The sequence below is a fragment of the Streptoverticillium olivoreticuli subsp. olivoreticuli genome, from assembly GCF_003391135.1.
GTDB lineage: Bacteria > Actinomycetota > Actinomycetes > Streptomycetales > Streptomycetaceae > Streptomyces > Streptomyces blastmyceticus.
Genome location: NZ_CP031455.1, coordinates 1313315 through 1428282, shown reverse-complemented (window position 1 = coordinate 1428282; position 114968 = coordinate 1313315). Strand labels below are relative to the sequence as shown.

95 protein-coding genes, 4 pseudogenes and 1 CRISPR repeat array (2 of these 100 running past the window's edge) are annotated in these 114968 nt (G+C 72.1%); of the genes and pseudogenes, 47 read left to right on the top strand and 52 right to left on the bottom strand.

The features are described from left to right. The 4 genes in view from nirD to DXZ73_RS06200 are tightly spaced (at most 16 nt apart) and all read right to left on the bottom strand, a layout consistent with a single transcriptional unit that may run on beyond the window. On the bottom strand, positions 1–985 hold the 5' portion of the coding sequence (gene nirD / locus DXZ73_RS06215; protein WP_116210008.1) for a nitrite reductase small subunit NirD. 749 nt of this gene lie to the left of the window's left edge; 985 of the gene's 1734 nt are visible here — the first part of the coding sequence; its start codon is at positions 983–985; the stop codon falls past the left edge of the window. Then, positions 982–3579, bottom strand: a complete 2598-nt coding sequence (gene nirB, locus DXZ73_RS06210; RefSeq protein WP_116210007.1) for a nitrite reductase large subunit NirB — start codon at positions 3577–3579, stop codon at positions 982–984. Before nirB ends, nirD begins: the two co-directional genes overlap by 4 nt. 16 nt (positions 3580–3595) lie before the next feature. Further along, on the bottom strand, positions 3596–4813 hold the full coding sequence (locus tag DXZ73_RS06205) for an NAD(P)/FAD-dependent oxidoreductase (protein WP_116210006.1): 1218 nt from the start codon (positions 4811–4813) through the stop codon (positions 3596–3598). Next, positions 4810–6918 (bottom strand): molybdopterin oxidoreductase family protein, encoded by a 2109-nt coding sequence (locus DXZ73_RS06200; RefSeq protein WP_116210005.1) that lies wholly within the window; start codon positions 6916–6918, stop codon positions 4810–4812. The genes DXZ73_RS06205 and DXZ73_RS06200 overlap by 4 nt, the downstream gene beginning before the upstream one ends. A gap of 191 nt (positions 6919–7109) precedes the next feature. Between DXZ73_RS06200 and DXZ73_RS06195 the strand changes: the two genes are divergently transcribed. The 3 genes from DXZ73_RS06195 to DXZ73_RS06185 all read left to right on the top strand — a co-directional run bounded on the left by DXZ73_RS06195 (position 7110) and on the right by DXZ73_RS06185 (position 9557). Beyond that, positions 7110–8234 (top strand): uroporphyrinogen-III synthase, encoded by a 1125-nt coding sequence (locus DXZ73_RS06195; protein ID WP_116210004.1) that lies wholly within the window; start codon positions 7110–7112, stop codon positions 8232–8234. Positions 8235–8381: 147 nt separating this feature from the next. Continuing rightward, positions 8382–8843, top strand: a complete 462-nt coding sequence (locus DXZ73_RS06190; protein ID WP_162890067.1) for a hypothetical protein — start codon at positions 8382–8384, stop codon at positions 8841–8843. 150 nt (positions 8844–8993) lie between these two features. Further along, positions 8994–9557: a streptavidin gene (locus DXZ73_RS06185; RefSeq protein WP_162890066.1), complete on the top strand. Its 564-nt coding sequence runs from the start codon at positions 8994–8996 to the stop codon at positions 9555–9557. A 73-nt stretch (positions 9558–9630) separates the two neighbouring features. Here the strand turns inward: DXZ73_RS06185 and DXZ73_RS06180 are convergent, their stop codons facing one another. Genes DXZ73_RS06180 through DXZ73_RS06165 form a run of 4 tightly spaced genes read right to left on the bottom strand, consistent with a single transcriptional unit; the run spans position 9631 to position 13134 of the window. Then, a complete protein-coding gene (locus DXZ73_RS06180) occupies positions 9631–10311 on the bottom strand; it encodes an energy-coupling factor ABC transporter ATP-binding protein (RefSeq protein ID WP_116210001.1) in 681 nt (226 codons plus the stop codon). Continuing rightward, positions 10308–10883, bottom strand: coding sequence for a biotin transporter BioY (locus DXZ73_RS06175; protein ID WP_116210000.1), 576 nt, complete (start codon positions 10881–10883; stop codon positions 10308–10310). Before DXZ73_RS06175 ends, DXZ73_RS06180 begins: the two co-directional genes overlap by 4 nt. A gap of 43 nt (positions 10884–10926) precedes the next feature. Continuing rightward, entirely contained in the window at positions 10927–11550 is a 624-nt protein-coding gene (locus DXZ73_RS06170) for an energy-coupling factor transporter transmembrane component T family protein (protein ID WP_116209999.1), read from the bottom strand. Positions 11551–11592: 42 nt separating this feature from the next. Next, positions 11593–13134, bottom strand: coding sequence for an AMP-binding protein (locus DXZ73_RS06165; RefSeq protein WP_116209998.1), 1542 nt, complete (start codon positions 13132–13134; stop codon positions 11593–11595). Positions 13135–13277: 143 nt separating this feature from the next. Between DXZ73_RS06165 and DXZ73_RS06160 the strand changes: the two genes are divergently transcribed. From DXZ73_RS06160 to DXZ73_RS06145, 4 genes are read left to right on the top strand one after another with little or no spacing between them, the layout of a single operon-like run. Further along, positions 13278–14435, top strand: coding sequence for an MFS transporter (locus tag DXZ73_RS06160; protein ID WP_240351227.1), 1158 nt, complete (start codon positions 13278–13280; stop codon positions 14433–14435). Positions 14436–14459: 24 nt separating this feature from the next. Further along, positions 14460–15284, top strand: coding sequence for an SDR family NAD(P)-dependent oxidoreductase (locus tag DXZ73_RS06155; protein ID WP_162890065.1), 825 nt, complete (start codon positions 14460–14462; stop codon positions 15282–15284). Positions 15285–15329: 45 nt separating this feature from the next. Beyond that, the gene (locus DXZ73_RS06150) at positions 15330–20051 is read left to right on the top strand and encodes a non-ribosomal peptide synthetase (RefSeq protein WP_116209995.1); all 4722 of its coding nucleotides are present in this window, start codon (positions 15330–15332) and stop codon (positions 20049–20051) included. A gap of 17 nt (positions 20052–20068) precedes the next feature. Beyond that, on the top strand, positions 20069–21754 hold the full coding sequence (locus DXZ73_RS06145; RefSeq protein WP_116209994.1) for an AMP-binding protein: 1686 nt from the start codon (positions 20069–20071) through the stop codon (positions 21752–21754). Positions 21755–21816: 62 nt separating this feature from the next. Here DXZ73_RS06145 and DXZ73_RS06140 read toward each other — a convergent pair whose 3' ends face one another. Next, a complete protein-coding gene (locus DXZ73_RS06140) occupies positions 21817–23172 on the bottom strand; it encodes a cytochrome P450 (protein WP_116209993.1) in 1356 nt (451 codons plus the stop codon). A 143-nt stretch (positions 23173–23315) separates the two neighbouring features. Continuing rightward, positions 23316–24329 carry an ArsR/SmtB family transcription factor gene (locus DXZ73_RS06135; RefSeq protein WP_116209992.1) on the bottom strand — a complete coding sequence of 338 codons (1014 nt, stop codon included), beginning with the start codon at positions 24327–24329 and terminating at the stop codon, positions 23316–23318. A gap of 274 nt (positions 24330–24603) precedes the next feature. On the opposite strand from DXZ73_RS06135, the gene DXZ73_RS06130 reads away from it, so the two are divergent. From DXZ73_RS06130 to DXZ73_RS06110, 5 genes are all read left to right on the top strand, one after another. Next, on the top strand, positions 24604–25059 hold the full coding sequence (locus tag DXZ73_RS06130; protein ID WP_116209991.1) for a MarR family winged helix-turn-helix transcriptional regulator: 456 nt from the start codon (positions 24604–24606) through the stop codon (positions 25057–25059). Further along, positions 25056–25925 carry an ABC transporter ATP-binding protein gene (locus DXZ73_RS06125; protein ID WP_116209990.1) on the top strand — a complete coding sequence of 290 codons (870 nt, stop codon included), beginning with the start codon at positions 25056–25058 and terminating at the stop codon, positions 25923–25925. Before DXZ73_RS06130 ends, DXZ73_RS06125 begins: the two co-directional genes overlap by 4 nt. Beyond that, positions 25885–26751 (top strand): ABC transporter permease, encoded by an 867-nt coding sequence (locus DXZ73_RS06120; RefSeq protein WP_116209989.1) that lies wholly within the window; start codon positions 25885–25887, stop codon positions 26749–26751. Before DXZ73_RS06125 ends, DXZ73_RS06120 begins: the two co-directional genes overlap by 41 nt. 179 nt (positions 26752–26930) lie before the next feature. After that, positions 26931–29156, top strand: coding sequence for a HelD family protein (locus DXZ73_RS06115; RefSeq protein ID WP_116209988.1), 2226 nt, complete (start codon positions 26931–26933; stop codon positions 29154–29156). Between the two features lie 136 nt (positions 29157–29292). Next, on the top strand, positions 29293–29874 hold the full coding sequence (locus DXZ73_RS06110) for a DUF4232 domain-containing protein (protein WP_162890064.1): 582 nt from the start codon (positions 29293–29295) through the stop codon (positions 29872–29874). Positions 29875–29927: 53 nt separating this feature from the next. Here DXZ73_RS06110 and DXZ73_RS06105 read toward each other — a convergent pair whose 3' ends face one another. Next, positions 29928–30779: a hypothetical protein gene (locus DXZ73_RS06105; protein ID WP_240351224.1), complete on the bottom strand. Its 852-nt coding sequence runs from the start codon at positions 30777–30779 to the stop codon at positions 29928–29930. A gap of 115 nt (positions 30780–30894) precedes the next feature. Beyond that, positions 30895–31857: a TetR/AcrR family transcriptional regulator C-terminal domain-containing protein gene (locus DXZ73_RS06100; RefSeq protein WP_116209986.1), complete on the bottom strand. Its 963-nt coding sequence runs from the start codon at positions 31855–31857 to the stop codon at positions 30895–30897. A 164-nt stretch (positions 31858–32021) separates the two neighbouring features. On the opposite strand from DXZ73_RS06100, the gene DXZ73_RS06095 reads away from it, so the two are divergent. Then, positions 32022–33158 carry an FAD-dependent monooxygenase gene (locus DXZ73_RS06095; protein WP_116209985.1) on the top strand — a complete coding sequence of 379 codons (1137 nt, stop codon included), beginning with the start codon at positions 32022–32024 and terminating at the stop codon, positions 33156–33158. A gap of 393 nt (positions 33159–33551) precedes the next feature. After that, positions 33552–33950, top strand: coding sequence for a hypothetical protein (locus DXZ73_RS06085; RefSeq protein WP_162890063.1), 399 nt, complete (start codon positions 33552–33554; stop codon positions 33948–33950). 188 nt (positions 33951–34138) lie between these two features. On the opposite strand, the gene DXZ73_RS06080 is transcribed toward DXZ73_RS06085, so the two are convergent. Continuing rightward, positions 34139–34300 (bottom strand): hypothetical protein, encoded by a 162-nt coding sequence (locus tag DXZ73_RS06080; RefSeq protein WP_240351223.1) that lies wholly within the window; start codon positions 34298–34300, stop codon positions 34139–34141. Positions 34301–34333: 33 nt separating this feature from the next. On the opposite strand from DXZ73_RS06080, the pseudogene DXZ73_RS40540 reads away from it, so the two are divergent. Both DXZ73_RS40540 and DXZ73_RS40535 read left to right on the top strand, forming a co-directional pair. After that, positions 34334–34636, top strand: a pseudogene (locus DXZ73_RS40540) (DNA/RNA helicase domain-containing protein); the annotation flags it as partial. Next, a complete protein-coding gene (locus DXZ73_RS40535; protein ID WP_425315819.1) occupies positions 34611–35132 on the top strand; it encodes a DNA/RNA helicase domain-containing protein in 522 nt (173 codons plus the stop codon). The pseudogene DXZ73_RS40540 and the gene DXZ73_RS40535, both read left to right, overlap by 26 nt. A 96-nt stretch (positions 35133–35228) precedes the next feature. After that, positions 35229–36357: direct repeats of the CRISPR family, unit length 29 nt; unit sequence GGGACCACCCCCGCATGCGCGGGGACCAC. Positions 36358–36571: 214 nt separating this feature from the next. Here DXZ73_RS40535 and DXZ73_RS39300 read toward each other — a convergent pair. Next, positions 36572–36924: pseudogene (locus tag DXZ73_RS39300) on the bottom strand (DUF6086 family protein); the annotation flags it as partial. 53 nt (positions 36925–36977) lie between these two features. On the opposite strand from DXZ73_RS39300, the pseudogene DXZ73_RS06060 reads away from it, so the two are divergent. The 5 genes and pseudogenes from DXZ73_RS06060 to DXZ73_RS37935 all read left to right on the top strand — a co-directional run bounded on the left by DXZ73_RS06060 (position 36978) and on the right by DXZ73_RS37935 (position 42506). Next, positions 36978–37581 (top strand): annotated as a pseudogene (locus DXZ73_RS06060) (helix-turn-helix domain-containing protein). Then, a complete protein-coding gene (locus tag DXZ73_RS06055) occupies positions 37578–38840 on the top strand; it encodes an MFS transporter (protein ID WP_205519119.1) in 1263 nt (420 codons plus the stop codon). Before DXZ73_RS06060 ends, DXZ73_RS06055 begins: the two are co-directional and overlap by 4 nt. 134 nt (positions 38841–38974) lie before the next feature. After that, positions 38975–39928 carry a hypothetical protein gene (locus DXZ73_RS06050; protein WP_116209981.1) on the top strand — a complete coding sequence of 318 codons (954 nt, stop codon included), beginning with the start codon at positions 38975–38977 and terminating at the stop codon, positions 39926–39928. Between the two features lie 163 nt (positions 39929–40091). Next, on the top strand, positions 40092–41546 hold the full coding sequence (locus DXZ73_RS06045; RefSeq protein WP_116215445.1) for an amino acid permease: 1455 nt from the start codon (positions 40092–40094) through the stop codon (positions 41544–41546). A 48-nt stretch (positions 41547–41594) separates the two neighbouring features. Next, complete coding sequence (locus DXZ73_RS37935) at positions 41595–42506, top strand: GNAT family N-acetyltransferase (RefSeq protein WP_162890060.1); 912 nt, start codon at positions 41595–41597, stop codon at positions 42504–42506. Between the two features lie 31 nt (positions 42507–42537). Here the strand turns inward: DXZ73_RS37935 and DXZ73_RS06030 are convergent, their stop codons facing one another. Genes DXZ73_RS06030 through DXZ73_RS06010 form a run of 5 tightly spaced genes read right to left on the bottom strand, consistent with a single transcriptional unit; the run spans position 42538 to position 46672 of the window. Beyond that, positions 42538–42987 carry a Fur family transcriptional regulator gene (locus DXZ73_RS06030; RefSeq protein ID WP_116209978.1) on the bottom strand — a complete coding sequence of 150 codons (450 nt, stop codon included), beginning with the start codon at positions 42985–42987 and terminating at the stop codon, positions 42538–42540. A 14-nt stretch (positions 42988–43001) separates the two neighbouring features. Beyond that, complete coding sequence (locus tag DXZ73_RS06025) at positions 43002–43871, bottom strand: metal ABC transporter permease (protein WP_116209977.1); 870 nt, start codon at positions 43869–43871, stop codon at positions 43002–43004. Next, positions 43868–44773, bottom strand: coding sequence for a metal ABC transporter permease (locus DXZ73_RS06020; RefSeq protein WP_116215444.1), 906 nt, complete (start codon positions 44771–44773; stop codon positions 43868–43870). Before DXZ73_RS06020 ends, DXZ73_RS06025 begins: the two co-directional genes overlap by 4 nt. Beyond that, a complete protein-coding gene (locus DXZ73_RS06015; RefSeq protein ID WP_116215443.1) occupies positions 44760–45692 on the bottom strand; it encodes a metal ABC transporter ATP-binding protein in 933 nt (310 codons plus the stop codon). Before DXZ73_RS06015 ends, DXZ73_RS06020 begins: the two co-directional genes overlap by 14 nt. Positions 45693–45700: 8 nt before the next feature. Then, positions 45701–46672, bottom strand: coding sequence for a metal ABC transporter solute-binding protein, Zn/Mn family (locus DXZ73_RS06010; protein ID WP_116209976.1), 972 nt, complete (start codon positions 46670–46672; stop codon positions 45701–45703). Between the two features lie 223 nt (positions 46673–46895). Here DXZ73_RS06010 and DXZ73_RS06005 point away from each other — a divergent pair, with 223 nt between their 5' ends. Together DXZ73_RS06005 and DXZ73_RS06000 are read left to right on the top strand one after the other, a co-directional pair. Continuing rightward, complete coding sequence (locus tag DXZ73_RS06005; RefSeq protein WP_116215442.1) at positions 46896–48476, top strand: APC family permease; 1581 nt, start codon at positions 46896–46898, stop codon at positions 48474–48476. Positions 48477–48553: 77 nt separating this feature from the next. Continuing rightward, on the top strand, positions 48554–50179 hold the full coding sequence (locus DXZ73_RS06000) for a thiamine pyrophosphate-binding protein (protein WP_116209975.1): 1626 nt from the start codon (positions 48554–48556) through the stop codon (positions 50177–50179). A gap of 223 nt (positions 50180–50402) precedes the next feature. Here the strand turns inward: DXZ73_RS06000 and DXZ73_RS05995 are convergent, their stop codons facing one another. From DXZ73_RS05995 to DXZ73_RS05970, 6 genes are all read right to left on the bottom strand, one after another. Beyond that, on the bottom strand, positions 50403–51614 hold the full coding sequence (locus DXZ73_RS05995; RefSeq protein WP_116209974.1) for a cytochrome P450: 1212 nt from the start codon (positions 51612–51614) through the stop codon (positions 50403–50405). Between the two features lie 38 nt (positions 51615–51652). Further along, positions 51653–53020: an NAD(P)/FAD-dependent oxidoreductase gene (locus tag DXZ73_RS05990; RefSeq protein ID WP_116209973.1), complete on the bottom strand. Its 1368-nt coding sequence runs from the start codon at positions 53018–53020 to the stop codon at positions 51653–51655. Then, positions 53010–53219 (bottom strand): ferredoxin, encoded by a 210-nt coding sequence (locus DXZ73_RS05985; RefSeq protein ID WP_116209972.1) that lies wholly within the window; start codon positions 53217–53219, stop codon positions 53010–53012. Before DXZ73_RS05985 ends, DXZ73_RS05990 begins: the two co-directional genes overlap by 11 nt. A gap of 100 nt (positions 53220–53319) precedes the next feature. Beyond that, positions 53320–54543, bottom strand: coding sequence for a cytochrome P450 (locus DXZ73_RS05980; protein WP_240351220.1), 1224 nt, complete (start codon positions 54541–54543; stop codon positions 53320–53322). 10 nt (positions 54544–54553) lie between these two features. Next, the gene (locus DXZ73_RS05975) at positions 54554–57808 is read right to left on the bottom strand and encodes a ferritin-like domain-containing protein (RefSeq protein ID WP_116209970.1); all 3255 of its coding nucleotides are present in this window, start codon (positions 57806–57808) and stop codon (positions 54554–54556) included. After that, positions 57808–59331 (bottom strand): flavin monoamine oxidase family protein, encoded by a 1524-nt coding sequence (locus tag DXZ73_RS05970; protein WP_116209969.1) that lies wholly within the window; start codon positions 59329–59331, stop codon positions 57808–57810. Before DXZ73_RS05970 ends, DXZ73_RS05975 begins: the two co-directional genes overlap by 1 nt. 371 nt (positions 59332–59702) lie before the next feature. Here DXZ73_RS05970 and DXZ73_RS05965 point away from each other — a divergent pair, with 371 nt between their 5' ends. Together DXZ73_RS05965 and DXZ73_RS05960 are read left to right on the top strand one after the other, a co-directional pair. Continuing rightward, positions 59703–60587: an NAD(P)-dependent oxidoreductase gene (locus tag DXZ73_RS05965; protein WP_116209968.1), complete on the top strand. Its 885-nt coding sequence runs from the start codon at positions 59703–59705 to the stop codon at positions 60585–60587. Further along, positions 60584–62143, top strand: a complete 1560-nt coding sequence (locus DXZ73_RS05960) for an FAD-dependent monooxygenase (RefSeq protein WP_116209967.1) — start codon at positions 60584–60586, stop codon at positions 62141–62143. The genes DXZ73_RS05965 and DXZ73_RS05960 overlap by 4 nt, the downstream gene beginning before the upstream one ends. Positions 62144–62151: 8 nt before the next feature. Here the strand turns inward: DXZ73_RS05960 and DXZ73_RS05955 are convergent, their stop codons facing one another. Both DXZ73_RS05955 and DXZ73_RS05950 read right to left on the bottom strand, forming a co-directional pair. Further along, positions 62152–64521, bottom strand: a complete 2370-nt coding sequence (locus DXZ73_RS05955) for a GH92 family glycosyl hydrolase (RefSeq protein WP_116209966.1) — start codon at positions 64519–64521, stop codon at positions 62152–62154. Positions 64522–64747: 226 nt separating this feature from the next. Beyond that, positions 64748–65569, bottom strand: a complete 822-nt coding sequence (locus DXZ73_RS05950; RefSeq protein ID WP_116209965.1) for a lipase family protein — start codon at positions 65567–65569, stop codon at positions 64748–64750. A 277-nt stretch (positions 65570–65846) separates the two neighbouring features. Between DXZ73_RS05950 and DXZ73_RS05945 the strand changes: the two genes are divergently transcribed. After that, complete coding sequence (locus tag DXZ73_RS05945) at positions 65847–66362, top strand: DinB family protein (RefSeq protein WP_116209964.1); 516 nt, start codon at positions 65847–65849, stop codon at positions 66360–66362. On the opposite strand, the gene DXZ73_RS05940 is transcribed toward DXZ73_RS05945, so the two are convergent. Next, positions 66356–67933, bottom strand: a complete 1578-nt coding sequence (locus DXZ73_RS05940; RefSeq protein WP_116209963.1) for a PQQ-binding-like beta-propeller repeat protein — start codon at positions 67931–67933, stop codon at positions 66356–66358. The two genes, DXZ73_RS05945 and DXZ73_RS05940, sit on opposite strands and share 7 nt — an antisense overlap. Positions 67934–68117: 184 nt before the next feature. Here DXZ73_RS05940 and DXZ73_RS05935 point away from each other — a divergent pair, with 184 nt between their 5' ends. From DXZ73_RS05935 to DXZ73_RS05925, 3 genes are all read left to right on the top strand, one after another. Beyond that, complete coding sequence (locus DXZ73_RS05935) at positions 68118–69563, top strand: glyceraldehyde-3-phosphate dehydrogenase (RefSeq protein WP_116209962.1); 1446 nt, start codon at positions 68118–68120, stop codon at positions 69561–69563. 176 nt (positions 69564–69739) lie between these two features. Beyond that, positions 69740–70546, top strand: coding sequence for an SDR family NAD(P)-dependent oxidoreductase (locus DXZ73_RS05930; protein WP_116209961.1), 807 nt, complete (start codon positions 69740–69742; stop codon positions 70544–70546). Positions 70547–70722: 176 nt separating this feature from the next. Next, the gene (locus DXZ73_RS05925) at positions 70723–71181 is read left to right on the top strand and encodes a VOC family protein (protein ID WP_116209960.1); all 459 of its coding nucleotides are present in this window, start codon (positions 70723–70725) and stop codon (positions 71179–71181) included. A gap of 111 nt (positions 71182–71292) precedes the next feature. On the opposite strand, the gene DXZ73_RS05920 is transcribed toward DXZ73_RS05925, so the two are convergent. From DXZ73_RS05920 to DXZ73_RS05905, 4 genes are all read right to left on the bottom strand, one after another. Further along, entirely contained in the window at positions 71293–72246 is a 954-nt protein-coding gene (locus DXZ73_RS05920) for a radical SAM protein (protein WP_116209959.1), read from the bottom strand. Continuing rightward, complete coding sequence (locus DXZ73_RS05915) at positions 72243–73223, bottom strand: helix-turn-helix transcriptional regulator (RefSeq protein WP_116215441.1); 981 nt, start codon at positions 73221–73223, stop codon at positions 72243–72245. The genes DXZ73_RS05920 and DXZ73_RS05915 overlap by 4 nt, the downstream gene beginning before the upstream one ends. A 103-nt stretch (positions 73224–73326) precedes the next feature. Next, positions 73327–73506, bottom strand: coding sequence for a hypothetical protein (locus DXZ73_RS05910; protein WP_116209958.1), 180 nt, complete (start codon positions 73504–73506; stop codon positions 73327–73329). A gap of 156 nt (positions 73507–73662) precedes the next feature. After that, a complete protein-coding gene (locus DXZ73_RS05905) occupies positions 73663–74025 on the bottom strand; it encodes a hypothetical protein (RefSeq protein ID WP_116209957.1) in 363 nt (120 codons plus the stop codon). A 304-nt stretch (positions 74026–74329) separates the two neighbouring features. Between DXZ73_RS05905 and DXZ73_RS05900 the strand changes: the two genes are divergently transcribed. Beyond that, on the top strand, positions 74330–75352 hold the full coding sequence (locus tag DXZ73_RS05900; protein WP_116209956.1) for an alcohol dehydrogenase: 1023 nt from the start codon (positions 74330–74332) through the stop codon (positions 75350–75352). A 45-nt stretch (positions 75353–75397) separates the two neighbouring features. Here the strand turns inward: DXZ73_RS05900 and DXZ73_RS05895 are convergent, their stop codons facing one another. After that, positions 75398–76087 (bottom strand): DedA family protein, encoded by a 690-nt coding sequence (locus DXZ73_RS05895; protein WP_116209955.1) that lies wholly within the window; start codon positions 76085–76087, stop codon positions 75398–75400. A gap of 326 nt (positions 76088–76413) precedes the next feature. On the opposite strand from DXZ73_RS05895, the gene DXZ73_RS05890 reads away from it, so the two are divergent. The 5 genes from DXZ73_RS05890 to lepB all read left to right on the top strand — a co-directional run bounded on the left by DXZ73_RS05890 (position 76414) and on the right by lepB (position 80842). Continuing rightward, positions 76414–77775, top strand: a complete 1362-nt coding sequence (locus DXZ73_RS05890) for an MGDG synthase family glycosyltransferase (protein ID WP_116209954.1) — start codon at positions 76414–76416, stop codon at positions 77773–77775. Then, on the top strand, positions 77772–78524 hold the full coding sequence (locus DXZ73_RS05885) for a polysaccharide deacetylase family protein (RefSeq protein ID WP_116209953.1): 753 nt from the start codon (positions 77772–77774) through the stop codon (positions 78522–78524). Before DXZ73_RS05890 ends, DXZ73_RS05885 begins: the two co-directional genes overlap by 4 nt. 98 nt (positions 78525–78622) lie before the next feature. Continuing rightward, entirely contained in the window at positions 78623–79006 is a 384-nt protein-coding gene (locus tag DXZ73_RS05880; protein ID WP_240351217.1) for a BlaI/MecI/CopY family transcriptional regulator, read from the top strand. Between the two features lie 3 nt (positions 79007–79009). Beyond that, positions 79010–79921 (top strand): M56 family metallopeptidase, encoded by a 912-nt coding sequence (locus DXZ73_RS05875; RefSeq protein ID WP_205519118.1) that lies wholly within the window; start codon positions 79010–79012, stop codon positions 79919–79921. Positions 79922–80038: 117 nt separating this feature from the next. Then, positions 80039–80842: a signal peptidase I gene (lepB, locus tag DXZ73_RS05870; protein ID WP_116209952.1), complete on the top strand. Its 804-nt coding sequence runs from the start codon at positions 80039–80041 to the stop codon at positions 80840–80842. Between the two features lie 12 nt (positions 80843–80854). On the opposite strand, the gene DXZ73_RS05865 is transcribed toward lepB, so the two are convergent. The 5 genes from DXZ73_RS05865 to DXZ73_RS05845 all read right to left on the bottom strand — a co-directional run bounded on the left by DXZ73_RS05865 (position 80855) and on the right by DXZ73_RS05845 (position 85000). Next, positions 80855–81592: an ABC transporter permease gene (locus DXZ73_RS05865; protein WP_116209951.1), complete on the bottom strand. Its 738-nt coding sequence runs from the start codon at positions 81590–81592 to the stop codon at positions 80855–80857. Beyond that, positions 81592–82410, bottom strand: coding sequence for an ABC transporter ATP-binding protein (locus DXZ73_RS05860; protein WP_425315904.1), 819 nt, complete (start codon positions 82408–82410; stop codon positions 81592–81594). The genes DXZ73_RS05865 and DXZ73_RS05860 overlap by 1 nt, the downstream gene beginning before the upstream one ends. A 163-nt stretch (positions 82411–82573) precedes the next feature. Continuing rightward, complete coding sequence (locus DXZ73_RS05855) at positions 82574–83674, bottom strand: calcium:proton antiporter (protein ID WP_116209949.1); 1101 nt, start codon at positions 83672–83674, stop codon at positions 82574–82576. Positions 83675–83818: 144 nt separating this feature from the next. Continuing rightward, the gene (locus DXZ73_RS05850; protein ID WP_116209948.1) at positions 83819–84334 is read right to left on the bottom strand and encodes a GNAT family N-acetyltransferase; all 516 of its coding nucleotides are present in this window, start codon (positions 84332–84334) and stop codon (positions 83819–83821) included. A 246-nt stretch (positions 84335–84580) separates the two neighbouring features. Beyond that, the gene (locus DXZ73_RS05845) at positions 84581–85000 is read right to left on the bottom strand and encodes a DoxX family protein (protein ID WP_116209947.1); all 420 of its coding nucleotides are present in this window, start codon (positions 84998–85000) and stop codon (positions 84581–84583) included. 235 nt (positions 85001–85235) lie between these two features. Here DXZ73_RS05845 and DXZ73_RS05840 point away from each other — a divergent pair, with 235 nt between their 5' ends. Then, positions 85236–85652 (top strand): hypothetical protein, encoded by a 417-nt coding sequence (locus DXZ73_RS05840; RefSeq protein ID WP_116209946.1) that lies wholly within the window; start codon positions 85236–85238, stop codon positions 85650–85652. A 19-nt stretch (positions 85653–85671) separates the two neighbouring features. Here the strand turns inward: DXZ73_RS05840 and DXZ73_RS05835 are convergent, their stop codons facing one another. From DXZ73_RS05835 to DXZ73_RS05825, 3 genes are all read right to left on the bottom strand, one after another. Continuing rightward, the gene (locus DXZ73_RS05835; protein ID WP_116209945.1) at positions 85672–86883 is read right to left on the bottom strand and encodes a cytochrome P450; all 1212 of its coding nucleotides are present in this window, start codon (positions 86881–86883) and stop codon (positions 85672–85674) included. Positions 86884–86952: 69 nt separating this feature from the next. Next, positions 86953–87942 (bottom strand): alpha/beta fold hydrolase, encoded by a 990-nt coding sequence (locus DXZ73_RS05830; protein ID WP_116209944.1) that lies wholly within the window; start codon positions 87940–87942, stop codon positions 86953–86955. Between the two features lie 110 nt (positions 87943–88052). Beyond that, positions 88053–88766, bottom strand: coding sequence for a nucleotidyltransferase domain-containing protein (locus DXZ73_RS05825; RefSeq protein ID WP_116209943.1), 714 nt, complete (start codon positions 88764–88766; stop codon positions 88053–88055). A gap of 227 nt (positions 88767–88993) precedes the next feature. On the opposite strand from DXZ73_RS05825, the gene DXZ73_RS05820 reads away from it, so the two are divergent. The 8 genes and pseudogenes from DXZ73_RS05820 (at position 88994) to DXZ73_RS05785 (ending at position 96709) form a co-directional block, all read left to right on the top strand. Then, on the top strand, positions 88994–90424 hold the full coding sequence (locus tag DXZ73_RS05820) for a glutamate decarboxylase (protein ID WP_116209942.1): 1431 nt from the start codon (positions 88994–88996) through the stop codon (positions 90422–90424). A 35-nt stretch (positions 90425–90459) separates the two neighbouring features. Beyond that, complete coding sequence (locus DXZ73_RS05815; protein WP_116209941.1) at positions 90460–91329, top strand: class II glutamine amidotransferase; 870 nt, start codon at positions 90460–90462, stop codon at positions 91327–91329. Positions 91330–91384: 55 nt separating this feature from the next. Next, a complete protein-coding gene (locus tag DXZ73_RS05810) occupies positions 91385–91741 on the top strand; it encodes a darcynin family protein (protein WP_162890059.1) in 357 nt (118 codons plus the stop codon). A gap of 174 nt (positions 91742–91915) precedes the next feature. Beyond that, positions 91916–92854: a glycoside hydrolase family 25 protein gene (locus DXZ73_RS05805; protein WP_116209939.1), complete on the top strand. Its 939-nt coding sequence runs from the start codon at positions 91916–91918 to the stop codon at positions 92852–92854. A 249-nt stretch (positions 92855–93103) separates the two neighbouring features. Next, positions 93104–94281 (top strand): annotated as a pseudogene (locus tag DXZ73_RS05800) (Cmx/CmrA family chloramphenicol efflux MFS transporter). Between the two features lie 165 nt (positions 94282–94446). Next, positions 94447–95679, top strand: a complete 1233-nt coding sequence (locus tag DXZ73_RS05795) for a helix-turn-helix domain-containing protein (protein ID WP_240351215.1) — start codon at positions 94447–94449, stop codon at positions 95677–95679. A 97-nt stretch (positions 95680–95776) separates the two neighbouring features. Further along, a complete protein-coding gene (locus DXZ73_RS05790; RefSeq protein ID WP_116209938.1) occupies positions 95777–96001 on the top strand; it encodes a hypothetical protein in 225 nt (74 codons plus the stop codon). Positions 96002–96373: 372 nt separating this feature from the next. Further along, entirely contained in the window at positions 96374–96709 is a 336-nt protein-coding gene (locus tag DXZ73_RS05785) for a DUF6415 family natural product biosynthesis protein (protein ID WP_116209937.1), read from the top strand. 533 nt (positions 96710–97242) lie between these two features. On the opposite strand, the gene DXZ73_RS05780 is transcribed toward DXZ73_RS05785, so the two are convergent. From DXZ73_RS05780 to DXZ73_RS05755, 6 genes are all read right to left on the bottom strand, one after another. Continuing rightward, positions 97243–98394: a substrate-binding domain-containing protein gene (locus DXZ73_RS05780; protein ID WP_116209936.1), complete on the bottom strand. Its 1152-nt coding sequence runs from the start codon at positions 98392–98394 to the stop codon at positions 97243–97245. 23 nt (positions 98395–98417) lie between these two features. Continuing rightward, complete coding sequence (locus DXZ73_RS05775; RefSeq protein ID WP_116209935.1) at positions 98418–99467, bottom strand: ABC transporter permease; 1050 nt, start codon at positions 99465–99467, stop codon at positions 98418–98420. Next, positions 99464–101005, bottom strand: coding sequence for a sugar ABC transporter ATP-binding protein (locus DXZ73_RS05770; RefSeq protein ID WP_116209934.1), 1542 nt, complete (start codon positions 101003–101005; stop codon positions 99464–99466). The genes DXZ73_RS05775 and DXZ73_RS05770 overlap by 4 nt, the downstream gene beginning before the upstream one ends. A gap of 82 nt (positions 101006–101087) precedes the next feature. Further along, a complete protein-coding gene (locus DXZ73_RS05765; RefSeq protein WP_116209933.1) occupies positions 101088–103928 on the bottom strand; it encodes a SpoIIE family protein phosphatase in 2841 nt (946 codons plus the stop codon). 159 nt (positions 103929–104087) lie between these two features. Then, positions 104088–105044 (bottom strand): cyclase family protein, encoded by a 957-nt coding sequence (locus tag DXZ73_RS05760; RefSeq protein WP_116209932.1) that lies wholly within the window; start codon positions 105042–105044, stop codon positions 104088–104090. After that, positions 105041–106015 (bottom strand): alpha/beta fold hydrolase, encoded by a 975-nt coding sequence (locus DXZ73_RS05755; protein ID WP_116215437.1) that lies wholly within the window; start codon positions 106013–106015, stop codon positions 105041–105043. The genes DXZ73_RS05760 and DXZ73_RS05755 overlap by 4 nt, the downstream gene beginning before the upstream one ends. A 125-nt stretch (positions 106016–106140) precedes the next feature. Here DXZ73_RS05755 and DXZ73_RS05750 point away from each other — a divergent pair, with 125 nt between their 5' ends. After that, on the top strand, positions 106141–106755 hold the full coding sequence (locus DXZ73_RS05750; RefSeq protein WP_116209931.1) for a TetR/AcrR family transcriptional regulator: 615 nt from the start codon (positions 106141–106143) through the stop codon (positions 106753–106755). A gap of 232 nt (positions 106756–106987) precedes the next feature. Further along, positions 106988–107878 carry a methyltransferase domain-containing protein gene (locus DXZ73_RS05745; RefSeq protein WP_116209930.1) on the top strand — a complete coding sequence of 297 codons (891 nt, stop codon included), beginning with the start codon at positions 106988–106990 and terminating at the stop codon, positions 107876–107878. Between the two features lie 15 nt (positions 107879–107893). On the opposite strand, the gene DXZ73_RS05740 is transcribed toward DXZ73_RS05745, so the two are convergent. The 5 genes from DXZ73_RS05740 to DXZ73_RS37930 all read right to left on the bottom strand — a co-directional run bounded on the left by DXZ73_RS05740 (position 107894) and on the right by DXZ73_RS37930 (position 114033). Beyond that, entirely contained in the window at positions 107894–111868 is a 3975-nt protein-coding gene (locus tag DXZ73_RS05740) for a helix-turn-helix domain-containing protein (RefSeq protein WP_116209929.1), read from the bottom strand. Positions 111869–112083: 215 nt separating this feature from the next. Beyond that, a complete protein-coding gene (locus DXZ73_RS05735) occupies positions 112084–112653 on the bottom strand; it encodes a universal stress protein (protein ID WP_116209928.1) in 570 nt (189 codons plus the stop codon). A 181-nt stretch (positions 112654–112834) separates the two neighbouring features. Beyond that, positions 112835–113212: a hypothetical protein gene (locus tag DXZ73_RS05730; RefSeq protein ID WP_116209927.1), complete on the bottom strand. Its 378-nt coding sequence runs from the start codon at positions 113210–113212 to the stop codon at positions 112835–112837. Positions 113213–113254: 42 nt separating this feature from the next. Further along, positions 113255–113869, bottom strand: coding sequence for a disulfide bond formation protein B (locus DXZ73_RS05725; protein ID WP_205519117.1), 615 nt, complete (start codon positions 113867–113869; stop codon positions 113255–113257). After that, positions 113866–114033 carry a hypothetical protein gene (locus DXZ73_RS37930; RefSeq protein ID WP_162890058.1) on the bottom strand — a complete coding sequence of 56 codons (168 nt, stop codon included), beginning with the start codon at positions 114031–114033 and terminating at the stop codon, positions 113866–113868. Before DXZ73_RS37930 ends, DXZ73_RS05725 begins: the two co-directional genes overlap by 4 nt. Before the next feature lie 190 nt (positions 114034–114223). Here DXZ73_RS37930 and DXZ73_RS05720 point away from each other — a divergent pair, with 190 nt between their 5' ends. Beyond that, positions 114224–114968, top strand: the 5' portion of a protein-coding gene (locus DXZ73_RS05720; protein WP_116209926.1) for a sensor histidine kinase. 443 nt of this gene lie beyond the right edge of the window; only the first 745 of its 1188 coding nucleotides appear in the window; it begins with the start codon at positions 114224–114226; its stop codon lies off the right edge, out of view.

Here is a 114968-nt window from a genome sequence, read left to right as displayed (position 1 = left end):
GCGGCAGCAGCCGGGGGTGGCCCTCGCCCGCCGTGGCCAGCACGAGCAGCCCGACCAACTGCACCGCGGGCACACCGAGGTTGCCGCCCCCTGCGTTGATGCCCAGCACCCGCCCCTTGAGCCGCTGCGGGTAGAAGGCGTTGATGTTGGCCATCGACGAGGCGAAGTTGCCGCCGCCGACCCCGGCCACACAGGCGGTGAGCAGCAGCGTGGTGTAGGAGACGCCCGGTTCGAGGACGGCGATGATCAGCAGGGTCGGGATCAGCAGGAGCAGGGCGCTCGCAAGCGTCCAGTTCCGGCCGCCGAAGCGGGTGACGGCCCAGGCGTACGGCAGGCGCAGCAGCGCCCCGAGAGCCGTGGGGAGGGCGGTGAGCGTGAACTTGCCGGCCGGGTCGATGCCGTACTCCGGCCCGAGGAAGAGCACGAGCACCGACCACATGCTCCACACCGAGAACCCGATGTGTTCCGTGACGACGGACAGCACCAGGTTCCGCCGCGCGACACGGGCGCCGGTGCGCTCCCAGAAGCCGGGGTCCTCCGGGTGCCACTCGGCTTGGGTACGGCCGCGCGGCCGCGCGCCGGCCGACTGCTCCTCGACCGTACGGACCTGCCAGGTGCGCAGCACGGCCGGCGCCCCGTCGACGGTGTCCCCCTCGTCGAGGCAGGCGCCGGTGCGCAGGTCGAAGGTCTGCTTGTACATCGGCGAGGTCACCACGGGCACCCCGTCCCGGCTTCCGGTGATGCCGCGCGAGATGACGTACGCGCCGCTGAACGGGTCGTGGTTGGCGAGGGCGAACAGGGCGCCGGAGTCGTCGCGGAAGAGTGCCACCTGCTCGTCCCCGACCAGGGCGGTGCGCCCCCGGCCCGGGGTGAGCTCGTCGTAGCGGCACACGGCCGTCCAGGTGGTGCCGTCGCCGATCTCCACGATCGGCGCCGGAGCGGTGACGGGCGGCTGCGGTGTGCGGGGGAGCGCGGCGTCGTTCATCGTGCGGATGCCTTCCCTGCGAGTGCGATGTCCGTGGGGGAGGGGAGGACGTGGCCGTCCTCGTCCGGGCGGGCGGGGCGGATCTGGGCGCGTTCGGGTACGAAGCGCACGGCGGGGTCGGGGGTGCCGGGGGCGTTGACGAAGGAGGAGAAGCGGCGCAGGCGTTCGGGGTCGGCGAGGGTCGCGGCCCACTCGTCCTCGTAGCACCGGATGTGACGGGCCATCAGGGAGTCGAGTTCGGCGCAGATGCCCAGGGTGTCGTCGACGATCACGGCGCGCAGGTGGTCGAGACCGCCCTCCAGCCGCTCGATCCAGGGGGCGGTGCGTTCGAGGCGGTCGGCGGTGCGGATGTAGAACATCAGGAAGCGGTCGATCGTCCGGACGAGGGTGGCGCGGTCGACGTCCTCGATCAGCAGGTCGGCGTGGCGGGGCGAGGTGCCGCCGTTGCCTCCCACGTAGAGGTTCCAGCCCGCGGCGGTCGCGATCACCCCGAAGTCCTTGCCGCGGGCCTCGGCGCACTCGCGGGCGCACCCGGACACGGCCGACTTGAGCTTGTGCGGCGCGCGCAGCCCGCGGTAGCGCAGCTCCAGCTCGATGGCGAGCGCGACGGAGTCCTGCACGCCGTACCGGCACCAGGTCCGCCCCACACAGGACTTCACGGTGCGCAGGGCCTTGCCGTAGGCGTGCCCGGACTCGAACCCGGCGTCGACCAGGCGCCGCCAGATGGCGGGCAGCTGGTCGACCGTGGCGCCGAGCATGTCGATCCGCTGTCCTCCGGTGATCTTCGTGTAGAGGCCGAAGTCGCGGGCGATGGCGCCGATGGTGATCAGGCCGTCGGGGGTGATCTCCCCGCCGGGGATGCGCGGCACCACGGAGTAGGAGCCGTTGCGCTGGATGTTGGCGAGGAAGTGGTCGTTGGTGTCCTGGAGGGCGGCCTGTTCGCCGTCCAGGATGTACGGCGTGTCGCCCAGCCCCGCCAGGACGGAGGCCACGACCGGCTTGCAGACCGCGCACCCCCGGCCGCTGCCGTGCTCGGCGACGAGCCGGGCGAAGGTGGTGATGCCCTTGACACGGACGATCTCGTACAGCTCGGCGCGCGAGTGGGCGAAGTGCTCGCACAGGCCGCGCGCGGGAGCGCCGCCCGCCGCGCCGAGCTCCTCGGCGACGATCTCGCCGAGGAGCTTCTCGCAACTCCCGCAGCCCGTACCTGCCTTGGTGCACTTCTTGACCGCGGCCACGGAGCCGCAGCCCCGCTCCCCGACGGCCGACCTGATCGCGGCTTTGCTGACGTGGTGGCAGGAGCAGACGACGGCCTCGTCGGGCAGCGCCGCCGCACCGGCCGCCTGCCGGCCGGGCGCGGCGGGCAGCACCAGCTGCTCCGGTGGTACGGGCAGCGGCTCGCCGCTCCCGGCGAGCGGGCGCAGCGAGGCGTAGGAGTCGGTGTCGCCGATGAGGATGCCGCCGAGCAGGGCGCCGTCCGCGTCGACGACGAGCTTCTTGTAGACCCCGGCCCGGCTGTTCGCGTACAGCACCTCCAGGGCGCCGTCGGCGCGGCCGTGCGCGTCCCCGAAGCTCGCCACGTCCACGCCGAGCAGCTTGAGCTTCGTCGAGGTGTCGCCGCCGGTGAAGCGGGCGTCCTGCCCGTCGAGTTCGCGGGCCGCGGCCTCGGCCATGGCGTAGCCGGGGGCCACCAGGCCGTAGACGCGGCCGTCGGCGGCCAGCGCGCACTCGCCGATCGCCCGGATACGCGGGTCGGCCGTCCGGCAGCGGGTGTCGACGACGATGCCCCCGCGCTCGCCGACGGGCAGGCCGCACTCCCCGGCCAGCCGGTCCCGGGGCCGGACCCCCGCGGCGAAGACGACGAGGTCCACCGACAGCCGGGTGCCGTCCGACAGCGTCATCGCGCGGACCCGCCCGTCCGGACCGGCCTCGATGCCCTGCGCGCCCACACCGGTGTGCACGGACACCCCCAGCGCCTCTACCTTGTGCCGCAGCAACGCACCCCCGCCCGCGTCGATCTGCACGGCCATCAGGCGGGGCGCGAACTCCACCACGTGCGTGACGAGACCCAGGGCCCGCAGCGCCCCCGCGGCCTCCAGCCCCAGCAGCCCGCCCCCGACGACGGCACCCGTCCGGGCCCCCGCCGCGCGGGCCCGGATGGCTGCCACGTCCTCCAGGGTGCGGTAGACGTGGCAGCCCTCGGCGTCGCGTCCGGGCACGGGCGGCACGAAGGGGTACGAGCCGGTGGCCAGCACCAGCTCGTCGTAGCCCACCCGGTGGCCGGATGCGGTGCGCACCGTCCGCTCCCGCCGGTCCACCCCGGTGACGGCATCCCCCAGGCGCAGCTCGATGCCGTGCGCCGCGAGGAAGCCGGGCGGGCACAGCGACAGTTCCTCGGCGGTGGTTCCGGAGAACGCCGAGGTGAGCCGCACCCGGTCGTACGCGGGCCGGGGCTCCTCCGCGAGCACGGTCACCCGCCAGCGCGTCTTCGCCTCTTCCTGCTCGAAGAGGGCTTCCAGGAACCGCTGGCCGACCATGCCGTGGCCCACGAGGACCAGACGGCGGCGGCCGGCGGCGGGGAGCGGGGATGTCACGGGCGGGCTCCTTCGGTCATGACGGGGTCCTGATGAGGTCCAAGGGGTCGGCGGTCAGCGGCTCGTCGCGCCGCCACACACGGATCAGGCCGCCCACGGCGGTGAGATCGCCGACGAGGACGGCGCCCACCAGCCGGTCGCCGCGCAGCACGAGCTTCTTGTACGTGCCGCGGGTGGCGTCGGCGACGCGGAGCACGTCCAAGGAGTCCGCGGCGCCGTCGTCGGGGGCGCCGAAGGCGGCGAGCTGCAAGGGCCCGGCGGTCAGCCGGGTCAGGGGGCGGCTGCCGGGGCAGCGGGCGTCCGGGTCGGCGCCGGACAGCCGGGCCGCCAGCGCGTCCGCCTGGGCCCAGGCCGGGCCGGACCGGCCGTGGACCGTGCCGCGGTGCTCGGCGCAGTCCCCGATCGCGTGGATCCCGGGGGCGGAGGTGGCCAGGCCGTCGTCGACGACGATGCCCTCGCGCACCGCCAGCCCGGCCGCGCGCGCCAGGCGGGTGCGCGGCCGGACCCCGCACGTGAACACCACGAGGCCGGTCGCCAGTGCCGGCCCGCCCTCCAGCTCCACGGCCGTGACCCGGTCCGTGCCGCGCAGGGCGCGCACGTGCGTGGCGGTGCGCACCGCCACGCCCAGCGCCGTGAGCCCCGCGGCCACCATTCCCGCGGCCCCGCCGTCCAATTGACGGTTCATCAGATACGGACCCCGGTGGACGAGCGTGACCGGGAGACCGCGGGCGGCCAGCGCCCGGGCGACCCCCACCCCGAGCACCCCGCCGCCCACCACGACAGCGCCATTCGCCTGCCCCGCGTCCTCGGTCAACCGACGGCAGTCGGCCAGCGTACGAAACGTGTGCACCCCGCCGAGCAGGCCGCCGTCCGGCCCGTACAGCCCCGGCACCGCGGGCAGCACCGGCTCGGCACCCGTCGCCAGCACCAGCACGTCGTAGCCGGCGGCCGAACCGTCCGCGAGGGCGATCGTCCTCGCGGCGGGGTCCACGGCGGTGACCTCGGCGCCCGTACGGACCACGGCGTCCGGCCCGCACGCCAGGCCGATGACGTCACCACCGCCGTAGCGCCCGGCGAGCACCTCGGCCAGCAGGGTGCGGTTGTACGGGCCGTCCGGCTCGGCCCCGTACAGCGTCGGCTCCACGGCGCCCGGAGACGTACGGGCCAGCAACTGCTGCGCGAAACGAGCCCCGGCCATGCCCGCGCCGGCCACCGCGATCCGCCGGGCCGTCATGACGGAGCCTCCTCGGCGGCGCGCTCCACCCGCACCGCGCACACCTTGAACTCCGGCATCCTCGACTCCGGGTCCAGCGCGGGATTGGTCAGCGTGTTGGCCCGGCCGGGACCGGGCCAGTGGAAGGGCATGAAGACCGTGTCGGGCCGGATGGCGTCGGTGATCCTGGCGGGCGCCGTGGCCCGGCCCCGCCTGCTCGTCACCGCCACCAACTGCCCCTCGCCCACCCCGAGCCGGTCCGCGAGCCACGGATGGAGCTCGACGAAGGGGCCGGGCGCGGCCGCGTTCAGCGCCGGGACGCGCCGGGTCTGCGCGCCGCTCTGGTACTGCGAACCCACCCGGCCCGTCGTGAGGTACAGCGGGAAGCGGGCGTCGGTCTCCTCGGCGGGCGGCCGGTGGACGACGCCGGCGAACCGCGCCCGGCCGTCCGGCGTCCCGAACCGGTCGAGGAACAGCCGCGGCGTGCCCGGGTGCGCCGCGTCGGGACACGGCCAGAACACCCCGTCCTCGGCCCCGATCCGGGCGTAGCTGATACCCGCGTAATCCGCGACGCCGCCCGCCGAGGCCCGCCGCAGCTCCTCGAACACCTCCTCCGGCTCGTCGGGGAACCCCCGGCCGACGCCCAGCCGCGCGGCCAGCTCCTTGAGGACGTACAGATCGCTGCGCACCCCCTCGGGAGGCGCGACCGCGGCCCGGCGCAGGATCACCCGCCCCTCCAGGCTGGTCATCGTGCCCGTCTCCTCCGCCCACTGGGCCGACGGCAGCACCACGTCCGCCAGCGCCGCGGTCTCCGACAGCACGACATCGCTGACGACCAGGAGGTCCAACGACCGCAGCCGGTCCGTGACATGAGAGGCGTGCGGGGCGGACACCACCGGATTGGAACCCATGACCAGCAGTGCCCGTACGCCGCCCGCGGTGCCCGCCCGCTCCAGCAGCTCATAACCCGGCACCCCGGGACCGGGCAGGGCGTCGGGGTCCACCCCCCAGACACCGGCCACGTGCGCGCGGGCCCGCGGATCCGTCAAGGAGCGGTAGCCGGGCAGCTGGTCGGACTTCTGGCCGTGCTCACGGCCGCCCTGGCCGTTGCCCTGGCCCGTCAGACAGCCGAAGCCACTGCCGGGGCGGCCCGCCTTGCCCGTCGCCAGACAGAGGTTGATCCAGGCCCGGACGGTGTCGGTGCCCTTGCTGTGCTGCTCCGAGCCCCGGGCGGTGAGCACCATCCCCGTCTCCGCCTCCGCGAACAGGTGCGCCGCCTCCCGCAACCGCGGCACCGGCACCCCCGTGAGCTCCTCGACCCGCTCGGGCCAGTGCGCCATGGCCGCCGCCCGTGCCTCCTCGAAGCCCGTCGTACGGTCCGCGATGAACTCCCGGTCCAGCAGCCCGTCCGCGATGACCAGGTGCAACAGCCCCGACGCCAGCGCCAGATCCGTACCCGGCGCCGGGGCGAGATGGAGGTCGGCGTGCCGGGCCGTGCGCGTACGGCGGGGATCGACGACGATCAGCCGGCCGCCGTTCTCCCGCATCCCGGTGAAGTAGCGCAGTGCGGGCGGCATCGTCTCCGCCGGGTTGCCGCCCGCCAGGATGACGCAGCCCGCCGTGGCGATGTCCTCCAGCGGGAACGGCAGCCCGCGGTCCACACCGAAGGCCGCACGGTTCGCGGCCGCGGCCGACGACATGCAGAACCGGCCGTTGTAGTCGATGTGCGGGGTGCGCAGCACCACCCGCGCGAACTTGCCCAGCAGATACGCCTTCTCGTTGGTCAGCCCGCCCCCGCCGAAGACCCCCACGGCCTCCCGGCCGTGCCGTGCCGCGACGTCGCCCAGCCCGGCCGCCACCCGGTCCAGGGCCCGCTCCCAGGACGCCTCCTCCAGCGTGCCCGTGCGCGGATCCCGCAGGAGCGGAGCCGACAGCCGTGCGGCACCCGCCAGCACGGCTGCCGCGTTCTGCCCCTTGCCGCACAGCGCCCCGCGGTTGACGGGGAAGCCGGGGCGCTCCACGACCTCCACCGCAGGCGCGCCGGGCACGCCCCCGGGAGCCACGGTGCGCAGCCCCATGCCGCACTGCAAGGCGCAGTACGGGCAGTGGGTGTCGGTCGTCGTCATGCAAGGGAGTGTTCCCTTCGCCCGTTACGCCCCCACATCACCGGTGTTGCGGCCACGGTACGAAGCCCTCACCACCGCATGACAGCGCGGTGATGCCCACGGCGCGCGCATGTAACAAGGCGGCCCCGTACGGCTCATCGGCATGACAGCGCCGCAACCCGGCCGAAACACCACGGCGAGAACCTGCCCCCATGGGCACAACCAGCACCGCGACGGGGCCGCTCACGGGCTTCACCATCGGCGTGACCGCGGCGCGCCGCCGCGAGGAACTCACCGCACTGCTGCTCCGACGGGGCGCCCGCGCCGTCGAGGCCCCCACCCTGAGCATCGTGCCCCTGAGCGACGACACCGCCCTGCGCCGCGCCACCGAACGCTGCCTCGCCGCGCCCCTGGACTACGTCGTCGCCACCACGGGCGTCGGCTGGCGCGGCTGGATGAGCGCCGCCGAAGGCTGGGGGCAGGGCGCCGCGCTCGTCCGCGCCTGCCGGGCGGCCACGGTGGTCAGCCGCGGGCCCAAGGCCATCGGGGCCGTCCGGGCCAGCGGTCTCGACGAGGTGTTCTCCCCGCCGACCGAGGCCAATCGCGAGCTGCTCGCCTGGCTGCTCTCCCACGACCTCCGCGGGCGGCGCGTCGCGGTCCAGGAACACGGCGCGCCCCTGGACGGATTCACCGCCGCCCTGCGCGAACGCGGCGCCGACGTCATCGAGGTGCCGGTCTACCGCTGGGGTCCGCCCGAGGACCCGGAGGCCGTGCGCCGCCTCGTGGACGCGGCGGCCCGCCGCGACCTCCACGCCCTGACCTTCACCAGCGCGCCGGCCGCCGTCGCCCTCCTGGAGGCCGCGGCCGCCGCGGGCCGCCGGGAGGAGCTGCTCACGGCGCTCCGCACGGACGTCGCCGCCGTCTGCGTCGGCGAGCTCTGCGCCCACCCGCTGCGCGCGGCCGGAGCCCCGGCCCACTGGCCGGAGCGCGGGCGGCTCGGCGCCCTCGTACGCACCCTCACCGACCTCCTGCAGCAACGCGGACGCCACCACATCACCGGCCCGTCCGGCCTGCTCGTGCTCCAGGGCAACGCCCTGCTCGGCGCCGGGGACCCCCTCTGGCTGCCGCCCCTCCCGGCCGCCGTGCTGCGCGCGCTCGCCGAACGCCCCGGCCACGTCCTCAGCCGCGGCGAACTCCTGCGCCGCGCCTGGCCCGGCGGCCGCGCCGACGAACACGCGGTGGAGATGTCCGTGGCCCGCCTCCGCAAGGCGCTTGGCCCGCATGCTCATCTGGTGCGGACGGTGCCGAAACGGGGATACCGGCTGGCGGGTCGATAATCCGGACATCCCGGGTCCGGAATGAGGGAACAGCTGTGCCCGTGTCCCATGCCGGTCACAGAAGGACGGGACCCTCCGGTTCCGCCTGTACGGCTGTTAGCTTGTGGATCAGGCCCCGCCCGGGGCCCCACGAGGGAGGGACAACACGTGCGCAGAGCAGCGCAGTACGCGGGGGTGGCGCTGGTCGCCACTGTGCTGATATCCGGCTGCGGGAGCAGCGGCGACAACAAGAAGGCCGACGACAAGCCGTCGACGAGCGCCGCGCCCGGCCTGCCGAGCGACGCCCCGGCCGCCAAGGGCGGGCACCTCGACGGTGTCTACGGAGCCCATTCCGCGGACGGTGTGATCGGCATGTCCGTCTACCAGGGCAAGGCCGTCGTCTACGCCAACGGCGGCAAGCGCGCCTGCACCGGCACCATCGACGAGAAGGCCGATCCGGTGAAGATCGCGCTGAAATGCGCGGACGGCAACACCGAGCGCACCGCGGGCACGGTCGAGCGCGCGGACGGCAAGACCCTCGTCGTCTCCTGGGGCGCGGGGAAGGCGGACACCTTCACCAGGACCGGCGACCCGGCCGCGCTCCCGTCACCGAAAAAACTCGGCGGCTGACGAGGCACGGGACCGCGAGCGGGGCCGCTGAGGGCGGACACGCGCACGGAACACCGGTACTCTTCACCGGAATTGGGGGGAGGCGCACGCGACAGGTGCGCCTTCCGGACCCGCTTCCGGGCTCGACGACCGTCGACAAGGAGTGTGTTCGTGTCTCGTACGAGAAAGATCCTCTTCGCAGTATTCGCCCTCTTGCTCGCCACCGCCACCGTGTCCGCGAGCGCCACCGCGGACTCCCGCAAGGCCACCGCCCCGCAGAGGCACATCGCGGGCATCACCGGCACCTGGTACAACCAGCTGGGTTCGACCCTGATCGTCACCGCTACCGAGGACGGCGGGCTCACCGGCACCTACGAATCGGCCGTGGGCAACGCCCAGAACCGCTATGTGCTCACCGGCCGTTACGACACCGCCCCCACCGACGGCAGCGGCACCGCCCTCGGCTGGACGGTCGGCTGGCGCAACGAATACCGCGACGCGCACTCGGCCACGACCTGGAGCGGTCAGTTCTTCGGCGGTGACAAGGCGCGGATCACCACGCAGTGGCTGCTGACCTCCGGCACCACCGAGGCCAATGAGTGGCAGTCCACCCTGGTCGGCCACGACCTGTTCGGCCGCGCCAAGCCCTCGGCCGCCGAGATCGACCGGGCCGGGAAGCTGGGCGGCGGCTCCACCGACCCCTTCGCCCTCGCGCGCAACCGGTCCGGCAGCTGACCGTACGGCCGGCGTCCCGAGCCGTCGTCGGCGGGTGCCGCCCGCCGGCGACGGCTCCTGCGCGCGCGGACGCCTACAGCGGCGGATGCATGGCCACGTACGCGGCGACGCTCTCCTCGGCAGGGCCGTCCGCGACCACCCGGCCCCCGTCGAACACGATCACCCGCTCGAACCCCGCCAGCAGCTCCAGGTCGTGCGAGACCACCACGACCTTCTGCTCAAGCTCCCGCACGAGCTTGCCGACCCTGCGCCTGTTCCGCAGGTCCAGCAGCGTGGTCGGCTCGTCGAACACCACGTACCGCGGGCCCGTCACCAGCACCGCGGCGATCGCCAGCAGCTGCTTCTGACCACCGCTCAGCAGATGCGCCGGATGGTCACGGAACTCGCTCAGCCCGTACTCCGCCAGCACCTCGGTCACCCGCAGGGCGATCTCCGCCTTGCTCAGCCCGTGGCGCTTCAGCCCGAACGCGAGATCCTCGGCGACCGTGGGCATCACGATCTGGATGTCCGGGTCCTGGAAGACGAAGCCGACCCGGCGCCGGACCTCCCTGCCCTTGCGGCCCGTGTCCAGCCCGTCCACGGCGACCCGGCCCTTCGAGGGCACCAGCAGACCGTTCAGCAGCCGCGCGAACGTGCTCTTGCCCGAGCCGTTGGACCCGATGACGCCGATCCGGTCCTCGGTGAGCGTCAGGCCGACGTCCCGCAGCACGTGGCGCTCGCCGAACCACTGGCTCACACCCTCGATCTCGATCACGCGCGCTCGTCCCCCGCGGGGCGCGGCGTCCCGGGCGTGATCATCGGGTAGGCCCTGCGCACGGTGACCGCCGCCAGCGAGCCGATCACCACCTTGAGCAGATCACCGGGGAGGAACACCACCGAGCCCGTGACCGCCTTCTCCATCGACAGGTGCGCGGCGACGGCCATCCACGGGATGCCGATGGCGTAGAGCACGAGCGCCCCGCCGACGAGGTTGCACAGCATGGCGGTCCACTGGTTGTACCGCTTCCACAGCCGCTCGGTCAGCAGACCCGTGACATACGCCCCGACCGGGTAGGCCAGGACGAAACCGCCCGTCGGCCCCAGGATGACGCCCAGACCGCCGCGGCCGCCCGGCAGCACCGGCAGACCGATCACCACGAGCACCACGAACAGCAGGATCGCCAGGCCGCCGCGGCGCGCGCCGATGATCGAGCCCGCCAGGATCACCCCGAGCGTCTGGGACGTGAACGGCGCCGGGACGAGCGGCAGCTCGATCAGCGGGAAGAAGCCCAGCACCACCATGATCGCGGCGAACAGCGCGATCTGCGCCATGTCCTTCGTACGCAACCCCGAACCCCCGGCCCCGAGCGTCCTTCGCTCCAGCCGATCATCATAGAGGGCGGGTGCCCTCGGTCCGCCGGGGGCCGTCGACGCCCCTGGCGTCGAGCGCCTCGCCCAGCCCGTCCGCCAGCCGCAACGTCTTGACCAGCAGCGGAGCCAGGAACGCCGTGCTCCGTTCCACCCCGCGCGCCCGCTGCGCGGCACGCACCTGATCGGCCTGCTCCTTGATCACCGGGATGAACCGGATCGTCATGGCCACCACCAGACCGACCCGTTCCGGCCTGATCCCCAGCGGCTTCAACGGCCGCAGCGCCGTCTCGATCGCCGCGATCATCGCGGTCGTCCTGGTGGTCAGCGTGACCAGATTGGCCAGCATCACCAGCACCACGATGCGCTGCCCCACCAGCACGGCGGTCTCCCAGCCGGAGAACAGCCACTGCAGGGCCAGGATCGAGACGGCGAAGGGCAGCACCGTGAGCAGCTGCCGGCCCGCCGTCCGCCAAGGAATCCGGGCCAGCGCGTAACAGAGCCCGACCCCCACCACGGCCGCACCGAGCACGGTCATCGACGTGACGAAGAACAGGGTCGTGCCCACCGCGAAGAGCACCAGCAGCTTCACCCCGGCGGGCAGGGCGTGGACCGGCGTACGCGCGTCGTGGTGCAGGCTCAGCATGGGGGTGAGTACCTCGTGATCCGGGACAGGAGGGCGGAACGCTCACGCTATCTCCCGTACGTCGGGCGCTCCCTCCAGGACCGCGCTCCGTATCCGCGCACGGTCGACCTTCCCGCTCGGCGTGTGCGGCAGCCCGGCCGTCTCGAAGACGCGCCGCGGACACTTCTGCCGGGACACATGCGCCGCCGCGCGGTCACGTATCCCCGCCAGGTCCAGCCGGGCGCCGTCACGCCACCGGACCACGGCGCACACCACCTCGCCCCAGTGCTCGTCGGGCACACCCACGACAGCCGCCTCGGCGACCTCCTCCAGCCGCAGCAGGGCCGCCTCGACCTCCTCCGGGTACACATTGAGGCCACCGCTGATCAGCATTCCCCCGTCCCGGCCGACGAGATGCAGATAGCCCCGCTCGTCCAGCCGGCCCATGTCGCCGACGCTGAACCACCCGTCCCGGTCCGGGGCCCCGGCATCGGAGCGGGAGAGGTATCCGGTGAAGAGCATGTCGCTGCGCACATACACCCGGCCGACCTCGTTCACCCCTACCTCCGCGCCCGACGGCCCGCGCAGCGACAGCTCGACGCCCGCCACCGGCCTGCCCACCGACTCCCGCGGGCCGTCGCCGTGGCCGTGCAGGAGCGAGACCAGACTGAGCTCCGTCGCCCCGTAGAACTCCACGGTGTCCGCGTGCGGGAACAGCTCCCCGGCCCGCGCGCGGCGGCCGGGCGACCACTTCGCCCCGACCGACAGCAGCGAACGCACCCCGGGGAACGAGCGGCCCGGCCGCCGCCGCGCCGCCGCGAGCAGCGCCTCGACGATCGTGGGCACCACATAGAGCCGGGTGACGGCGTGGCGGTCGAGGAGTTCGAGAGCGAGGTCCGCGTCGAACTCCGGCATCAGGTGCACCGTCGCACCCACGTGCAGACCGTTCACCGCCCCGTACAGGAAGTGCGAGTGCGCCAACGAACCCGGCAGCAGCACCCGGTCGGTGGCGTCGATGCCGAACTCCACGGCGGTGCGGTCGAAGGAGCGCAGCCAGGACCGGTGGGAGCGCACCACGCCCTTGGGGCGGCCGGTGCTCCCCGAGGTGAACGGCACATAGAACGGCGCGCCGTCCGGCACATCGGCGAACGCCGGTACCCCGTCGGCCGCCGCCCTGCCGCCGTGCCGGCCCAGCCAGTCCTCGTAGGCGGACGACTCGACCACGGACCCGGCCCGTACGCACCGGCGGACCGCCTCGGTCGCGGTCCCGCAGAACAGCCGCACCGGCGGCGCGTCCCGCAGCACCGCCGACAGCTCGGCGGGGCTCCAGGCCGGATCGAGCACCATCACCGGTATCCCGGCCAGCGCCGCGCCGTGGAAGATCTCCAGGAACTCCCCGCCGCTCCCCAGCAGCACGGCGATCCGCACCTCCGGTGGCGGCGCCACGCCGAACTCGGCCCGTAGCGCGTGCCCGACGGCGACCGCGCCACGGCGCAGCTCGTCGTACCCCCACCGCCGCTCGGGATCCCCGCAGAGAACGAGGGCGTCCCGGTGGGGCGACGTCACTGCGCGCGAGAGAAATCCGGCGGCGATGGTCACGGTCATCACTCCTGTTCCCGGTCCTGGAAGGACGGCCAGAATGCCACTCGGTCGGCGTCAGGGCAGCAGTGTTCAACTACCTGGGCGATCAAGCTGCTTGACGCACCCCCGGATGGCCGGTCGGCAAGGGCCGTGGAATGATCCCGCCCATGTCCCCTTCCGGAAGGATCCCGACGCTCGCGGCAGGCGCCTTCGCCGTCGGCACCAGTGGATACATCGTCACCGGCGTGCTCCCCGAGCTGAGCTCCGAGCTGTCCGTCCCGGTGTCCACGGCCGGGCTGCTGACCACGTCGTTCGCCGTGGCGTACGCCGTCGGCTCGCCGCTGCTGGCCGTGGCCACCAGCGGCTGGGGGCGGCGGACCCTGATCGTCGCCGCGCTGCTGGTTGCCACGCTCGGCAACGCGTTCGCGGCGCTGGCCCCGGACTTCGCGTCCCTGCTGGCCGCCAGGATCGTCACCGCCGCGGGCGCCGCCGTCTTCACCCCGGCGGCGACGGCCGTGGCGGCCGAACTCAGCGGTCCGGAGCGCAGGGCGCGGGCCGTGGCGTGGGTGTTCGGCGGGATGACGGTCGCGACGATCGTCGGGGTGCCCGCGGGCACCCTGCTCGTCGGACCGCTGGGCTACCGGGGGGTGTTCGGGCTCGTCGCCGCGTTCTGCGGGCTGGCGGCGGTGGCCGCGGCCGTCTCCCTGCCGCCGGTCGCCGCGCCCCCGAAGGTGAGCCTGCGCCGCCGCTTCGCGGTCCTGGGGGACCGCCGGGTGGTCGCCGTCCTGGGGATCACCCTGGCGGCCAGCCTCGGGGTGTTCACGGCTTATACGTATGTGGCGCCCGTGCTGGAGTCGACCGCCGGGGTCAAGGGCGGAACGCTGAGCCTGTTGTTGTTCGGCTACGGCATCGGCGGCGCGATCGGCAACGCCGCCGGTGGCATCGCCGCCGACCGCTTCGGCTACCGGATGCCGTTGCTGACGGCGGTCTCGGGGAGCGTACTGACCCTGGCGGTGCTGCCCGCCGCCGGCCATGTCGTGGCCGCCGCGGTCGTGTTGTTCCTGTGGGGCCTGTCGACCTGGGCGTTCAACCCGCCCGTGCAGCGCCGGCTGATCGAGCTGTCGCCCGGCGAGAGCGGCCTGTTGCTCGCGCTCAACGCCTCGGCGCTGTACCTCGGCATCGGTCTTTCCGGGGTCGCGGGGGGAGCGGTGATCGACCACGTCGGGGTCGGCACCGTGCCGCTGACCGGGGCCGGGCTGTGCCTGGTCGCCGTGGTCATTCACCTGACGTCGAGCCGGCGGCCCGCGGAGCTACAATGTGGCTGAATTTTCGCAGCAGGGGGTGGGTCCGTGCTGGAACCGAGAGGTGCTGTAGGAATTCTCACCGGGGCGTCCCGTGGCGTCGGCCCGTATATCGCCGAGCATTTGGCGCGGGCGGGCGTCCGGCTGGCACTGGTGGCGCGCACCGAGGACGGCCTGCGGGAAACAGCGCGGCGCGTGCGGCACCACGGCCATGAACCGCTCGTCGTCCCCGCCGACATCTCCGACGAGGACGACCAACGGCGCGTCGTGGACACGGTCCGCAGCACCCTCGGCCCGCCCTCGATCCTGGTCAACAACGCCGCGGTGGAACACATCTCCCGCTTTCAGGACGCCACGGTCGAGGACATCAAAAGGGTCATCCTTGTCAACCTGTTCGGCACGGAGGCGCTGACCCGACTGGTGCTGCCGCATCTGCTGAGCGCGGGCCGCGGCCACATCGTCACCATCGGCTCCGTCGCCGGGCGTACCGCTTATCCGTACGGCACCGTCAACTCCTCCACCAAACACGGCGTGGTGGGCTTCACCTGGTCGCTGCGCGAGGAATTGCGCGGTACGGGCGTCGGGGTCTCGGCCGTCTATCCGACGCTGATCTCCGACGTCGGGATCTCCGCGCGCTGGCAGGCGGGGCGCCGCCCGCCGCTGCTGGGCAGGGTGGGGCCGGACGAGGTGGCCCGCGCGGTGCTGAAGTGCATCCGCAAGAACAAGGTCGAGATCACCGTCTCGCCGCCCATGGAAAAGATCGCGGATGTCATGGGCGCGGTGTCACCGCGGCTGACCTCCTGGGTGGCGCGCCGCGGTGGTGTCCATTCCTATCTGCGCAAGGTCGCCGAAACGCAGGAGCGTTCGCGATAGCCCGTCGGAACAGCGCGGCCGGACGGCCGCATTGGGGGGTTCGACATGTCATCGCACTCTGGTCCACATGTTGTCGAAACCGGTGAGCTGCTCGACCGGCTGGGCGAACTGCTCGCCGGGATCAATGACGAATACGAACGGATACCGGATCCGGACGACCCGCTTTTCCTGGAATCACTGGACGCCACCGCATTCAAGTCCACGATCGACGCGACCTTCGGTACGGATGTTCCGCTGACCCTGTTCCTCGACTCCTGCACCCTGCGTACGGTCGGTGCGGCGATACGCGCGCACGGCGTGGAAGGCGGCCGCACCGGCGCGGCGAGCGGGCGCGTACTGACGGGCGAGAACAGGTACGACCCGTTTCCCCTCACCGAAGTCCAACAGGCCTATTGGCTGGGCGCCGGGGGATTCGACCTCGGCGGCCGCTCGGCGCATTTCTACGGTGAGATCGACCTGCTGGCCGCGGAGAACGAGCGCGCCGAGGAGATGTTCAACCGGCTCGTCGCCCGCCACGACATGCTGCGGGCCGTGGTACTCCCAGACGGCCGCCAGCAGGTGGCGCGGGAGGTGCCCTACCACCGCTTTCGCCACCGCGACCTGCGGGGGCTGACCGACCCCGAGACCCGATGTCGCCTCCGCAGGACCCGTGAGGAAATGGCGGGCCAGATCTTCGACGCGCATACCTGGCCCCTCTACGAGATCCGCACCCACAGCCTGGACGGCGGCCGGCTCCGGCTGCACGTCAGCATCGACCTGTTGTTCGTCGACGCGGGCAGCCTCCGGCTGCTGCTGTCCGAGTGGATCCGGCTGGTGCTCGACCCACGGTCGCTCGGCCCCGCGCCGCGGCTGACCTTCCGCGATCACCTCGAAGCCGTCGCCGAACAGCGGCGGACACCCGCCTACGACCGGGCGAGGACGTACTGGCTCGACCGCGTCGACACCCTGCCCCCGGCACCCGAACTCCCCGTCAGGGCCCTCCCCCACACCGGTGCCCCGGCGTTCGTCCGCAGGGAGAAGCAGCTGCCCGCACCTGTCTGGCGGCGGGTCAGGGAACGCGCGCACGCCCTCGGCGTCACCCCCTCGGTGCTGCTGTGCGCCGCCTACGCGGAGGTGCTCCGCACCTGGAGCGCCGCGCCCCGCTTCACCGTCAACCTCACGCTCGCCGACCGGCCGAGGTGGCACCCGGACGTCCCCCGGCTCATCGGCGACTTCACCACGACCGTCCTCCTGGAGTGCGACCTCACCGGCTCCCCGGACCTGGCGGCGACGGCGGCCCGGCTCCAGGCCCGGCTGCGGGAGGACCTGGCGCACGCCCTGGTCGGCGGCGTCGAGGTGCAGCGCGAGCTGGCCCGCCGCGGGGACGGCGCCCGGGCGCGGATGCCCGTGGTGTTCACCAGCCTGCTCCAGGAGCCGGACGGCCTCGACGCCCTGGAGGGCGTGGTCTTCGAGACCGGCCACACGGCCTCCCAGACGCCCCAGGTGCACCTGGACAACCAGGTCCTGGTGCGGGGCGGCGGCCTGGTCATCGGCTGGGACGCCGTGGACGAGGTGTTCCCCGACGGCGTGCTCGACGACATGTTCACCGCCTACACCGACCTCGTCGCGCGCCTCGCCGAGGACGGCACCCCCGCCCCCGTCACCCCGCCGCGGCACCAGCTCGCCGTGCGGGAGGCGGTCAACGACACCGCCGGTGAGCTTCCGGACGAGCTCATCCACGCCGCGCTCGACCGCCAGGTCGCCGCCCGCCCCGACGCCCCGGCGGTGATCACCGCCGACCGCACGCTGACCTTCCGTGAACTGGGCCTCGGCGCCGACCGGGTGGCCCGGAGGCTGCGCGACCTCGGCGCGGGACCGGGCACCCTCGTCGCCGTCCTGATGCACAAGGGCTGGGAACAGGCCGTCGCCGCGCTCGGCGTGGTCCGCGCCGGGGCCGCCTATCTCCCGGTGGACGCGGGCCTGCCCGAGGCGCGCATCGCGCAGCTCCTCGCCGTCGGCGGGGCCCACATCGCCGTCACCCGGCCCGGTGTGACCCCGCCGCCCGGAATCACCGCCGTGGTGGTGACGCCCCCGCCGTGGGCGGCCCCGCCGGACGGGACCGCCGGGCCTGCCGCCGCGACCCCGGCCGACCTCGCGTACGTCATCTTCACCTCGGGCTCCACCGGCGTCCCCAAGGGTGTGATGATCAGTCATCGCAGCGCGGTGAACACGCTCCACGACATCAACACCCGCTTCGCGATCGGCCCGCGGGACCGGGTGCTCGGACTGTCGTCGCTGAGCTTCGACCTGTCGGTGTACGACCTCTTCGGGGTGCTCGGCGCGGGCGGCGCCCTCGTACTGCCCGCGCCCGACGAGCACCGCGACCCCGGCCGCTGGGCCGAGCTGGCCGAAGAGCACCGGGTGACGCTGTGGAACACCGTGCCGGCGCTGCTCGAACTTCTGGTGGAACACTGCACCCGGCAGGGCACCCGCCTCCCCGGGGCGATCCGGACCGTCCTCCTCAGCGGCGACTGGATACCCGTCTCCCTGCCCGTCCGCGTCCGCTCCCTGAGCACCGGCACACCGCGGCTGATCAGCCTGGGCGGCGCCACCGAAGCGGCGATCTGGTCGATCTGCCACCCGATCGAACGGGTCGACCCGGCCCGGCGCAGCATCCCGTACGGCACACCCCTGCGGAACCAGACCTTCCAGGTGCTGGACGGCGAACTCGCCCCCAGGCCGGACCACGTCCCCGGCGAGCTGTACATCGGAGGCGCCGGACTGGCCGTCGGATACCGCTCGGACCCCGGCCACACCCGGGAGCGCTTCCTCACCCACCCGCGCACCGGCGAACGCCTCTACCGCACCGGCGACCTCGGCGCCCATCTCCCCGACGGCACGATCGAATTCCTCGGCCGGAACGACTTCCAGGTCAAGATCAACGGACACCGGATCGAACTCGGCGAGATAGAGACCGTCCTCGCCGCCCACCCCGAGGTCCGCTCCGCGGTCGTCGTCGCCCACGACGCCAAACGGCTGGTCGCCCACGTGGTCCCGCGGTGCGACGGCGGGGCCCGCCCCGACGACCTGCGCACCCACCTCGCCGCCAGGCTGCCCGCGTACATGGTGCCCTCGGCGTTCGTCACCCTCGCCGGCCTCCCGCTGGGACCCAACGGAAAGGTCGACCGGTCCGCCCTCCCGGACCCGGCGGGACCCGACCGGCGGCACGAGCCGCCCGCGACCCCTGTCGAGAAGGCACTCGCGCAAGCCTGGGCGGCCGTCCTGCCGACGCGGAACATCGGCCGCCACGACAACTTCTTCCGGGCGGGCGGCGACTCCTTGCTCGGCGTGCGCGCCGTGGCCAAGGCCGCCGAACACGGACTCCACCTGACCCTCAAGGAGTTCTACGCCGACCCCACGATCGCCGGACAGGCGGCCGTGGCCAGGAGGCTGCCGACGGCGACGGCTCCCCAGACCGCGGTCACCGGCCGCGTGGCCCTCTCGCCCGGCCAGCGCTGGTTCTTCGAGCAGGACTTCACCGAGCCCGGCCACTGGAACGGCATGTGGCCCCTCTTCGACCTGGCCCGTCCGCTCGACCCCGAACTGCTCGGCCGGGCACTCGCCGACGTCCTCACCCACCACGACGGGCTCCGCGCCCGCTTCCACCGCGACGAGCACGGCCCGTACGCCGAACTCCCCGGCCCGGAGGCCGTGGACGCCTCCCCGGTCGACGTCGTGGACCTCCACGCGGTCCCCGACGCCGCGCTTGACGCGGCCCTCGACCACCACGTCGCCCTCCGGCACGGCGCACTCGACCTCGCCACCGGCCGCACCGTCGGGCTGACCTGCCTAGACCTCGGCCCGGACCGCGGCACCAGGCTGCTCGTCAGCGCCCACTGGCTGGTGATGGACTACTACGCCTCCCGCATCTTCCACGAAGACCTGCGCGCCGCCTACACCGCCGGGGAACAGGGCAGGACCGTCACCCTGCCGGCCAAGACGGCCTCCCTGCCCCAGTGCGCCCAAGCGCTCACCGCCTATGCCACGAGCGAGGAACTCGCGGCCGAACTGCCCCACTGGGAACGGCTCGCGGACCTCGCGCCCGCACCCCTGCCCGTCGACCACCGGCTCGGCCCCAACACCCAGTCCTCCGCCGTACGCCACGTCACGGACATCACCGGCGCCACCGCGACCGCCCTCACCACCGGGCTGCCGAGGCAGCACGGCGTCGAGATCCGCGAGATCCTGCTGACCGCACTCGCCAGGGCGGTCACCGCCTGGACCGGACAGCCCGACCTGGTCGTCGAGCTGGAAGGACACGGCAGGAACGAGGCGTTCGGCAGCCTGGACGTCTCCCGCACCGTCGCCCGGTTCTCCACCCTGTCGCCCCTGGTGCTGCGCCCCGGCGATCTCACGGCGGTGCGCGACCGGATCCGGGCCGTCCCTCACCGGGGCACCGGCTACGGAGTCCTGCGCCATCTGCACCCGGACCCCGGGATCCGGGCGAGGCTCGCCGCCGTGCCGGCACCGGAGATCGGCTTCAACTTCTGGGGCGACGTCAGCGAATACTTCACCGGCGACGCCCGCCCCGTCGCAGCCGCCTTCGGCCACCACCGCAGCGCTCGCGGGCACCGTCCCAGGGTGCTCGACGTGATGGCGTTCACCTCCGGCGACGAGCTGAGGACGGTGTGGACCTACAGCGCCAACCTGCACACCGCCGCCACCGTCCAGGCCCTCGCCGACCGGTTCACCCGGGAGCTGCGCGCGCTGGCCGAGGACGCCCGGTGAACGGGGGAGAGCACACCATGGACCATCCGCGGCCCGAGGACATGTTCGGCGCGGCGACCGTCTCCCGGGCCCTGGAGCGAGCCGCGGCCGCCCCGGCCGGGATCACCGTCGTCGACCGCCACCTCGCGGAGACACCGCTGCCGTACGCATTGCTGGCCAACTCCGCGCGCCGGGTGGCAACAGGCCTGGCCAGGGCGGGCGTCGGCCCCGGCGACCGGGTAGCGCTCGTGTCCTCCACCTCACCGGGGTTCCTGCTCACCCTCTTCGGCGTCTGGCGGGCCGGTGCCGTCCCCGTGATCCTGCCGCTGCCGCACCGCGTCTCCACCCTCGCCGAGACCGTCGACGGGATCCGGCAGCGGCTCGATCACGTGGACGCCCGCTGCGCCGTCGTCGCCGACGCCTTCGCGGACCTCGTGGCCGACGGACTCGGCACGGACCGGCCGGTGCTGACCTGCGGGCAGCTCGCGGCCGAACGGGAAGCGACCACCGGGCCGGCGCCCGCCGACGCCGACGGCCTCGCGTACCTCCAGTTCACCTCCGGCACCACCGGCCCGCCGAGGGCCGTGGCGCTCACCCACCGTCAGATGCTGACCAACGCCGCCGTGTGCTGCGAACGGTTCCGGCTGGAGCGCGACCGCAGCGTCCATGTGAGCTGGCTGCCGCTCCACCACGACATGGGCCTGATCTCCGCGCTCGCCGCCATGGCCTACCGCATCCCCCTGGTGCTGATGCCACCGGAGGAGTTCCTCTCCCGGCCCGACTCCTGGGTGGACGCGCTCTCCCGCTACCGCGCCACCAGCACCGTCGCCCCGAACTTCGCATACGGGCTGGCCGCCCGCGGCATGCGTCTGCGGCCCCGCGCCCTCGACCTGTCCGCGCTCCAGGTGTGCGGCGACGGCGCGGAGCCGATCCGGGCCACCGCCGTCGAACAGTTCCTGGAGGCCGGCGCCGCCCACGGCCTCAGGCCGGAGGCCGCCACCCCGATGTACGGGCTGGCCGAGGCCACCCTCGCCGTCACCATGGGCGAGGTGCCCGAACGGATCGTCTGGGACCACGTGTCCCGCGAGGGGCTGGAGGCGGGCGGAACCGCCCGGCCGGTGCCGCCCGACGCCCCCGACGCCAGGACCCTGGCGGTGTGCGGCCACCCGGTGCCCGGCGTCCGCGTCGAGATCAGGGACCCGGACGGAAAGCCGCTCGCCGACCGCGAGGTCGGGGAGATCTGGGTCCGCAGCCCCGCCTTGATGCGCGGCTACTGGTCGGACCCCGAGGCGACGGCCGGGGCCGTACGCGACGACTGGCTGCACACGGGCGACCTGGGCTACCGCACCCCGGACGGCCTCGTCGTCTGCGGCCGCGTCAAGGACATGATCATCGTGGCCGGGCGCAACCTCTACCCGGAGGACTACGAACACGTGGCGGCCAAGGTCGAGGGCGTACGGCCCGCGTGCGCGGCGTTCGCGGTGCCGGGCACGGAACGCATGGCCGTCGCGGTGGAACCGGCGAGGGGAGTGACCGACCACGCGGCTCTCGCGGAGCGGGTCATGACCCGGCTGCGGGAACAGCTCGGCCACGCGCCCGACAAGGTCCTCGTCCTGGAGAAGGGGACGATCCCCCGCACGTCGTCGGGCAAGGTCCAGCGCGGCCGTTGCCGCGATCTGTGCCTGTCGGGCGACCCCGTGGTCCTGGCCGCCCGTGCCCGCTGAGCCGCGGGTACTTCGCGCCTGCGGCGGGCGACCCCGGACCGGGGGACTGTCCCCGGCGATGGTCAGACCCGCCGCGTCACCACAACCCGCGCCCCGCGCCCCGGCACCAGCGTCACATGATGGGCCCGCTGAACCTCCGGCTCCGGCCGCTCAGGACGGACGTCGTACCGCACGAGCGTCTCCCGCAGCGCCACCGTCGCCTCCAGCAGCGCGAAGCCTGCCCCCAGACACCGCCGCGCGCCCCCGCCGAACGGAATCCAGGTGTTCGCCGGCGGCTGCCCGTCCAGGAACCGCTCCGGGCGGAAGGAGTCCGGGTCGTCGTGGTGCGCCGGATCCGACTGCACCAGACCGATCGCGGGCATGACGGTGGCCCCCGCGGGCAGCCGGTACCCTCCGACCGTCAGCGGCTCGGTGAGCTGCCGGGCCACCTCGTGCACCACCGGCTTCAGGCGCAGCGCCTCCTTCGCGACTGCGGTGAGGTAGGCGTCGTCGCCCTCGTCGGCGGCCCGCTGGGCCCTGCGCAACTGTTCGGGCCGCCGGGCCAGTTCGTGCAGGGCCCAGGCCAGGGCGGTCGCCGTCGTCTCGTGCCCCGCGAGCAGCAGCGTGATGAGCTGGTCGCGCAGCTCCGGATCGGTGAACCCGCCGCCCGGCTCGTCCTCCGCCGCCTGCAGCAGCCGCGAGAGCACATCGGTGCGGCCGTGCAGGTCCGCGGCCCGTCGCCGGTCGGCGATCTCGGCGTACAACAGCCTGTCCACGCGCCGCTGGCAGGACACGTACCGGCGCCACGGCCCGACGCGCCGGAGCGCGGGATACGGCAGGCCCAGCAGGGTGACCGGCCCGATGTCCGCGAGACCCCGCACGAGCGGGCGCAGGGCGGCCAGCCGCGCCCGGTCGGTCACCCCGAACACCACCTGGAGGATCACCTCGAGCGTCAGGGCCCGCATCCTGCGGTGGGCGCCGAACGCCTGCCCCTCCGGCCACCGTTCGACCTCGGCCCTGGTCAGCTCCACGACCATGTCCTGGTAGCCGCGCAGCGCCGTGCCGGTGAAGGCGGGCGTCAACAGCCGTCGCGCCCTGCGGTGTTCGTGCTCGTCGGTGAGCAGAACGGAGTGGTCGCCCAGCGCCGGGCCCATGATCGCGTTGCCCTCGCCCGCGTGCAGCACTTCCACGGGGCCTGCGAACACCGTCCTGATGTCCTCCTGCCCGGCCAGGATGACCAGGTGCCGGGTCGGCGCGGTCAGCCTGAGCGTGAACACATCCCCGTACCTGCGGCGGAGCAGGGGGAACAGCCGGTGCCGGTACAGCGTGAACAACAGCGTCTGCACCACCGCCGGCAGCCGCACACCCGGTGGTCTCCGCGCCGCTCCGGCCCCGGAGATCTGCGCGACGGCCGGCCGGCCGTCGGTGTCGCTGGACATGGCGGCCCCCCCGGCATCCGGATCTTCCTGCCTGCGGCTCAGGGGCACGGCCCCGATTGTCACGGTAGCAGCGGATCATGCCGCACGGCTGTCCGTACGGCATCAGCTCTCGTCCGCCTCCGCCCGAGCGGGGCGAACGCCCGTCACCTCGCGGCCCGTGGCGCGTCTCCGTCAAGCAGTGCCCTGCCGAGCGCCGTGGGGGAGTGGTGCACGGTGTTGCCCGAGCGGCGGGTGACGATCAGGCCCGCGTGACGCAGCACCGTCGCGTGCTGGCTGGCCGACGCGTTGGAGATGCCGACGCGCTGCGCCAGCTCGCCCGTGCCGCAGCCGTGTATCACTGCGTGGAGCACCTGCGCGCGGGTGCGGCCGACCAGCGTCACCAGCGGTGCCGGGACCGTGCGGCCGAGCAGGTCGCCGTCCATCCAGCCGGTCCGGCGGGCGATGGGGTGGACGAGGACGGGGACGGCCCCCGGCTCCCTCAAAGTGATGGGCGTGCCCCAGCAGAAGAACGAGGGCACGAGCGTCACGCCCCGCCCGTCGAGGAAGAGATCCTGGGACAGCGGGTAGGCCAGCGAGAGCACCGGCGGCTCCCACCGCGCGGCTGGGTGCAGCCCGAGCAGCAGCCGCTCCGTACCCCCTTCCGCCAGCGCCGCCATGCGCTCCGCGCGGTCGGCCGCGATCTGCCGCGTCACGTGCTGCCAGTACGGGGCGAGCGCCAGCCGGTGGTACGCGCGCAGCCCCTGCCCCAGCGCGCCGAGCGCCTCCGTGTCGCCCTCGGCGAGCCGGGCGAGCCGGCTGTCCACCGGCCCCCGCGTGACGGCGAGCCGGCCGATGTCGCGCCCGAGCCGGTGACGTGGTGTGGCGAGGACGGCGTCGACGGCGGAATCGATGTCGGCCGACCCGGCCGTGGGGGTGAGGAAGTCCGCGGAATATCCGGTCGGCGGCGCCAACTTCCCCAGCAGCACGGCCCGGTGCGGTATTTCCGCGGTGAGCCGAGGACGCACCGCGGAACGCCAGAGCAGAAAATCCGCGGCGGCCGGGCCGGTCGCTCCGGCCTGCGCCATATGCATGCTCAGCAGCATCTCCCACAGCACATCCGGTTCCGTGGCGATCCGGGTCCTGGCCAGGTCCTCGCTGGTGAAGTGGATACGCAGCACCGCTTGCCCCCTCTTCCCCTCTTGCGCCCCTCGGGGAACGGCTGACTTCCCTGAGCACACGGACGCCGTGATCCGTTCCAAAGGTTGCCCGTTGAACGGCGATTGCTATTTTTTGGCCCAGATTGAAAACGTTGATCCGAACCCGAGCGGAATAAGAAGCTGCTGTTCACGGAAAACGGGGCCCATCGACGGGGACGCCGCCGACGCGTGCGAGCCCCGGCGGCGCCCCCGCCGGGGCTCTTCAATACCTCTCATGCAGAGGTACGCTGGAAGAGTGAGCGCAGACGGCCTCTCCGACGATCTCGCCGGAGTCCTGACGGGTATCCATCGACTGGTCCGGCGCAGACTGTGGGCCGGACTGACGAAGCCGCGCCTGCGCGGTGCCCAGGCCGAACTCCTGCGGGTCGTCACGGAGCGCCCCGGCATAGGGGTCTCCGCCGCCGCCAAAGAGCTCTATCTGGCGGCCAATTCCGTCAGCACCCTGGTCAACCAGTTGGTCAAGGCCGGGCTGCTGCGCCGCGAGGCCGACCCGCGCGACGGCCGCGTCGCCATGCTGTATCCGACCCCCGCCTGCCGGGAGCGGCTACGGTCCTGGGACGCCCGGCGCAGCGCGCTCTTCCACGCGCGGGTGCGGACCCTCGCGGCCGAGGACAGGGCTGCCCTGGCCGCGGCGCTGCCCGCCCTGCGAAGGCTCGCCCAGTCGCTCCGCGACACCGGGGAGGCACCATGACCGCATCCGTGAGCACCCCTGTCCCCGCGGTCCGCTGCACCGGACTGCACTACGCCTTCGGGCACGTCACCGCAGTCGACGGGCTGGACCTCTCGGTCGCCCCCGGCGAGGTCTTCGGTCTCCTCGGCCCCAACGGCGCGGGCAAGACCACGACCATGCGGGCGATCACGACCCTGCTGCCCGTGCCGCCCGGGGCCGTCGAGGTCTTCGGGCACGACGCGGCCCGCCAGAAGATGGCGGTGCGGCGCCTGCTCGGCTACGTCCCGCAGCAGCTGTCCGCCGACGGCACCCTGACCGGCCGGGAGAACGTCGCGCTCTTCGCCCGGGTCTTCGACGCGCCCCGCCGCGAACGCCCCGCCCGCGTGGCGCAGGCGCTGGAGGCGGTCGGCCTCGCCGATGTCGCGGGCCGCCTGGTGGCCACGTACTCCGGTGGCATGGTCCGCCGGCTGGAGCTGGCGCAGGCCCTGGTCAGCGCGCCCCGGCTGATGATCCTGGACGAGCCGACCGTCGGCCTGGACCCGATCGCCCGGGACAGCGTGTGGGACCGCATCAACCGAATACGCGCCGGCACCGGGATGACGGTGCTGGTCACCACCCACTCCATGGAGGAGGCCGACCGGCGCTGCGACCGCGTGGCCCTCATGCACCGGGGGCGGATCCGCGCGCTCGGCACGCCGGAGGAGCTCAAGAGCGCGCTGGTCACCCACCGCCGGGAAGCGGGCGGGGAGGACACCGGGCCCCCGACCCTGGAGGACGTCTTCCGGCACTACGCCGGGAGCGGACTGGACGAGCCCGGAGCCGACGAGCAGCGAGGGGAGTTCCGCGATGTCCGCCGCACCCGCCGCACCGCCTCCCGCGTCGGCTGACGCCACCGCCCCGTCGGAGCAGCCCTTCGCCCTGCTGCTGACGCCGCCCCGCCCGCGCGGCGGCTGGCGGGTGATACCGGCCCGCACGTGGGCCATGTGCGCGGTGGAGCTGCAGAAGCTGCGCCACGACCGCACGGAGCTCTACACCCGGGCCGTCCAGCCCGCCCTGTGGCTGCTGATCTTCGGCGAGACCTTCACCCGGATCCGCGCCATCCCCACCGGGAACGTCCCGTATCTCGACTACCTCGCGCCCGGGATCATCGCGCAGTCGGCGATGTTCATCGCCATCTTCTACGGCATCATGATCATCTGGGAGCGGGACTCCGGGGTCCTGACCAAGCTGCTGGTGACCCCCACGCCCCGGGCGGCCCTGGTCACCGGCAAGGCCTTCGCCGCGGGCCTGAAGGCGCTGATCCAGGCCGTGGTCGTCATCGCGCTCGCCGCGGTGCTGGGCGTCGCCCTGTCCTGGAACCCGCTGAAGCTGCTGGGTGTCGTCGTGGTGGTGCTGCTCGGATCGGCCTTCTTCTCCTGCCTGTCCATGTCGATCGCCGGGATCGTCCTGACCCGCGACCGCCTGATGGGCATCGGCCAGGCCATCACCATGCCGCTCTTCTTCGGCTCCAACGCGCTCTACCCCGTCGCGGTGATGCCGACCTGGCTCAAGGTCGTCAGCATGGCCAACCCGCTCAGCTACGAGGTGGACGCCCTGCGCGGCCTGCTCATCGGCACGCCCGCCCATCTCGCCGTCGACTTCGCCGTCCTCACCTTCGCGGCGCTCCTCGGCATCGCCGCCGCGGCCTCCCTGCTGGGCCGCCTGGCCCGCTGACGCCGGCCCGCCGGGCGTCCGCCCGTCTCCTCGGGAAAAAGAAATACCCCGGACCGTATTGACGGCCGGGGTATTTCTCTGCGTATATTGGAAAATTCCACGCCCCGATCAACTCGGGGCGTGGAGAAGCTTTATGAGTGCATCATATCCGGGCGGGAGTCGAATTGTCAAACGAGGAAATGCGTCGCGAGCAGGAATTCATCGATCTGCTCCACGGACGCCTCGCCGAACTGCGCGGCGAAGCCGAAGCGGCGGTCGAGGCGGCCCTGTCGCCGAGGGGGAACACCCTCCAGGCGCGCCTGGAGCGCGACGTGCTCGTGGCCGAACGGTCCGGCCTGCTCGCCGCCTTCAACGCCGGCGAGAACGGCCTATGCTTCGGCCGCCTCGCCTTCCGTGACGGCCGCGACCACCACATCGGCCGGATCGGCATGCGCCGCGACGACGCCGACCGCACCCCGCTGATCGTCGACTGGCGGGCCGAGGTCGCGCGCCCCTTCTACCTCGCCACCGGCCACACCCCGATGGGGCTGCGCCGCAGGCGCCACATCACCACCGAAGGCCCCCGGGTCACCGCCCTGCACGACGAGATCCTGGACCTCGCCGACACCCGACGCACCGGACACGAGGGCACCGACGCGGACGCCGTACTGCTCGCCGCGCTCGACGCGGCGCGCACCGGCCGGATGCACGACATCGTGCAGACCATCCAGGCCGAACAGGACCGGATCATCCGGGCGCCCCACCACGGCGTCCTCGTCGTCGAAGGCGGCCCGGGCACCGGGAAGACCGTGGTGGCCCTGCACCGAGCGGCCTTCCTGCTGTACGCCCACCGGGAGCAACTGGCCCGCCGCGCCGTGCTGATCGTCGGGCCCAACCCGGCGTTCCTCGGCTACATCGGCGAGGTGCTGCCCTCGCTCGGCGAGACGGGCGTCCTGCTCGCCACGCCCGGCGAGCTCTTCCCGGGCGTGACCGCGACCGGCACCGACACCGCCCGTGCCGCCGAGGCCAAGGGCGCCGCCGCGATGGCCGACGCCCTGGCCCGCTTCGTGACGGACCGGCAGACCCTGCCCGACCCCGTACGGGTCATCGACCACGAGGACGGCGAGCTGCGGCTGGACGCGGCCGTCGCGGACGAGGCCCGGCGCCGGGCGCGCGCCACCGGCCTGCCGCACAACCTCGCCCGCCCGTACTTCGCCTTCCGCGTCATCGACGCGCTGACCGCCCAGCTGGCCGACCGCATCGGCGCGGATCCGTACGGCGGGCCGAACCTCCTCGGCCCCGACGACATCGCCCAGCTCGGCAAGTCCGTCGCGGCCAGCGCCGAAGTCCGTGCCGCCATGGACGAGTTGTGGCCGCTCCTCACGCCTCAGGAGCTGGTCGCCGACTTCCTCGCCGACCCCGTCCACCTCCCGGACGCCGACGCGGCCGCGATCCGCCGCGCGGGCGGCCCCTGGACCCCCGCGGACGTCCCGCTCCTGGACGAGGCCGCCGAACTCCTCGGTGAGGACGACTCGGCCGCCCGCGCCGTCGCCGAGGCCGAGCGCCAGGAGCGCATCGCCTACGCACAGGGCGTGCTCGACCTCTCCTACGGCTCCCGGACCCAGGAGTTCGAGGAGCGCGAGGACGAGGACTCCGAGGTGCTCGCCGCCCACGACCTGGTCGACGCCGAACGGCTCGCCGACCGGCACGAGGAGGCGGACCACCGCAGCGCCGCCGAGCGCGCCGCCGCCGACCGCACCTGGGCGTTCGGCCACATCATCGTGGACGAGGCGCAGGAGCTGTCCGCCATGATGTGGCGGCTGCTGATGCGCCGCTGCCCGACCCGCTCGATGACCCTGGTCGGCGACCCGGCGCAGACCGCGGAGCCGGGCGGCTGCGGCGCGTGGGAGGCGATCCTCCAGCCGTTCGTCGGCGACCGCTGGGAACACGTCAGGCTCGGCGTCAACTACCGCACCCCCGCCGAGATCATGGACGTCGCGGCGGCGGTGATCCGGTCCGCGGACCCCTCCTTCGCGCCGCCGCGCTCGGTCCGCTCCACGGGCGTACGGCCCTGGGCGCACCGCACAGGGGACCTGCCCCGCGCGGTCGCCGACGCCGTCGCCCGGGAGGCCCGCGACGGAGCCCGCCTCGCGGTGATCGCCCCTCGCGCGCACCACTCGGCCCTGTCCGCCGCGCTCCCGGCCGCCTCCACCGGCCCCGCCCCGGATCTGACCAGCCCGGTCGTCCTGCTCGACCCTCGGCAGGCCAAGGGCCTGGAATTCGACACGGTGATCGTGGCGGAACCCGCGGAGCTCGGGGTGAGCGACCTCTATGTCGCGCTCACCCGGCCGACCCAGCGGCTGGGCGTCGTCCACACGACCCCGCTGCCGGGCGGTCTGGAGTCCCTGGCCGTACGGGAGGACTGACCGCACCGACCGGCAGGGCTCGCGCGGGGGGCGAGCCCTGCCGGGAGCGGCGGAAGCCACCGCGTCGAGCGCGGACGCGCGTGGCCGGTTCTCGCCCCCCGGGTGTTCGAGCGAACGCCCGAGGGGTAGGCGGCCCGTGACCTTGATCAGGTCGCACCGCACCCGTACGAAGGAGCGCACAGTGATACCCCGCATGAACGCGAAACTCGCCCTCGCCGGAGCCGCCGCCGTCGTGCTGAGCGCCGGGCTCACCACCGGAGCCGTCGCCCAGGAGGCGCCGACGGCCGCGGCCGGGCTCGCGACCTGCGCGGCCGCGGATCTGAGCGTCTCGTTCCACAACCGCCTCGGCGGCGGGATGAACCATGCAGGGGGCACGCTGGAGTTCAGGAACACCGGCGGCCGGGAGTGCGCCCTGCGGGGATACCCGGGCCTGGGACTGGAGAACGCGCGGCACGAGGAGCTGTCCGCGCACGCGATCCGGGGCAACACCTGGTACGCCGACGACCCGGGCAACAAGGTCGTACGCGTCCGACCCGGCGGCACGGCCCAGGCCGTCGTCGCCTGGACCCACTCCGGCAGCGCGGCGCGCCAGGCGGCCTATCTGCGGGTGACCCCGCCGGCGGCCACGACCTACCGCACCATCGAGCTCGGCGACCTCGTCGACAACGGCGAACTCCACGTCACGGCGGTGGCGAACACCGTGCCCGTACGCGAGTGACGCACCCGGCGGCCCGAGCGCGTCCCGGGGCGGAGCGGCTCAGGGGATGGTAGTCACGGGTTGGTGGTCACCTTGAAGCCCGCGCCGTAGACGCCGGCGGGGTCGGCGGCGTCCCGGGCGCGCAGGTCGGCGAGGATGTTCGCCGAGCTGGTGTACACGTACGGCGGAATCCCGAGGACGATCGCCTTGGTGATGCCGGCCCAGGGGCCCGAGGCATGGAAGCCGTTGGCCTGGGAGGGGTACTCGCTGCCCGGCACGTGCCAGATGGCCGGCCCGCCCGAGTCGCCGGCCTTGTGCTGCGCGTGGGACTGGTAGATGCCGTCCTTGTTGTTCGTGACGCGCCCGTACCATATGCCGAGCTGACCCGACACGACGAGCTCGTTGTTGTTGAACCAGTCGGCGCCGAGCAGACGCTCGTTGTCGAGCGCGGGGCTGAGGGCGTTCGGGCTGACGCGCCCTCCGGGAACCTCCAGCTCACCGGTCTGCTTCAGGAGCGGCCCCTGTGAGGAGGGCGTCACCCCCGCCACCAGCTCGATGATCATGTAGTCCTTGGTCGGGTGACCCGTCATCGACCCCTCGCGGTCCTTGAAGTACCGCACGTACCCGATCGGACCGAACGCGAGATCCTGCCGGTGGTAGACGGGGATGATGTCTTCGCGGATGTCACGGTCCGCGTAGCCCGGGGCGTTGACGCAGTGGCCCGCCGATATGGCTATCTTGCGCCCGTACTTGTCGCCACCCACCGCGCCGATCGTGCAGAAGGCGTCCGGCGCGGACGGGCTGAAGACGATCTGCATGGCGTTGTAGACGCGCTTCCCCGGCTCGGCCTGGGCGGTGGCGGTGCCCACGGCCATGGTCCAGATGACCGCCAGGGTCGCGACGAACGTGCACAACCGTCTGAGCATGGGTGATTCCTGTCTGTCGGGGGTGATCGGCAAGGATCAGCCGCCCATGATGGCAGTGACAACAACCACTCGTCGATGCTCAATTTACGGCGGGATCAAAGAATTTCAGCCATGTCTAGATGTCTTGCGAACGCTGCGCGCGGCGGCCCTCGATGAGGACGGCCATGCCGTCGAGCATCGACGTGAGGCCGATCTCGAAGAGCTCGTCGAGGTGCAGGTCGTAGCCGGTCTCCGTGAGCGCGGTGATGACCCGGGCGAACGTCGGGTAGTCGCCGGACGCGGCGAGTGCCGCGAGAGCGGGTGTCTGGGTGTCCATCCACTGGTCCTCGGACAGCCCCGTGACGCTCTGGGCCTGGGCTTCGCGCTCCAACTGCACGGCGAGCCCCTGGACGTGGCTGTAGAGGAGGACGTTCAGATTGAGCATGGTCGTCGGGTCGAGGCCGTGCCCGTCGAGCGCGCTCAGCATCAGCTCCGAATAGGTCATCAAGTTGGGCAGCATCAACGGGCGGGTGAGCGGGCCGATGTGCGCCAGCCAGGGATGCGCGCGGTGCACCGCCCAGAGCGACCGGGCACCCAGCTCCAGCCGGGCCCTCCAGGCGGCGGGGGCCCGGGAAGGGCGGGGCAGCCGGCCGAGCACCGTGTCGGCCATCAGCAGCACGAGGTCGTCCTTGCTGTTCACATAGCGGTAAGGCGACATGGTCGCGGCGCCCAGGCGTGCCGCGACCCCCCGCATGGACAGTGCGGCCAGCCCTTCCGTATCGGCGATCTCGATGGCGGTGCGCACGATGCGCTCACGCGTCAGCTCGCGCTCAGGGGCGGCGGTTGTACGAGGACGGGCCGGTACGGCGCGATGCTGCGGGCCCGCCACCACGGTGCCCACCCGCTCCTGCGCCCGCACCAGCCCCTCCTGGCGCAGGGTGGTCAGCGCCTTCGTGGCGGTGGCCAGTGCGACGTCCCATTCCTCGGCGATCCGGCGCGTCGAGGGAACCCGGTCGCCGGGGGCCAGCTCGCCGTCGACGATGCGGCGCCGGATCTCGGCTGCGATGCGCAGGTAGGGCGGGGTGGTGTGCGCGGCCATCTTCTGTCTCTTTCTCCCTGTCCTGGAGCTGTACTAGCGCAGAGGCTAGCAGGGGCGATGGCTGAATCAGTCGTATCTGGCCTAGTGCAGAGCGGAAAACAGCCCTTGTACCAGCCTGTGCGTACGTCGTACATTCAAGGCGTACACCGTACGAAGGAGTCCCCGTGAAGACCGTTCTCATCTCCGGCGCCGGCGTCGCCGGGCTCACCCTCGCCCACCGGCTGCGGCACCACGGCTTCGCGCCGACCGTGCTCGAACGCGCCCCCGGAATCCGCCCGGGCGGCCAGGCGATCGACGTTCGCGGCGTCGCGCTCGACGTCCTCGACCGGATGGGCCTCCTGGCGGAGGCGCGGCAGGTCCGCACCACGATGCGCGGAATGTCGATGCTCGACGGCGAAGGCAACGAACTCTGGCGCTCCACCGAGATGACGTACAGCAGCGGCCGCCTCGACAGCGACGACATCGAGCTGCTGCGCGAGGACCTCACGCACCTGCTCCACCGGCACCTGGGCGACGGCGTCGAGTTCCTCTTCGGCGACTCCCTGACCGCCCTGGAACAGGACCGGGACGGCGTCCACGCCCGCTTCGAGCACGGCCGGCCCCGGACCTTCGACCTCGTCGTCGGCGCCGACGGCCTGCACTCCAAGGTGCGGCACCTGGCCTTCGGCGAGGAGGCGCAGTTCATCCGGCACCTCGGCTCCCACCTGGCGGTCTTCACCACCGACAACTTCCTGGGCCTCGACGACTGGCAGGTGTGGCTCCAGGACACCGCCGCGACCTACTGCGTCTATCCGGCGCGCGACAACACCGAGCTCAGGGCCACCCTCGGCTTCATGTCCGACCCGATCGACCACGACCACCGCGACACCGAGCGGCAGAAGTCGCTCCTCGCCGACCGGATGGCCCACCTGGGCGGCGACACCCCGAAGCTGCTGGAGGCCATGTGGGCGGCCCCCGACTTCTACTTCGACGCGATGGCGCAGATCCACATGGACCGCTGGTCCACCGGCCGGGCGACACTGATCGGCGACGCGGCCCACTGCCCGTCCCCACTGTCCGGCCAGGGCACCAGCCTGGCCCTGGTCGGCGCGTACGTACTGGCCGACGAGCTCGCCGGGTCGGACGGCGACCACCACACCGCGTTCGCGCGCTACGAGGAACGCATGCGCCCCTTCGCCGCCCTCAACCAGGCACTCGCCACCGAGAACCCCGGCGGGGCGGCTCCTGAGGGGGCGCTCGATCGGGCGAAGAATGCGATGTCTCTCGATCCACACCTCGAGCGTCAATCGATGCTGGGCTGACGGGCATTGCGCCATCGGGCGCCGGCCTCACCATGCTGGTGATGATCGGACTGCCATCCATCGTCATCATCTTGAGCGCTGGACTCCTTCGCGAAAAATGGGCTCAGGGGAGTTCAGGGCGCTGATGGTGGGCCTGCTCCTGCTCCCGGTGTGGCCCCTGCTGTTCGTGGGCACCCAGCTCATCCTGTACATCCAGATCGGCGTGCAAGTGGTGTTCGCCGTGGCTCTTATGCCTGTTCCGCTATTGCCGCCACCGGTCGCTGTCGGCATCGGGCGACCTCCAGCGTGGACCGACGGACGCTGAGCGAGGGGCTGTTGACAATGTCCGATGCCTACATCTCCTGGCCAGGACGAGTAGTCGCGTGGCGGTTGGCCCGAGCCATCCTGGGATACGTGTTCGTCTTCGCTGTGGGCTGGGTGTTCATAGGGCTGGTAGGGCCCAGGGCGTTGGAGCCGAAGTTCAACTCCTTCGAGAGTCTCCCGCTCTGGGAATCCTTCCTCGAACACCTCCACATGGCAGTCTTCATGTGCTTGGTGGTCGGACTTCCGACGCTGATCATCGCCATCTCTGCTGGACTCACCCGACACCGGATGGAGCCGGGGAAGTTTCGGGCGATCATGGCAGCGGTGCTCCTGCTGCCGGAGTGGCTGCTCTTGGCCGCGGACACGCCGATCTACTTGTGGGTGCAGACGACGATCCAAGTGGTGTTCGCCACCGTCGTCATGCCTGTGCCGCTGATCCCTACCCCGACCAAATCGGTGGGGGCGGCCGTAGGGCGATCTGCTGCATGAAGTAGCGCTTGCTGCCGGAGGTGTGGGCGCGGTGCCAGGCGAAGTGCTTCTCGCGGCTGGGAGCCCACCAGCCGGTGGTCCTGCCGGCCAGGTGGTCGTTTATGTGCTGAGCGACTGAAGGAGCTGAAGCGGCATGGGGTGGTCGGCGACGATTCGTCTGGCCCTGCTGGCCGGCTGCATAAAGATCTTCACCGACTCTCCCCCAGAGCCGTGTATTTGTCAGCGCGGCCACGGGCCAGGTGGGTGGGGTAGCGGCGGCGGTTGATCTCGATCTTCTCTTTCAGGGCCTCGGTGAGATCGAGGTCCAGGACGTCGGCCAGCCGGAGCAGATAGGCGAAGACGTCGGCCATCTCCGCAGCGGATCCAGGAGCCGGGCTTCTTCGATGCCTGTGCCGAGCGGTTCTCGACGACGAACGCCAGATCATCAGCCCCGGAGAGAGCGCAACTCTGCGCGAACTGTGGGACCCGGCTTCCAGCACATCGATCTGGTCACCCAATTCCGTTGCAGTGGCTCACAGGCCGATCAGTGCTGGGTCGACACCCTCTTCTCCAGCACACACAGCCCTGAGCCGTGGACCGGCAACGACTACGACCTCACCGTCGCTCCTCACCCTTGCGCCCTGGGTACCTGGGTCAACACTCATACCGAAGCCGGGAACGGTGCCCGCACAACGGCCGGCTTCTGCTGGCAGTGGGAGGCCCTTGCCCACCCGCCGCTTCCACCGGAGGTCTCTATGGGAACGGCCGTGGAACCTCCGCGCCGACCAGACCTCACCCTCCGCGCCCCGTGTTCCCGGTCGCGTGTACTGGGCGACTGGCGACGGAGGCCATGAACAGATCGGCTGCATCTACACCGCCCAGGGCCTGGAGTACGACTACGGAGCGATGATCATCGGCCCTGACCTGATCCGCACCCCGGAAGGCTGGGAAGCGCACCCGGAGGAAAGCCGCGACCCGGCCATGAGAAAGGTGGGCCCCGACGACTACCTCACCTGCGCACTCAATACCTACCGCGTTCTGGCCACTCGCGGCACCTGTTTCCACTCCACGGACCCCGTCACCATTCCTGCAGGCGCTCCATCCGGGGCAGCGCACGTGAACTTGAGGCTCTCGTCGACTGCAGGCGATCGAACGCTGTTCCACGAGCCCTGCTCCCGGCGCCCCTGCGGATGCTGGGGGTGAGTGAAAGCCGAATGCTGCGACGGAATTGTCGAAGGCTCATCCCCTCCACATGCGCGGGGACCACACCGCGAACCCGCGGGCCACGGCGTTTGCCGCGGGACCACCCCCGCATGCGCGGGGACCACCGTGTACCTGGTGTACGAGACCACGCCGGACAGGGACCACCCCCGCATGCGCGGGGACCACAGGTCAACGGAACTGCCGTACTGCGCAACGTAGGGACCACCCCCGCATGCGCGGGGACCACCAACGAAGGCGGCAGCTGATGGCCTCACGATCGGGACCACCCCCGCATGCGCGGGGACCACCTCCTCGACGACGGGGCCGTCCGGCTCGCGGTGGGACCACCCCCGCATGCGCGGGGACCACCGCTACGGCCACCTGGGGGGGGGCGTCTACGCCGGGGACCACCCCCGCATGCGCGGGGACCACGCCTCACCGAACGCGCCCTCACAGGCAACCCGCGGACCACCCCCGCATGCGCGGGGACCACCACATCACTCAGCAGGTCACTTCGAACGGCCTGGGACCACCCCCGCATGCGCGGGGACCACTCCGCTGTGGCGCTGGTCCGCCAGTCGGCACTGGGACCACCCCCGCATGCGCGGGGACCACCCCCATTGCATTCCGCTCTTCGGTGTGGCATAGGGACCACCCCCGCATGCGCGGGGACCACACAACGAACGACACCTACCAGGTAGCGGGGACGGGACCACCCCCGCATGCGCGGGGACCACACCCCCGCCAAGAGCCCGTACCCCAACATCCAGGGACCACCCCCGCATGCGCGGGGACCACTCAGGTCCCGGGAATGGGGTCCTGCTCGATGTGGGACCACCCCCGCATGCGCGGGGACCACTTTCCCTCCTTGCCGGGACTGCGGCCCGACCCGGGACCACCCCCGCATGCGCGGGGACCACGTCTCCCTCCTCTTCCCACAGCTTCGAGAAACGGGACCACCCCCGCATGCGCGGGGACCACATGGGGTCCGACAGGAAGTCCTGACGGGCGGAGGGACCACCCCCGCATGCGCGGGGACCACTGAATGGGCATGGGTTGGTTTGGGTCCCATGAGGGACCACCCCCGCATGCGCGGGGACCACGAATCACTGATCAGCGGGGTGATGACCCGCTGGGGACCACCCCCGCATGCGCGGGGACCACGATTCGTTGTAAGTGCCCGACAGAGTTCCGCCGGGACCACCCCCGCATGCGCGGGGACCACAGGAGATGACCAGCGGCTTTACTCTGCTGGAGACCAGTCTTTGCTCACCACAGCCGATTCTGACATCCCAGTCATTCAGTTCCTTTCCGGGTGAGGCGTAGCTTGTCGCGTGCCTGTACGTTGCCGCATTGCGGGGGAGGCTCAGGACCGATCAGCGTGCCATGAATCGGTCCAGTTCCCGCGACTTCGCCCGCAGCCCCGCCCTCCAAGCCTCGTCATCCACGGCGGCAGGAACGGCTGGGCCGGCCTGTACATCTCTGAGTCCCTCGCCGGGGTCGGCTTCAGGTGGTGTCCAGCGCACCTCGGCGCCCGCGCGTCCGGCCAGGGCCAGCACGGTGGCGACGAATCCCTCGGAGAGCGCGAGTATGACGGCATGGTGCGTCTTCCGGTGCCATGCAGCAGGGCGTCGGTGAAAGCCGCGAAGGCGGCCGGGTCGACCTGGCACTCGTCGGCCTCCATGGGGCCGAGGCCGGACGGGATGCCCAACTCCACTTCGAAGATCGCGACTTGGTTCAGGAACATCCGGGATGCGCCGTTGGATGGATTCCACAGGGTCTCGTCACCCACGCTGAAGTACTGGCTCACCGTGATCCCTCCCGTCCGACAGACGATCAGCGTATCTGGCGGCGCCGGGCAGAGTTCCTCTCGAAGGGGTCCTGAAGGCCCTCACACACCCCTTGCGCATCCGGTTGCTCGGGCTGCTGCGGCAGGACGGGGCGGCCACCGCGAGTGAACTCGCCGTCAGGACCGGGGAGTCGTCCGCTTCGACCAGCTATCACCTGCGAGTTCTGGCGAAGTACGCGTTCGTCGCCGAGGCGGAGCACCGTGACGGGCGGGAGCGTCGCTGGCGGGCGGTGCACGCGGTGACCTCCTGGGACAACAAGGCGATGAACACCTCACCGGACAGCCGGGCTTTTCTCGGCCTCTCCCGTGCACGCCAGGTCCAGCACCTGGAGGCATCGCTCGCCCGGTACGAGGCGGACGTCGCCGCCGGGAGGCTGGGCCCGGAATGGCTGGAGTCGGCCGGGATCAGCGACGATGCCCCGCCTGACCCCAGAGTCGCTCGCCGAACTGTGGGAGGCCCTCGACCGGAAGCTGGCGGAACTCACCACCCGCGACGAAGCCGACCCCCGTGCCGCGCACGTCGTGCTCATCACCGCCGGACTGCCCCTCGCACCCCGTGCCCCGGACCCGGTGGCGCCGGACGCCGAGGGAGCATTGTGACCGGGCCGTTGGACTTACGGGCCGCGCGCCGCCGTTACGTCACAGCCTGCGTCCTGTTCTGGCTCCCCTTGGGCCTGGCCGTCGCGGGTTTCTTCGTCGCGCACTCCCTCGCCGCCACCGCGCTGGAACTGCCCACCGGCGGGCTGTGCGACGTACTGGGGCGCCGCACCGTGCTGGCCTCCGCCGGCCTGCTGAACCTGGCCGCGTTCACCCTCCAAGGGCTGGGCACCTCCTCCTGGGCACTCACCCTCGGCATGGCCCTCATGGGCGCGGGCCGCGCCCTGTCCAGCGGCCCCGCCGAGGCCTGGTACGTCGATGCTGTCCAGGCCCACTCCGGCCCCGACGCCGAGCTGCGCACGGGCCTGGCTCGCGGGGGCACCGCGATATCCGTCGCACTCGCCACGGGTACCCTCGTCGGCGGTGCCCTTCCCTGGCTGCTCGGCCGCGGCCCCGACATCGGCGCCCGGCTGAGTGAAGCGACCTCCGGACTGATAGTCCCTCTCTCCGTCCCACCGCTGCTCGGCGCGGTGGCCGAGACCGTCTTCGTGCTGTACGTCCTCACGGCCCTGCCCGAGCCGCCCCGCCAACCCAGCACTCTGCGTGCCGTACTCCGGAGCATCCCGGTAACCGTCGCGGACGGACTGCGGCTGGGCGCACGCGACGCGCTCGTCCGCCGGATACTCCTCAGCGCGGGCGCCGCCGGCAGCGCCCTGACCACGGTCGAACTCCTTGCGCCCGGCCGTGCCGCGGCTTTCACCGGAGCGCCGGAATCGGGTGCCATGCTCTTCGCCGCGCTCGCCTGCGCCGGATTCGTCTGCTCAGGCATCGGGAGTCATCTCGCACCGCTCGCCGCCCGGTTCACGGGCAGTGGTGAGCGCGTGGTCCTGGTGAGCCTCGGCGTGAGCGCGAGCGGCCTGCTCCTCCTCGGCGCCACCGCCGTGTTCACAGGTGCGGTATCCATGGGTTTCGCCGCGGCCGGTTACGGCTTGGTCTACTTCGGGCTCGGCGCAGCGGGGCCGAGCGAGAACGAGCTTCTGCACCGACGTGTCGCCAGTACGGGACGTGCCACCGCGCTGCGCCGTTCCGGGGCCCTGCGCCATCAGGCCGCTCGCCGGAAGCGCCCGGCATCCTCCGGGATCGGTGCGGGCCGCTCCCGGGTGTTCGTGGGGATTCGAGTGGCATATGCCAGCGGTCTACTCGATATCGATGAAAGGCGAGAGTCCGAGCGCAACTCCGAAGGGCCTGGAAAATGCTGCTGAACCAGGTAATTCGGATGACCCGTTCCGTTTCGACTTGATGCTGAGTAGGGTGTGGCGTGCTGCCGAGGGGCCGGGGGAGAGTTACGGGCCGAGTTCGGCATGGGCGGTGTCGTCGGCAGGATCGGCAGGAGAGCATGACCGCTGGATTATTCGAGGGGCAGTACGTCTGGCATCCGGCGGCCGGGGACCATCGACTGGCGCGCGCCTGCGTGGACGTACAGGCAGGGCGATACCTGAGCGCACACGACGTACTGGAAGAAGCGCGGGAGGATTTCGGATTGCGGGCCCACCGGTCGTCGGTACTCGCGTCGGAGGCGGCGGATTCCGATCTGGCGGAGCGCTGGCTCGCCGAAGAGCCGGGCGCGGAAGCCGCGTTGCTCTGGGCGCGCGTGGCGGTGCTGCGGGCACTGCGCGCCGCCGACGAACGCGACCGGCGCGCCGTCGCCCTCGGGCGCATCGCGCTGGCAGCATGCGAACGCGCCGCGGAAATGTCACCGGCGGACCCCACACCCCTGGTCGCGAAGCTGACGCTGGCCCGCTATCACCGGCCCCGCGACCCCGCCCCGCGCGGCCTTCTCACCGCGCCGCCGGGGCCCTGGTCGCTGCTGGCCCGCATCCTCCGTCTCGATCCCTGGCACCGCGAGGCGCACCACCGCTTTCTGGCGTTCTTCTTCAGCCGGCACGGCGGTTCGGCGAACGCGGCGTGGGACGTGGCCGCGTTCCTCGGTCAACGGGCACCCGCGTCCTCGCCGTTGCGCCTGCTCCCGCTGGTGACCCTGGTCCAGGACCACGACCCGGCCGCTCCGCTGGCGCACCGCACATGGGAGCAACACCAGTGGCGGACAACGGCCATGGGGGTCTACGAGAACTGGTTCCCGCACGTGGCCGGCTACCGCTTCACCCCGGTGCTGGACCTCGCCTATCTGGCGCACGCGCTGTTCATGTCGCACCGTGAGAACGAGGCGCGTGCCGTCCTCACGGCCATGGGCCCGTACGCTTCGCGGATGCCCTGGAGCGCGTTCGGCGATCCCGAGGAGCAACTGACCCGCGTCAGACGCCTCTGCGGACTTCCCGTCCCCGCCGCCTGACCGTCCCGGCGACCGGATCGAGCCGTCCGGCGCGCCCCGACGGCTGTACCGTCAATCCATCAGAAAGGCTGTGGCTGTGCCCGAACCCGCATTCCTCGTCCGCATGAGAGCCCGCCGCCAAACGGCGCCCCTCGCCCTGGACGACGACGCGACGCTGCACGCCATGGGCTACCCGCGGAAACTGACCCGCCGGTTCCGGGCCTTCGACAATTTCGCGATATCCTTCACGATCATCAATATCATTTCCGGGATCTTCTCCTCCTTCGGATTCGGAATGACGGCCGGCGGCCCGCGGATTCTCGTGTTCGGCTGGATCGGCGTGTCCGTCATGGTCCTCTTCGTCGGCGCCGCCATGGGGGAAATCGCCTCCGCCTACCCGACCAGCGGCGCCCTGTATTTCTCCGCGGGCAAACTCGCCAAGCGGCACCGCGGCGCCTGGTCCTGGTACACGGGCTGGCTCAATTTCGTGGGACAGGTGGGCGGCACGGCCGCCACCAACTACGCGGCCGCCACCTTCATCCAGGCCTTCATCGCCATGCAGTGGCCGTCCTACGACCCCGATCCCCGGCACACCGTCGGCATCACCGCCGTGATCCTGCTGCTCCAGGCGCTCGCCAACACCTATACGGTCCAGCTCGTCGCCGTGGTGAACCGGATCTCCGTATGGTGGCTGCTGGTCGGCATGGTCGTGATCGTCGTGACGCTCACGGTGACCCCCGACCAGCACCAACCGGTCTCGTACGCGACCCATTTCGTCAACAACACCGGATTCGACAGCGCGATCTACGGCGGAATGCTCGGTCTGCTCGTCACCAGCTGGACCTTCACCGGATTCGACGGCAGTTTCCATATGTCGGAGGAGACCGTCAAAGCGACCGTCAACGCGCCCCGCGGCATCATGCGCGCCATCGTCTGTTCCGCGCTCACCGGACTGATCCTCATGCTGGCCCTGGTCTACGCGATCCGCGACTACGACGGGGAAGCGGACGCGTCGGCGCCCCCGGTGCAGATCCTCGTCGACGCGCTCGGCATGGGCACCGCCAGGCTGCTCCTGCTGATCGTGATCGGCGCCATGCTCTTCTGCGGCCTCGCCAACATGACCAGCAACACCCGCCAGATCTTCGCCTTCTCCCGGGACGGGGCGATGCCCGGCTCCCGCTGGTGGCACTCGGTCTCCTCGCGCACCCGCACCCCCGTCAAGGCCGTGTGGCTCGCCGCCGCCTGCCCGCTGGTGCTGGTCCTGCCCGGCTGGTGGTCCCACACCGCGTTCACCGCCGTCGTGAGCGTCAACGTCGTCGGCCTCTTCCTCGCCTACGGCGTCCCCATCTTCCTGCGCCTGCGGCTGGACGACAGCTTCGAGCCCGGCCCCTGGAACCTCGGGCGCTACGGCAAGCCCATCGCGCGCGTCGCCGTGACCTGGATCGTGATCAGCAACGTGCTGTTCATGCTGCCCCAGGCCTCCCCGCTCACCGTCACCTCCTTCAACTACGCGCCGATCGCGCTCGGTGCCGTCCTGCTGATCGCCACCGTCTGGTGGTTCGCCAGCGCCCGCCGCCGCTTCCAAGGGCCCGTCAGCTACGGACGGCCCGACGAGGTCGCCGCGATGGACCTCATCTGACCTCTCCGACCACTCCGTCACCTTTCCGGGAAGGAACGAACAACCCGCATGAACCCCCTCGGCCGACTCCCGCACCCGCGCACCTCCGACGAGACTCCCGCGCCCGGCGCCCCCGACGCCTTCACCGTCACCCGGGCCACGCCGGACGACTGGCACCTCGTCGCGGAGTGGGCCGCCGCGGAAGGCTGGAACCCCGGCACCGGCGACCTCGCCTGCTTCCACCCCACCGACCCGGCCGGCTTCTTCATCGGCCGCCTCGGCGACCGGATCGTCTCCGCGGTCTCGGTCGTCACCTACTCCCCGGACTACGCCTTCCTCGGCTACTACCTCGTCCATCCCGACCACCGCGGCCAGGGGCGCGGCCTGGCCACCTGGCGCGCCGCGTTCCCGCACGCCGGGACCCGTACGGTCGGCCTGGACGCGGTGCCCGCCCAGCAAGCCACCTACGCGCGCGCCGGGTTCGCCACCGCCTACACCACCATCCGCTACGCGGGCCGCCCCGGCGGCGCCACGGCTCCGGCGACGACGGCCGTCGTCCCCGTCACCTCGGCCCACCTCGACGCCGTCGCCACGTACGACCGGCAGTGTTTCCCCGCCGAGCGGCGCGCCTTTCTCGCCCGCTGGCTGACCGCCCCCGGCCACACCGCCTACGTCCACCTGGACGACGGGCGGGTCACCGGCTACGGAGTGATCCGGCCCGCGCGCGACGGCCGGCGGATAGGCCCGCTGTTCGCCGATACGCCCCAGGGCGCGGAAGCGCTGTTCGACGCCCTCACGGCCCACCTCGGCCCCGACGACGAGGTCTGGATCGACATCCCCGAACCCCACCGCACCGCCACGGCCCTCGCCACGTCCCGCGGCCTGACCCCCAGCTCCCACACGGTCCGCATGTACACGGGCCCCGTACCCCCGACGCGCGAGGACCGCGTCCACGGCGTCACGAGCCTCGAACTGGGCTAGACCGTTCCGTGACGGGGCGGTGTCCGCCCCGTCACGGGGCCCGTACGTGCCTGCGGCCGCAGTCGGGGCAGACACCGGCGAGTTCGACGGTGTGCCGGACGTTCGCGAACTCCGATGTCCTCGCGATCCTCTCCGCCCACTTCTCCACCGGGCCGGAGTCGACGGGCAGGCTGAGGCCGCACTCCGTGCAGATCAGGTAGTGGCGGTGGTCGGGGCCGGGGCGGTAGCGGAAGAGGCGTTCGCCGTTGGTGTCGCGGACGACATCGGCGCGATCGGCCGCGGCGAGCGCGGTCAGCGTGCGGTAGACCGTGGAGAGGCCGACGGGCGAACCGCCGTTCAGCAGCCGGTTGTACAAGGCCCGGGCGCTGACGAAGCCTTCCGCCGTGACGAGCGCGGCCAGGACTGTGGCGCGCTGCTGCGTGGAGCGTCCGATCAGCGCCACATCCTGCGGTGGTGCGACGCGCGGTCGGTCGCCTGCCATCGCCGTTCCTTCGCTCATGCGCCCACGGGGGGCGCGGTGCCGACCCGTGGGCGGGTGGTGGGTCGCCGTACCAGGAAAGTGGCCGCGTAGACCGCGGTGGCGGCGGCCATGACGGCGAAGCTGGGCGGCATCTTCGGTATGGCGTACGAGGCGAAGAGCCCAGCCCACATCTCCAGCACCGCCAGGCCGGCGGACAGGGCGAGCGCCCGGTACGGCCGGTCGGTCAGGCGGATCGCGGCCCCGGCGGGCGCGGCGAGCAGACCGAGCAGCAGCAGGGAGCCGACCGCCTGGGTGGCCTCGGCGGCGGCGGCTCCGGCCACGGCGAGGAAGCCGTGGCCGAGCAGTCGGACGGGAACCCCCCGGGCGGCGGCCACGGCCTCGTCGACGGTGGTGAACAGCAGCGGCCGGGCGATGAGCAGCATCACCAGGCAGATGCCTCCCGCGAGGAGAGCGGCGGTGGCTGTGTGGGCGGAGGAGATACCGAAGACCGATCCGAACAGGACACTGACTCCGGCACTGCCGTCGGTGGTGCTGCGGGACGTGGTGTAGAGGGTGATGAGGAAGGCGCCCAGGCCGAGGATCCAGGAGAAGACGCTTCCTATGACGACGTCGTCCGGGCGGGCCTCGCGCCCGAGGGTGCCGAAGAGCAGCGCGATGGCGATGGTTCCGGTGAACAGCCCGAGGCGCAGGTCGTAGCCGAGGGCGAGGGCGGCCATGGCGCCGGTGAAGGCGACGTGGCTGAGCGCGTCGGCGCTGAAGACCTGGGCGCGCAGGACGAGGAAGCAGCCGACCAGCCCGCACGCGACGGCGATCGACGTTCCGGCGAGCAGGGCGTGCTGGAAGAACGGCTGGGACAGCGGCGAGCCTGCCGACAGGAAGGTCATCGGGCGGCCTCCTCGGCCGGCAGGGGAACGCGGGTCCTTCCGAGCAGGCCGTGCAGCGCGCGCAGACCCAGCGCGAGGAGGTATCCGGCGAAGGCGAACGAGGTCACGAAGAAGCCCAGCGGGTAGGGCGAGTAGTAGGCGGCGACCAGCCCGAGCCAGGTGGCCGCGCAGGCCAGCAGCACGGCCAGGGCGAGGCTCGCGGCCGGGCGGGCGGTGACGGTCCGGGCCGTGGCGGCGGGGATCACCATCAGGGCGAAGACCAGCAGGGTCCCGGTGATCTGACCGGCCTCCGCCGTCGCCGCCCCGAGCAGCACCAGGAAGACCACGGACAGCGCCCGCACCGGGACGCCGCGTCCGGCGGCGACCTGCGGGTCGACGGAGGAGAACAGCAACGGCCGCCCGATCAGCGCCAGTACCGCGAGCACGACGACGCTCACGCCGAGCAGCACGCTCACCTGGTGTGCGGTGATGCCCAGGAAGGTGCCGAACAGGATCGCCTGCGGTCCGCCCAACAGCCCTTTGTACAGGGCGATGAACAGGAAGCCGCAGGCGAGCAGGAAGGCCTGCACCGTACCGGTCAGCGCGGATTCCTCGCGGTCGCCGCCGCCCCGGAGCACGGCGATGACCAGGGCGGCGGCGACGCAGAGGGTGAAGTAGCCGTAGACCGCGCCGACACCGAGCAGGACGGCCCCGGCGGCGCCGGGGAACGCGACGGTGGAAACGGTGTGGGCGGCGAAGGTCTGCCGCCGCAGGACCACGAACCATCCGACGACCGCGGAGACCACGGCCACGATCGCGCCCGCGCGAAAGGCGTTGACCATGAACGGGTACGACCACATCAGCCGGAAGTCTCCGACGAGGTCCCAGGACCAGGCCGGGGAAGCGGGGTCAGCCGACAGCATGGCCACCACCGGATGGCGCGTGCCGGCCGGTGTGCGGCGCCGGTACCTCCGGCTGGCCGACGACCACCAGCCTGCCGTCGGAGGCGGTCAGCACCTCGACCGGCGTGCCGTAGAGCCCCGTCAGGGTCCCGGAGGTGATCACCTCCCGCGGGGTCCCGGTGGCACTCCCGCCCGCGGCCAGGTACACGACGCGGTCGAGGTGGTGGAGTATCGGGTTCACGTCGTGGGCGACCATGACCACGGCCACGCCCTCGTGATGACAGATCCGCCCTATGAGCGCGGCGACCGCGCTCTGATGGGACAGGTCGAGGCTGTCCAAGGGCTCGTCCAGCAGCACCAGCCGGGGGCGGCGGACGAGAGCCTGGGCGATCAGCAGCCGCTGCTGCTCGCCACCCGAGCACTGCCCGATGGGCCGGTGCGCGTACGCCGACGCCCCCACCAGCTCGACGACTTCGGCGACACGTTCGCGGGCGGCCCGGCGCCGGGCGGTCGGGAGCGGCAGAGGGACGCCCCAGCGGTCGCCGTCCAGGCCCATGCGGACCACGTCGATGCCGCGGATGCGCATCGAGGCGTCGAAGCTACGGCGCTGCGGCAGGTAGCCGATGCGGTCGTTGGCCTGCCCGGGACGGGCCCCGAGGACCCGGACCTCGCCCTGCGCGGCGGGCAGTGCGCCGAGCAGGACCTTGATCATGGTGGACTTGCCGACCCCGTTCGGACCGAGGACGGCGGTGAACTCTCCCGCGCCGACGCGGATGTTCACACCGGACCACAGGGTGCGGCCGCCCACGCGGACGGCCACGTCGCGCAGGTCGAGCACCGGCTCGCTCCCGTCCCGCACCACCTCGGCACGGCCCGCCGTCCGGGGCCGCCGAACCCCGCTGTCGGCCCCGGCGTCGTGGAACTTCGCTGTCGTGGGCATCGCGCGGTTCACCGCCCGGTGGCCTTGGCCAGGGCCTGCTCGATTCCCTGGAGCTGGGTGGTCTGCCACTGCTGGAACGTGGCGTCGGCGGGGGCCAGGGTCTCGGTCACGGTGGCCACGGGGATGCCCGCGTCCTTGGCCGCCTTGACCTGTGCCTGCACGTCCGGCGTGGAGTTCTGGCTGTTGTAGACGTAGATCTTGATCTGCTTGTTCTTGATCTGCTCGTCGATGGCGGCCTTGTCCTCGGCCGTGGGGTCGGTGCCCTCGCTCATCGCGTCGAGGAACGTCCCGGGGGTGAGCATCTTCAGGCCCAGCCCCTCGGCGAGCGGCGTGACGATGGATTCCGAGGCGCCGATGGGCGTCCCCTGGTACTTGCTCTTGATGTCCGATATGAGCTTGTCGTACGAGGCCAGGTCCTTGGTCTCGAAGGCGGTCTTCCGCTGGTCGAAGTACGTGGCGTCGGCCGGATCGGCCTTCTTGTAGTCCGCGGTGATCCTCTCGATCACCTTGTGGACGTCGCCGGGCGCGTACCAGCGGTGCGGGTTGCCGCCCGGCTTGACCCCGACCAGGTCGCCGACCTTCAACTCGGTCCGCCCTGCGGCCGTGTTGGCGGCGAGCAGCTTGTCGGCCCAGGCGTCGTAGCCGATGCCGTTGACGATCGCGTACCGGGCGCCGGCCACCGTACGGGCGTCGGCGGAGGTCGGCTCGTAGTCGTGGGGATCGGTGGCGGGGTTGGTGATGATGCTGCTCACGTGGGCGTGGCTGCCGCCGAGCTGGGTGGCGATGCTTCCCCAGAAGTTCTCCGCGGCCACCACCTGGATCACCTTGCCGGAGCCGTCGCCTGTCGATGCGGTGTCCGCCGTCTTCGAGGAGGAGGTCGAGCAGGCGGTCGCGGTCACGGCCGTCAGGGTCGCCAGGGCGGCAGCGAACACGGTCCGTACGGACGGCCGGGGAAGGCGGGGGACTGGGGCGGCGGACATATGGTGCTCCTTCGGGTGGTACCGGACGTGCAGGGCCGCGGTGTTCCGGGTGCGACGACAGTCCACGCTAGATGGAAATGATTTTCATATCAATCATGAGTGAAAACCATTGCCATCTTTTGACTGGAGTGCGAGCGCCCGGCAGCGAGCGCGGGCGACAGGGGGAGAATCCGTTTCTGTCGCCGGATCAGTGAACGAGGAGGCCGTCGTGTCGGATCGTCAGATGACGGGTGAGGCCGTCGCGCCGCCCGTGCTCGTTCAGGAGCGCCGCTTGCACCGGGACCTCGGGTTCTGGGGCCTCACCGCGATCGGGTTCTCCAACATCGTCGGCTCCGGCTGGCTCTTCGCCGCCATGTACGCCGCCCAGACGGCCGGACCCGCGGCGCTGCTCTCCTGGGTCGGCGCGGGCCTGCTCTGCGGCCTCGTCGCCCTCGTCATGATCGAGCTCGGCGCGTCACGGCCGGAGGGCGGCGGCACGGTCCGCTGGCCGCTTTACGCGAGCGGCAGACTGGTCGGCACGCTCGTCGGCTGGTCGGTCCTGCTGTCCGTGGGCGGCACCGCGGCCGAGATCAGCGCGATCATGCAGTACGCCGACCACTACCTGCCGGACATCTACCACGGCCACTCGCTCAGCGCCTTCGGCCTGGGCATCGCCGTGGCGCTGAGCGTGGTGCTGACCGCCCTGAACTGGTTCACGGTCCGGGCGTTCGCCCGGCTGAACAACCTCGTCTCGGTCTTCAAGATCGTCGTGCCGGTGATCACCGTGATCGCCCTGTTCGCCTCCGGCCGGCACTCCGGACGCCTGACCGACCACGGCGGATTCGCCCCGTACGGCTACGCCGCCTGCCTGTCCGCGCTCGCCGGCGGCGGCATCGTCTACTCCGTCAACGGCTTCCAGGCACCGCTGGACTTCTCCGGCGAGACCCGCAACCCCCGCCGCACCATCCCCGCCTCCGTGCTCACCGGCATCGGCCTGGCGGTCCTGATGTACCTCGCCCTCCAACTCGCCTTCCTCTTCACCGTCCCCGAGCACCTCCTCGGCCACGGCTGGCAGGGCGTCAGCTTCGAGTCGCCGTTCGGTCAGCTGGCCCTGATCCTCAACCTGCACTGGCTCTCCAGCCTGCTGTACGCGGACGCGGTGGTCTCGCCCGGCGGCTCGGCGTACGTGGGCGTGGCGCTCGACGCCCGCCACACCTACGCCCTCGCCAAGAACCGCACGATCCCCCGCGCCTTCATGCAGGTCAGCCCCCGCTACGGCATCCCGCACCGGGCCCTCGCCCTGAACCTCGCCGTGATTGTGATCTTCCTGCTGCCCTTCGGCGGCTGGCAGCACATCGTCAGCGTCATGGGCGACATGTACCTCCTGATCTACGCCGCCTCCGCGGTCGCCGCCGCCGTCTTCCGGGCCGACCCGGACGGCGGTGGCCTGGCGGGCTGGGTGCCCGGCCTGCGCTGGATCGCGCCCGTCAGCTTCGTGGTGTCCAGCGAGTTCGTGTACTGGTCCGGCTGGCACGACCTGCGCCTGGCCCTGCCCCTCGTGCTGGCGGGCCTGCTGATCTTCCTGGCGATGCGGCGGTCCGTCCCCGACGACGCCCCGCTCCTGACCGAACTGCGCACGGGCGCCTGGCTGGTCGTCCATCTGACGGTCCTGACCGCCCTGTCCTGGCTCGGCACCTTCAAGGGCTCGGGCCGGCTGCCCGCGCCCTACGACTCCTTCACGGTCGCGGCCTTCGCGCTGGCCGTCTTCTTCTGGGCCGTACGCTCCGGCACGGGTCAGCTGGGCAGGTCCCGCACGGAGCTCTGAGGACGCCCCCGCCCGGCCCACTGGCACAATCCCTGTCAAGCCAGGACCGCAACCGCACCCCGGAAGGCAGCACGCCCATGAGCACCGCGCACCCCACCCGCACCGGCGGAGACCTGGTCCTCGAATCGCTCACGGCGCTCGGTGCCACCACCGTCTTCGGACTGCCCGGCCAGCACGCCCTCGGCCTCTTCGACGCGCTGCGCCGCACCGCGCTGCGCTACGTGGGCCTGCGCGTCGAGAACAACGCGGGCTTCGCGGCCGACGCCCACGCCCGTGTCACCGGCGGCGTGACCCCCTTGCTCGTCTCCACCGGCCCCGGTGCCCTGATGACGCTCGCCGCCCTCCAGGAGTCGGCCGCCGCGTCGGTGCCCGTACTCGGCATCTCCAGCCAGATCCCGGCGGCCGGGCTCGGCGGCGGCCGCAAGGGATACCTGCACGAACTCCGCGACCAGCAGGCGTCGTTCCGCGACGTCGTCAAGAGCGTGCACACCGTACGGCACGCCTCGCAGATACCCTCCGCGCTCGCCGACGCCTGGCGCTCCGCGCTGGAGGCACCCGCCGGGCCGGTCTGGGTGGAGATCCCGCAGGACGTCCTGCTCGCCCCCGCGGGCGTCCCGCCCGTCCGCGCGCTCCCCGCCGACCCCCGGCCCCTGCCGCCCCGGCCGGAGCTGATCGAGGAAGCGGCGGCGGCCCTCGACGCGGCCGAGCGGCCGGTGATCCTCGCGGGCGGCGGAGTCGTACGGGCCCGCGCCCACGTGGCCCTGCGGAGGCTGGCGGAGAAACTGGACGCCCCGGTCGCCTGCACCTTCGGAGGCAAGGGAGCCTTCCCCTGGGAGCACCCGCTGTCGCTGCGGTCGTGGCTGGAGGACCGGCACACGACCGACTTCCTGGAGCAGGCCGACGTCCTGCTCGTCGTCGGCTCGGGCCTGGGCGAACTCTCCTCCAACTACCACACGTTCCACCCGCGCGGCCGGATGATCCAGATCGAGGCGGACCTCGGCAAACTGGAGTCCAACCACCACGCCCTGGGCCTGCACGCCGACGCGGCCCTCGCCCTGGACGCGCTCGCCGACACCGTCGCCGGCCGCACCCGCGGCACGGCCGCCGACGAGGCCCGTGCCCTGCTGGAACGGGTCCACGCCCGCATCGACGCACAGGACCTCAAGACCGAACAACGGGTGCTGGCCGCCGTGCGCGACGCGCTGCCCGACGACGCCCCGAGCTTCTGGGACATGACGATCCTCGGTTACTGGGCCTGGTCCGCCTTCGACCCCCGCACGGCGCCCTTCCACTCGGCGCAGGGCGCGGGCGGCCTGGGCTACGGCTTCCCCGCCGCCCTGGGAGCCGCGGTGGCGGACCCCGCCCGCCCGGTGCTGGCCGTCTCCGGCGACGGCGGGGCGATGTACTCCATCGCCGAACTGGCCACCGCCGGACAGTACGACCTGCCGGTCACCTGGCTGATCGTCGACGACGGCGGTTACGGCATCCTGCGGGAATACATGACCGACACCTTCGGCGAGGCCACGGCGACGGAACTGACCCGCCCCGACTTCGTCGCCCTGGCGGCCTCCTTCGGCGTCCCCGCCGTACGCACCACCCCCGACCGCCTCCACGACGACCTGGCCACGGCCCTCGCCGCCCCGGGCCCGTCCGTGGTCGTCCTCCCGGCCGTACTGCGGATGTTCGCACCGACGCATCTCTAGGCGGGGCCGGAGTTCTCCAGCGCGGTCTTGCGGTCCGCCGTCACGGCGGCGGGCCGCTGGGCGGGGGAACACCGCACCGCGATCACCCGGGCCCATGCCGCTTATGACGCGGCGGCGACGCCGATGACCTGACGCGAGTCGGCGAGCCCGATACGTCACCCAGGCGCGGGCGCTGGAGCTGTCGCGTGCGCCGCCGCCCATCGCCGCCAGGGCGTACGGCGGCCTACCCGCGTGCGATCAGCAGATGGCGGGGGCCGCGCAGGAGGGGGCTGCGGCGGTACGGGGGCGGGTCGTCGAGCAGGTGGAAGTCGTCGAGGTAGGGGAGGAGCGCGCCGAGCGCGATCTGTGTCTCCAGGCGGGCGAGCGGGGCGCCGAAGCAGTTGTGGATGCCGCTGCCGAAGCCGAAGTGCTGGTTGTCCTCGCGCTCCGGGTCGAAGCGGTCGGGGTCGTCGAACCGCAGGGGGTCCCGGTTGCCGGAGGCGAGCATGAGTATCAAGGGCGCGCCCTTGGGGACGGTGACGCCCGCGACCTCGATGTCGGCGAGCGGGGTGCGCTGCGGGAGCATGTGCACGGGTGGTTCGTAGCGCAGCAGTTCCTCGACGGCCCTCGGCATCAGCCCGGGCTCGTCGCGCAACCGCTTGTGGGCGTCCGGATGGCGCAGCAGTGTGAGCACACCGTTGGTGATGAGGTTGACCGTCGTCTCGTGCCCGGCGATGAGCAGCAGGGTGGCCGTGGCCATCAGTTCCACGTCGGTGAGCCGCCCCTCGGGACCGGCGTCGTTGACGAGGGCGGAGAGCATGTCCTCCGACGGGTGGCCGCGCCGTCCGCCGGCCAGTTCGCCCAGGTACCGCGCCATCGCGTCCCGGGCGTCCAGCCCCGCCTGCTGACGCTTTTCCTGGTCCGCCCCGGGCGTGAAGTCGAAGCTGTCGATGATCGCGTTCGTCCACGCGCGGATCCGCGGTACGTCCTCGTGGGGCACGCCCAGCAGCCGGCAGATCACGGTGACGGGGAGCGGGTAGGCGAATTCGTCGACGATGTCGATCCGGTCGGCGCCCCGGAACGCGTCGATGAGTTCCTCGGCGATGCGGGTGATGTCACCGTGCAGTTCGTCGATCCTGCCCGGGGAGTGCGGAGGGCCGAAGGGCCGCATCGCGATGCGGCGCAGCCGGTCGTGTTCGGGGTCGTCGAGGCCGATGAAGGACGGTGGCCGCTCGTTTCTCCGGATCATGGCCTCGTCGGGGTGGGTGCGGCTGCGGTAGTCCGAGCTGATCCGCGGGTCGTGGAGCAGCGCGGCTATCTCGTGGTAGGTGCCCACGAGATAGGAGCCGTCGTCCTGGCGCGTGACGCCGTTCTCGCGGAGTTCGGCGTACAGCGGATAGGGGTCGGCGCGGTTCGCGTAGTCGGTGATCCGCTGGAACAGGGTGTCGGGCTGCATGCGCGGGGCTCCTCGTCGGTGTCGGACGGTGGGTGGTCTCAGTCGCCCTGCCGCACCAGGGTCAGGCGCCGGTCCGGGAGGTGGCCGGTGAGGGCCACGGTCGGACCGTGCGAGAGGTGCTGCGGGTCCGGTACGTCGGAGGAGACGGGCGGGCCCGTATCGAGCAGGTCGGCGGCGCCGGGCCCAGGGGGGAAGGGTGCCGCAGTCTCGATCAAGTGCTGGTAGTGCTCCAGCCACTTGGCCCGGTTCACACTGACGGCGGCGGTGACCCGCCCCCGGTAGCCGTAGACGGCGATCAGCCGGCCTTCCCGCAGCGAGCCCTGCGCGATGACCACCTGGTCGGAGAAGGTCGGCACGCCGACGGACTTGATGTTGAGGCCGAACTGGCTGGACCAGAAGGCGGGCACCGTCAGGTGCGGGCGCCGGCGCGGCCCCGGGCTGACCATGTTGTGGGCCGCCACCTCGGCCTGCGCGACCGCGTTGCCCCAGTGTTCGAGGGAGAGCATCTGGTACTCGAAGAGCGGGTGCGGGAAGCGGGCCACGTCACCGGCGACGAAGACGTCGTCGGTGACGATCCCGTACATGTCGAAGGCGCGGCACCCCGCGTCGCAGGCCACGCCCCGGGGCCCGGCGGCCAGCCCAGACCCGGCCAGCCACTCGGTGTTGCGGACGGCGCCGAGGGCGACCACGGCGACATCGGCCTCGATCCGGCTGCCGTCGGAGAACTCGGCGCCGGTGAGCCGGCCGTTGCCGCCGTTCAGCGCGGTGACCGTCACCCCGCAGCGCAGGTCCACCCCGTGGGCGCGCTGCAACCTGGCGGCGAAGGCGCCGAGCGTCCCGCCGAGGGCGCCGACCAGGGGCGCGGGTCCGCGTTCGGCGACCGTCACCTCCAGACCGCGTTCCCGGCACGCGGAGGCGATCTCCGAACCGGTGAACCCGGCCCCGATCACCAGCACCCGGCGGGGCCCGGCGTCGAGCCGCTCGGCGAGCCGGTCGGCGTCGTCACGGGTGCGCAGCGTCAGCACCCCGTCCAGAGCGGCTTCGGCGGGGTCGGGCCAGGCGCGGGCCCGGGTTCCGGTGGCGATCAGCAGCCGGTCGAACGGCAGCCGCTCGCCGTCGTCGAGCAGCACCTGCTTGGCGACCGGGTCGATCCCGCGGGCGCGCACGCCGAGCTTCCACCGCGCGTCGACGTCGCGGCGGGACGGCAGCCCGACGTCCTGGGCGCTCACCCGCCCGAGCAGCACCTGTTTGGACAACGGCGGCCTGTCGTAGGGGAGATGGGGCTCCTCCCCGACCAGCGTCAGCGACCCGGCGAACCCCTCGTCGCGGAGCGTCTCGGCGGCGCGCAGCCCGGCCAGCGAGGCTCCGACGACGACGATCCGGCCGTCGTACCGCTCACCGGACACCGGGGCCCGCCCGCTCACCGACGACGATCGCCTGCACCGGGCAGGCCGCCGCCGCCCTGTGGACGCGTTCGCGCTGGTCGTCGGGGACGGCGGGGGTGAACATCAGGGCCTCCTCGCCGTGCAGCTCGAACACCTGCGGGGCGAGGAACGCGCACTGAGCGTAGCCCTGACAGCGATTGAGGTCGACAACGATCTGCATCCGGGCCCCACTCCTCCGCGCCACCGTCCTCTCCTTGTTACTCCTGACGGGGGAGCGGCGCGACCGCTGTTGCTCCGGCCGTGTGGGGCCGGAGGGCGGATCACCGTGTCCGTACCACCATCCGCTCCGGTCCGTGGAACACCAGGTCCTTCGCGTAGCGGACCGGCTCGTCGGCCGGGGCGAGGCGGGGCAGGCCGCGCAGGAGCTCCGTGAGGCCGATCTCCGCCTCTGCGCGGGCGAGCGGGGCGCCCACGCAGTAGTGGATGCCCATGCCGAAGCCGCTGTGGCGTCGCGCGTCGCGCCCGAGGTCCAGGCGGTCGGGGTCGGGGAAGCGCTCGGGGTCGCGGTTGGCCGAGCCCAGGACGAGGACGACGCGGCTGCCGCCGGGGACGGTGTGCCCGCCCAGCCGGTCGGCCTCTCCGGCATGCCTGGTGATCATCTGCACGGGGGAGTCGTAGCGGATCAGCTCCTCCACCGCGCCGGCCGTCAGCTCCGGCCGCGCCCGCAGTGCCGCGAGTTCCTCGGGGTGGGCGAACAGGGCGAGCAGCCCCTTGCACAGCAGATTGGTCGTCGTCTCGTGCCCCGCCGTCAGGAGGTGGATGCAGGTGCCCACCAGGGTGTCGTCGTCGGCGGCCGCACCGCCGTGCTCCAGCATGGCTCCGATCAGATCCGCACCGAACGCGGGCCGCGCCCTGCGCCGGGCCAGCTCCGCGCGGAAGTACGCGTCCAGGTCGCGGGCGGCGGCGTCCGCGACGGCGAAGCCGTCGGCCCTGCGGGCGACGCGTGCGCCGGTCGCCTGCTGGAGGCCCACCGCGCGCTCGCGGAACCAGGCGCGGTCCTCCCGCGGCACGCCCAGCAGTTCGCTGATGACGAGCAGCGGGAAGGGGGCGGCCAGCCGGTCCACGAGATCGGCCTCGCGCTCCTCGGCGAGCGCGGTGACGAGCTCTGCCGCCAGCCGCCGGATGCGCGGGCGCAGCGCCTCGACGATGCGCGGCGTGAAGCTCCTGGCCACCAGGGCGCGCACCTCGGTGTGGTGCGGCGGGTCCATGAAGACCATCCAGTTGACCACGGTCCGCCTCAAGTGCGGGCAGTCGGCGGGGATCCGGGAGGGCCGCGGTCCGCGGCCGTAGCGGCGGTCGGCCAGGACGTGCGCCACGTCGCGGTGGCGGAAGACGTACCAGCTGCCGTCCGGCCCGAGGTGCACCGGGTCGCTCTCGCGGTAGCGGCGGTAGTGGGGATAGGGGTCCGTGAGCGGGACGTCCGCCGTACGGAACGGCCCCGGCGCCTCGGCGGTCACCGCGCACCTCGCCTTGTGATCACGCACCGCCGGGCCGTCACGGGGTCGCCGCCCGGCCGAGGGATTCGGCGTAGAACGCCATCATTTCGGGGACCTGTCCTGGCACGGGGCCGCACTTGCGTGCCGCCGTCGCGAGATGGGCGAAGCGCAGCGCGAGGGAGCGGCGCGCGACGTCTGGGCGCGGATACGCGGCGGGCACCGCGTCGAGTTCGAACGTCGGCCCCGCCGTCCTGCCGCGCCGCCCCGAGTCCATGGTGACGAGCAGTTCGGCGAGCGGGCGCATCATGCCGGTCATCACGTCGATCGAGGCGTTCATCAGCTTCGACCGCCGCAGACTCGCGTCCGGGCTCTCACCGAAGTGCTGCGCCATCAGCTGGAGCATCAGGTGGTACGAGCGGTTGAACAGCCCCGCCACCGCCCGCGCCTCGGGATCGGTGATCGCGCTCCTCGCCCCGTCGCCCGCCTTCAGCGTCGGGTTGCGCAGCACCGGGTACGCGGGGGACCACGGCACCGGGTGCCCGTACGGGCCGGGCACCCGCTCGGTCGTGAGCAGCTCGCCGATCCGCAGGAAGGTCCGGAAGTGCGACATCTCCGACGGACCTCCGCCGACGGGGCCTGTCCCGCCCTCGCCCTGTTCGGTGATGAGGTCCACGGCGAACAGCGCGCTGGAGAGGTCGTCGACCTCCAACTGGTAGTCCGGATGGGCGGTGTTGACCGACTCCCGCAGGAACAGGTGGTGCTCGCCGCCGCCGCGCCCCTTCTCCACCAGGAACAGGTCCGGGACGCGCCGCAGCCCCTCGCGCACCCCCGCGTACAGCTCGCTGACCGACGTCCAGGTGAAGCCCCCGGCCCGCCCCGGGGCGCCGGGCCCGAGGTCGCGCCGGATCTCCGGGACGAGCGCCGCGGGCTGCTCGATGGCGATGTAGCGCTGCACGCTGCCGACGCCCAACGGCTCCAGTGCGAAGTCGAGCGGGACCGGCAGTTCGCCGCCCACCGTCGCGAAGTCGATCAGCGGAACGTGGAACGGCTCGCCCATCGCCATGATGATGTTGTTCACCAGCAGGAAGTGGATCATTTCCTCGCGGGCCACGGTCAGCAGGCTGCCGCGCATCCCGTCGTCCAGCGTCGTCCCGCCCCCGCCGCACGCGAGTTCCAGCTGCTGTGCCGTCCACCGGCCGTGGCGCACGTACGCGAGCCCCGCACCGTGCGTCGGTACGGAGAACGCCGCGTACAAGTACTGGAGCATCACCGCCAGTTCCAGTGCGGCCGCCTGCTTCAGCACCGCCCACAGCTCGCCCCGCGTGGTGATCGCGGGTTCCGCGGACAGGGGCCCCGGGGCGGTCAGGGGCGGGCGGACGCGCGCCTGGAGATTGCGCAGATACGCCAGCAGCAGCCGGGCCTTGGGGTCGGAGAGGTCGCGGGTCGGCGGCATGTAGTACGTCTTCGATTTGTTCGCCGGATCGCACATCTGCCAGACCAGCTCGGCGTACGTCTCGACCTTGCAGCGGTCGGCGAGGCTGAAGACCTCCGAGCGCATGAAGGAGGAGATGTGCTCGTAGTAGGCGAAGACCTCCCGGTGCAGCAGCTCGAAGCCGACCTCCTCGCGCGGCACGTCGTCCAGGTGCCAGTCGTCCGGCAGGACGCGTACGGCCAGGGACCCGGCGCCCGCCCAGTAGCCGAGCGCGTCCTCGTCGTCGTACGTCCTCCAGGCCGAGCCCGGCATGTTCGGGTCGACGGGCGGCAGATCGGCCGGTCCGGCGGCGAGCAGCACGCGGCAGGTGCCCGCCCGTTCGCCGCGCAGGGTGAGCAGCCCGTGCCCCTGTTCGTCGGTCTCCACCACGCACTCGGGGGCGTACGCGTCCGACCCGCGCGCCCCGAGGACGACCGCGTCCCCGCACAGCGCCGTGGACGCGCCCGCCGTGCTGTTGCCGGGCAGGGCGCGGGGGTTGAAGTATTGCCGTACGTACACCTTCCCCGCGCTCGCCGGGCGGCCGCGCACGTAAGCGCGCAGCGGCACCCGCACGGCGTGGTCGTGCCCGCGCGCCCGGTCGCGGTGGTGCAGGACCAGGAGCGCCTCGTCCGTCTGGATGTTGATCTCCCGCTCGGTCAGCAGCGTCTCGCGCCTGCCCGACGCCCCGATGCCGGTCAGATACAGCGCCTGCTCCTCCGCCTCCTGCCAGCCGTGCTCGGCGGGCACGGTGACGATCCCGCACGTCGCGTCCGAGAGGTACGCCTCCGACGGGACCCGGGCGATGAGCCGGCCCGAACCGGCCGTGCGCAGCTCCAGTTCACCGGCGTCCAGGGGCGGACCGAGCCGGTGCAGCGGGCCCGGGCCCGGCTCCGGCGCCCGGGAGGCGAGGGGCACGGCGGAGAGCATGTTGAGGACGGCGCGGCCCCGTGCCACCTCGACGGTCAGATGGTGCAGGGGGGCGTACGGGCGGGGGACGAGCAGCCGTCCCGCGGGGTAGGTGCGCAGCTCATGGGCGTGCCAGGGCGCGACCGTGCCCCGCACCCGCCACAGGCTGGGGGCGTCGGGGACTCGCGGCGAGGCCATGTCGTCCAGCGCGAGCTGCACCACCACGCCGTCCGCGCCGGCCTCCAGCGCGGCGCGCAGGGCGCTCACGGCGGGGGAGCGCCCCGCGTCCGGGAGCCAGTCGAGCTCGCCCCCGGGCACCACGAACTGGTGGACCGCGCAGTAGCGCAGCTGCGGGGCCAGGAAGTGGTCGCCGACGTCCCGGATGTGTCCGAAGTCGGCCCAGCGCGGCGGGTGGAGGCCGCTGACGCCACCGGTGAAGAGGTAGCCGTCGTCGTGCGAGCGGCCGCGCCGGCCCAGCCCGAACCGGCCGACCATCAGCGCCGTCGTCCAGCGGGAGGCCGGGTCCACGTCGAGGATCCGCGCACGGTTGACGGTGGTGCGCAGATAGGGGTTGTAGTGGCCCCAGACGTCGACGCTGCTGCCGATGACGGGGTCGGCGGGGCCGGCCCGCCCGTCCGGGATCTCGGCACGGGTGACCCGGGCGTCCAGCCAGAAGTGGCCGTTGCCGTCGAAGTTCCAGCCCTTCGCGCCGCTGAACTCCCCTTCGGCGTCCGGCCGTCCGTCGCTGCCGAAGCGGGGGCCGCGGCGGTGCAGGAAGGCGTGGTACTCGGCGGCGGGCCGGTCCGTGGGGAAGGGGCCGTCGTCGGTCAGCGCCCGGTGGGTGGCGAGGTCGATCAGCCCGCAGCGCGGGCCGGTCGGCAGCCGGGTCGTCGCGGTCCCGCCGAAGTGCAGCCGCGGCAGGTCGAACACGCTCATCACAGGGCTCCCGCCGGGTCGTGGTGGCCTGATACGCCCGCCCGGCGGCCCGCGCCGTGGGCGACGAGTCCGTCGACGGCCTCCAGTGCGGATTCGACCGCTCCCTCGATCCACGCCGGGGCCGTGGAGCAGTGCTCGCCCGCGAAGAACAGCCGGTTCACCGGCCGCGCCGCGCGGGCCCGTTCGGCCTCGCATTCGTCGGTGCTCTTGCCCCAGCGCGTGGTGCATCCGGCGCTCCAGGGCGAGCCGTCCCCCCAGGCCGTGCTCACGGCGCCCAGCACCATGCCGGGCCGCAGCAGCTCGGGGTGGACCGCGCCGAGCTCCTCCAGGACGAGCCGGTGCCGGCGGCGCGGCGACATCCGGCCGAGCCGCGCGGCCTCCTGACCGATCGTGTAGCTGGCCAGCAGCGCGGCCCCGCGCCCCGGTATGCCGTCCACGGCCGGGTAGTAGGTCTGACGGATGCTCCCGCCGGTGTACGAGGCCCCGCCCTCGATGCCGTACGCCCGCCAGAACGGCTCCCGGCAGTGGAACGCCACCTTGGTGGCCGGGCAGTACTGCACGGCGTCCAGCACCGCCAGCTTGTCGGCGTCCAGTCCGCTCAGGCGTATGCGCCGCAGGGCCGGGAACGGCAGCGCGCAGACGGCGAAGTCCGCGTGCCGCACCGTCGTCCGGCCGCCCGCGCGCACCCGGACCAGCACGTCGTTCTGCCGGACCCGCAGGCCCACGACCCGGTGGCCGAGCCGCACCGGGCCCGTGAGCCGCTCCGCCAGCCCGTACGGGAGCCGGTCCATGCCGCCGTGCAGCCGCAGCAGCGCCGGGCTGGTCTCGGTGAGGATGTCGTCGAGGAAGGTGCCGAGCCGCCCGCTGCACCCCGCGCGCAGGCCCGGGTGCGCGGCGAAGAGCGAGTGCAGGTCGACCCGGTCCCCGGCCGCGCCCCGCAGGTGCGGCAGCAGATCGACGCCCGCGACCAGGTCGAGGAGCTGGCGGCGCAGATCGTCACGGAGCGCCTCCCGCAGGTCGGGCGGCGCTATGGCGTCGACCACGGCGGTCAGCCACGCCCCGAAGACCGTGACCTCATGGGTGTGGTGCAACCCGGGCCGGTGCACCGCCAGTTCGCGCCGGAAGTCCTCGCACAGCGGCCGGGCCGCGTCGCGGATCCGCACGAAGCCGTCCGCGATCCGCAGATAGGCGTTCTCCTCCGACAGGAGTGTGGTGAACGGGCGGAGTTCTCCTTCGAGGCCCAGCAGCCTGATGTATTCCAGCGTGTGCCGGTGGTGGGTGGGAATGCGCATCGCGCCCAGTTCCACGGCGGGCGCACCGGGCCCCGGGCCGAAACGGTGGGTGTGCACGCGGCCGCCGATGCGCGGACCGCCTTCGAGTACTTCGACGCGGTAGCCGCGCCGCTCCAGCTCGTAGGCCGTCACGAGCCCGGCCATTCCGGCTCCCAGCACGAGGACCCGAGGCCCCGCAGGCCAGGCCTTTCCCGGGCCGTGAGCATGCCAATTACGCAATGTGTCGTGCATTCCCCCCGCTCCTGACAATACGCGAAAATCTCCCCCGTGGAGCCCTATAGGGATTTCACATGCTTCCGGCCGGAAGTAAGAGGGTTTCAGGGCATCTTGAATTTGACAACTGGAATTGACGGGTTCGCCGACGAATTGCGTAGACCGGGGTACGCGGATCGGTGGCGGATAGAGGTCGCACGGCCTGGCGGGTCATCAACGCCCGCGCGCCCGCTTTCTCTTTCGCAAGCCCTGCCCGTGCGCCCCCTGCGCGCCCTTCCCGGGAATTCCCGACGAGTAGCGAGATGCCGCCGGGGAAGAAAGAGATGAATGCCGTGACGCGCGGGCAATTCACTGGTTTCCCGTGTGAATCGATGAGGCAGGGGGGAAATATGTGCGCCGATGTGACCGTCCTCGGCCTGGGGCCGATGGGGGCGGCGCTGGCGGCCGCGTTCCTGGCCGCGGGCCACCGGACCACCGTCTGGAACCGAACGCCCGGCAAGGCGGACGCCTTCGCCACGCAGGACGCCGCCGAGGCGGCCACGGCCACCGCGGCCGTCACCGCGAGCCCACTGACCATGGTCTGCCTGGCGACCTACGACGCCGTCCGCGAGGTCCTGACCCCCATGGCCGGCGAGCTCGCCGGACGCACCGTCGTCAACCTCACCTCCGGCTCCCCGGAGCACGCACGGGAGACGACCGCCTGGGCCGAGCGGCACGGTGTCCGCTACCTCGACGGTGTGATCATGACGACCCCGCCGGGCATCGGCGCCCCGGACGCCCTGCTCCTCTACGGCGGTCCGCGGCCCGTCTTCGAGGACTGCCGCGGGACGCTCGCCGCCCTCGGTGACCCGGTGCACGTGGGCACCGACACCGCGCGGCCCTCCGTGTACGACACCGCGCTCCTGGCCCTGATGTGGGGCACCCTGACCGGCTGGCTCCACGGAGCGGCGCTCATCGGCGCCGACGGACCCGGCGGCAACGTGACGGCCACGGCCTACACCGAAGTGGCCGACCGCTGGACGAAGACCGTCCGCGCCTTCATGAGCGCCCACGCGCCGCACATCGACTCCGGGCACTACCCGGGCGGCGACTTCCCCCTGCGGCTCCACCTCATGACCATGGACATCCTCGCCCACGCGAGCGAGCTCCGCGGAGTGTCCTCCGGCCTCCCGGAGCTGTTCCAGGAGCTGACCGGGCGTGCGGTCGACGCGGGACACGGCGACGACAGCTTCGCGCGCCTGATCGAGTTCATGAGCAAGGGCGGCCCGGCGTGAGCGCCCCCAGGAACGTACGGGACGCCGTGGTCATCGGCGCGGGACCGACCGGGCTGACGCTGGCGATCGCCCTGCGCCGGTACGGCATGGACACCATCGTCGTCGACAAGGGACCGAGCACGAAACGCGAACCCCGCGCCAGCGTCATCTGGCAGCGCGCCCTGGAAGCCCTGCGCGACCTGGGGTGCGCGGACGTGGTCATGGGCCAGGGACTGCCCCTGAACAGGGGCGAGTTCCATGTGCGCGGACGCCGGGCGGGCGTCCAGCAGGTGCAGTTGCCGGACACCGCCTACCCCGGCCCGCTCTCCATCGAGCAGGACGTCGTCGAGCGCCTGCTGCGCGACCGCCTCCGGCAACTGGGCCCCGACGTCCAGTGGTCCACCGAAGCTGTGGCCGTACGGGTCGGCGAGGGGAGCGCCGAGGTCGACCTGCGCGGCCCCGACGGGCACACCCGCACGGTCGACTGCCGGTGGGTGATCGGCTGCGAAGGCTCCCACAGCATCGTGCGCAAGTCCCTGGGCATCCCCTTCGAGGGCGAAGAGCGCCACAACCTCCAGTGCGTGCAACTCAACGCCGAACCCGACTGGAGCCACCCCTACGACCCCGGGGTCACCCGCATCTTCATCAACCTCGGCGTCACGCTGATCACCGACCCCGTCCCCGGCCGCGGAACGCGGTTCTTCGCCTTCTGCCCGGATCCCGCCCCCCATCCCCAAGAGCCGCCGACCCCACGGGAGATGGAGTCCCTGGTAGCCCGGGCGACCGGCGAACCCGGTGTCCGCCTCGTGCCGACCGACCCCTACTGGGCGAACCGGTCCCGCTTCCACGACCGCCTCGCGGCCACCCTGCGCCAGGGCCACGCCCTGCTCGCGGGCGACAGCGGCCATCTGTGGGCGCCGATCGGCGGCCACGGACTCAACACCGGTCTGCTCGGCGCGCACAACCTCGGCTGGAAACTCGCCGCCGTGCACCACGGCTGGGCCACCGACGCCCTGCTCGACACCTACAACACCGAACAGCGGCACACGGCGCAGGAAGTCATGCGGCAGATGCGCCGGAACATCCTGGAGATCCCGCCGAACCGACCCACCCTCACCGCGATCCAATTGATCCTCCCGCAAGCCCTCCGCAGCGAACGCTTCGCACGCCAAGGAGCCCTGATCCTCAGCGACTTCGCCAGGAACCACCGCAAGAGCGCGCTGTCCACGGGCCGGGCCGGTCCGAGCCCGCTCCGCCCGGGCGACAGGCTGCCCGACCTGCGGGTGGTCAGCGATACCGGTCCCGGCCGCCTCCACGACCTGCTCTCGTACCAGCGCTGGTCGCTGCTCCTCACCGGCGACGGCAGTGGCACCTCCGAGCTCCGGAAGCTGACGGACCGGTATGTGATGCCGGTCGCGCTGTTCACGATCCGGACGGAGCCGCCAGGGCACCGCACACGGCCCGACGGCACCCTGCTGCTCGTACGCCCCGACGGCCACATCGGCCTGAGCGCCCGGGCGACCGACGACCGGGCGCTCAGGACCTACCTGGACCGGTGGTTCGTGCGGAAGACCTGACGGGCGCCTTACCGGCGATGCCGGGTGGCGCGGCCGATGGCGTGGGCCTCACGCTGCCCGGTCGCGTCCGACGGCGGCACGGAGCCCGGCGAGGAGGCCCAGTCGGTGTGCGGACGGGTGTCCAGCGCGTAGTCCAGGCTGCCGCCGCGACGGAGCGCGCCGAAGCCGATCCAGGACTTGTCCCACGCCCGGCCGTCGACCTCCAGCGCCCGCACGTACGGTGCCTCGGTCCGGGCCTGCGGAGCGCTGATGCGCAGCGTACGGCCGGTCCCCAGACTCAGTTCCGCCCGGGGGAAGAGCGGGCTGCCGAGCACCAGGATGTCCGTCCCCGGCGTCTCGGGGTACATGCCGAGCGCGGAGAAGACGTACCACGAGCTCATGGCGCCGAGGTCGTCGTTGCCGAAGGTCCCGGCGGGGGTGTTGGAGTACAGCGTCTGCTGGATCCGGCGGATCAGCGCCTGCGTCTTCCAGGGCTGTGCCAGGTAGTCGTACTGCCAGGGGATCCCCAGGCTCGGCTCGTTGCCGAGGTCGGCGTTGGTGCCGCCCGGTTTCCTGAGGTCGGTGAAGAGGCTGTCGAGGTAGCCGCCGTACGCCCGGGGGCCACCACGCGCCGCGATCAGCGCCTTGAGGTTGAAGGGGATCATCGGGGTGTACTGCGCGGAGGTGCCCTCGATGAAGCCGTAGGCGGTGGCCGGGGTGAACCCCGGGGCGAACCGGCCGTCGGCGAGCCTGGCCTGGAGGTAGCCGGTCCCCGGGTTGAAGACGTTCCGCCAGTCCTGGGCCCTGGTCGCGAAGCGCGTGTACGTGCCGTGCCTGCCCAGGGACCTGGCCATCGCGGCGAGCGCGTAGTCCGCGGTGTCGTACTCCAGCTGGGTGGAGACCGGCCCGTAGAAGTTGCAGCACCCCCACGTGGTGTGGTCGGCCGGGAGATACCCCTTCGCGTCGCGGACCGCCTCGCCCGGCCGGTCGGCGTTGGGCGCGGTCGCCTGGTGGACCATCACCTCCAGCGCGTGCGCGGTGTCGAAGCCGCGCGCCCCGAAGGCGTAGGAGCCGGCGATGATCGCGGCGGCCGGATCCCCGGCCATGACGTAGCTCTCGCCGTTGTTCTGCGCCCACTTGGGCAGCAGCCCCGTCTGGTCGTAGCCGTTGAGCATCGAGGTGACGGCGTCACCGGCGGTCCACGGCGCGACCAGGGCCATCAGCTGGGCCTGGGAGCGGTAGGTGTCCCAGCCGGAGTAGTTCGCGTACTGGGCGCGCTGCCCGGCGGCGAGCGTGTGCGTCCGCCCGTCCATGCCCGCGTACTGGCCGTTGACGTCGGAGAAGACGTTGGGGTGCAGCAGCGCGTGATAGAGCGCGGTGTAGAACTGCACCTGCTGGTCGTGGCTGCCGCCACCGATCCGCACACGCCCCAGCACGCGGTTCCACGCGTCGTGACCGCGCTGCCTGACGCCGTCGAAGCCGCGGCCCCCCACCTCCTGCTCCAGGTTCCGTACGGCGTTGGCGTCGCTGGTGTACGAGATGCCCACCGCCGCCGTGACCGTACGCGCGGTCCTCGTGTCGAAGGTCAGATACATCCCGCCCGCGCCGGGGGCCGGGGCGGCGGACGCGACGTGTCTGCCCCGGGCGAGGGCGCCGCCCTTCGGGCGGACGGCGCCGCCCGCCCACGTACCGCTGCCGGTGAACGGGCGGTCGAAGCGGATGTCGAAGTGCAGGGTGTAGCGGTTCTTGGCACCGCAGAAGTGGCCGCTGTCGACCGCGCCCACGACCTCGTGGTCACCGACCGCCCGCGCGCGGGTGCCGTCGACCTGCGTCGCCCCTCCGCCGAGCTTGAGCAGCAGACGGGAGTCGGCGCCACGGGGGAACGTGAAGCGGCCGAGCCCCGCCCGGGTCGCGGAGGTCAGCTCCGTGGTGATCCCCGCCGTGTCGGTCACCCCGTAGTAGCCGATGCCGGTGTGCTCGTGCGCGTGGCTGAAACCGGACGTGGCCTCGCCCGGATTCCCGGGCAGCCGTCCGGTGACCGGGAGGATGGGCACGTCCCCGGCGGCCCGGCAGCCGGGCCCCGACAGATGGGTGAGGCTGAAACCGGAGATCTTGCTGTCCCGGTACTCGTAGCCACCGCCGTACGCGCGGTGCGGAGTGGTGTCCGGGCCCCACTGGAGCATGCCGAACGGCATGTCCGGACCGGGAAAGGTGTTGACCGAACCCGCCGTGCCGATCAGCGGATTCACCAGCGACGCCGGGTCCTCCACCAGACCGGGGACGGCGGACGCCGACCCCGTGCCCAGCGCGTGCAACGGCACCAGCAACAGGCCCGAGACCATCGCCCCGGCCAACCGCCCCCTGCGCCGCGTCCGTCCGAGCCGTCCGCATCCCACCATGACTCACTCGCCTCCACGGTGCCGGCCGGAGCGCGCCGAGCCGCCTGCCGAGTCCTGCGGAGCGGCATCGGACCGTACGGCACGGCTGATCACATTGCCCAGAGAGATAAAAGGACCAAGAGATAAAGGCAGAGTCGCACCCGCCACCGGGGCCCGGCCGTCGGCCACGCCCGACGACTCCGTCGTTCGGCCCAATCACCCCGGGGCGCGCTCCGGTCCCCGGGCGTCAGGCGAGGTTCTTCTCCAGGGCCGCGATGTACCGGTGGATCGAGTGATCGAGGACACCGGCGGACGCCGGAGCGAGCGGATCCGCGGTCAGGCCCTTGGCGCGGTCGGCCAGCCCGCCCAGCACGGTCATGGAGTCACGGACCTTGCCCGAGGCGTCGATGTACTTCAGGGTGTCGACATGCGTATAGGCCGGCTCCGGCGGCAGCTGCGGCACGATGTCGTTGTTGTTGACGAAGCGGTACATGTGCTCCCTGAAGCCCTTGTTGTACGCCGCGGCCAGAACCCGGTCGCAGGTGCGCGGCTGCCCGAAGGTGTAGACCCCGTCCGCCCGCAGCCGTGGCTCCTCCAGGTGCAACCGGGCCGCGGCGAGCATCGCCAGCGCGCCACCGAGGCTGTGGCCGGTGAACCACACGGTCTGACCGTTGGTCCGGAACTCGTCGAGGGTGCCCAGGACCGCGGGGAAGACCGACTGCAGCGCCTCCCCGAAGCCGTAGTGGATGTACCCGGTACCGGCAGGCCCCAGCCACGGCGGCGTGGTCGCGTCCGACAGCCAGTCACGGAGCTCCTTCGGCTCGGTACCGCGGAACGCCGTGATGACCATGTGGTCACTGGCGACGGTGAACGCCTGGGTGTCCGTCAGCGGGAACGGCGGGGTGAACCGGGTCTGATGATGACGCACCCGATCGAACCCCCAGCCCCGGGCCGCTCGCTCGATGGAGGCCTCGTCCTTGTAGGCGAGATCCGACGCCTGCGCCAGCCAGTAGGCGTGCGCGAGGCTGTAACCGGTGGCGTGGTGGTCGATCGTGGACGGTACGGGCACGGGCGTATCCCTCTCGGCACGGGTCCCGCCTCACGCCGACGGAATGTGACCGCCGACGAGGGCGCTGGATCTCCGTCGTATACGCACCCACCACGCTGCACCGTCAGGACCCGCGCGCGTTCACCCGAACGACACCGCCCACGACGCGCGCGGGCTCGGGGGCGCCGACTGACGAGAGCCTTGTGCGCGATGGTCTCGGCGGCGCTGTCGGCGAAGTCCGGGTAGGCCACCGAAAATATCGGGCGCCGCGAGGCCGGTCCCCGTACCGTGGTCGCTCATGACGCCTCCCTCCCGTACCCGCCCCGCCTATGACGCCGATGAGCGGACGCAGTTGCTCGCCTGGCTCGACATGCAGCGGGCGCTCATTCACTGGAAGTGCGAGGGGCTGTCCGGCGAGGACGCCCACCGCGTCGTGATCCCGACCTCGCCCCTGATGACGGCGGCGGGGCTGGTCTCCCATATGCGGTGGGTCGAGCACTGCTGGTTCGAGGTCATGCTGATGGGGCGGCCCGCGGTCGGTCCGCAGTTCGACGAAGGCGTCGAGGACGCGGACATGCGGGTGGAGGGTGTCCCGCTGGAGCAATTGTTGCAGGAGTACCAGCAGCAGTGCGCCGTCTCGGACGAGATCATCGCGGCCCATGGTCTGGACGACGCCGGGCGGCAGAAGGACTTCCGGGCCGGGGCGGCGACCCTGCGCTGGATCCTGCTGCACATGGTCGAGGAGACCGCGCGGCACGCGGGTCACCTGGACATCGTCCGGGAACTGCTCGACGGGCAGAAGGGCTACTACTGAGCCGTGGTGCCGCGGACTCCACGAGGTGCCGGGCAGATCAGGATCCGGCCCTCCGCCGTCCCGATCAGCAACTCCCCACCCGGAGCGGCGCTCAGGCTCGACGGCGCGAAGGCGTACGCCCCGATGGCGGTCGGCTGACGGTGCATCACTTTCCCGTCCTCGGCCCGCAGCGTCAGCAGCTCCTTCGCGTCGGTCACGACGTGGACGAGACCCGCGTGCGCGTCCACCCCCGTCACCGCGGCATCCGTGCGGTACGTCCACACCACCTCGCCGTACGGGAGTGCGCGGCGCGCCAGGTAGGTGCCGCTCGCGGTGACACAGGTGTGGACGATCGCCGGACCGGGACCGTCCTCGACGTGGACACCGGGGCCTCCGCCGATCCGGCCCGTCTCCCGCCCCCGCTCCCACCACAGCGGAAACAACGGCTCGACGCCCTTGGGTGAGACCTTGACGACCCACTTCTCCGGGTGCGGCTCGTCGCCGATCCCCTGCAGGAACAGCAGGTGCGGTGAGCGGCGGATGCGGAAGTCGTACGAGCGGTCGCACTCGCCCAATGCCACGGTGGCCAGTTGACGGCCCGTCGGGGTGAACACGGGGGACTCCGACGGCGGCCACCGCGCCGGAGGGAACAGGTCGCGCGAGTCACGCGCGACCCATGCCCCGTCGGCGCGTGAGGAGAGCGCGGCGGGGAAGTCGAGCCGGTGCTCGGTAAGGAGCGAGCCGTCCGCGAGCGCGATCCGCCACAGAAGAGTCCTGCGCATGGAGCTGTCACCGACCAGCACCACGACCCACGCCGTCCGCTCGTCCGGCGCCACGTACAGCTGACAGCCGGACCGGTGGAGGAACTCGTCGGGCACGGGCACCGACCACAGCCGTGCCCCCGAAGCCGACCAGCACTCCAGCAGGCCGTCGGCGCGGGGCACACTGATCAACCGGCCGTCCCGGAGGGCCTCCACCGCCACCACCTGGTCGCGGTACGCCCACTGCTGCCCAGCCTCGGCGGCCAGCGCGGCAAGGAGGTCGCCCCGCCCGGAACCGGGCTCCACGATCCCCCAGGAGACGTCGTCGTACCCCACCGCGACCCGGGGGCCGAACCCGAGCTCCCTGTCCCCTTCCTCGACGCCGCGCCAGTCGTCCCGTTCGGCGACACACTGCGCGTAGGCGTCCTCGCCGTCCCTTTCGCCACCGCTGTCCGGCTCGGCGAGCGTCACTTCCAGCCTGCGCGCGTCGAGCCAGCGCAGCGCCGTCACCCCCACTTCGGCGAAGGGAAACGAGACGCTGCGGCGAGAGGGCGGCGCGTAGAGGACCAGTTCCCCTCGGCGCTCCCACTCGTCGCCCTGCTCGATGCCGATGGCGAGAAGGGGAAGGTCGGGGTGGAAGGCGACGGCCTCTGGCACCTGGTCCAGCTCCACGAGATCCCACAGCGAAAGGTCGCTTTTCCGGTAGACCGCGACCCGCGGTTTCCGCGCCGCCGCCGAGCAGTTGACGGCGATCCAGTCCCCGTCGGCGCTCACCACGGCCGTATAGGGGCAGCCGACTTCGGGAAAGGGCTCGTCAGGTATCGCACGCATGCGCGGCATTCTCCAGGACCGCCCGTGGGCCGGGCGGGGCCGGGCCCTGGATCGGCCTGCCACCAGGCGGAAGCTGCCGGTCGGGGCGGGCTTATCGGGCATATCGGACCTCGCGGTACCGCTTGAACGATCAAAACGGCATGGGGTTAGCATGTGAGCGCCACCTAGCTCGAAAGAGAAGCCTGTGACTGTCAACGACGACTCGTTCACAAACTGGAAGACCCGCGAGGAGATCGCGGAGTCGATGATCCCCATCATCGGGAAGCTGCACCGGGAGCGGGACGTCACCGTCCTGCTCCACAGCCGCTCCTTGGTGAACAAGTCGGTGGTCAGCATCCTCAAGACGCACCGGTTCGCCCGGCAGATCGACGGCGAGGAACTCTCGGTCACCGAGACGCTGCCGTTCCTGCAGGCTCTCACCACGCTCGATCTCGGCCCCTCCCAGATCGACATAGGCATGCTCGCCGCGACGTACAAGGCCGACGACCGCGGCCTCTCGGTGGAGGGCTTCACCGCCGAGGCCGTCGCCGGCGCCACGGGCGCCAACAAGATCGAGTGCCGTGAGGCGCGCGACGTCGTCCTCTACGGCTTCGGCCGCATCGGCCGCCTCCTCGCCCGCCTGCTCATCGAGAAGGCCGGCTCCGGCAACGGCCTGCGGCTGCGCGCCATCGTCGTCCGCAAGGGCGCGGGCCAGGACATCGTCAAGCGCGCCTCCCTGCTGCGCCGCGACTCCATCCACGGCCAGTTCCAGGGCACGATCACCGTCGACGAGGCGAACAGCACGATCATCGCCAACGGTCACGAGATCAAGGTGATCTACTCCAGCGACCCGACGTCGGTCGACTACACGGAGTACGGGATCAAGAACGCCATCCTCATCGACAACACCGGAAGGTGGCGCGACCGCGAGGGCCTGTCGAAGCACCTCCGGCCGGGCATCGCCAAGGTCGTCCTGACCGCGCCGGGCAAGGGCGACGTTCCCAACATCGTCCACGGCGTCAACCACGACACGATCAAGCCGGACGAGCAGATCCTGTCCTGCGCGTCCTGCACCACCAACGCGATCGTCCCGCCGCTGAAGGCGATGGCGGAGGAGTACGGCGTCCTGCGCGGCCACGTGGAGACCGTCCACTCGTTCACCAACGACCAGAACCTGCTGGACAACTACCACGACTCCGACCGCCGTGGCCGCTCGGCGCCGCTCAACATGGTCATCACCGAGACCGGTGCGGCCTCCGCCGTCGCCAAGGCGCTGCCCGACCTCGACGCGAGGATCACCGGCAGCTCGATCCGCGTCCCGGTGCCGGACGTCTCGATCGCGATCCTCAACCTGCGGCTCGCGCGCGAGACCACCCGCGAGGAGGTCCTCGACTACCTCCGCAACGTGTCGCTGCACTCGCCGCTCAAGCGCCAGATCGACTTCATCAGCGCCCCCGACGCAGTCTCCAGCGACTTCATCGGCTCGCGCCACGCCTCGATCGTCGACGCCGGCGCCACCAAGGTCGAGGGCGACGACGCGATCCTCTACCTCTGGTACGACAACGAGTTCGGCTACTCCTGCCAGGTCATCCGCGTCGTCCAGCACGTGTCCGGGGTGGAGTACCCGACCTACCCGGTTCCGGCGGTCTGATCCCGGCGGACCGGGCGGCGGTGGGGCGGCAACCGGTCCCGACCGGGACCGGGCCGCCCTCCCACCACCGCCCGCCGCGAGGGCTGTTCGCCGGTTCGCACGAGGAACGCCGGGGCGCGGTGCGGCTACGTACGATCGGTACCTCCTGCACGTAGTCACTCACCGGAGGTACGACCATGGCGGATCAGCGAGTTGTCATCGTGACCGGAGGCGGGACGGGCATCGGTGCCGCCACCGCCCGGCTCCTGCGTGCGGCCGGACACCAGGTGGTGGTCTCCGGGCGGCGGCCCGAACCGTTGCGGAGCATCGCCGAGGAGACCGGCGCCCTGGCGCACCCCTCCGACACCACCGACCCGGACGGCGTCCGTGGTCTCGTCGACGCGGCGCTCTCCGCCTACGGGCGGCTCGACGGGCTCGTCCTCAACGCCGGCGTCGGGCGCGGCGGGGCCGTCGGCGACATGTCGGTGGAGGACTGGGACCTGGTCATGCGCACCAACCTCACCGGCCCGTTCCTGATGCTGCGCGCGGCGCTCCCGCACCTGTTGGAGTCGCGTGGATCCGTGGTCGCCGTCGCCTCGGTCGCCGCGCTGCGCAACGGAGTGGCCAACGGGGCGTACGCGGCCTCCAAGGCGGCTCTTCTCCAGCTCTGCACGTCGGTCGCCGTCGACTACGGGCCGCGCGGGGTGCGCGCCAACACCGTGTGCCCCGGCTGGGTGCGCACCGAGATGGCCGACCGGCGGATGACGCGGTTCGCCGAGGAGGCGGGGCTGGGGGAGGGCGGCGCCGAGGCGGCGTACGAGGAGGCGACCCGGCTCAGCCCCATGCGCCGCCCGGGCCGGCCGGAGGAGGTCGCCGAGGCGATCGCGTGGCTGCTCTCCCCGGCCGCTTCCCTCGTCAACGGCGCGGCACTGACCGTCGACGGCGGCGTGACGGCCCTCGACCCCGGCACCACGGCGTTCGACTTCCGCATCCTGCCGCGCTGAACCGGCCGCATGGCTTCCGCCGCGCCTCGCGCGGCCGGCTCCGGCAAGACCGTCGATCGGCAATCAATAGGACATTTGCTGACCTATTGGGCCTCTAGCGTGGAACACGTCGCAGGGAAAACCTCTCTGCTCATCCCGTGATCAACGGCTTTGCCGGTAGAGGAAAGGAGCCAGTCGTGGCCCTGAAGGAAATGACGCAGCGATTCACCCCGATGCTGTATGTCCGCTCCAGCATGGACGCGGTCGAGTTCTATCGGAACGTCTTCGGCGTGGAGGAGATCGAGGAGCGCACCATGCTCCTGTCGCAGGTGCCGGGCATGGACGGTATCCCGGGCGCGGACCGGACGGTCGTGTACTCCAAGCTGCAGTTCGCCGACGGCAGCGGCCTGAACGTCGCGGAGCTGTCCGACGAGGGTGTCTACGCCAAGGACGGCGGCGCGGTCGTCGGCAACAACATCCACGTGGGTCTGCAGCACACCGAACCCGCCGTCCAGAAGGCGGAGTTCGACAAGCTCGCCGAGGACGGAACGGTCCTGGAGAAGCTGGAGGAGAAGTTCTGGGGGACGCAGTTCGGCATCGTCCGTGACCGGTTCGGTGTGATCTGGGAGTCCAACTGCTACCTCCGGCAGGGCTGACCCCGCGGGAAGGCGGCGGCCCCCGCCCCGGGACCGACATCGCTTCGCGCGATCGGTCCCGGGGCGGGGGCCTTCGGCCTTTCCGTCCGCAGGCCCGCCGCGGTGTTCCGTTCAGCGGCGGGCGACGTCGCGTACGTAGTCCTCCCAGCGCGGCAGGCCGTGGCGGGCCGCCCTCGCGTGGATGTGGGCGGTGACCTCGCGGACGTACTGCGGGGGCATGCCGCGGTGTGTCGCGTACCTGGCCGCCAGGCGCCGGTGCAGGTGCGGGGGGAGGTGTGCCGCGGACCGGGCGAGGAACCAGTCGCGGGCGCCGGGGCTGATGCGCATGACGTCCGGGTAGACGGTGACGGCTCCGGCCTCGGCGCAGGCGTCGACGAGGGCGTCGAGGGCGGCGGGGGAGTCGCCCGCGTACGGGATGACGGGGGCGATGAGCACGCCTGCGGGGACTCCGGCGGCGCGGAGGGCGGCGATGGTGGCCAGGCGGGCGCGCGGTGGTGCGGCGCCGGGTTCGAAGGCGTGCCGCACACGGTCGTCGAGGGAGCCGAGCGAGGTCATGACCAGGACGTTCGCGACCCGTGCGGCCTCGGCGCAAAGGGGTATGTCGCGGCGCAGGAGGGCACTCTTGGTGGTCGTGGTGAAGTTGACGCGGTGGTCGGCGAGGGTGCGCAGGATGCCGGGCATCAACCGGTAGTGGCCTTCGGCCCGTTGGTAGCAGTCGGTGGAGGTGCCGACCATGACCCAGTCGTCACCGGTCTTCCCGCCGCGCAGTTCGCGGCGCAGCACGTCCGCGACGTTGGTCTTGACGACCACCTGGGTGTTGAAGCCTTCTCCGGTGTCGAAGCCGAGGCGGGCGTGGTTGTCGCGGGCGAAGCAGTAGGTGCAGGCATGGGTGCAGCCGCGGTAGGGGTTGAGGGTCCAGGCCATGCCGCCGGGGCGGGCGCCGGGAATCCTGTTGAGCAGGGTGCGGGCCCGTCGCTCGTGGAAGGTGATGTCCCGGAAACCGGGGGCAGGGGTGGGCGGTGGGGCCACTTCGGCAGCGTCGAAGAGCCCGGGCTGACCGTTCATCCGGCGCGCCCTCCCCGCTCGGCGGTCCGGGCGGCGCGCAGGACCCGCTCGCCCAACGCCTGCAGGTGGGGCGCGAGTTCGGGCGGGTCGAGGACGTCGAAGTCGAAGCCCAGGACGGCGATGCGGTAGGCGAGGTACTCCAGGGAGTCGGCGCCGGTGAGCAGACGGCAGCTGTGCTCGTCGACCGGCTCGACGACGCCGAGGGTGGCCGGGACGCGGTCGGCGACCTGTTCCGCGGGTGCGTGGACGACGAGCAGGGCCCGATGGCCGGCGGTGCCGCTGAGGGTGGTCGAGACCCAGGTGGCGGCGTCGGCGCCACCGGGCAGTTCGCGTGGCGGCACGCGGACGCCGGTGCGCATCGGGTCGGCGAGGCGGTCGAGGCGGAAGGTGCGCCAGTCGGCGCGGTCGCAGTCGTGGGCGACGAGGTACCAGCGGCGCCCGGCGGCGACGAGCTGGTGGGGCTCGGTCAGGCGTCGCGTCTCCTCGCCGCTCGACGAGCGGTAGGTGAAGCGGAGCCTCTCGTGGGCGACGCAGGCGGCCGCGATCAGCGCCAGGTGTTCGGCGTCGGCGGTGGGTCCGCCCTGCGGCAGCGCCACCGCCGCCTCCTGAAGCACCGTCACCCGGCGGCGCAGCCGCGAGGGGAGCACCTGTTCCAGCTTCGCCAGGGCGCGTACGGAAGTCTCCTCGATGCCGGTGACCGGGCCCGCGGCAGCGGTGCGCAGGCCGATGGCGATGGCGACGGCCTCCTCGTCGTCCAGCAGGAGGGGCGGCATCGCGGTGCCGGCGGTCAGGCGGTAGCCGCCGGTGTTGCCCTGGGTGGCGTGGACGGGGTAGCCGAGTTCGCGCAGGCGGTCGATGTCGCGGCGGATGGTGCGCGGGCTGACGCCGAGGCGCTCGGCGAGCTCGTGACCGGGCCATTCGCGCGGTGACTGCAGCAGGGACAGTAGCCGCAGCAGGCGGGCGGGTGTATCACTCATGACCGGGAGCATCCCACCTCAATAGGACATTTCTCGGCCTATTGGTTGTCGGCGATCGGGTCCGGCGGCGGCCCGCCGCCGGGGCGGTGAGGGCGAGTGGCGCTCAGGCCATCGAGCGGTACGGGAGGCGCGGCTGGGGTGCCGCGAGCCATTCGGTCAGCAGCTGCTCGTACACACGGCGTTCGTTCCTGGTCAGGGCGTGGTCCTGCCGGGTCGCCAGGAAGGCGCGGATCTCGGTGTTGATCTCCTCGCGAGATCGCTCGTGGGCCGGGGTGCACAGCATGCTCCCCACACTATGAGCGGAATCGCCGCCCGGGCCCGCGCCGAGGCCGAGTTTGCAGAACGCTCATGAAATGGTCATCAAGCCGGACAAGGCTCGTGAAGGGGCCCTGGACGCACGATGCCCTCCCGCGCGCAAGGGTGCGAGGGCATGGGCGGGCTACCGCCGGGGCCGCTCCGGCCGGTGGGTGGGATCGGCTTTCGGCCGGTGGGAGGGTTTGGCCTTCGGCCGGTGGGAGGGTTCGGCTTTCGGTCGGTGGGTGGGATCGGCCTTGGGCCGGTGGGCGGGCTCGGCCTTCGGTCGCTTGACCCAGCCCTTCAGCACCAGCTGGTCGCAGTGCCACTTGGCGTAGGAGGGGCTCTCCTTGTTGTCCTTGGCGGCCTTGATGCAGTCCGCGTACGGGAAGGGCGGCCCGAGCACGCGCGCCGGGGAGTGCGGTGCGGGGGCGGCCTGGGCCGTCCCCGCCAGTGCTCCCGTTCCGCAGATCGCGGCCGCGGCCAGGGCGATGCTCAGTCGACGCACGACACTCTCCTCGTCTCCGCTCCGGAGCGGTGCGCTCCGGACGCCTGCGAGCCTTTCCGCGGCCCGCCGGGGCCGGTCGCGGAACCGGGCTCGCCCTTGCCCAACGAGCCCGGCCGCCCGGAAGAAACGCCCCTTATGTTCGGCGAACGCACGAATCCGACCCCAGTGCGCGACGACCCCGGACCGCGACCGGTCCAACCGTCCGGAAGAGAACTCACCTGCCCCGCCCGGCGCGCGCGATCGGCCCGCAGCTGGTCTGCTGGATCCCGGGGGCCGCCCGTACGCGCATGCCGGAGAGATCCAGATGAGCACCTATCGAGTCGCACAGGTCGCCGCCGCCGGTGATCCGTTCGAGATCGTCGAGCGTGAGGTGCCGCGGCCGGGCCCCGGCCATGTACGGGTGACCGTGGACGCCTGCGGGATCTGCCACAGCGACGCCCTCTTCGTCGACGCCATGGTGCCGGGTGTGCGGTTCCCGCTCGTCCCCGGGCACGAGATCGCCGGGCACATCGAGGAGCTCGGCGAGGGGGTGCCGGGCCGCTGGCAGGTGGGCGACCGGGTGGCGGTGGGCTGGTTCGGCGGCCACTGCGGCCACTGCACGCCGTGCAGGCGGGGCGACTTCATCGTGTGCGAGAACCTGCAGGTGCCCGGATGGGCGTACGACGGTGGATACGCCGAGTCGGTGATCGCGCCCGAGAACGCCCTGGCCCGGATCCCCGACACGCTGACGGCGGCCGACGCGGCGCCCATGGCCTGCGCGGGCGTGACCACGTACAACGGGCTGCGGCGCAGCTCCGCCCGGCCCGGTGACCGGGTCGCCGTGCTCGGCATCGGCGGCCTCGGCCACCTGGGCGTGCAGTACGCCGCCGCGATGGGCTTCGAGACCGTGGCCATCGCCCGTGGGGCGGGCAAGGCCGACTTCGCCGGGGAGCTCGGCGCGCACCACTACATCGACAGCACGGCGGGCACCCCCGTCGCCGAGGCGCTCCAGGCCCTCGGTGGCGCCAAGGTCGTCCTGGCCACCGCCGCCAACTCGGAAGCCATCACGGCGACCGTGGACGGGCTCTCGCCCCGCGGTGAGCTGGTGGTCATCGGTGCCGACACCGAACCGCTCGGAATCAACCCGGCCCAGCTGCTCATGGGGGCCAGGGTCGTCCGCGGCCACCCCTCCGGCACCGCGCAGGACGTCGAGGACACCATGGAGTTCAGCGCGCGGCACGGGATCCGTCCGATGACCGAGACCGTGCCGCTGGACCGGGCCGGCGAGGCGTACGACAAGATGCTCTCCGGCGCCGCCCGCTTCCGGATGGTCCTCACCGTCCGCTGACGCCCGGCCGCGGCCCTCGGGCTGCCGGAGGGCGCCGGGGCGTGATCAGCGGCGCCGGTGGCCGGAGCCGGACGCGCGGCCGTCCTGGCCCGCCGGGGCCGTGCCGTTCCTGCGGGCGGCACGCCGGGCGCGCAGCACCTCGATCGCCACCGGGAGCACCGAGAGCGCGACGATGCCGATCAGGATGAGTTCGATGTGGGCCCCGACGAAGGCGACCTGGCCGAGGAAGTAGCCGAGCAGGGTGACCCCGGCGCCCCACAGGGCGCCGCCGATGAGGTTGTAGAGCGTGAAGCTCCTGTAGTTCATGCGGCTCACGCCGGCCACGATCGGGGTGAAGGTGCGGACGACGGGCACGAACCGGGCCAGCACGATCGACCGCGGGCCGTAGGTCTCGAAGAACCCGTGGGCCTTTTCGACGTTCTCCCGCTTGAACAGGCGGGAGTCGGGGCGGCGGAAGAGCGCGGGGCCCGCCTTGCGGCCGAACAGATAGCCCGCCTGGTCCCCGAGGACGGCCGCCACCACCACGAGCAGGCACACCAGCCACAGCGGCTGGTGGATGTACGTGCCTCCGGCGACCAGCAGCCCGGTGGTGAACAGCAGCGAGTCGCCGGGCAGGAAGAAACCGATCAGCAGCCCGGATTCGGCGAAGACGATCGCCAGGATGCCGACCAGGCCGAAGACCGAGATCAGGTGGTTCGGATCGAGCCACTGCGGCCCGAGGGCGAGGGTGGTCACGGTGGATGCTCCTGTGGGCGGCGGGTTCTGCGGGGCGGATGAATTGTTCGGGTGACGGCTCCGGCTTCCGGGGCCGGGGTGCTGTCGGCGGGGCTGTCGATCAAATTACTACACGTTGTAGAAACTCGACCGGTTCCCTGTCGGTCGCGATCCCCGTCCGCGGTGGACGCGCCGCCGTCGCCGTATTTCTACATCATGTAGTAGCTTCCTGATGGCTCACCCTTCCGGCCGCGGGCTTCGCCGGACGGGAGCCTGTCACGCCCCGGCACTCAGGCCGCAGGCGAAACTCCCGTCGCGTTCTTTGTCCTTCAGGAGGCTGATCGGCCGTGCTCCACAGTGGCAACCCGGCGGACGGGCACACGTGTCCGCCGCCTGACGCGACGCGGTCCGGCGCCACCGCGCAGCGGATCGTCATCATCTCCGCGAGCGTGGGCGCGGGCCACGACGGCGCAGCCGCGGAGCTCGCCCGGCGCCTGGAGTCCGACGGATTCCAGGTGGACCGGCACGACTTCCTGGACCTGCTCCCGGCCCGGCTGGGACGGCTGCTGTCCGCCGCCTACCACCGCCTGCTGACCTCGGCCCCCGCGAGCTACCAACGGATCTACGCCACCACCGAACGCACCGGGCGCCCCGGGCTCATGGTGCGCGCCCTCTTCCGCTGCGCCGAGCGCCGCACCCTGCGGACGATCACCCCCGGCACCCGCGCGGTCGTCTCGACCTACCCCGGAGCCGGCCAGGTGCTCGGCGCGCTGCGCCTGCGCGGCCGGCTGACCGTGCCGGCGATCACGTATCTGACCGACTTCTCGGTCCACCCCCTGTGGGTCGCGCCGGGTGTCGACCTCCACCTCGCCGCCCACCCGGTGCCCGCCGGACAGGCCCGCGCGCAGGGCGCGACGGCCGTCACGGTGACCGGCCCGACGGTCGCCGCGCGATTCGCGCCCGCCACCGAGCCCCATCGGCGCGCGGCGCGGGCCCGGTTCGGACTGCCCGAGCGGTCCGCGCTGGCCCTCCTCGTCGCGGGCTCCTGGGGGGTGGGCCCCGTGGAGCAGGTGGCCGCGGAGATCCGGGGGAGCGGTGCCGCCGTGCCGGTCGTGGTGTGCGGGCACAACCAGGCGCTGGCCCGGCGGCTGCGCGAGGCCGGGGTCGAGCACGTGTACGGCTGGGTGGAGGACATGCCCGCCCTGATGTCCGCGGCCGATGTCCTGGTCCAGAACGCGGGCGGCCTCACCTCGCTGGAGGCGTTCGCCGCCGGTCTGCCGGTCGCCAGCTACCGCTGCATACCGGGCCACGGCCAGACCAACGCCGCCGCGCTCCAGGAAGCCGGTCTCGCCACCTGGATACGTGAGCCTGCCGACCTCCGGCCCGCGCTCACCGACCTGCTCCATGGGCCGCTCGGGCACCAACAGCGCGCCCGGGGACTGGAGTTGTTCCGGCAGGGCGGCGACGGTCCGGCGTGGGCCGTCGCCGCGGCCGCGGGCCGTACCGCCGTCCTCCCCCGGGCCGCCACGGCCCGCCGGCCGGTACGCGCCACGGCCCGCCGTCCGCTCAGGCTCGGCATCCCGGCCATGGCCGCGGCGGTGGCCGCCACGGTCGCGTTCGGCATCGGCGCCCCGCTCGCCGAGGCGTACGGCGACTCCCCGGCACACTTCGCCGCACTCACCCGTCTCCTGGACGGAGACCGGCGATGAACCCCGCCGGGCCGGCCCGCGCAGCCCTGCGCGCCGGTGCCGTGGCGCTGCCCGCACTCGCCGCCGCCCACGCCGCACCCGTCCTCTCCACCTTCGGGCCGCTGCGCAACCGCCTCCTGCCCCGCCTCGCGGGCCGGGGCCACCCCCACCACGTCGCGCTCACCTTCGACGACGGCCCCGACCACCTGTCCACCCCGCACTTCCTGCGCCTGCTCGACCGCCGCCGGATCCACGCGACCTTCTTCCTGCTCGGCTCCATGGCGGTCCGCTCACCCGGCCTCGTGAAGGAGATGACCGCGGCCGGACACGAGATCGCCCTCCACGGCTGGGAGCACCGCCCGCTGCTGCTGCGCGGCCCCCGCGCCACGTACGACGACCTCGCCCGCACGCTCGACCTCGTGACCGACATCACCGGGCAGGCGCCCACGCTGTTCCGGCCGCCGTACGGAGTCATGACGGGCGGTGCCCATCTGGCCTGCCGCCGCCTGGGCCTGACCCCCGTCCTGTGGACCGCCTGGGGCAAGGACTGGCGGGCCCGCGCCACCCCCGCCACCGTCCACCACACCGTGACGCGGGACCTGCGCGGCGGCGGAACCGTCCTGCTGCACGACTCCGACTGCACGTCCGCCACCGGTTCGTGGCGCAGCACTCTCGGCGCGCTGCCCCGGATCCTGGACACCTGCCGGGAACGGGGCCTGGCGGTCGGCCCGCTGCGCGAGCACGGCGTTCCGTCACACGACGGGCGGTGACCGGTCCCCGCCATCTACAGGACGTAGTAGTTTGAAGGCCGGTGGGACCACGGCCATGCCGGTGCCGAGGACGGACCGGCGACGAAGGAGCGGGGCGCGTGAGCGAGCAGGAGAGCCCGACGGCGGGACGGCGGGCGCCGGGCGAGCTGGAGAGCGAAGTACTGGCGGCCCTGTGGGCGGCCGGTGCGCCGGTGGGCGCGGGCGCGGTGCGCGAGCACGTCGCCGGCGACCCGGCCTACACCACCGTGCTGACGATCCTGTCCCGGCTGCACGACAAGGGGCTCGTGACCCGCGAGCGCGCCGGACGCGGCTACCTCTACGCCCCCGTGCGCGACGAGGCCGGGCACGCGGCGGCCGGGATGCGCGACCTGCTGGAGAACGGCGGTGACCGGGCCGCGGTGCTGGCCCGCTTCGTCTCCGAACTCCCCGAAGAGGACGAGAAGCTGCTGGAGCAGCTGCTGCGCGGACACACGGAGGACTAGAACGTGTGGATCAGGTGGATCATTCTGTGCCTGCCGCTGCTGGTCAGTGCGGCCCTCGCGCTGACGGCACCGGCGGCGGGCCGCAGACTGCCACCCCGCACCGCCGCCTGGATGCTCACCGTGGCCGCCGTCGTCGCCGCGGGCGCCTGGGTGACGGCCCTGGCCATGATCGGCCTCACGTTCGTCGGGCAGATACCGCAGGTGGCCGCCGAAGGACGCTGGTCGCCGCACATCCTGGCCGCCGACACCCCCGTCGACTGGCCTGTGGCCGCTGCCTGCGCACTGGCCGTACCGGCCTGCGCGGTGGCCCTGGCGGTGGCCGCCTGGCGCCGGGGACGGGCCATGGTCGACGCCTGGCGCGAATGCAGGGACCTGCCCACCGCCGGGGACCTGGCCGTCATCGACGATCCCGTCCCCACGGCCTTCGCCCTGCCCGGCGCCCCCGGCAGGATCGTGGTCTCCTCCGGCATGCTGCGGGCCCTCAGTGCCGATGAACGGCACGCCCTGCTGGCCCACGAACGCACCCACCTGCGCCACCGCCACCACCTGTTCCTGCTCGCCCTGCAACTCGCGGCCGTGGTCGACCCGCTGCTGCGCCCCCTCGCCCGAGCGGGCGCGTTCGCCCTGGAACGCTGGGCCGACGAGCAGGCGGGCGCCACCGTCGCCGACCGGCGCCTGGTGGCCCGCGCGGTCGCCCGCGCGGCGCTCGCCGCCAAACGGGTCCCGGCCGCCGCGATGGCCGCCGTCGGCGGCCCCGTGCCCCAGCGCGTCCAGGCGCTGCTCGCCCCTCCCACGCCGCTGCGCCGCAACCTGGCCTTCGCGTTCGCCGCGCTGATGGTGGTCTGCTGCGCCAGCCTGGCCCTGGCCGCCCATGACATCGACCGGCTCTTCGACGCCGCCAGGTCGCCGCGCTGACCACTCGGCCGGGCCGCTTCGCCGATTCCGGCACACGACGCCTTGGGAACTCCTGTTCGTTCATGGACTGGGAGTGCTGATCGCAGCGCTCGACGTGACCATGGGGAGGAGTCGGCGATGACCGACGACAAGGAGGGCGCGCCGGACGGGCGGGCCGCGGGCGGAGAAGCCGCGACGCTGGGGCGATCGCCGCATGACGGTCCCGGCGCCGCCGATGCCACGGCGACAGGGCCGACGGGGCGCCGGTGGCGCAGACGCGGACGGGGCGCCGGTGCGCAGCGCCCGTGGTGGAAGGAGCTCCCGCTCCTCATCGGATGCGCGCTGGTGCTCGCCCTGCTGATCAAGACGTTCCTGGTGCAGGCGTTCTCGATCCCCTCCGAATCCATGCAGAACACCTTGCAGCCGGGTGACCGGGTCCTGGTGGACAAGCTGACCCCCTGGTTCGGTTCCGAGCCCGAGCGCGGCGAGGTCGTCGTCTTCCGCGACCCGGGCGGCTGGATGGACGGCACCCCGGTCCATGGCCCGAACGCCGTGCAGAAAGTCCTCAGCTTCATCGGGCTGATGCCGTCCGGCGAGGAGCAGGACCTGATCAAACGGGTCATCGCGGTCGGCGGCGACACGGTGGAGTGCAACCGTGGCGAGCCGGTCAAGGTCAACGGCAAGGCGCTCGACGAGCCGTACATCTATCCCGGGTCCACCCCGTGCGACGACAGCCCGGTGGGAACGGTCAAGGTCCCCAAGGACCACCTGTGGGTGATGGGCGACCACCGCAACGACTCCCGGGACTCGCGCTTCCATGTCCAGGAACCGGGCGGTGGTTTCGTACCCGTGAAGAACGTGGTCGGCCGCGCCTTCACCGTGGCCTGGCCGATCTCCCGGTGGGACACGCTGCCGGCGCTCGGCACCTTCCGCCACCAGTGACCCGGCCGCCGGTCAGGCGGTGCGGCGGCGGAGGGTGGCGGCTCCGAGCGCGAGGACGAGGACGGCGCAGCCGGAGACGATGACGGCGTCGCGGACGAAGTCGCCGGTGACGGAGGTGTGCCGGAGGACCTGGTTCATGCCGTCGACCGCGTAGGACATGGGCAGGACGTCGGAGACCGCCTTCAGGACCGGCTGCATCGTGTCGCGCGGGGCGAAGAGCCCGCACAGCAGCAGCTGGGGCACGATGACGGCCGGCATGAACTGCACCGCCTGGAACTCGGAGGCGGCGAAGGCCGAGACGAAGAGGCCGAGGGCCGTGCCGAGCAGCGCGTCGAGCAGGGCGACCAGGAGCAGCAGCCAGGGGGACCCGGTGACGTCGAGGCCGAGCACCCACACCGAGAGGGCGGTGGCGAGCGCGGACTGCAGGATGGCGAGCAGGCCGAAGGCGAGCGCGTAGCCGCCGATGAGGTCGCCCTTGCCCAGCGGCATGGCGAGCAGGCGCTCCAGCGTGCCGGAGGTGCGCTCGCGCAGGGTGGCGATCGAGGTCACCAGGAACATCGTGACCAGCGGGAAGATGCCGAGCAGCGAGGCACCGGTCGCGTCGAAGGTCCTGGGGGTGGCGTCGAAGACGTACCGCAGCAGGGCGATCAGCACGCACGGGACGACGAGCATCAGCGCGATGGTACGGGGGTCGTGCCGCAGTTGCCGCAGTACGCGGACGGCGGTGGCGAGGGTGCGGGAGGCGTTCATCAGGCGGATTCCTCAGGGGAGTCGGCCCGCGTCGCGACCCGGGCCCTGGCGTCGTCGACGAGGTGGAGGAAGGCGTCCTCGACGGTCGCGGAGTCCGTACGGGCCCGGAGTTCGTCCGGCGAGCCGTCGGCGAGGATCCGCCCCTCCCGCATCAGCAGCAGCCGCGAGCATCGCTCGGCCTCGTCCATGACGTGGGAGGAGACGAGGAGGGTCGCGCCGCGCTCCGCCGCGATGCGGCCGAAGAGGGACCACAGGTCGCGGCGCAGGACGGGGTCCAGGCCGACGGTCGGCTCGTCGAGGACGAGGAGTTCGGGCGTGCCGAGCAGGGCGACCGCGAGGGAGACACGGCTGCGCTGCCCGCCGGAGAGGTTCCCGGCGAGGGCGTCGGCGTGGCCGGTGAGGTCGACGTCCTCGATGGCGCGGGTGACGTTGTCGCGGCGGTCCCGGGCGGCGGCGCGGCCGGGGGTGAGGACCGTGGCGAAGTACTCGAGATTCTGGCGGACCGTCAAGTCGTCGTAGACGGAAGGGTTCTGTGTGACGTATCCGATCCGGGAGCGGAGACCGGCGCTGCCGGCCGGTCGGCCGAGCACTTCGAGCGTGCCGGTCACCTTGGCCTGGGTGCCGACGACGGAGCGCATGAGAGTGGACTTGCCGCAGCCGGACGGCCCGAGGAGCCCGGTGATCCGGCCGCGGGGGATGTCGAAGTCGAGCCCGTCCAGAACGGTCCGGGAGCCGCGCACGACGCTCAGCCCTTGGGCCCGGACGGCCGGGGCGGCGCCCGGGGGCACCTGGCTCCGTTCGGAGCCCTGATTATTCATCATATGTTGAATAATGCTCCTGTCGGCACGTCCGGGTCAAAGGGACCGACGAAGAACGGGGCGCGGAATGCCGGGTACGGGTCAGGGTCCCTGCCCCGCCGCCCCCGTGGCGAATCGCGCCACCACGAACGGGTGACGGATCAGGGCAGCGCCGCCGCCTCGCTCACGGGCTGACCGCGAGCACGATGTAAGCCGCCAGGAGCGAGAGGTGCACGCCGCCCTGGAGCGGGGTGGCGCGGCCCGGGATCACGGTCAGGGTCCCGACGACGAGGGTGAGGGCGAGCAGCACCATGTGGGTGGCGCCGAGACCGAGGACGAGCGGGCCCTCCAGCCAGACCGTGGCCACCGCGACCGCGGGGATGGTCAGGCCGATGCTGGCCATGGCCGAGCCGAGGCCGAGGTTGAGGCTGGTCTGGACGCGGTCCCGGCGGGCGGCGCGTACGGCCGCGATCGTCTCGGGGAGGAGGACCAGCAGGGCGATGACGACGCCGACGACCGAGGCGGGCAGGCCCGCGGCGGCCACCGCGGACTCGATGGCCGGGGAGACGCCCTTGGCCAGGCCGACCACCGAGATCAGGGCCACGGCGAGCAGGCCGAGGCTGGTCAGGGCGGTCCGGGTGGAGGGCGGGTCGGCGTGGTCGTCGCCGTCGATGACCTCGCCGGCCGCCGTCACCGGGAGGAAGTAGTCGCGGTGGCGTACGGTCTGGGTTGCGACGAACAGCCCGTACAGGACGAGCGCGGCCAGGGCCGCGAACACCAGCTGTGCCGTGGAGAACCGCGGCCCCGGGGTGCTGGTGGTGAACGTCGGCAGGACCAGGCTCAGTCCGGCCAGCGTCGCCACCGTCGCGAAGGCCGCGCCGGTGCCCTCGGCGTTGAAGACCGCCACCCGGCGTCTGAGCGCGCCCACCAGCAGGGACAGGCCGACGATGCCGTTGCAGGTGATCATGACGGCGGCGAAGACGGTGTCGCGGGCCAGCGTGCTGCTCTTCTCGCCGCCGTCGGCCATCAGCGTCACGATGAGGGCCACCTCGATGATGGTCACCGCGATGGCCAGGACCAGCGATCCGAACGGTTCGCCGACCCGGTGCGCGATCACCTCCGCGTGGTGCACGGCGGAGAGCACCGCACCGGCCAGGCAGCAGCTCACCAGGGCCACCGCCCCGGCGGACAGCGACCGCCCCCAGGTCAGGGCCAGGACGAGGGCGGCCAGGGGCGGCACGATGACGGGCCAGTGCGCGGCGGACAGGCGGAGGCGACTAGTCACGCCACAAGCTTCGCAGATCACCCACTGGTGAACATTTCGGACGCCGGGCGGCAGTGGGATGGACGGTCGGCGACCCGGCGCGTCGGAGACGGACCGAAGCGGCCGTGCGAGGGGTGGGTGCCCCTCGCACGGCCGGTCGCCAGGTTAGATCCCGAAGGGTGCCGCGTAGCGGACGGTGCCGCTCGGCAGCGGGTGGGTCTCGTCCAGGGCCAGGGCCATCATGGCCTCGTCCGGGACGTCGATGGTCAGGCCGATGCCGTGCGCGGAAGCGCGGGTGAAGCCGAACCGCGGGTAGTACGCCGGGTGCCCGAGGACGGTGACGTAGCGCTCGCCCATGTCCTTGGCCGCCGCCAGGGCGGCGCGGATGGCGGCCGAGCCGGCACCGCTCTTCTGGTGCTCGGGCCGCACGGCGACGGGAGCCAGGCACAGGGCCGGGGTGTCGCCGATATGGCAGCGGGTCAGCAGCGCGTGGCCGATGACCTCGCCGTCCTCGTCGGTGCTGACGACGGACAGGCCGTCGATCCAGGAGGAGTCGGCGCGCAGCGCGTCGACGAGGTCGGCCTCCAGCGGCGTCTCGAAGGCCGCGAGGACGACGGCGCGGATGGCGGGGATGTCGGCGCCGGTCTCGGCGCGGGTGATCCAGTTGTCGCGTGTACGCATGACGGGATGAGGATCCGTTTCATGTGAGGTTCGTGCGGGAACGGCCTCGCGAGCTCACGCTCTCAGCGAGGCGAGGAGGGACGGTTCAGACCGTCGCCCGGGACGTGAGGGTGGTCCGGGCGCTGCTTGTCGCAGTGGCCTTGAGCGCGGTCATCGACCCCACCTCTCTTTCGTCCTCGATCCGGATCCGTACGAACTCGTCGAACGTAACACACGTCCCGGAAGCCGTCCTTCGAATTAAATGGCTCACTCGATGCGGAACAGCGGCCCCGTGAGCGTCAGTCCCAGATCGTGGCCGACGTACGAGAAGAACGCGAGCAGCATCAGGCACGCGCCCGCCAGCGCGATGTCCTTCTGGAAGTGGATCATCTCCAGCTGGCGCGCCTGCGGGTCGGTCTCCTGCCAGAACCGGTGCATGAGCAGCGCGGTCGGCACCAGGAACACCGCCAGCAGCAGCGCGCCCAGATCCGCCCACACCCCGAGCACCACGCTCAGCGCGCCGGCCAGGAGCAGCAGTCCGCTGGCCGCCGTCGCCGCGGTGGCGGCGGGCACGCCCTTGGACGCGGCGTACCCCGCCATCGTCCTGGTCTTGGTGAGGTGGCCGACGGCCGAACCGAGGAAGAGGAGTACGAAGAGGATTCTGCCGATGAGAACCAGGATGCCCATGGCGGCCTCCCGTCGGGGACGAGCAGACATCAGGAAGATCCGCTTCCAGCCTACGTCCGCCGTGGGGGACCGGCCTGCCGAGCGTCTGCCGCACGGCTGCGCGACACGGGCCGGGCCGCGGGCGGCGCTGACCGGGCGACCCACGGCGTGTGCGCCGGAGCTCCGAAGGGGCGGCCCCGCACAGTGAAGCGGGGCCGACCCGGGCCCCGCTTCACTCGAGGAAACGGAGACGGCGATGACGGTGACCAGCGGTGGGACGGCGCTGGCCGAGGCCATGGTGCACGGCGTGGGCAGTGAGGAGATGCGTGCGGCGACCCGGCTGCTGGGGGCCCACCGCGACGGCTACTGGCTGAGGCGGTTCGCCGAGGAGGACGGAGCCGCCTCGGGCGGTCCGTCGCTCATCGACCGCTCCGGCCCGCACGCGTCAGTCGACTGGACCGCGGTCGGGCGGCGCCTGTTCGACGTGCCGTGGGCGCTCACGGCGTCCAGGAGCGAGCTCGCGGTCCTGGAGTGCGCCACCTCCCTCGTGGGCCGGTGCGGTGTGACGCTGCAACAGATCCTGCGCGCCGTCGACGACAACGAGTTCCGGCTCATCACCCGGGCGATGACCGAGGCGGCCTACGGCGCGAAGGCCCTCGACCTGTTCCTGTGACGCGCCGCGCCGCCGCGCTTCAGAGCTCCACCACGAGCTCCTCGAGCCCGCGGATGACGTATCCCGGCTTCCACCGGGGCTCCGCGACGAGCCGGAGCCCCGGCGCCTGCCGCGCCAACTCGCCGAAGACCGCGTGGAGTTCCAGGCGGGCCAGTGACGCGCCCAGGCAGTAGTGGATGCCGGCGCCGAAGCCGAGGTGGGCGTTGTCCGTACGGGTGATGTCGAAGCGGGACGGGGACCCGAAGCGGGCGGGGTCGTGGTGGGCCGAGCCGAAGAGGAGGGCGACCTCGCTGCCGCGCGGGATGCGGGTGCCGCCCACCTCGATGTCGTCCAGCACCCAGCGCTCGAACATCTGCAGAGGGGTGTCGTAGCGGAGCGCCTCCTCCACCGCCCCGGGCACGAGCGCCGGATCGTCCCGCAGCGCGGCGAGCTGCTCCGGATGACGGAGGAGGGCGAGCCAGCCGTTGCCCGTGGTGTTGACCGTGGCCTCGTGACCGGCGTTGAGGAGCAGGACGCAGGTGGAGACCATCTCCTGCTCGCTCAGCCGGTCGCCCTCGTCGTGCGCGGCTATGAGCGCGCTGATGAGATCGGGCCCGGGCGCCGCGCGACGGGCGGCGATCAGCTCGCGCAGGTAAGCCGAGAACTCCAGGGACGCCCGTACGGCCCTCCTGGCGCTCTCCTCGGACGGATCGAGCTCGAACATGCCGCAGATGTCGGCCGACCAGGGGCGCAGGAGCGGACGGTCGCCCTCCGGGATGCCGAGCATGTCGGCGATGACGGCGACGGGCAGGGGTTCGGCGACCGCCGGGAGCAGGTCGCCGCCGCCGTCCGCGACGAACGAGGCGACGAGCTCCGACGCCAGCCGTGCGACGGACGGCGCCAGCCCGCTCACCGTACGCGGGGTGAACGCCTTCGACACCAGGCGCCGGACCCGGCCGTGGGCGGGGTCCTCCAGGTCGAGCAGCCCGTGGCCGTTCAAGGTGTGGAACGGCTCGTGCGCGGCCGGAGGCGGGGTCCGGCCGAACTCCTCGTGCGTGAAGCGGTGCAGATACGTACGGCCGAGGCGGCGGTCGCGCAGCAGGGCCTGGACATCCTGATAGCGGGGGATCAGCCACTGGCCGGTGGGAGCGAACCAGTGGGCGCGCCCCCGGTCGCGCAGCGCCGCGTAGGCCGGATACGGGTCGGCGACGAACGACGGTGACCACGGGGCGAAATCAGACGTTGCGCTCATGCCGCCGCACAGTAGCGCCACCCTCCTCCGCGGTGACCCCCGCCGTGCCCGCACCGGCCTCCCGCGGCCTCACCCCCGCGCGTCCAGCTCGCCGAGGAACTCCACGAGCGCGGAGTTGACCTCCTCCGGCCGCTCCTGCTGGGTCCAGTGCCCGCAGCCGGGCAGGGTAAGGCTGCGGTGCAGCCTCGGTACGGTCCGCTCCAGGGAGGACAGCAGCTTGTCCGCGCCGGGGAAGGCGCGGACCAGATCGCGGTCGCCCGCCACGTACAGAGCGGGAACATCGATACCCCGGCCCTGGAAGGGCGCGAGGAGTTCCCAGTTCCGGTCGAGGTTGCGGTACCAGTTCAGCCCACCGGTGAAGGCGCGCTCGCCGTGATGGGCGTACTCGCGGACGAACGTGTCGATGTCGCCCTCGTCGAGCCAGCCGGGCAGCTGCTTCGGCTCCGGCAAGGTGTCCATGAGCGTGCCGCCCTCGGGGACGACCCACGGGCGGGGCGGGTCGGTGAGCGGGCTGTCACCCGACGCACCGGTCAGGAGCGCGCGGAACGTCGCCGCCGGGTCCCGCACCAACTCGGCGTCGGCGACACCCGGTTCCTGGAAGTACTGCTGGTAGAAGCCGTCGCCGAGCAGCGAGCGCATGGCCGACAGCGGCGGGACCGGCCCGCGCGGCATCGGCGGGACGCTCAGACCGGCCACACCCCGTACGACATCCGGACGCAGCATCGCCGTCGTCCACGCGACCGGTGCGCCCCAGTCGTGTCCGACGACCACCGCGCTGCTCTCCCCGAGCGCGTGGATCAGCGCGACCACGTCCCCGGTGAGGTGCAGCATGCTGTACGCCGCGATGTCGTCGGGCTGCTCGCTCCGGGCGTAGCCGCGCTGATCCGGCGCGACCACCCGGTACCCGGCCTCCGCCAGCGGCCCGAACTGGTGCCGCCAGGAGTACCAGCACTCCGGGAAGCCGTGCAGCAACAGGACCAACGGCCCCTGCCCCTGCTCGGCGATGTGCAGCCTGACGCCGTTCACCTCGACGAACCGGTGTTCCACCGCGCTGGCCATCCGTCCTCCTGCTGCTGATCAGTGGAGCTGCCGTCATGAGCGCTTACCGCATGGCGTATTCAACCGCACGGACCGCTTCGCGGCAGGGCCTGCGGCGAACAGATGGCCGGTTACCCGCGACCGCTGCCCTCGGAAAGGGACTCGGACAGGGACCGGCGTCGTACAGAGATCAGCCAGTCCTCCACGCGCACGGTGTCGGGTGCCTGCGGCAGGGAGCTGCCGGCCAGGGCGGCGTCCAGGCGCGCGGACAGCTCGTCGCGCCAGGCGCAGGCCTCGCTCCAGGAGACCTCGCCGCGGCGTACGGCCAGGAGCCGGTCTCGGTGCGCCCCGACGCCGACCTGGACCGTGCCGCTCTCCAGGAGCGTGGCACCGCTGATCATCAGACGGAGCAGATGCACGACGTGCTTCCAGCGGGGCTCGCCCTCGCGCTGGCGACGGGCGTCGGCCTTGGCGAACTGGGACTGCGCGTAGCCCGCGAACGTCTGGTGGGCCTGGCGGGAGAGGAAGGCGGGGGAGAGCTCGCGCAGTTCGCCACCGAGCGGTGTGCTGTGTTCGACGAGCGGGCTGTGCAGGACTTCCAGAACGTTGGGATTGGCGGACAGGGCGAGTTCGCAGAACCGCTCGACCTCCCAGCTGAACTGCTCGGGCAGGGGGCCGTCGAGGTGAGTGGGCGGCTTGCTCATCCGCCAGAAATCCACGGTGGGGGCGACGTACACGCCCCGGCGATCGACATCCGAGGCGTCGGTGGCGAGCCCGAACGCGCGCGACCCGACGACCACCGACAGGATCGAGTGCTGCTCGACCAGGTATTGCGCCTTTGACATGTGACCCATCCTTGTCGAGTCCTGTGCCGTGCGGCCAGCGGATTTCCGGCGGCGGGGGAGGGCGCGGGCGGTGCGGGCGCCGGAGCCGACGGAGCGGTGCGGCGAGCCGCTGGACAACGCACCGCCTCAGCGGGACGGTTCACGGGGTGTCACCAGGGTACGTGGGCGTGAGGAAGACCCCGGGCGGGCGGCGCCTGATGCGATCAGCGGGAGAAGGGACTTCGGCCATGCCTTTGAAGCGGCCTCACGAGGACGGGCGCGGAAGCCGCGACGTCGAACTCAACCCCGTCTTCAGCCGGGAGCCCGTCACGGTTCCCCGGTACGCCCTGCCCGAGGGGGAGATGGGCGCGGACGTCGCCTATCAGCTCGTGCACGACGAGCTGATGCTGGACGGCAACGCGCGCTTGAACCTGGCGACCTTCGTCAGCACGTGGGCGGAGCCGCAGGCGCACCGGCTCATGGCCGAGTGCGCCGACAAGAACATGATCGACAAGGACGAGTACCCGCAGACGGCCGAGCTGGAGACGCGGTGCGTGCACATGCTGGCCCGGCTGTGGCACGCCGAGGACCCCCGCGAGGCGGTGGGCTGCTCGACGACCGGGTCCAGCGAGGCGGCGATGCTGGGCGGGCTCGCGCTCAAGCGGCGCTGGCAGCACCGGCGCCGCGCGGAAGGCAGGCCGGCCGACCGGCCCAACCTGGTCATGGGCGTCAATGTGCAGGTCTGCTGGGAGAAGTTCGCCGACTACTTCGAAGTGGAGCCCCGTTACGTCCCCATGGAGGGGAACCGGTACCACCTCAGCCCGGAGGCGGCGGCCGGGCTGTGCGACGAGAACACCATCGGCGTCGTCTCCGTCCTCGGCTCGACGTTCGACGGCAGCTACGAGCCGGTCGCCGCCATCGCGGCGGCTCTGGACGACCTCCAGGACCGTACCGGCGTCGATGTGCCCATCCATGTGGACGGCGCGTCCGGCGCCATGATCGCCCCCTTCCTCGACCAGGAACTGGAATGGGACTTCCGGCTTCCCAGGGTGGCCTCGATCAACACCTCCGGCCACAAATACGGCCTGGTGATGCCCGGCGTCGGCTGGGCGCTGTGGCGCGACACCGATGCCCTCCCCGACGACCTGGTCTTCCACGTCAACTATCTGGGCGGCGACATGCCCACGTTCGCGCTGAACTTCTCCCGCCCCGGCGCCCAGGTGATCGCGCAGTACTACAACTTCCTGCGGCTGGGCTTCGACGGCTACCGCAGGGTGCAGCAGACCTGCCGGGACGTCGCCGTCCGCCTCGCCGCGCAGATAGCCAAGCTCGACGAGTTCGAGCTGGTCACCGACGGCAGCGAGATACCGGTCTTCGCCTTCAAGGTGCGCGACGGCATCGAGGGCTTCTCCGTCTTCGACGTCTCCGCCGCGCTGCGCGAACGCGGCTGGCTGGTGCCCGCCTACACCTTCCCGGAGAACCGGGCCGATCTGGCGGTGCTGCGCATCGTCGTGCGCAACGGCTTCAGCCACGATCTGGCCGACCTGCTGCTGGAGGACCTCACCCGTCTCCTCCCGCGCCTGAGGAAACAGAGCCGGCCGCACCGCGACGCCGATGACGCCGGCGGCTTCGCGCACGGTGCCGAGACGAAGGAGCCGCGTCGGTCCGGCCGGCACTGACGCACCCCGTCGACGAGCGACAACAAGGAGCCCCCATGTGCCGACTGTTCGGTCTGAGCAGCGCGCCCGTACGCACGCGCGCCACCTTCTGGCTGCTGGAAGCCCCCGACAGCCTCAGCCGGCAGAGCCACCGGGATCCCGACGGCACGGGTCTCGGCTACTTCGACGCCCAGGGCGTCCCGCACGTGCACAAGGCGCCCATCGCCGCGTACCAGGACCGCTGCTTCGCCCAGGAGGCCGAACACGTCGAGTCGACCACCTTCCTCGCCCATGTGCGCTACGCCTCGACGGGAAGCCTGGAGGACCGCAACACCCACCCCTTCCTCCAGGAAGGGCGGCTCTTCGCCCACAACGGCGTCATCGAGGGGCTCGACGAACTCGACGCCGAACTGGGGGAGGACCGGGAACTGGTCGCGGGGGACACCGACTCCGAGCGGTTCTTCGCACTGATCACCCGCGAGACCAGAGCCCACGGAGGTGACGTCGCCGCCGGGATCGAGCACGCGGCCCGCTGGATCGCCCGGCACCTGCCCGTCTACGCCCTCAACCTCATTCTCGCGACGCGCGACGAACTGTGGGCCCTGCGCTACCCCGACACCCACGAGCTGTACGTCCTCGACCGCGACGCCGGAGGCCGGCACGGCGACCGGCACCTCGACCACAGCGGCACCGGGGGCCGCATGCGCGTCCACTCGCAGGACCTGGCGGACACCCCCGCGGTCGTGATCGCCAGCGAGCGCATGGACGAAAACCCCCGCTGGCGCCTGATGGAACCCGGCGAGCTCCTCCACGTCGGCCCCCGTCTCGGCATCACCGCCCGAGTGATCCTGCGCGACCCGCCCGTACACCGGCTGACCCTGGACGACCTGCGCCCGGAGGCCGCCGCTTCGCAGAAGGCGGTCTGAATCACCTGTACGCCCGGGAGCGTTCGCCGACATTCCATGATCCACAATGGGGCGTATGAACGCTGTCCGACCGCAGCCGCGGTTCACCGTATTCGTCCACCTCACGGCCTTGCCCGCGTGGCTCGCCCTGACGCGCCCCGAGCGGCAGCAGGTCATCGCCGACCATGTGCAGCCGCTGCTGGAGAAGCACGACGCCGTCCAGGTCCGGTGGTTCGACGCCGAAGCATGGGCCGCCACTCCGTCCGATGTCCTCGTGGCGACCACCGATGACCTGACCGCGTGGTCCGATCTGTTCGAGGGGCTTCGCGACAGCCCGCTGTGGAGCGTGCCCTACTTCCGGGTGGAGCTCGTGCTGCCGACGGTCGAGGACGGCTTCGCCGACTACGAGCGGCGAACGGGGCAGCGCGACTGAGCGTCGTCCGAGTGCTTGTCATGGGGCCGACAACCTGGTGCGCTGGCGGAGGGGCGCTCCAGGCGGTCGGCCGACGCTGATCCCGGCTCCGCCCGTCGCCGCCGAGGCGCGCTCCCGGATCGACTGCACCCGCGCGGCAGTTGCCTGCCGCGGCAGCGCAGAAGAGAGAGTGAGATGGGCATCTACGGCCAGGACTGGGCGAGCTACCAGCCGTCGGAACCGGACGTTTCAGGTCTGGGCTTCGCCTTCGTCAAGATCACCGAAGGTCTGTCGTACATCAACTCCAAGTGGCCGGCGCAGCGGGACCACGCCAAGGGCCATGGGCTGGTGTGGGGCGGCTACCACTACCCCCACATGGCCAACGCCCCGCGCGCCGAGGCCGATTACTTCCTCGACCAGGTCGCCTGGCTCCCCGGCGACCTGGTGGTCCTCGACTGGGAGGGCTACGACGACGCGAACCAGGGCGTGCCGCGCGCCGACCAGGCCGCGTACAAGGAGGCATGGCTGCGCTACGTCAAACGGCGCCTGCCGTACAACCCGGTCGGGATGTACGCCAACCTCGAGTACTGGCGCAACGTCGACACCACCGGCTACTGCTGCGACTTCCTGTGGATCGCCACCGCCGGACGTGCGGCCGGCAGGCCCGGCATCCAGTCCGACTGGCTGTTCCACCAGTACAGCGACTCCGGTGGCGTCGACCGCGACTACTGCCACCTCGGCAGCACCGGAGAACTCCGCACCTGGGCCCTGTCATTCCGGCCCGAACCCCCCACCGCTCGCTACACGGAGGACGACATGCTCGCCTTCTTCACCGTGCCCCCGAACACTGACTTCGACCTTCCGGTCGAACCCGCCGGGACGACCTCCACCCCGCAGGGAGCCGCCCGCAACGGCCCGGCCTGGGTCGCCCTCGCCCCGCAGGGCGCCGACGGCCAGGTGACCACGGCCCTCCACCAGGAGGGCGGCACCTGGGGCAGCCCCAGCAGGTCCGGCGTGACCGTGTCCGGCAGCAAGCACCTGATCGCCCTCCCGTCGGACGGCTCGGTCGACAAGGTCCGCATCCGCTCCACGGTGCCGCTCGTCGGCTACGTCGTGGGCCGCCAGGTCGCGTGAATCCTGCTTGCGGCTTCGCCGGTGAAACCGAGGTGCCTCGACGGGCACCGGTCGGGTAACGTGCGGGCCATGTCGAGCCCTGAGTCGGACAAGGTGGGGGCTTTCGGTCACGCCGTCAGCCCCCTGAACCACTGAGTTCGCAGCCCTGTTGTCCCGCCGCGTTCTGCGGCCGGACGAGCGTGCCCTCGGGCGCTGACCGCGGTGACGAGACGTCTCTTCTCGTGCTTCTCCTCACCCCGGATCCACTCGATGCCTCTCCCGCTCTATCTGCTCGCCATGGCGATCTTCACCATGGGCACCTCCGAATTCATGCTCGCCGGCCTCCTGCCGGACATCGCCTCCGACCTCGACGTGCCAGTCGGGACAGCGGGCACGCTCACCTCGGCCTTCGCGATCGGAATGGTCGTCGGCGCCCCACTTGTGGCCGGGCTCGCCCGCAACCGGCCGGGACGGACCAGTCTCCTCGGGTTCGTCCTCGTCTTCTCGGCAGCGCACGCCGTGGGTGCCGGCACCACAAGCTTCCCGGTCCTGTTCGCCACCCGGGTCGTCGCCGCGCTCGCCAACGCGGGGTTCCTTGCCGTGGCTCTGACGACCGCCGCCACGCTGGTCTCCCCCGACAAGAAGGGACGCGCGCTCGCCGTGCTGCTGTCGGCACGACGGTGGCCACGATCGCCGGAGTCCCAGGGGGATCCGTCCTCGGCACACTGCTCGGCTGGCGGGCCACGTTCTGGGCGGTCGCGGCTCTCTGCCTGCCCGCGGCTCTCGGCGTCCTCAAGGGAATTCCGGGGCGACCTGCGAAGGAAGGAGCGACTGGCGGGCCGGCCTTGCGAAGGGAACTCGCGCAACTCAGGAGTCCGCGGTTGATCCTGGTGATGCTGCTCGGCGCGCTGGTGAACGCGGCAACCTTCGCCGGCTTCACCTTCCTCGCTCCTGTCGTGACCGATACCGCCGGGCTGGACAAGCTGTGGATCTCAGTCGTCCTGGTGCTCTTCGGCGCCGGTTCCTTCGTCGGTGTCACCCTCGCCGGACGACTGTCCGACCAGCGCCCCGGCCCGGTCGTCGCGGTCGGCGGCCCGCTGCTGCTCCTCGGCTGGCCGGCCCTGGCCGTGCTGGCCGACGAGCCGGTAGCCCTGTTCACCCTCGTATTCGTCCAGGGCGCACTGTCGTTCGCGCTGGGCAGCACCTTGATCACGCGGGTCCTCTACGAAGCCGCGGGAGCCCCCACGATGGCCGGCTCGTACGCGACCGCGGCACTCAACGTAGGAGCCGCCGCCGGACCCGCCATCGCCGCGACCACCCTCGACTCCACAGCCGGGAACCTCGGGCCGCTGTGGGCAAGCGGGCTCCTCGTTCTGGTCGCGCTGTGTGTCGCGTTCCCTCTCCGCGGCGTGATCGCGACTGGCCGGAGCGGCGAGGTGCTCCGGTGACGCGTGTGAGCGCTCTCTTGAACGTCGAGGGACGCCGACGGCTCGTCCACGGAGGCTTGTGATCCGTGCTGCGTCCTACGAGAGGAACGGGATCACAAGCACTGCCGCGGAGCTCCCTTCCGCCCTAGGGTGACCCGTACGGCAGCACGTGAAGGGGAGGCACCCGTGGACATTCCCGAAGACCTCAGCACCGGCGAGCGCATCAAGTTGTTCCGGGAGTCCCGGGGCATGACCCGCCCTGTTCTCGCCGGCCTGTGCGGACGCGGCGTCGACTGGCTCAAGAAGATCGAGACAGGCGAGCGGGAACTGCGGTCCCACACGCTCTTCCTCCGACTGGCAGCCGCCCTCCAGATCCCGGACCTGTCGATCCTCACCGGCGGTGTCCCCGAAGTGGCGCAGCCCGTTCCGCTCGGTCGGCTCAATCACCCCGCGATGCCCGATATCTGGGCAGCCGTCATGACCCGCAGCCTCACCCCACCGGCGCAGACCCCCGCCGACGTCGCCGGCCTCCAGGGCCGGGCCGACCAGACCTGGCGGCTGTGGCACACCTCCCAGCGCAACCGCACCGAGGTGGGGGCGCTGCTTCCCGATCTCATCCGCGACGCAGAAGCCGCGGCTCGCACTCTTGACGGAGACCAGCGAAGGGCCGCGCTGGTCACCCTCTCCGATGTCTACCGGCTCACCGGGCAGGCGACCGCCTACGTCGCCCCCGCCGAACTCGCCTGGGTCGTCGCGGACCGGGCGCTCGCCTCGGCACAGCAAGCCGACAACCCGGCCGCCATTGCCGCCGCAGCCTGGAACATGGGCAACATCCTCCGTGAGACCTCCTACCCGGAGGATGCGCTCAGGGTCATCACAGAGGCTTCCGACCTCATCCGTCCGCACCTTGACGGAGCCCCGGACCACTGGCGCGGGATCTACGGGGCCTTGCAGCTGCATGCCGCTGTGACCTGCGCCCGTGAAGGGAAGGAAGGCGACGCGTGGCGGTACTGGGACCGCGGGGACCAGATCGCCAAGTCCCTGCCCGCCTCCTACGTCCACCCGAGCACCGTTTTCGGGAGGGCGAACGTCGACTTCCACGCGGTATCCGTCGCCACCGACCTGCGGGCTTCCGGCAAGGCGCTCTCGCTCGCCGACGACATCGACCCTGACACGATGCCGTCCACGGAACGGCGCGCCCGCCTGTGGGTGGAGGTCGCCCGTGGGCATCTCCAGCGCGGCGACCGTACGGCGGCGCTGCACGTGATGAAGCTGGCCCAGGAGATCGGTGCCGAGACGGTCGCGTACACTCCGTCCGCACGAAGCGTCGCCGCCGAGCTGTGGCGCAAGGCGCCACGCGCGTTGCGAGGAGAAGCGGGTCAACTCGCCGAATCGGTGGGCGTGAAGACCGCGGTCTAGCGGGACAGCTTGGGTCAGGGGGACGAACTGCCCCCCTCGCCTCCTGGTCACGGCTCTACGGTGACGGCTCCCGTGGCGCCTAGACCAGGAGTTCGTCATGACCGCTGTCGACCGGTGGCACGCATCACCCGCCCGACAAGCATCCGCGACGGCTGACAGCGGCACCGGCGAAGTCCGTGTGCCGCTCGTGCTGTTCCAGTTCGATCAGCTCAAGGGCACGGCAGAACTGGTGCTCACGCGGCTTGAGGCTGCGGAGCTGTACACCCTTCTCGCCTGCATGCTCGGCGGAACCGGCCGCGCGAGCGCTGGGCGGCTCGCATGACCCGTTCCCACGAGCAGTTCGCCCTGCCGCGTTCTGTCCGCGCCGCATGGAGCGAAGGCCGTCTCGCCGAGCCGACAAGCTCGCCGCCCGGCCGCTACAGAGCCGACCGCACCTGGGTCCTGCCGCCGACCTGGACAGCGCTCACGGACGCGGGACACCTGCGAGAAGCGCTCGAAGCAACGCGGGCGACAGAGGTGCCGCGGTGTCCGTGACGCGCCCAGTCCGCCCCCACGTCGAGCATCACTGCCGGGTAGGCCAGCACAGGAAATGCCCGGGCGTCATCGCCATCCGCCGGGTCGGAGCACCGCCTCACACGGCCCGGACCGAATCCCTCACCTGCACGTGCACATGCCACCGGAAGACGGGCACACCATGACCACCGCCACTCCACAGAACACCATCCCGGACACCGGGGTGCTCGTCAGAGACATCAGCCGCGGACTCGCGCCCCGGGGCGAACATGCCGCCTTGCAAGACCTTGAGGAGCGGCTCCGCGCTCACATCGAAGCCCTGATCCCGCTCGTGGAAGAAGACAAGGGGAGGAGCGGCAGGATCGGGGACGCCGTACGGAACAGTGCAGCGATGCGCGGCCGTCGGCTTCTGAGCAGCCGGATGATCGACGCGGACCCTTCCCCTGCACAGGAGCGGGTCGTATTCGCTCTTGCCCACGCGGCCAGGTCGCTCCTGCTGTACGCGAGCCTGCGATGAAGCCCCCGTCGAACTGGCCCGCCGTCGACGCGGGCGCCGCGGCCACCGAGTGGCTTTCCCAAGCGCTGCTCCTTCCCAGCAGGGGCGAGTGGGTACGTGGTGACTCGGCGCAGGTGCTCACCGGGGTTCTCTTCGACGCCGTGCAGATCCCCGTCGAAGTGCTCCACTTTCAAGCCGGCTCGGCCGATCGGGGCGCCGTCGAGGCCGTCTTCCGGCAGGCCGGGATCGACAGTGCGGTCATCGCCCAACCTGCGTACGGCTGGTACTACGCATTGGTGCCCCTGGGAACCGCTCGGTCATGGGATGCGCCCTGCGAATGCTTCGGGGTTTCGCACAGCATCGCCGTACCCGCACCTCACCGTGCGGATCCGCCTGGTGTCCACTGGCTGCTGACACCACCGGATGGTGCCGCATCGCTCTGTGATCCGGAGCGTGTGCGAAAGATGGTGGCCCCTCGCCGGGGTCGGCAGGAGGGCGGCACTTGAGAGCCGGGATCCGCTTGCCAGGTTGAGCGAACTCCCCTTTCCAGACCCCTACTTGCCCCAGATCTTCAGATACGCCGCACGATACCCGCGCGGGTCCCAGGCCGTGAGTCCGCCGCTGTTGGCCGCCGTGGCGATGTGTACGGGGACCACGTATCCGCTGGCGGGGGCGTCGGAGAAGGCGCGGTTGAATTCGTCGACGATCTGCCAGCCCTGCTCGGAGAGCGGCTCGGGCACGGTGGCCGCCTGGAACTGCCCGCTGTCGATGCGTTGGAAGGCGGAGGGGTCGCCGTCGCCCGCGCCGATGTTGAAGGGGGGCCCGGCGCCCTTCCTGCGGGCGGCGCGCAGGGCCGGGGCGGCGTCGGCGAAGTAGACGTCGTTGATGGCGATGGAGTGGGTCCACTTCTCCCCGAAGCGGGAGAGGAGCGAGGAGACCTCCTGGGGCGTGCGGCTGCTGGTGTCCGAGATCGGGATGTTCTCCTCCGTCAGGAGCCGCACGCCGGAGCAGGTGGCGAGTTCCTTCTTGATCAGTTCGGACTTGTTCCTGGCGAAGGGGATTGACGCATCGGTGAACATGACGACTCCGGCGTCGCCGTGGGAGTGCGTGATGATCCAGTCCGCGCTGATCCTCGCGACGTCCTGGACCTTGGTGGTGATGTTGCTGAAGAGTTCGGGGTTCCGGCTGGGGCCGGGGGAGTCGACCGCGTGCCAGCCGATGAGCGGGATGTGGTCCGCGCCCGCCTTCGCGACCTGCTGAGAGGTCAGGTGGGGGTCGAAGCCGCCGATGACGATGCCTGAAGGCCGGAGGGTGACGGCCTGGCCGAACGCCGCCTGGATCCCGGCGGGGGTGCCCTGGCCGTCGATCACCCGGACGCTCCAGCCGATGGCCTTCGCGGCTTCCCGTACGCCCTTGGCGGTGCCCGCGACGCCGGGGTTGGTCATGGTCTGCGCGACGTAGACGATGTTCTTGCCGGGGACCGCCGTGGGGCCGCTGGTGGGGCCGTTCCACGCGGAGTCGGTCTTCTCGGCCTGCTGGACGGCCCGTCCGGCCTCGGCCAGGGCGCTGGGACAGACGGTCTTTGCCGGTGCCGGAGGGAGGGGCACGGCGCCGGTCGACGCACCGCGCTCGCAGCCGGCGGTGACGGTGGCCGCCACTGCCAGGACGGCCACGGTCCCCAGGGCGGTCTTGCGGTTCGTACGCACGGGCGTTCCTCGTGGAGAGGGTGTCAGCGGGGCGCGGGGTGGCGGGTGCGGGAGGAATCCGTCCGTCGTCGGCGCAGCTGTCGGCGAGCGGCGTAGCCGGCCAGGCCGACGGCGATGAGCAGGGTGGTGCCGTTGAAGAGCGGGGTGACCCAGAACCGGGCGCCGAGCTGGCCGATGCCGGCGAGGCCGATGGCGAGGAGGGTGACGGCGACGAGGGTGCCCAGGGCGTTCGCGCGGCCGGGTCTGATCGTGGTGGAGCCGAGCAGCGCGCCGACGAAGGCGGGCAGCAGGTGGTCCATGCCGACGCTGGGGTTGCCGATCTGCTGCTGCGCGGCGAGCAGGACACCGGCGGCGCCGACGACGAGGCCCGATCCGACGAAGGCGTGGATGACGTACCTGCGGGAGGGGATGCCCACCAGCTCGGCGGCGCGGGAGTTGGACCCGATGACGTACAGGTACCGGCCCAGCGGCAGCCGTTCCAGGAGCAGCCACAGCACCGCCGTGAGGGCGAGGACGTAGAAGGCGGATACGGGCAGGCCGAGGAACCTGGAGTCGTAGAGGTCGGTGAAAGCGACGGGCAGGCCGTGCGGGCCGGGGACGATCCGGGCCCCGTCGGTGATCCAGCCGGTGAAGGCGTACATGATGCTGCCGGTGCCCAGGGTGGCGATGAAGGAGTCGATCCTCGCGAATTCGACGACGGCGCCGTTGACGGCGCCGACGAGCGCCCCGCCGAGGACCACCACGAGGCAGGCGAGGGGCCAGGGCCACCCTTCGGTGACGACGAGCCGCATCGTCGTGACGTGCGCGAGGCCGAGGCCGTAGCCGATCGACAGGTCGAACTTGCCGGTGGCGATGGGGATCGTCGCGCCGAGCGCGAGGAGGGCGGGAATCGACTGGTTGGACAGGACGGCGGAGATGTTGTCCAGGGTGGGAAACGTGTCCGGCAGTGCGATGGAGAAGGCGAGGAACAGCAGGGCGGTCAGGGCCAGGAGGCCGTAGGCGCCGATGAGGTGACCGAACCGGTGGTCCAGCAGGGAGCGGAGCGAAGGGGCCGGTGGGGGTGAGGGGGTCATCGTCCCGGCGCCCCGGTCAGGGGAGGCATGGCCGAGGCGGCACGGGTGAGTTCGGTGACGGTGAGGGCTTCGCCGCTCAGCTCCTCCGTCACGGTCCCGCGGACGAATACCAGCGCCCGGTGGCACACGTCGGCGACCTCCTCGAAGTCGGTGGAGATGAGCAGGACGGCGAGACCCGCGGCGAGTGCGTCCCTGAGCAGGCGGTAGATCGCGGCCTTGGCGCCGACGTCGACTCCGGAGGTCGGTTCCTCCAGGATGAGCAGGGTCCGGCTCGGCCCGAGCCAACGGCCGATCATGACCTTCTGCTGGTTTCCTCCGGACAGGGTGGCGATGGGCACCTCGCTGTCCCGCGGGTGCACCGAGAACCGCTCGATCAGGGCAGTGGCCTCGGCGCGCTCGCGCCCCGGGCTCATCCAGTGTGTGCCCGGCAGCCCGCCCGCCCGGGGGTTGGCCAGGAAGTTCTCCCGTACGGTCAGTTCGGGGGCACAGCCCTCCTCCTGGCGGTTGCTGGTCACGAAGCCGACTCCGGCGTCGACGGCGGCCATGACCGTGCCCGGCCGGTACGGCCGGCCCTCCAGCAGGGCCCGGCCGCCGAGGATCGGCCGGGAGCCGGCGAGGGCGCGGCCGAGCTCCATGTGTCCTGCGCCGGTGAGGCCCACCATGCCGAGGATCTCTCCGGCGCGCAGGCGCAGGCCGACCGGTCCGGTGTTCTCGGTCCGTACGCCGTCGAGGGCGAGGACGGCGGGCCCCGCGGCGGGGGCGGCCGGGCGGTGGTGGCCACCCGGGTCGTGGCCCACGATGTCGCGCACCAGCCGGGCGGGCCCGTAGCCGGCGAGTGGGCCGTGGCTGACGATGCGGCCGTCGCGCAGGACGGCGAAGGTGTCGGCGACCTTGTACACCTCGTCGAGCCGGTGGGTGACGAAGACGATGGCGCGCCCGTGGTCGCGCAGGGTGTGCAGTACGTCGAAGAGCCGGGCGCAGTCCGCCGCCGGGAGGCTGGCGGTCGGCTCGTCCAGGACGATGACTCCGGCTCGCGTGCACAGCGCGCGGGCGATGGCCACCAGGGAGCGTTCGGCTCGGGTGAGGTCGGCGACGACGGCGTCCGGGTCGAGGTGCGCGGCGACGATGCCCAGGGCCTCGGCGCACTGCCGGCGGGTCCGCCGCCAGGACACGAGACCGGCGCGGCGCGGGTATCCGGCGCCCAGGGCGATGTTCTCGGCGACCGTCATCCACCCGACCAGCCCCAGGTCCTGGTGGATGAAGGACAGGGCGTGGGAGGCCGCCTCGGTGCCGAGCGGATGTCCGGCGACGGTCACTTCGCCCTCGTCGGCGCGGTGGACGCCCGCGAGCACCTTGATGAGAGTGGACTTCCCGGCGCCGTTGGGGCCGAGCAGGGCCAGGACGCTGCCGGGGTCGATGTCGAGGTCGACCGCGTCGAGTGCGACCGTGCCGCCGAACCGCTTGCCGAGGCCGCGCACGCGGACGAGAGGTCTCGGGTCACGGCCCGGGAGAGGACTGATTTCAGGAGTGTCGCGCACAGACTTCTCCGGGACCGGTCAGGACAAGCTGGTGCATTTTCGTCATGCTACGGTCCGGTCGGCCGTGATGCCGGACGGTCCGTCAGATTGCGGGAATGTCGTCGAAGTCGAAGGCCGCCCCGACGGCGCCGGGCTTCCCTCCCGGCACCTCCAGAGCGCACTCGGCCCAGATGACCTTGCCGTCGGCGGTGTAGCGGGTGCCCCAGGACTGGGAGAGCTGTGCGACGAGGAAGAGGCCGCGGCCGCCCTCGTCGGTGGTGGCGGCGTGGCGCAGGTGCGGGGCGGTGCTGCTGGTGTCGGAGACCTCGCAGGTCAGCGTGCGGTCGTAGAGCAGGCGCACCTGAATGGGGCCGGTGCCGTACCGGATGGCGTTGGTGACCAGCTCGCTGAGCAGCAGTTCGGTCGCGAAGCCGATCTCTTCCAGCCCCCATTCGGTCAGCCGGTGGGTGACGGCGGCGCGGAGGGAGGAGACGAGCGCCGGGTCGGCGGGCAGGTCCCAGGTGGCGATCCGGTGGGCGTCCAGGGTGTGGGTGCGGGCGACGAGCAGGGCGATGTCATCGGCGGGGTGGTCGGGGACCACGGTCCGGAGAACGGCCTGGCAGGTGTCCTCGGGCGGGCGGTTCGGGTGGGCCAGGGCCCGGCGCAGCTGCTCCAGGGCCGCGTCGAAGTCGCGGTGGCGGTCCTCGATGAGCCCGTCGGTGTAGAGGACCAGCTGGCTGCCTTCGGGAAGGTCGAACTCGGCGGTTTCGAAGGGGAGGCCGCCCAGTCCCAGCGGCGGCCCGGCGGGCAGGTCGGGGAAGGTGACGGTGCCGTCGGGGCGGACCAGCGCGGGCGGCGGGTGGCCGGCCCGGGCCATGGTGCATTGCTGCGACGTGGGGTCGTAGATGGCGTACAGACAGGTGGCGCCGATGATGCCGGTGCTGCACGCGGAGGGGTCCTCGCCGCCCTCCTCCCGGTCCAGGCGCCCCACGAGGTTGTCGAGGTGGGTGAGGACCTCGTCCGGGGGCAGGTCCAGCTCGGCGAAGTTGCGCGCGGCGGTGCGCAGCCGGCCCATGGTGGCGGCGGCGTGCAGCCCGTGGCCGACGACGTCCCCGACGACGAGGGCGACGCGGGTGCTGGAGAGGGGGATGACGTCGAACCAGTCCCCGCCGACTCCGGACTCGGCCGGCATATAGCGGTGCGCGACCTCGACGGCGTTCTGCTCGGGGAAGCCCTGGGGCAGCAGACTGCGCTGCAAGGCGAGGACCATGGCGTGTTCGCGGGTGTAGCGGCGGGCGTTGTCGATGCAGATGGCGGCGCGTGTGGTGAGTTCCTGGGCCAGTGAACGGTCGTCGTCGCCGAAGGGGGCGGGGTCCCGCGAGCGGTAGAAGCTCGCTATGCCCAGGGCGATGCCGCGGGCGAGGAGCGGGACGGCGATGAGGGAGTGGACGTCGAGGGCGAGCAGGCGCTGGGCGGCCGCGGGGTCCTGGGCGATCCAGCCGGAGGCGGTCCGCAGGTCGGGCTCCAGTACGGTGTGCCCGCTGGTCAGACAGCGGAGCTGGGGCGTGATCGGCCGGAGGTCGATCCGCTCGCCCACGGGATAGAAGGGGTAGTCGTCGCGAATGCCGTGGACCACCGTGCGATGCAGGTCCTTGCAGGGGTCGGTCGGCTCGTCGCCGCGCAGCACCGCCTCGGGCAGGTCGATGGTGACGAAGTCCGCCAGGCCCGGTACGGCCATCTCGGCGAGTTCCCGGGCGGTGCGGCTCACATCCAGGGTGGTGCCGATGCGGGTGCTGGCCTCGGACAGCAGCTCCAGGCGGCGCCGGGCCGCCACGGCGTACTTCCCCACCCCCGGCTCGCCCACCAGCACCAGCCCGCTGGTGGCGCCGCCGACGGGACGTTCGGTGACGCCGGGCCGGTGAGCCGTCACGCCGGTCCGGCCGGGTGCGGTGCCGGGCGGCGGGACGACGTGGGCGAGGAGCCGGTGCTCCAGAAGGTCGTGCGGCGCGCGGGCCTCGGACGCGCGGGGTTCGGTGGGGACGGCGAGGCGCTGGTGGTCCGAGGCGAGGACCGCCTCGATGGCGATGCCCTCCACCCCGGAGGGGCTTGTCACCGGGCGGCTCAGCAGGGTGACCCGGCGGTCGCCGGGCAGGGGCACCTCGACGGCGGCCCGCTGGGCCGAGGAGATCAGCTCGGTGGCCTTCTCCTTGAGGATCATCTGGTCGTGCCAGTCCAGCCCGCTCGCGGCGAGCTCGCCCGGGTGCCCGTCGTCGGCCGGCATGCGGCGCCGCGCGTCGAGGTACGCCCGCAGCAGGGCGCGCTCCCTCGCCGAACTCTGTTCCAGCAGCCGCCGTTCGATGGCCTCGGCCGCCCTGCGGATCACGATGTCCAGCGACGCGTCCGCGTCGGTGTAGGGGTAGCCGAGGCAGAGGACTCCCTCGATGCGCCCGTTGAGCAGGTCCCGGACGGGAATCGCCGCACACGCGTTGGACTGGGAGCGTTCGGCGAAGTGCTCGGCGCCGTAGATGTTGATGAGGCGCCGCTCGGCGAGTGCCAGGCCGATGCCGTTGGTCCCGCCGAACTTCTCGGCGAACACGAAGCCCGGCACGCTCTGGATCGGGGCCAGGTGCCTGACCATCGAGGGTTCGCCGAAACGGCGTTGCAGCACCGCCCCGCGCTCATCGGCGAGGGACACGTTCATGTTCCGGCCCGCGAACATGGACTCCAGCCGGTCCAGTACGGGCCCGGCCGCGCGGAGGAGGCGGCCGTCCAGATCGAGGTCCTGGGTGTAGGGAAGCTCGCACCCGTCGGGTGAGAGCCCCAGTGACTGGCAACGCTGCCACGAACTCAGGATCGGGCTTCGCACGGCCGCCTCGACCGACCCACCGCCGAGGAACTGCTCACGGGCGAGCACGGGGCCGATGCCTTCTGCCACGTGCCCCATCCGGACCACTTCCCTCGTCGGTGCGTGCGCCCATGACCACCCGTACGTCGGAGCGGCCGCACTGTCGCTCCATTTTAGAACTTTGCCGACATAACGGTATCGATCGCCGACAGGTGACCTACCGATACCGTCCGTCTCCGGTGCCGGGCGTTTCCGCCGTCACAGCACCGCGACCGGATTGACGGGCGAGCCCGTACCGCCCGGGATGTCGAGGGGGGCCACGACGAGCAGGAACTCGTAACGGCCGGTCCCGGCTCCGGCGGCGGAGAGCGCTTCGAGGTCGAGGTTGTCCAGCAGCGGCACACCCATCGCGGCGACGGCGAGCGCGTGGACCGGGGAATGCAGGCCCTCGACCGGCGAGGGCCGTACGTCGCTGTCGCCGTCGCCGCCGAGCAGGGCGATGCCGCGCTCGGCCAGCAGCGGCACGGCGTCCACGTGGAGGCCCGCGCTCGCCGCGTCGGCGTCCCAGGCGCCCAGCTCCCGGCGGCGGCGGAACCGGCCGACCCGCAGCAGCACCGCGTCGCCCTCGCCGATCTCCACGTCGAGCGCCGCCTCCGCGGCGAGGACGTCCGCGGCGTGCACGGCCTGCCCGGGCTCCAGCCAGGGCTTCCCCAGCACGGCGGGCAGGTCGAGGAGCACCCCCTTGGTCACCAGGGGGCCGAGCGCCGAGACGTCACCGAAGCGGGCACCTCCCGCGCCGACGAGCTCCCGCGCCGCACCGCCGCCGTAGAGGCGCCCGCGGTAGGCGATGTGGGAGAGCGCGTCCAGATGGCTGACGCCCTTGCCGTGGTAGTCGGCGCCGATGAAGTCCTTGTGGGTGGACGGCTCGGGGGCCTCGACGTCGCCGAGGTCGGACATGTAGTGCAGGGCGGGCTTGCTGTTGTCCGGGGCGGGCGCGGTGTCCCACGGCCGCCCCAGCGGGACGACGGTCCCGGACCGGACCAGGGAGGCGGCCCGCCGGACGTGGTCCGCGGTCACCCGGTTCCAGGCCCCACGGCCGGCGGGCGCCCAGCGGCCCCACGTGCGGACCGTCTCGAAGAGCGCGTCGAACTCCCGCCGGGAGACGGCCGGCCCGTTGCGAGCGCCGGTCGGCGCGTCGGTGGGATTGCTGCTCATCTGCTCCTCGGCGCTCCAGGGGTGCGGGCACCCGGACCCGTGAACGGCTTCGCCGCCGGCCGGTCGACGGATCCCATGAAGCTCAGTATGCGCGTGTTGACCTGCTCCGCATGGTCGATCTGCGGGCCGTGGCCGGTGTCCGCGACGATCTCGGCGCAGGCGCCCGGTATCAGGCGCGGGACGCGCTCCGCCTGCCGCCGCGGGTGCACGAGAAGGCTCCGCTTGCCGAGCACCAGATGGACGGGGGTGCGGATGGTGCGCAGCTCGTCCTCGGTGAGGGGGAGGGGAGCGGGGCGGCGGATGCGGTAGGCGCGCACGCCGGCCCTGATCATCGCGCGCAGCTCGGGCACGACGAGGACCGGCTGCTCCAGCCAGGCCGCCAGGCGCGGGCGCAGCGCCTTGGGGGCGAAGGTCGCGAAAAGGCTGGCGAAGATCCAGACGAAGAAGCGCAGCCCCACCTTCTCCAGGCCGCCGGGGTCGAGCAGCGTCACCGAGGCGAGGCGGCCGGGCCTCAGATGCGCCTGGTTCAGGGCGAGCCACCCGCCGTAGGAGGAGCCGACGAGGTGGACGCGGTCGAGGCCGAGACCGGCGAGCGCCTCGTCCAGCCACTGCGCGGCGCGTTCGGGCCGGTGGATCGGCTCGCGCTGGACGCTGCGGCCCGGGTCGCCCGGGGTGTCGAGCGCGTAGACCGGGCGGTCGGCGCCGAGCGCGGCGGTGTTCGGGTACCACATGGCGGAACAGGAGCCCGCCCCGTGCACCAGGACGACCGGGGTGCGGGACGCGGCGGCGGGGTCCGCGGGGCCGTAGCGGTAGACGTGCGTGGTCCCGAAGCCCGTCTCCACGTCCGTCTCCTCGAGCGCGGGCGCGCCCATCGCGTATACCGCGTCGCAGGCCGCGAAGTAGCGGTCGCGCAAGGCGTCGTTCACATAGCGGCCGACATCGGTTCGGGCGCGGGTCGTGGACTTGGGCACGGTGGCCACCTCCGGGAGCATCCTTCCTTGGTGATACGACCGTACCATGATGGTGATACGGGCGTACCATGAAGACTGTCCGGCAGGGCCCGGAACAACAGGAACCGACGAGCGGAGACGCGACGATGCCCAAGCACGTGGACCACGACGTACGACGCGCCGAGATCGCCGAGGCACTCGTACGGGTCGCCGGACGGCGCGGACTGCACGCCGTGGGGATGCGCGACGTGGCAGCGGAGGCGGGGGTGTCGCTGCGCCTGGTGCAGTACTACTTCCAGACCAAGGAGAAGCTGCTCCTCCACGGGCTGCACCACCTGGCCCGCGGCTTCGGCGAGCGGGTCACCGCCCGGGTCGTGGCCATCGGGGACGACCCGGGCCCCCGCGCGGTGATCGAGGCACTGCTGATGGCCGCGCTCCCGACCGACGAGGAGAGCCGCCGCTTCCACCTCCTCTACACCTCGTACGCCGTACTGGCCGTCACGGACGAGTCGCTCGCCGCGCAGCCCTTCATCGACAACCCCAACGCCGCCGAGGACACCGTGGCCGGACTGCTCCAGAAGGCGAAGGACGCCGGGCTCACCGGCCCCGACGTGGACGCGCGCACGGAAGCGATCAGCCTGCTCGCCATGTCCGCGGGGCTCGGCACCGGCGTCCTGGTCGGCCAGCGCGGTCCGGAGTCCGCAGCCGACGTCCTCGGCCACCACCTGGACCGGATTTTCCAGGACGGGCGGGACGGCTGAGGCGCACCCCCGCATCCCCGAAACCGCCTGCCGGGCAACCGACTTCGTGTCTAGGGTGGGAACCAGCCCGATCCAGCACCCCTCAGGGCGGGAGAACAGCGATGACCGGAAACGACCGACAGTCGGGGGACGGACAGGTCGGCGGGCCCTACTCCAGCCCCGGCGACCCGGGCAATCCGATGCCCGAACCGGACGACACCGACATCGAGGACGACTAGAAGACGGCCGCACGATGGTGATGACCGCGAAGGGCCTGCGCGCGCGCTGCGCACGGGAGATGAGCCGCGGCCCCCGCGGGTTCGCGCACTGCTCCTGGCTCCACCAGGCGTTCCTCGACGTGCCCCGGGAACACTTCGTGCCGGACCGCGTGTGGTGGCCCGCCCCCGGCGACGACGGCCGCTACGCCCTGATCGACCGGAACGTGCGGCCACGGGCCTGGCTCAAGGCGGTCTACCTGCCCGGAGTCGCGCTCATCACGCAGATCGACGACGGAACGGTGGCCCCCACCGCGCCGGCCGTCGGCGCGTTCACCTCCAGCATCTCCTCACCCGGCGTCGTGGTCGAACTGCTGCGCCACCTCGCGCCCGAGCCCGGCGGGAGTGTCCTGGAGGTCGGCACCGGCACCGGCTACACCACGGCGCTCCTGGCCCACCGCGCCGGCGCCGCCTCGGTGACCACGATGGAGATCGACCCCCACCTCGCCACCCGGGCCAGGGACCGCCTGCACGCCCTCGGAACGACCCCCGGCTTCATCGTGGGCGACGGCGAGGAGGGCCACGCCGACGGCGGGCCGTACGACCGCATCGTCTCCACCGCCTCGGTACGCCGGATCCCCCCTGCCTGGCTGCGACAGCTCAAACCGGGCGGCGTGCTCGTCACCCCGCTCGACAGCCCTTACGGCCATGACCTGTTGGTGCGTCTCGTCGCGGACGGCCATGGCGGCGCGACAGGGACCGCGGTGGCGCGGGTGGAGTTCATGCGGGTACGCGGGCAACGCGCGCCACGCCCCTACGCGGAGCTCGGCTGGAGCGGGGAACCGGGCGCCGCGGGGTGGGAGGACCTGAAAGTGACGGCCGGTCAGGCCGGTCAGCGCATCACCTACGCCGTCGTGGAGCACACCTGACCGGACCGTCGTCCTTCAGCGTGCCCCGACGAAGTCGGCGCCGCACGGCGGTCGGTAGGCCAGGCCGGGGAAGTACCGGTCCCACTCGGAGCGGGTGATGGTGGGTGGTCCGGAGGCGCAGATACGTGCGGCGGCACGCGTGACGTCGGTTTCCCACAGCCGGGCGGTGTGGTCGCCGCCCGCGGTGGCAAGGGTGTGCCCGTCGGGACTGAAGGTCACCGAGAAGACCGTGTCGGTGTGGCCCGTGAGGGTGGCCACTCTGCGGGGACGGTGTGGGTCGGCGACGCCCCACAACCGGGCGGTGCCGTCCGCGCCGGCGGTGGCCAGGGTGCGCCCGTCCGGACTGAAGGCCGCCGAGAAGACGGTGTCGGTGTGGCCCGTGAGCGAGGCGAGCCTGCCGGGGTGCCGGGGATCGGTGACATCCCACAGCCGTACGACGTGATCGCGACCGGCGGTGGCCAGGGTGTGCCCGTCCGGGCTGAACACCGCCGACCACGCGGTGTCCGTATGGCCCGTGAGAGTGGCCAGTCCGCGGGGGCGCCGTGGGTCGGTGACATCCCACAGCCGCACCGTGTGGTCGTCGCTGGTGGTCGCCATGCTGTGCCCGTCGGGGCTGAACGCCAGCGAATAGACCGTGTCGGTATGGCCGCTGAGTGCGGCGAGCTTGGTGGGGCGGCGCGGGTCGGTGATGTCCCACAGCCGGACGGTGGCGAAGCCGTCGCTGGCGGTGGCCACCGTCCGCCCGTCCGGGCTGAAGGCCGCCACATAGACGTTCTCGTTGACTCCGGTGAGGGTGCCGAGTCCGGCCGGATGGCGGGGATCGCTGACGTCCCACAGCCGCACGGTGCTGTCCTGACAGGTGGTGGCCAGGACGCGCCCGTCGGGGCTGAAGGCCACGAGGAGGACATTGTTGTTGGCGATCCCGGTCAGGGTGGCGAGACCGACCGGGTGGTACGGGTCGGCGACGTCCCACAGCCGCACCGTGTGATCGTCGCCGGCGGTGGCCAAGGTACGCCTGTCGGGACTGAACATCGCCGAGAGGTAGGCACTGCCGTGGCCTGTGAGAGCGGGCCCCGCGATGTCCCACAGCCGTGCGGTGCGGTCGTCGCTCCCGGTGGCCAGGCTGAGTCCATCGGGACTGAACAGCACCGAACGGACGTGGTCCGTATGGCCGGTGAGCGTGGCCAGTCTGCCGGGGCGCCGTGGATCGGTGATGTCCCACAGCCGTGCGGTGTGGTCGTCGCTCCCCGTCGCCAGGGTGTGCCCGTCGGGGCTGAAGGCCACCGAGAGCACGGCGTCGGTGTGGCCGGTGAGTGCGGTCGGCTCGCCGGGGTGGCGTGGGTCGGTGATGTCCCACAGTCGTGCGGTGTGGTCGGCGCTCGCGGTGGCCAAGGTGTGTCCGTCCGGGCTGAACGCCGCGGACCGCACGTTGTTCGCGTGGCGCCTGAGAGTGGTGAGCTCCACCGGGGCATGGGGATCGGCGACACCCCATATCTTCACGCTGTGGTCACGGCCGACAGTCGCCAGGGTGTGCCCGTCGGGGCTGAACACCACCGAGCCCACACTGCCGGTGTGGCCGGTGAGTGTGGCCGACTCACCGGGGTGGCGTGGGTCGGTGACGTCCCACAGGCGTACGGTGCGGTCGTCGCCGGAAGTCGCCAGGGTGTGTCCGTCGGGGCTGAACACCACCGAGCGGACGTCTTTGGTGTGGCCGGTGAGAGTGGCGAGGCCCGTCGGGTGGCGGGGATCGGTGATGTCCCACAGCCGTACGGTGTGGTCGTCGCTTCCGGTGGCCAGAGTGCGCCCGTTCGCGCTGTACGCAACCGCGTTGACGGCGCCGGTGTGGCCGGTGAGCGGGACCGGATTCCTCGGGTGGCGTGGGTCGGTGATGTCCCACAGCCGTGCGGTGTGGTCGTCGCTCCCCGTCGCCAGGGTGTGCCCATCGGGGCTGAACACCACTGATTCGACGATGCCGGTGTGACCGCCGAGGAGGGTGGCGGAAGGAGTGCCGGCGGTGCTGAGCACGCTGGTGCGGGCTTCGGTGGTGGGGGCGAGACGGTAGGCGGCGAGGCCGACCTGCGCCGCCAGCGCCGGATCGGCGCTCTGGAGTGCCGCGGCTTCGACGGCGGCTTGCCGGGACACGGCGATGTCACGCTGCTGCGCGGCACTCCGCTGCTCCCGGACGGCGATGACGGTGGCGGTCACCGCGAGCAGGGCGAGCGCCGTGAGGAGCGCGACGAGCCGGTGCAGACGGCGGGTGCGACGACGGGTCGAGGCATGTTCCCTCCCCTCGGCCACGATGCTCGTGTCGAGGAACTCCTGCCCCAGCGGGGAAAGCGGTGAGGCCCCGGCGGCCGCCCACTCGCGTGCGAGTGCCAGCCGGGTGCCCCGGTAGAGGTGGCTGGCGTCCCGTTCCTCGCGCTCCCATGTCGCGGCGGCGTCCAGGAGGAGCTGATGGTCGCGCAGCCCGGCGCGGTCCTCGCCGATCCAGGCGCGCAGCCGTGGCCAGGCGCGCAGCAGGGCCTCGTGGGCGAACTCGACGTGTTCGGCGTCGACCGTCAGCAGCCGGGCCCGGGCGAAGACGTCCAGGACGGCGGCGGCCGCCTGCGGCGCGGGGTCGCGTTCCAGCAGGCCGCCGCGGTCCGCGCGCCGACCGGTCTCGTTGTCGTCGCCGATGCGGACGAGTTGGAGCAGCACCCGGCGGGCCACGGCCTGCCCTTCGGGCGACAGGGAGGTATAGGCGCGCTCCGCGGTGGCGCCCACCGCCCCCGCGATGCCTCCGGTCGCCTGGTACCCGGCCACGGTCAGCAGCGCGTCCCGTCGGTGCTGCCAGGTGCCCTGGAGGGCGTGGGACAACAGGGGCAGCAGCCCGGAGGGGGCGGTGTCCGAAGCGGGTCCGGCCATGTGGGCGGGCGTGAAACCGGCGTCCCGCAGCAGGATTTCCACCAGTCCCGGCTCCAGCTCCAGGCCCGTGGCCCGGGCGGGCGCGGTGATGGCCTCGCGGAGCTGCGCGGAACTCATGGGCCCGACGGGGACGTGGCCGTGGCGCAGGCCGGCCGCCAGTTGGGGATGGGCCAGGCACGAGCCGTAGAAGTCCGCGCGCACCCCCAGGACGACCAGGGCCGTGGGGCCGTCGTCCGCGCCCTCGGGCGTCGTCGCCACGGCGTGCAGGACCTCGACGAAGGCGAGCCGCTCCGCCTCGTCCTGGCACAACGTGAACGTCTCCTCGAACTGGTCCACCACCAGGACCGGCCGCAGCGGGGACGTGGCCGGTGCTTCGGGGCCCTCGCCACGGAGCGGGTCGCCGCTGCCACGCATCACGGCGGCGAAGCGGTCCGGGCCCTCGGCCAGGGCCGCTATCAGCTCGGCCTCGGCGGCCCCGGTCGCCGCTGCCGTCTGTGTCAGCAGCTCCTTGACGGGGTGGTCGCCGGGCGTGAACAGGGCCACCGGCCAGGCGCTCGAACCGGTTGCCGGCAGTGCACCGCGGGCCAGCGCCGGTATCAGACCGGCCCGCAACAAGGACGACTTGCCCGCCCCCGAGGGGGCTATGACCAGCAGCGGCCCCGCCCCGTCCAGCCGCTCGGTCAGCTGCGCGACCAGAACGGCCGTGGCCTCGTCCCGCCCGAAGAACCAGGGGGCGTCATCCGGGCCGTAGGCGGACAGGCCGCGGTAGGGGCAGGCGCTCTCCGTGCCCGGACGGCCGGAGTCCGCCGGGCCCGCGTTCCCGTCGGGCGCGGTGGCCGACCGCTCCAGGACGCCGCCGGTCTCCAGCGCCCGGTCGCAGGCGCGCGCGACATCGACGGTCAGCGGCTTCTCGCCGTTCTCGACCTTGCTCAGGTAGCCCTTGCTGTAGAACGACAGCCGCGACAACGCGGCCAGCGACACCCCGCGCTCGTGCCGCAACCGCCGTAGATGTGCGCCGGCACCAGTGGGCGCCGCATCCCCGGATGCGGCCCCCGGCTCCGCGTGCTCCTGCTGCCCGCCCACCATTCGCCCGTCCCCTTTTGGCACTCGTGAGTACCCGTCAATGCGCCGTCGGCAACTGTTTCATCGCGCACTCACGATCTCAACCACCTTGGAGGCGTACGCATCGGCACAGCTCAGCGGGGTTTCCCTGTTTCCCCCGCACCGGAGGCAACAGGGAAACCCTTTCACCCCACAGGGAAGCTCTCCTGCGCCGGTCCGTGCTCCACCCGGGCCGGGTCTCAGTCCTCGCGGTCGGGGTCCGTCGACCTGATCCACACGTCCGTCGGGCCGACCGGTACCACGACGGGAGGGTGCCTCCGTGGCGGTCTCGCCGCCTCGCGGGCGTCCCGCGCGTCCGTCTCGTCGGGATGGACGACCATGACGGGGCCGCAGGCGTGCCTGAGGCAGTGGCGGCTGACCGAGCCGTGGAGGAACCGGTGCCACAGACCATGGCTGCCGGCCCCGAGCACCAGCATGTCCGTGTCGTGGCGGGCGCTGGCCACCAGCGCCGGTCCGGGTTCCGCGCGGATGACCCTCGGGGCCACCCTCTGGTTGAACGGCTCGGCGCCCAGTGCGCTCTCGCACGTCTTGGTCAGAGCCTTGCGGGCCCTGGCCTCCCAGTGCGCGCGGATGTCGGCCGGTGCGGGGAAGAGGGAATCCGCCGCCTCCCCTCCGGGCGGCGTCCAGGCCAGCACCGGGCACAGGGCCGCGCCATGGCGGGCCGCCTCCTGCGCGCCCTGCTTGAGCGCGGCCACGCTGCCCGCCGAGCCGTCCACGCCGACGATCACGCGCTTCACCATCCGAGACATGTCATCCACCTCTCTCAGGAATCCGCTGTACGGCAATGTGGCGACCCACGCTAGGGAGAACCCGCATTGCCGCGTATCGGCCTAATGAATGAGAAATCGGATGAAAAGCAATCCCCCGATCGGGGGGGGGGCAAGCCGCAGGAGAGCCGTCCCGCGTACGGTTCGCCGCGAGCGCGTTCCCTCAGGCACAGGAGCCGAGGCAGTGGGTCCTCAAGACCTCGTGTCCGTCGACGGTCCCGGTGAAATCGCCCCTGGTCGTGCCCTTGCCCTCGTCGTCGTTGACGGCGTCCGTGACCGACCCGGCCAGGCGCACGGCCTTGCCGTCGAGCGTCGTGGCCGTGCATTCGAACGCGAGCCAGCCCTGGTGACGGACCTGTGGGGTGGCGGTGCAGGAGAGCTTGCCCTTGAGCTCCACGCCCGCTTTCTTCAGGGTCACGTCCCCGACGCCTTCGCCGGCGAGGTTGGCCGCGACGCCGTTCATCCTGTCGGCGGTGGTCGAGCACGCGCCGCACGCCAGGATCCCGGCCACGGCGGCAGCGACGACGACGCGCAGGCGCATGCGCATTTCCTTCCGGTGGTTGTGCGGTGGCGGTACGGGCGGCTACTTGATCCCGAGGTCGTAGAGCAGCTCGTAACGGGTCGGGACATGCGGGAGCTTCCAGTGGAATCCCACCTCGAAGAAGACGGACACCACATTGGCCGCGATCAGCGCGAGGAAGAGGCCGAGGACGAGCTTGGGGACCACGCCGAGCGGGAGCTGCCGCGGGGGCGAGAGCTCGACCGCGAAGAGCATGTTGACGCCGGACCAGAGCACCACGATCGCGAAGGTGACGAACGCCCAGGTGTAGGCGTGCAGACCCAGGACCGCGCTGCCGTAACCGGGGTCGAGAGGGGCTCCGCGGTTCGTGAGCTGCCGCAGCGACATCAGCATGCCGATCACGGCCCCGATGAGGGTGTAGCCGTAGCCCCGGGCGAAATTGGTCACGGACATCTCCCCGTGCGCCGTCCGGCTGATGATGTAGACGGGCCCCATACAGGTGAAGATCATGGCCATGCGCTGCAGCATGCACAGCACGCACGGCAGCTCGGAGGAGGCGAACTGCAACAGGAACGCGCAGAGCAGCACCACGCAGAAGGCGAAGACGAAGACGACCGCACCCCAGTACCCGGCGAGGCTGAGATCCCGCTGGACCGAACGGGGAATCTGGAGACTCACAGCGTCACCTCGGTCACGCCGGGCGTGAACACCTCGTGGAACATCCACCAGCCGACGACCAGCACGAGCGAGATCCCCCAGAGGTACCAGATGTGCGGATCGCGGGGCTTCCTGATGATGAGGACGGCCATCGCGGCCATGAGGGCGATCACAATGGCGTCCATGACACCTCCGAGCCGGACGGCTTTCGAGCACCGGTCACTGAGGTACGAGGCTGTCGCGCGGGGCGGCCCGGCATGCCACCGACACGCCCCACTTCCCCCAGGTGGGGGATGGAAACATCGGATAAGGTCTGCTTGATCCGCTTCTGTGACCCTTCACCGGACCCGCACGGGGTTGTTCGGACGGTGCGCGATGGCGACTCGCTGGCGCGAGCAGCAGATGGACGGCGTGGTCGAGCTGACGACGCGCTACGCCGCCTGGCTCCGGCTGCCGACGATGATCCTGCTGGTGCTGACCGGCATCCAGTCGCCGGCCGCAGGCCACTGGTACTACGTCGTGCTCGCGCTGTACGTCGCCTGGGCCACGGCACGCCTGTCCAGTGTGTACCGGCACGCACTCGCCGGGACACACGGCGCGATGAGCGCCGCGGTCGTCGACGTGGTGGCCGTAGCGGCACTTTCGGTGCTCTCGGGAGGACCGGATTCGCAGGCCCGTTACGCCTTCTACGTCCTGCCGATGACCAGCATCCTGTGGCAGCTGCCGAAGGTGACCGCCAAGCTGGGCGGCCTGTGCCTCGTCGCCTACACGGCCAACTCCTTCGACTACCTCCACGGCGACCTCACCCCCCGGTTCTGGCAAGTCGTGGCGGACGAGGCGTTCCTCCTGTGGGACGTGGGCGTGTGCGTCCTGCTCGCCGACCTGCTGCGGCGGCGCAGCGAACGGGTCTCCGCCCTGCTGGACAACCGCGAGCTGCTCCTGCGCGACGCCCTGGCCGCCGAGGGCCGGGAGCGCGCGGAGCTCGCCGAGGCCCTGCACGACAGCGCGATCCAGAACCTGCTGGCCGCGCTGCACGACCTGGAGGACGTCGAGGCCGAGGCGGCGGCGCCCGCCCTGACCCGGGCCGAGAACGAGGTGCGCAGGACGGTCCGGGAGATCC

What these genes read in the sequence shown, in the direction of transcription:
- DXZ73_RS06205 (WP_116210006.1), bottom strand. Translation starts at nt 4,813, where the DNA reads ATGACGGCCCGGCGGATCGCGGTGGCCGGCGCGGGCATGGCCGGGGCT.
- DXZ73_RS06200 (WP_116210005.1), bottom strand. Translation starts at nt 6,918, where the DNA reads ATGACGACGACCGACACCCACTGCCCGTACTGCGCCTTGCAGTGCGGC.
- DXZ73_RS06195 (WP_116210004.1), top strand. Translation starts at nt 7,110, where the DNA reads ATGGGCACAACCAGCACCGCGACGGGGCCGCTCACGGGCTTCACCATC.
- DXZ73_RS06170 (WP_116209999.1), bottom strand. Translation starts at nt 11,550, where the DNA reads ATGCTGAGCCTGCACCACGACGCGCGTACGCCGGTCCACGCCCTGCCC.
- DXZ73_RS06165 (WP_116209998.1), bottom strand. Translation starts at nt 13,134, where the DNA reads ATGACCGTGACCATCGCCGCCGGATTTCTCTCGCGCGCAGTGACGTCG.
- DXZ73_RS06160 (WP_240351227.1), top strand. Translation starts at nt 13,278, where the DNA reads ATGTCCCCTTCCGGAAGGATCCCGACGCTCGCGGCAGGCGCCTTCGCC.
- DXZ73_RS06150 (WP_116209995.1), top strand. Translation starts at nt 15,330, where the DNA reads ATGTCATCGCACTCTGGTCCACATGTTGTCGAAACCGGTGAGCTGCTC.
- DXZ73_RS06145 (WP_116209994.1), top strand. Translation starts at nt 20,069, where the DNA reads ATGGACCATCCGCGGCCCGAGGACATGTTCGGCGCGGCGACCGTCTCC.
- DXZ73_RS06140 (WP_116209993.1), bottom strand. Translation starts at nt 23,172, where the DNA reads ATGTCCAGCGACACCGACGGCCGGCCGGCCGTCGCGCAGATCTCCGGG.
- DXZ73_RS06125 (WP_116209990.1), top strand. Translation starts at nt 25,056, where the DNA reads ATGACCGCATCCGTGAGCACCCCTGTCCCCGCGGTCCGCTGCACCGGA.
- DXZ73_RS06120 (WP_116209989.1), top strand. Translation starts at nt 25,885, where the DNA reads ATGTCCGCCGCACCCGCCGCACCGCCTCCCGCGTCGGCTGACGCCACC.
- DXZ73_RS06115 (WP_116209988.1), top strand. Translation starts at nt 26,931, where the DNA reads ATGCGTCGCGAGCAGGAATTCATCGATCTGCTCCACGGACGCCTCGCC.
- DXZ73_RS06105 (WP_240351224.1), bottom strand. Translation starts at nt 30,779, where the DNA reads ATGCTCAGACGGTTGTGCACGTTCGTCGCGACCCTGGCGGTCATCTGG.
- DXZ73_RS06100 (WP_116209986.1), bottom strand. Translation starts at nt 31,857, where the DNA reads ATGGCCGCGCACACCACCCCGCCCTACCTGCGCATCGCAGCCGAGATC.
- DXZ73_RS06080 (WP_240351223.1), bottom strand. Translation starts at nt 34,300, where the DNA reads ATGGCCGACGTCTTCGCCTATCTGCTCCGGCTGGCCGACGTCCTGGAC.
- DXZ73_RS06050 (WP_116209981.1), top strand. Translation starts at nt 38,975, where the DNA reads ATGACCGCTGGATTATTCGAGGGGCAGTACGTCTGGCATCCGGCGGCC.
- DXZ73_RS06045 (WP_116215445.1), top strand. Translation starts at nt 40,092, where the DNA reads ATGGGCTACCCGCGGAAACTGACCCGCCGGTTCCGGGCCTTCGACAAT.
- DXZ73_RS37935 (WP_162890060.1), top strand. Translation starts at nt 41,595, where the DNA reads ATGAACCCCCTCGGCCGACTCCCGCACCCGCGCACCTCCGACGAGACT.
- DXZ73_RS06030 (WP_116209978.1), bottom strand. Translation starts at nt 42,987, where the DNA reads ATGGCAGGCGACCGACCGCGCGTCGCACCACCGCAGGATGTGGCGCTG.
- DXZ73_RS06025 (WP_116209977.1), bottom strand. Translation starts at nt 43,871, where the DNA reads ATGACCTTCCTGTCGGCAGGCTCGCCGCTGTCCCAGCCGTTCTTCCAG.
- DXZ73_RS06020 (WP_116215444.1), bottom strand. Translation starts at nt 44,773, where the DNA reads ATGCTGTCGGCTGACCCCGCTTCCCCGGCCTGGTCCTGGGACCTCGTC.
- DXZ73_RS06015 (WP_116215443.1), bottom strand. Translation starts at nt 45,692, where the DNA reads ATGCCCACGACAGCGAAGTTCCACGACGCCGGGGCCGACAGCGGGGTT.
- DXZ73_RS06010 (WP_116209976.1), bottom strand. Translation starts at nt 46,672, where the DNA reads ATGTCCGCCGCCCCAGTCCCCCGCCTTCCCCGGCCGTCCGTACGGACC.
- DXZ73_RS06005 (WP_116215442.1), top strand. Translation starts at nt 46,896, where the DNA reads ATGACGGGTGAGGCCGTCGCGCCGCCCGTGCTCGTTCAGGAGCGCCGC.
- DXZ73_RS06000 (WP_116209975.1), top strand. Translation starts at nt 48,554, where the DNA reads ATGAGCACCGCGCACCCCACCCGCACCGGCGGAGACCTGGTCCTCGAA.
- DXZ73_RS05995 (WP_116209974.1), bottom strand. Translation starts at nt 51,614, where the DNA reads ATGCAGCCCGACACCCTGTTCCAGCGGATCACCGACTACGCGAACCGC.
- DXZ73_RS05985 (WP_116209972.1), bottom strand. Translation starts at nt 53,219, where the DNA reads ATGCAGATCGTTGTCGACCTCAATCGCTGTCAGGGCTACGCTCAGTGC.
- DXZ73_RS05975 (WP_116209970.1), bottom strand. Translation starts at nt 57,808, where the DNA reads ATGAGCGTGTTCGACCTGCCGCGGCTGCACTTCGGCGGGACCGCGACG.
- DXZ73_RS05970 (WP_116209969.1), bottom strand. Translation starts at nt 59,331, where the DNA reads ATGCACGACACATTGCGTAATTGGCATGCTCACGGCCCGGGAAAGGCC.
- DXZ73_RS05965 (WP_116209968.1), top strand. Translation starts at nt 59,703, where the DNA reads ATGTGCGCCGATGTGACCGTCCTCGGCCTGGGGCCGATGGGGGCGGCG.
- DXZ73_RS05955 (WP_116209966.1), bottom strand. Translation starts at nt 64,521, where the DNA reads ATGGTGGGATGCGGACGGCTCGGACGGACGCGGCGCAGGGGGCGGTTG.
- DXZ73_RS05945 (WP_116209964.1), top strand. Translation starts at nt 65,847, where the DNA reads ATGACGCCTCCCTCCCGTACCCGCCCCGCCTATGACGCCGATGAGCGG.
- DXZ73_RS05940 (WP_116209963.1), bottom strand. Translation starts at nt 67,933, where the DNA reads ATGCGTGCGATACCTGACGAGCCCTTTCCCGAAGTCGGCTGCCCCTAT.
- DXZ73_RS05930 (WP_116209961.1), top strand. Translation starts at nt 69,740, where the DNA reads ATGGCGGATCAGCGAGTTGTCATCGTGACCGGAGGCGGGACGGGCATC.
- DXZ73_RS05920 (WP_116209959.1), bottom strand. Translation starts at nt 72,246, where the DNA reads ATGAACGGTCAGCCCGGGCTCTTCGACGCTGCCGAAGTGGCCCCACCG.
- DXZ73_RS05915 (WP_116215441.1), bottom strand. Translation starts at nt 73,223, where the DNA reads ATGAGTGATACACCCGCCCGCCTGCTGCGGCTACTGTCCCTGCTGCAG.
- DXZ73_RS05910 (WP_116209958.1), bottom strand. Translation starts at nt 73,506, where the DNA reads ATGCTGTGCACCCCGGCCCACGAGCGATCTCGCGAGGAGATCAACACC.
- DXZ73_RS05900 (WP_116209956.1), top strand. Translation starts at nt 74,330, where the DNA reads ATGAGCACCTATCGAGTCGCACAGGTCGCCGCCGCCGGTGATCCGTTC.
- DXZ73_RS05885 (WP_116209953.1), top strand. Translation starts at nt 77,772, where the DNA reads ATGAACCCCGCCGGGCCGGCCCGCGCAGCCCTGCGCGCCGGTGCCGTG.
- lepB (WP_116209952.1), top strand. Translation starts at nt 80,039, where the DNA reads ATGACCGACGACAAGGAGGGCGCGCCGGACGGGCGGGCCGCGGGCGGA.
- DXZ73_RS05865 (WP_116209951.1), bottom strand. Translation starts at nt 81,592, where the DNA reads ATGAACGCCTCCCGCACCCTCGCCACCGCCGTCCGCGTACTGCGGCAA.
- DXZ73_RS05860 (WP_425315904.1), bottom strand. Translation starts at nt 82,410, where the DNA reads ATGAATAATCAGGGCTCCGAACGGAGCCAGGTGCCCCCGGGCGCCGCC.
- DXZ73_RS05850 (WP_116209948.1), bottom strand. Translation starts at nt 84,334, where the DNA reads ATGCGTACACGCGACAACTGGATCACCCGCGCCGAGACCGGCGCCGAC.
- DXZ73_RS05845 (WP_116209947.1), bottom strand. Translation starts at nt 85,000, where the DNA reads ATGGGCATCCTGGTTCTCATCGGCAGAATCCTCTTCGTACTCCTCTTC.
- DXZ73_RS05840 (WP_116209946.1), top strand. Translation starts at nt 85,236, where the DNA reads ATGACGGTGACCAGCGGTGGGACGGCGCTGGCCGAGGCCATGGTGCAC.
- DXZ73_RS05835 (WP_116209945.1), bottom strand. Translation starts at nt 86,883, where the DNA reads ATGAGCGCAACGTCTGATTTCGCCCCGTGGTCACCGTCGTTCGTCGCC.
- DXZ73_RS05830 (WP_116209944.1), bottom strand. Translation starts at nt 87,942, where the DNA reads ATGGCCAGCGCGGTGGAACACCGGTTCGTCGAGGTGAACGGCGTCAGG.
- DXZ73_RS05825 (WP_116209943.1), bottom strand. Translation starts at nt 88,766, where the DNA reads ATGTCAAAGGCGCAATACCTGGTCGAGCAGCACTCGATCCTGTCGGTG.
- DXZ73_RS05820 (WP_116209942.1), top strand. Translation starts at nt 88,994, where the DNA reads ATGCCTTTGAAGCGGCCTCACGAGGACGGGCGCGGAAGCCGCGACGTC.
- DXZ73_RS05815 (WP_116209941.1), top strand. Translation starts at nt 90,460, where the DNA reads ATGTGCCGACTGTTCGGTCTGAGCAGCGCGCCCGTACGCACGCGCGCC.
- DXZ73_RS05810 (WP_162890059.1), top strand. Translation starts at nt 91,385, where the DNA reads ATGAACGCTGTCCGACCGCAGCCGCGGTTCACCGTATTCGTCCACCTC.
- DXZ73_RS05805 (WP_116209939.1), top strand. Translation starts at nt 91,916, where the DNA reads ATGGGCATCTACGGCCAGGACTGGGCGAGCTACCAGCCGTCGGAACCG.
- DXZ73_RS05790 (WP_116209938.1), top strand. Translation starts at nt 95,777, where the DNA reads ATGACCGCTGTCGACCGGTGGCACGCATCACCCGCCCGACAAGCATCC.
- DXZ73_RS05785 (WP_116209937.1), top strand. Translation starts at nt 96,374, where the DNA reads ATGACCACCGCCACTCCACAGAACACCATCCCGGACACCGGGGTGCTC.
- DXZ73_RS05775 (WP_116209935.1), bottom strand. Translation starts at nt 99,467, where the DNA reads ATGACCCCCTCACCCCCACCGGCCCCTTCGCTCCGCTCCCTGCTGGAC.
- DXZ73_RS05765 (WP_116209933.1), bottom strand. Translation starts at nt 103,928, where the DNA reads ATGGGGCACGTGGCAGAAGGCATCGGCCCCGTGCTCGCCCGTGAGCAG.
- DXZ73_RS05760 (WP_116209932.1), bottom strand. Translation starts at nt 105,044, where the DNA reads ATGAGCAGCAATCCCACCGACGCGCCGACCGGCGCTCGCAACGGGCCG.
- DXZ73_RS05750 (WP_116209931.1), top strand. Translation starts at nt 106,141, where the DNA reads ATGCCCAAGCACGTGGACCACGACGTACGACGCGCCGAGATCGCCGAG.
- DXZ73_RS05745 (WP_116209930.1), top strand. Translation starts at nt 106,988, where the DNA reads ATGGTGATGACCGCGAAGGGCCTGCGCGCGCGCTGCGCACGGGAGATG.
- DXZ73_RS05740 (WP_116209929.1), bottom strand. Translation starts at nt 111,868, where the DNA reads ATGGTGGGCGGGCAGCAGGAGCACGCGGAGCCGGGGGCCGCATCCGGG.
- DXZ73_RS05735 (WP_116209928.1), bottom strand. Translation starts at nt 112,653, where the DNA reads ATGTCTCGGATGGTGAAGCGCGTGATCGTCGGCGTGGACGGCTCGGCG.
- DXZ73_RS05730 (WP_116209927.1), bottom strand. Translation starts at nt 113,212, where the DNA reads ATGCGCCTGCGCGTCGTCGTCGCTGCCGCCGTGGCCGGGATCCTGGCG.
- DXZ73_RS37930 (WP_162890058.1), bottom strand. Translation starts at nt 114,033, where the DNA reads ATGGACGCCATTGTGATCGCCCTCATGGCCGCGATGGCCGTCCTCATC.